Annotated in this window: 98 protein-coding genes, 2 pseudogenes and 1 riboswitch (1 of these 101 running past the window's edge); of the genes and pseudogenes, 52 read left to right on the top strand and 48 right to left on the bottom strand. The window is 72.0% G+C overall.

Annotated features, from left to right (window positions below; all coding sequences use genetic code 11):
• From ABZU32_RS24230 to ABZU32_RS24210, 5 genes are all read left to right on the top strand, one after another.
• A protein-coding gene (locus ABZU32_RS24230) for an FAD-dependent monooxygenase (RefSeq protein ID WP_354925257.1) crosses the window boundary here: on the top strand, window positions 1–863 show its 3' portion. It extends 247 nt beyond the left edge of the window; 863 of the gene's 1,110 nt are visible here — the last part of the coding sequence; the start codon falls outside the window, past its left edge; its stop codon occupies window positions 861–863.
• A gap of 198 nt (window positions 864–1,061) precedes the next feature.
• A complete protein-coding gene (locus tag ABZU32_RS24225) occupies window positions 1,062–2,072 on the top strand; it encodes a YihY/virulence factor BrkB family protein (protein WP_354925255.1) in 1,011 nt (336 codons plus the stop codon).
• Window positions 2,073–2,077: 5 nt separating this feature from the next.
• Window positions 2,078–2,161: riboswitch (ZMP/ZTP riboswitch) on the top strand.
• Window positions 2,162–2,183: 22 nt separating this feature from the next.
• The gene (gene glyA / locus ABZU32_RS24220; RefSeq protein ID WP_354838977.1) at window positions 2,184–3,437 is read left to right on the top strand and encodes a serine hydroxymethyltransferase; all 1,254 of its coding nucleotides are present in this window, start codon (window positions 2,184–2,186) and stop codon (window positions 3,435–3,437) included.
• A 222-nt stretch (window positions 3,438–3,659) separates the two neighbouring features.
• Window positions 3,660–4,760: a ribosome small subunit-dependent GTPase A gene (rsgA, locus tag ABZU32_RS24215; RefSeq protein ID WP_354925253.1), complete on the top strand. Its 1,101-nt coding sequence runs from the start codon at window positions 3,660–3,662 to the stop codon at window positions 4,758–4,760.
• A gap of 128 nt (window positions 4,761–4,888) precedes the next feature.
• A complete protein-coding gene (locus ABZU32_RS24210; RefSeq protein ID WP_354838983.1) occupies window positions 4,889–5,545 on the top strand; it encodes a phosphoribosyltransferase family protein in 657 nt (218 codons plus the stop codon).
• A gap of 305 nt (window positions 5,546–5,850) precedes the next feature.
• On the opposite strand, the gene ABZU32_RS24205 is transcribed toward ABZU32_RS24210, so the two are convergent.
• From ABZU32_RS24205 to ABZU32_RS24195, 3 genes are all read right to left on the bottom strand, one after another.
• Window positions 5,851–6,162: a WhiB family transcriptional regulator gene (locus ABZU32_RS24205; RefSeq protein WP_093171423.1), complete on the bottom strand. Its 312-nt coding sequence runs from the start codon at window positions 6,160–6,162 to the stop codon at window positions 5,851–5,853.
• A gap of 120 nt (window positions 6,163–6,282) precedes the next feature.
• Window positions 6,283–7,137, bottom strand: a complete 855-nt coding sequence (locus ABZU32_RS24200) for a sucrase ferredoxin (RefSeq protein ID WP_354838988.1) — start codon at window positions 7,135–7,137, stop codon at window positions 6,283–6,285.
• Between the two features lie 413 nt (window positions 7,138–7,550).
• The gene (locus tag ABZU32_RS24195; RefSeq protein ID WP_354925279.1) at window positions 7,551–9,089 is read right to left on the bottom strand and encodes a glycerol-3-phosphate dehydrogenase/oxidase; all 1,539 of its coding nucleotides are present in this window, start codon (window positions 9,087–9,089) and stop codon (window positions 7,551–7,553) included.
• A gap of 188 nt (window positions 9,090–9,277) precedes the next feature.
• Between ABZU32_RS24195 and ABZU32_RS24190 the strand changes: the two genes are divergently transcribed.
• The gene (locus ABZU32_RS24190; RefSeq protein ID WP_354925277.1) at window positions 9,278–10,873 is read left to right on the top strand and encodes an FAD-binding oxidoreductase; all 1,596 of its coding nucleotides are present in this window, start codon (window positions 9,278–9,280) and stop codon (window positions 10,871–10,873) included.
• Window positions 10,874–11,265: 392 nt separating this feature from the next.
• A complete protein-coding gene (locus ABZU32_RS24185; protein WP_354925251.1) occupies window positions 11,266–13,017 on the top strand; it encodes a metallophosphoesterase in 1,752 nt (583 codons plus the stop codon).
• 106 nt (window positions 13,018–13,123) lie between these two features.
• Here ABZU32_RS24185 and ABZU32_RS24180 read toward each other — a convergent pair whose 3' ends face one another.
• The 4 genes from ABZU32_RS24180 to ABZU32_RS24165 form a co-directional block, all read right to left on the bottom strand.
• Window positions 13,124–15,763: a protein kinase gene (locus ABZU32_RS24180; protein ID WP_354925249.1), complete on the bottom strand. Its 2,640-nt coding sequence runs from the start codon at window positions 15,761–15,763 to the stop codon at window positions 13,124–13,126.
• Between the two features lie 174 nt (window positions 15,764–15,937).
• A complete protein-coding gene (locus ABZU32_RS24175) occupies window positions 15,938–17,320 on the bottom strand; it encodes a DUF1116 domain-containing protein (protein WP_354925247.1) in 1,383 nt (460 codons plus the stop codon).
• Window positions 17,317–18,699, bottom strand: coding sequence for an FdrA family protein (locus ABZU32_RS24170; RefSeq protein ID WP_354925245.1), 1,383 nt, complete (start codon window positions 18,697–18,699; stop codon window positions 17,317–17,319). Before ABZU32_RS24170 ends, ABZU32_RS24175 begins: the two co-directional genes overlap by 4 nt.
• A 274-nt stretch (window positions 18,700–18,973) precedes the next feature.
• The gene (locus ABZU32_RS24165; RefSeq protein WP_354925243.1) at window positions 18,974–19,879 is read right to left on the bottom strand and encodes a DUF2877 domain-containing protein; all 906 of its coding nucleotides are present in this window, start codon (window positions 19,877–19,879) and stop codon (window positions 18,974–18,976) included.
• Window positions 19,880–20,043: 164 nt separating this feature from the next.
• On the opposite strand from ABZU32_RS24165, the gene ABZU32_RS24160 reads away from it, so the two are divergent.
• Window positions 20,044–21,609, top strand: coding sequence for a PucR family transcriptional regulator ligand-binding domain-containing protein (locus tag ABZU32_RS24160; protein WP_354925241.1), 1,566 nt, complete (start codon window positions 20,044–20,046; stop codon window positions 21,607–21,609).
• Between the two features lie 97 nt (window positions 21,610–21,706).
• On the opposite strand, the gene ABZU32_RS24155 is transcribed toward ABZU32_RS24160, so the two are convergent.
• Window positions 21,707–22,567, bottom strand: coding sequence for a polysaccharide deacetylase (locus ABZU32_RS24155; protein WP_354925240.1), 861 nt, complete (start codon window positions 22,565–22,567; stop codon window positions 21,707–21,709).
• Between the two features lie 143 nt (window positions 22,568–22,710).
• On the opposite strand from ABZU32_RS24155, the gene ABZU32_RS24150 reads away from it, so the two are divergent.
• Both ABZU32_RS24150 and ABZU32_RS24145 read left to right on the top strand, forming a co-directional pair.
• Entirely contained in the window at window positions 22,711–23,379 is a 669-nt protein-coding gene (locus tag ABZU32_RS24150) for a DNA alkylation repair protein (protein WP_354925275.1), read from the top strand.
• A gap of 34 nt (window positions 23,380–23,413) precedes the next feature.
• Entirely contained in the window at window positions 23,414–23,689 is a 276-nt protein-coding gene (locus ABZU32_RS24145; protein ID WP_354925238.1) for a hypothetical protein, read from the top strand.
• Between the two features lie 89 nt (window positions 23,690–23,778).
• On the opposite strand, the gene ABZU32_RS24140 is transcribed toward ABZU32_RS24145, so the two are convergent.
• The 6 genes from ABZU32_RS24140 to ABZU32_RS24115 form a co-directional block, all read right to left on the bottom strand.
• On the bottom strand, window positions 23,779–24,354 hold the full coding sequence (locus tag ABZU32_RS24140) for a hypothetical protein (protein WP_354925236.1): 576 nt from the start codon (window positions 24,352–24,354) through the stop codon (window positions 23,779–23,781).
• A gap of 23 nt (window positions 24,355–24,377) precedes the next feature.
• Complete coding sequence (locus ABZU32_RS24135; protein ID WP_354925234.1) at window positions 24,378–25,961, bottom strand: carboxylesterase family protein; 1,584 nt, start codon at window positions 25,959–25,961, stop codon at window positions 24,378–24,380.
• A gap of 419 nt (window positions 25,962–26,380) precedes the next feature.
• The gene (locus ABZU32_RS24130) at window positions 26,381–27,586 is read right to left on the bottom strand and encodes a hypothetical protein (RefSeq protein ID WP_354925232.1); all 1,206 of its coding nucleotides are present in this window, start codon (window positions 27,584–27,586) and stop codon (window positions 26,381–26,383) included.
• Complete coding sequence (locus ABZU32_RS24125; protein ID WP_354925230.1) at window positions 27,583–28,107, bottom strand: SigE family RNA polymerase sigma factor; 525 nt, start codon at window positions 28,105–28,107, stop codon at window positions 27,583–27,585. The genes ABZU32_RS24130 and ABZU32_RS24125 overlap by 4 nt, the downstream gene beginning before the upstream one ends.
• 127 nt (window positions 28,108–28,234) lie before the next feature.
• Window positions 28,235–28,543: an STAS domain-containing protein gene (locus ABZU32_RS24120; protein WP_354925228.1), complete on the bottom strand. Its 309-nt coding sequence runs from the start codon at window positions 28,541–28,543 to the stop codon at window positions 28,235–28,237.
• On the bottom strand, window positions 28,543–32,712 hold the full coding sequence (locus ABZU32_RS24115; RefSeq protein ID WP_354925226.1) for a SpoIIE family protein phosphatase: 4,170 nt from the start codon (window positions 32,710–32,712) through the stop codon (window positions 28,543–28,545). The genes ABZU32_RS24120 and ABZU32_RS24115 overlap by 1 nt, the downstream gene beginning before the upstream one ends.
• Window positions 32,713–33,135: 423 nt before the next feature.
• On the opposite strand from ABZU32_RS24115, the gene ABZU32_RS24110 reads away from it, so the two are divergent.
• Window positions 33,136–33,492, top strand: a complete 357-nt coding sequence (locus ABZU32_RS24110) for an STAS domain-containing protein (RefSeq protein WP_354925224.1) — start codon at window positions 33,136–33,138, stop codon at window positions 33,490–33,492.
• Between the two features lie 25 nt (window positions 33,493–33,517).
• Here the strand turns inward: ABZU32_RS24110 and ABZU32_RS24105 are convergent, their stop codons facing one another.
• Window positions 33,518–34,192 (bottom strand): NAD(P)-binding domain-containing protein, encoded by a 675-nt coding sequence (locus tag ABZU32_RS24105; RefSeq protein WP_354925222.1) that lies wholly within the window; start codon window positions 34,190–34,192, stop codon window positions 33,518–33,520.
• Window positions 34,193–34,292: 100 nt separating this feature from the next.
• Between ABZU32_RS24105 and ABZU32_RS24100 the strand changes: the two genes are divergently transcribed.
• The 6 genes from ABZU32_RS24100 to cutA all read left to right on the top strand — a co-directional run bounded on the left by ABZU32_RS24100 (window position 34,293) and on the right by cutA (window position 41,314).
• Entirely contained in the window at window positions 34,293–34,685 is a 393-nt protein-coding gene (locus tag ABZU32_RS24100; protein ID WP_354925220.1) for a helix-turn-helix domain-containing protein, read from the top strand.
• A gap of 438 nt (window positions 34,686–35,123) precedes the next feature.
• Window positions 35,124–35,960, top strand: a complete 837-nt coding sequence (locus ABZU32_RS24095) for an oxidoreductase (RefSeq protein WP_354925218.1) — start codon at window positions 35,124–35,126, stop codon at window positions 35,958–35,960.
• A gap of 192 nt (window positions 35,961–36,152) precedes the next feature.
• A complete protein-coding gene (locus tag ABZU32_RS24090) occupies window positions 36,153–37,523 on the top strand; it encodes a solute carrier family 23 protein (RefSeq protein ID WP_354925217.1) in 1,371 nt (456 codons plus the stop codon).
• Window positions 37,520–38,416, top strand: a complete 897-nt coding sequence (locus tag ABZU32_RS24085; protein WP_354925215.1) for an FAD binding domain-containing protein — start codon at window positions 37,520–37,522, stop codon at window positions 38,414–38,416. The genes ABZU32_RS24090 and ABZU32_RS24085 overlap by 4 nt, the downstream gene beginning before the upstream one ends.
• Window positions 38,409–38,927: a (2Fe-2S)-binding protein gene (locus tag ABZU32_RS24080; protein WP_354839048.1), complete on the top strand. Its 519-nt coding sequence runs from the start codon at window positions 38,409–38,411 to the stop codon at window positions 38,925–38,927. Before ABZU32_RS24085 ends, ABZU32_RS24080 begins: the two co-directional genes overlap by 8 nt.
• Window positions 38,924–41,314, top strand: a complete 2,391-nt coding sequence (gene cutA, locus ABZU32_RS24075) for an aerobic carbon-monoxide dehydrogenase large subunit (RefSeq protein WP_354925213.1) — start codon at window positions 38,924–38,926, stop codon at window positions 41,312–41,314. Before ABZU32_RS24080 ends, cutA begins: the two co-directional genes overlap by 4 nt.
• A gap of 282 nt (window positions 41,315–41,596) precedes the next feature.
• On the opposite strand, the gene cydB is transcribed toward cutA, so the two are convergent.
• From cydB to ABZU32_RS24060, 3 genes are all read right to left on the bottom strand, one after another.
• Window positions 41,597–42,526: a cytochrome d ubiquinol oxidase subunit II gene (cydB, locus tag ABZU32_RS24070; RefSeq protein WP_354839054.1), complete on the bottom strand. Its 930-nt coding sequence runs from the start codon at window positions 42,524–42,526 to the stop codon at window positions 41,597–41,599.
• A gap of 9 nt (window positions 42,527–42,535) precedes the next feature.
• Window positions 42,536–43,972 carry a cytochrome ubiquinol oxidase subunit I gene (locus ABZU32_RS24065; protein ID WP_354925212.1) on the bottom strand — a complete coding sequence of 479 codons (1,437 nt, stop codon included), beginning with the start codon at window positions 43,970–43,972 and terminating at the stop codon, window positions 42,536–42,538.
• Between the two features lie 179 nt (window positions 43,973–44,151).
• A complete protein-coding gene (locus ABZU32_RS24060) occupies window positions 44,152–44,868 on the bottom strand; it encodes a polysaccharide deacetylase family protein (protein WP_354839060.1) in 717 nt (238 codons plus the stop codon).
• Between the two features lie 691 nt (window positions 44,869–45,559).
• Between ABZU32_RS24060 and ABZU32_RS24055 the strand changes: the two genes are divergently transcribed.
• From ABZU32_RS24055 to ABZU32_RS24040, 4 genes are all read left to right on the top strand, one after another.
• Window positions 45,560–46,513 (top strand): Crp/Fnr family transcriptional regulator, encoded by a 954-nt coding sequence (locus ABZU32_RS24055; RefSeq protein WP_354925210.1) that lies wholly within the window; start codon window positions 45,560–45,562, stop codon window positions 46,511–46,513.
• A gap of 193 nt (window positions 46,514–46,706) precedes the next feature.
• Window positions 46,707–47,615 carry a hypothetical protein gene (locus ABZU32_RS24050; RefSeq protein ID WP_354925209.1) on the top strand — a complete coding sequence of 303 codons (909 nt, stop codon included), beginning with the start codon at window positions 46,707–46,709 and terminating at the stop codon, window positions 47,613–47,615.
• Window positions 47,616–48,116: 501 nt separating this feature from the next.
• Complete coding sequence (locus tag ABZU32_RS24045) at window positions 48,117–48,911, top strand: carbon monoxide dehydrogenase subunit G (protein ID WP_354925207.1); 795 nt, start codon at window positions 48,117–48,119, stop codon at window positions 48,909–48,911.
• A 450-nt stretch (window positions 48,912–49,361) separates the two neighbouring features.
• Window positions 49,362–50,264: a hypothetical protein gene (locus ABZU32_RS24040; protein WP_354925205.1), complete on the top strand. Its 903-nt coding sequence runs from the start codon at window positions 49,362–49,364 to the stop codon at window positions 50,262–50,264.
• 80 nt (window positions 50,265–50,344) lie between these two features.
• Here the strand turns inward: ABZU32_RS24040 and ABZU32_RS24035 are convergent, their stop codons facing one another.
• The 4 genes from ABZU32_RS24035 to ABZU32_RS24020 form a co-directional block, all read right to left on the bottom strand.
• Window positions 50,345–50,485 (bottom strand): hypothetical protein, encoded by a 141-nt coding sequence (locus ABZU32_RS24035; protein WP_354925204.1) that lies wholly within the window; start codon window positions 50,483–50,485, stop codon window positions 50,345–50,347.
• Between the two features lie 97 nt (window positions 50,486–50,582).
• Complete coding sequence (locus tag ABZU32_RS24030; RefSeq protein ID WP_354925202.1) at window positions 50,583–50,888, bottom strand: glycosyl hydrolase family 28-related protein; 306 nt, start codon at window positions 50,886–50,888, stop codon at window positions 50,583–50,585.
• Window positions 50,889–51,055: 167 nt separating this feature from the next.
• Complete coding sequence (locus ABZU32_RS24025; protein WP_354839076.1) at window positions 51,056–51,718, bottom strand: thymidine kinase; 663 nt, start codon at window positions 51,716–51,718, stop codon at window positions 51,056–51,058.
• Window positions 51,719–51,805: 87 nt separating this feature from the next.
• Complete coding sequence (locus ABZU32_RS24020) at window positions 51,806–53,137, bottom strand: hypothetical protein (RefSeq protein WP_354925200.1); 1,332 nt, start codon at window positions 53,135–53,137, stop codon at window positions 51,806–51,808.
• Between the two features lie 268 nt (window positions 53,138–53,405).
• On the opposite strand from ABZU32_RS24020, the gene ABZU32_RS24015 reads away from it, so the two are divergent.
• A complete protein-coding gene (locus ABZU32_RS24015; protein ID WP_354925199.1) occupies window positions 53,406–55,640 on the top strand; it encodes a hydantoinase/oxoprolinase family protein in 2,235 nt (744 codons plus the stop codon).
• Complete coding sequence (locus tag ABZU32_RS24010; RefSeq protein WP_354925197.1) at window positions 55,637–57,523, top strand: hydantoinase B/oxoprolinase family protein; 1,887 nt, start codon at window positions 55,637–55,639, stop codon at window positions 57,521–57,523. The genes ABZU32_RS24015 and ABZU32_RS24010 overlap by 4 nt, the downstream gene beginning before the upstream one ends.
• Window positions 57,524–57,549: 26 nt before the next feature.
• Here ABZU32_RS24010 and ABZU32_RS24005 read toward each other — a convergent pair whose 3' ends face one another.
• Window positions 57,550–59,175, bottom strand: coding sequence for a prolyl oligopeptidase family serine peptidase (locus ABZU32_RS24005; protein ID WP_354925195.1), 1,626 nt, complete (start codon window positions 59,173–59,175; stop codon window positions 57,550–57,552).
• A gap of 79 nt (window positions 59,176–59,254) precedes the next feature.
• Here ABZU32_RS24005 and ABZU32_RS24000 point away from each other — a divergent pair, with 79 nt between their 5' ends.
• Window positions 59,255–59,827 (top strand): helix-turn-helix domain-containing protein, encoded by a 573-nt coding sequence (locus ABZU32_RS24000; protein WP_354839091.1) that lies wholly within the window; start codon window positions 59,255–59,257, stop codon window positions 59,825–59,827.
• Window positions 59,828–59,851: 24 nt separating this feature from the next.
• On the opposite strand, the gene ABZU32_RS23995 is transcribed toward ABZU32_RS24000, so the two are convergent.
• Both ABZU32_RS23995 and ABZU32_RS23990 read right to left on the bottom strand, forming a co-directional pair.
• A complete protein-coding gene (locus ABZU32_RS23995) occupies window positions 59,852–63,364 on the bottom strand; it encodes a serine/threonine-protein kinase (RefSeq protein WP_354925193.1) in 3,513 nt (1,170 codons plus the stop codon).
• 167 nt (window positions 63,365–63,531) lie between these two features.
• Window positions 63,532–67,245, bottom strand: coding sequence for a hypothetical protein (locus tag ABZU32_RS23990; RefSeq protein WP_354925191.1), 3,714 nt, complete (start codon window positions 67,243–67,245; stop codon window positions 63,532–63,534).
• A gap of 1,085 nt (window positions 67,246–68,330) precedes the next feature.
• Between ABZU32_RS23990 and pip the strand changes: the two genes are divergently transcribed.
• The 5 genes from pip to ABZU32_RS23965 all read left to right on the top strand — a co-directional run bounded on the left by pip (window position 68,331) and on the right by ABZU32_RS23965 (window position 73,784).
• Window positions 68,331–69,296, top strand: coding sequence for a prolyl aminopeptidase (gene pip, locus ABZU32_RS23985; protein WP_354925189.1), 966 nt, complete (start codon window positions 68,331–68,333; stop codon window positions 69,294–69,296).
• A 189-nt stretch (window positions 69,297–69,485) separates the two neighbouring features.
• Window positions 69,486–69,632: a hypothetical protein gene (locus ABZU32_RS23980; RefSeq protein WP_354839103.1), complete on the top strand. Its 147-nt coding sequence runs from the start codon at window positions 69,486–69,488 to the stop codon at window positions 69,630–69,632.
• Between the two features lie 333 nt (window positions 69,633–69,965).
• Complete coding sequence (locus tag ABZU32_RS23975) at window positions 69,966–70,112, top strand: hypothetical protein (RefSeq protein WP_354925187.1); 147 nt, start codon at window positions 69,966–69,968, stop codon at window positions 70,110–70,112.
• 78 nt (window positions 70,113–70,190) lie between these two features.
• Complete coding sequence (locus ABZU32_RS23970) at window positions 70,191–70,913, top strand: hypothetical protein (protein WP_354839109.1); 723 nt, start codon at window positions 70,191–70,193, stop codon at window positions 70,911–70,913.
• Between the two features lie 51 nt (window positions 70,914–70,964).
• A complete protein-coding gene (locus tag ABZU32_RS23965; RefSeq protein WP_354925185.1) occupies window positions 70,965–73,784 on the top strand; it encodes a BTAD domain-containing putative transcriptional regulator in 2,820 nt (939 codons plus the stop codon).
• A 434-nt stretch (window positions 73,785–74,218) separates the two neighbouring features.
• Here the strand turns inward: ABZU32_RS23965 and ABZU32_RS23960 are convergent, their stop codons facing one another.
• Both ABZU32_RS23960 and ABZU32_RS23955 read right to left on the bottom strand, forming a co-directional pair.
• Window positions 74,219–74,683 (bottom strand): ATP-binding protein, encoded by a 465-nt coding sequence (locus ABZU32_RS23960; protein ID WP_354925184.1) that lies wholly within the window; start codon window positions 74,681–74,683, stop codon window positions 74,219–74,221.
• Between the two features lie 170 nt (window positions 74,684–74,853).
• The gene (locus ABZU32_RS23955) at window positions 74,854–75,975 is read right to left on the bottom strand and encodes a hypothetical protein (protein ID WP_354925182.1); all 1,122 of its coding nucleotides are present in this window, start codon (window positions 75,973–75,975) and stop codon (window positions 74,854–74,856) included.
• A gap of 230 nt (window positions 75,976–76,205) precedes the next feature.
• Between ABZU32_RS23955 and ABZU32_RS23950 the strand changes: the two genes are divergently transcribed.
• Window positions 76,206–77,543: a hypothetical protein gene (locus ABZU32_RS23950; RefSeq protein ID WP_354925180.1), complete on the top strand. Its 1,338-nt coding sequence runs from the start codon at window positions 76,206–76,208 to the stop codon at window positions 77,541–77,543.
• A gap of 54 nt (window positions 77,544–77,597) precedes the next feature.
• Here the strand turns inward: ABZU32_RS23950 and ABZU32_RS23945 are convergent, their stop codons facing one another.
• A complete protein-coding gene (locus ABZU32_RS23945; protein WP_354925178.1) occupies window positions 77,598–77,783 on the bottom strand; it encodes a hypothetical protein in 186 nt (61 codons plus the stop codon).
• Window positions 77,784–78,021: 238 nt separating this feature from the next.
• Between ABZU32_RS23945 and ABZU32_RS23940 the strand changes: the two genes are divergently transcribed.
• Window positions 78,022–78,489, top strand: coding sequence for a hypothetical protein (locus ABZU32_RS23940; RefSeq protein ID WP_354925176.1), 468 nt, complete (start codon window positions 78,022–78,024; stop codon window positions 78,487–78,489).
• A gap of 3 nt (window positions 78,490–78,492) precedes the next feature.
• On the opposite strand, the gene ABZU32_RS23935 is transcribed toward ABZU32_RS23940, so the two are convergent.
• The gene (locus ABZU32_RS23935) at window positions 78,493–80,448 is read right to left on the bottom strand and encodes a DUF6571 family protein (protein ID WP_354925174.1); all 1,956 of its coding nucleotides are present in this window, start codon (window positions 80,446–80,448) and stop codon (window positions 78,493–78,495) included.
• 289 nt (window positions 80,449–80,737) lie between these two features.
• On the opposite strand from ABZU32_RS23935, the gene ABZU32_RS23930 reads away from it, so the two are divergent.
• Window positions 80,738–81,124: a VOC family protein gene (locus ABZU32_RS23930; protein WP_354925172.1), complete on the top strand. Its 387-nt coding sequence runs from the start codon at window positions 80,738–80,740 to the stop codon at window positions 81,122–81,124.
• Between the two features lie 94 nt (window positions 81,125–81,218).
• Here the strand turns inward: ABZU32_RS23930 and ABZU32_RS23925 are convergent, their stop codons facing one another.
• Entirely contained in the window at window positions 81,219–81,983 is a 765-nt protein-coding gene (locus ABZU32_RS23925) for a DUF2786 domain-containing protein (protein ID WP_354925170.1), read from the bottom strand.
• A gap of 559 nt (window positions 81,984–82,542) precedes the next feature.
• Here ABZU32_RS23925 and ABZU32_RS23920 point away from each other — a divergent pair.
• The 3 genes and pseudogenes from ABZU32_RS23920 (at window position 82,543) to ABZU32_RS23910 (ending at window position 86,086) form a co-directional block, all read left to right on the top strand.
• A complete protein-coding gene (locus tag ABZU32_RS23920) occupies window positions 82,543–82,698 on the top strand; it encodes a hypothetical protein (protein ID WP_354839138.1) in 156 nt (51 codons plus the stop codon).
• Window positions 82,699–83,069: 371 nt separating this feature from the next.
• Window positions 83,070–84,221 (top strand): annotated as a pseudogene (locus ABZU32_RS23915) (CoA transferase); the annotation flags it as partial.
• A gap of 212 nt (window positions 84,222–84,433) precedes the next feature.
• Entirely contained in the window at window positions 84,434–86,086 is a 1,653-nt protein-coding gene (locus ABZU32_RS23910; protein WP_354925168.1) for a carboxyl transferase domain-containing protein, read from the top strand.
• A gap of 112 nt (window positions 86,087–86,198) precedes the next feature.
• Here ABZU32_RS23910 and ABZU32_RS23905 read toward each other — a convergent pair whose 3' ends face one another.
• The 5 genes from ABZU32_RS23905 to ABZU32_RS23885 all read right to left on the bottom strand — a co-directional run bounded on the left by ABZU32_RS23905 (window position 86,199) and on the right by ABZU32_RS23885 (window position 89,899).
• Window positions 86,199–86,831, bottom strand: a complete 633-nt coding sequence (locus tag ABZU32_RS23905) for a hypothetical protein (protein WP_354925166.1) — start codon at window positions 86,829–86,831, stop codon at window positions 86,199–86,201.
• Window positions 86,832–87,142: 311 nt separating this feature from the next.
• Window positions 87,143–87,571, bottom strand: coding sequence for a hypothetical protein (locus ABZU32_RS23900; RefSeq protein ID WP_354839150.1), 429 nt, complete (start codon window positions 87,569–87,571; stop codon window positions 87,143–87,145).
• A complete protein-coding gene (locus tag ABZU32_RS23895) occupies window positions 87,568–88,026 on the bottom strand; it encodes a hypothetical protein (RefSeq protein WP_354925164.1) in 459 nt (152 codons plus the stop codon). The genes ABZU32_RS23900 and ABZU32_RS23895 overlap by 4 nt, the downstream gene beginning before the upstream one ends.
• A 10-nt stretch (window positions 88,027–88,036) precedes the next feature.
• Window positions 88,037–88,870, bottom strand: coding sequence for a carbon-nitrogen hydrolase family protein (locus ABZU32_RS23890; RefSeq protein WP_354925162.1), 834 nt, complete (start codon window positions 88,868–88,870; stop codon window positions 88,037–88,039).
• 9 nt (window positions 88,871–88,879) lie between these two features.
• Window positions 88,880–89,899 carry a DUF418 domain-containing protein gene (locus ABZU32_RS23885; protein ID WP_354925160.1) on the bottom strand — a complete coding sequence of 340 codons (1,020 nt, stop codon included), beginning with the start codon at window positions 89,897–89,899 and terminating at the stop codon, window positions 88,880–88,882.
• 253 nt (window positions 89,900–90,152) lie between these two features.
• Here ABZU32_RS23885 and ABZU32_RS23880 point away from each other — a divergent pair, with 253 nt between their 5' ends.
• The 3 genes from ABZU32_RS23880 to ABZU32_RS23870 all read left to right on the top strand — a co-directional run bounded on the left by ABZU32_RS23880 (window position 90,153) and on the right by ABZU32_RS23870 (window position 92,018).
• The gene (locus tag ABZU32_RS23880; RefSeq protein ID WP_354925158.1) at window positions 90,153–91,325 is read left to right on the top strand and encodes a pyridoxal phosphate-dependent aminotransferase; all 1,173 of its coding nucleotides are present in this window, start codon (window positions 90,153–90,155) and stop codon (window positions 91,323–91,325) included.
• A gap of 89 nt (window positions 91,326–91,414) precedes the next feature.
• A complete protein-coding gene (locus tag ABZU32_RS23875) occupies window positions 91,415–91,612 on the top strand; it encodes a ribbon-helix-helix protein, CopG family (RefSeq protein ID WP_354839165.1) in 198 nt (65 codons plus the stop codon).
• A gap of 25 nt (window positions 91,613–91,637) precedes the next feature.
• Window positions 91,638–92,018, top strand: coding sequence for a Fic family protein (locus ABZU32_RS23870; protein WP_354925156.1), 381 nt, complete (start codon window positions 91,638–91,640; stop codon window positions 92,016–92,018).
• A gap of 155 nt (window positions 92,019–92,173) precedes the next feature.
• Here the strand turns inward: ABZU32_RS23870 and ABZU32_RS23865 are convergent, their stop codons facing one another.
• The 3 genes from ABZU32_RS23865 to ABZU32_RS23855 form a co-directional block, all read right to left on the bottom strand.
• Entirely contained in the window at window positions 92,174–92,512 is a 339-nt protein-coding gene (locus ABZU32_RS23865) for a hypothetical protein (RefSeq protein ID WP_354925154.1), read from the bottom strand.
• A gap of 570 nt (window positions 92,513–93,082) precedes the next feature.
• Window positions 93,083–94,189, bottom strand: coding sequence for a ring-opening amidohydrolase (locus tag ABZU32_RS23860; RefSeq protein ID WP_354925152.1), 1,107 nt, complete (start codon window positions 94,187–94,189; stop codon window positions 93,083–93,085).
• Window positions 94,190–94,265: 76 nt separating this feature from the next.
• Window positions 94,266–95,174 carry a carbamate kinase gene (locus ABZU32_RS23855; RefSeq protein WP_354925150.1) on the bottom strand — a complete coding sequence of 303 codons (909 nt, stop codon included), beginning with the start codon at window positions 95,172–95,174 and terminating at the stop codon, window positions 94,266–94,268.
• Between the two features lie 144 nt (window positions 95,175–95,318).
• On the opposite strand from ABZU32_RS23855, the gene ABZU32_RS23850 reads away from it, so the two are divergent.
• From ABZU32_RS23850 to ABZU32_RS23820, 7 genes are all read left to right on the top strand, one after another.
• The gene (locus tag ABZU32_RS23850) at window positions 95,319–95,894 is read left to right on the top strand and encodes an SseB family protein (protein ID WP_354925148.1); all 576 of its coding nucleotides are present in this window, start codon (window positions 95,319–95,321) and stop codon (window positions 95,892–95,894) included.
• A 47-nt stretch (window positions 95,895–95,941) separates the two neighbouring features.
• Window positions 95,942–96,739: an A24 family peptidase gene (locus ABZU32_RS23845; protein ID WP_354925146.1), complete on the top strand. Its 798-nt coding sequence runs from the start codon at window positions 95,942–95,944 to the stop codon at window positions 96,737–96,739.
• Between the two features lie 126 nt (window positions 96,740–96,865).
• The gene (gene aroC / locus ABZU32_RS23840; RefSeq protein ID WP_354839186.1) at window positions 96,866–98,044 is read left to right on the top strand and encodes a chorismate synthase; all 1,179 of its coding nucleotides are present in this window, start codon (window positions 96,866–96,868) and stop codon (window positions 98,042–98,044) included.
• On the top strand, window positions 98,041–98,547 hold the full coding sequence (locus tag ABZU32_RS23835; RefSeq protein WP_354925144.1) for a shikimate kinase: 507 nt from the start codon (window positions 98,041–98,043) through the stop codon (window positions 98,545–98,547). The genes aroC and ABZU32_RS23835 overlap by 4 nt, the downstream gene beginning before the upstream one ends.
• Window positions 98,544–99,620: a 3-dehydroquinate synthase gene (aroB, locus tag ABZU32_RS23830; RefSeq protein WP_354925142.1), complete on the top strand. Its 1,077-nt coding sequence runs from the start codon at window positions 98,544–98,546 to the stop codon at window positions 99,618–99,620. Before ABZU32_RS23835 ends, aroB begins: the two co-directional genes overlap by 4 nt.
• A gap of 130 nt (window positions 99,621–99,750) precedes the next feature.
• Window positions 99,751–100,185, top strand: coding sequence for a type II 3-dehydroquinate dehydratase (aroQ, locus tag ABZU32_RS23825; protein WP_354839195.1), 435 nt, complete (start codon window positions 99,751–99,753; stop codon window positions 100,183–100,185).
• A complete protein-coding gene (locus ABZU32_RS23820; RefSeq protein WP_354925140.1) occupies window positions 100,182–100,967 on the top strand; it encodes an SGNH/GDSL hydrolase family protein in 786 nt (261 codons plus the stop codon). Before aroQ ends, ABZU32_RS23820 begins: the two co-directional genes overlap by 4 nt.
• Window positions 100,968–101,384: 417 nt before the next feature.
• Here ABZU32_RS23820 and ABZU32_RS23815 read toward each other — a convergent pair whose 3' ends face one another.
• Entirely contained in the window at window positions 101,385–103,925 is a 2,541-nt protein-coding gene (locus ABZU32_RS23815) for a helicase C-terminal domain-containing protein (RefSeq protein WP_354925138.1), read from the bottom strand.
• Between ABZU32_RS23815 and ABZU32_RS23810 the strand changes: the two genes are divergently transcribed.
• Together ABZU32_RS23810 and ABZU32_RS23805 are read left to right on the top strand one after the other, a co-directional pair.
• Window positions 103,810–105,054 (top strand): DUF3987 domain-containing protein, encoded by a 1,245-nt coding sequence (locus ABZU32_RS23810; RefSeq protein ID WP_354925137.1) that lies wholly within the window; start codon window positions 103,810–103,812, stop codon window positions 105,052–105,054. The genes ABZU32_RS23815 and ABZU32_RS23810 overlap by 116 nt on opposite strands.
• A 109-nt stretch (window positions 105,055–105,163) precedes the next feature.
• A complete protein-coding gene (locus tag ABZU32_RS23805) occupies window positions 105,164–105,805 on the top strand; it encodes a hypothetical protein (protein WP_354925135.1) in 642 nt (213 codons plus the stop codon).
• A 57-nt stretch (window positions 105,806–105,862) separates the two neighbouring features.
• On the opposite strand, the gene ABZU32_RS23800 is transcribed toward ABZU32_RS23805, so the two are convergent.
• Window positions 105,863–106,306, bottom strand: coding sequence for a hypothetical protein (locus ABZU32_RS23800; RefSeq protein WP_354925133.1), 444 nt, complete (start codon window positions 106,304–106,306; stop codon window positions 105,863–105,865).
• Between the two features lie 211 nt (window positions 106,307–106,517).
• Between ABZU32_RS23800 and ABZU32_RS23795 the strand changes: the two genes are divergently transcribed.
• Window positions 106,518–106,775 (top strand): hypothetical protein, encoded by a 258-nt coding sequence (locus tag ABZU32_RS23795; RefSeq protein WP_354925131.1) that lies wholly within the window; start codon window positions 106,518–106,520, stop codon window positions 106,773–106,775.
• Between the two features lie 479 nt (window positions 106,776–107,254).
• On the opposite strand, the gene ABZU32_RS23790 is transcribed toward ABZU32_RS23795, so the two are convergent.
• Together ABZU32_RS23790 and ABZU32_RS23785 are read right to left on the bottom strand one after the other, a co-directional pair.
• Window positions 107,255–108,238, bottom strand: coding sequence for a collagen-like protein (locus tag ABZU32_RS23790; protein WP_354925129.1), 984 nt, complete (start codon window positions 108,236–108,238; stop codon window positions 107,255–107,257).
• The gene (locus tag ABZU32_RS23785) at window positions 108,231–108,470 is read right to left on the bottom strand and encodes a hypothetical protein (protein ID WP_354925127.1); all 240 of its coding nucleotides are present in this window, start codon (window positions 108,468–108,470) and stop codon (window positions 108,231–108,233) included. Before ABZU32_RS23785 ends, ABZU32_RS23790 begins: the two co-directional genes overlap by 8 nt.
• A gap of 436 nt (window positions 108,471–108,906) precedes the next feature.
• Between ABZU32_RS23785 and ABZU32_RS23780 the strand changes: the two genes are divergently transcribed.
• A complete protein-coding gene (locus ABZU32_RS23780) occupies window positions 108,907–109,188 on the top strand; it encodes a hypothetical protein (protein ID WP_354925125.1) in 282 nt (93 codons plus the stop codon).
• Window positions 109,189–109,355: 167 nt separating this feature from the next.
• Here ABZU32_RS23780 and ABZU32_RS23775 read toward each other — a convergent pair whose 3' ends face one another.
• Complete coding sequence (locus tag ABZU32_RS23775; protein WP_354925123.1) at window positions 109,356–109,730, bottom strand: hypothetical protein; 375 nt, start codon at window positions 109,728–109,730, stop codon at window positions 109,356–109,358.
• Window positions 109,731–109,827: 97 nt separating this feature from the next.
• Between ABZU32_RS23775 and ABZU32_RS23770 the strand changes: the two genes are divergently transcribed.
• On the top strand, window positions 109,828–110,334 hold the full coding sequence (locus tag ABZU32_RS23770; RefSeq protein ID WP_354925121.1) for a hypothetical protein: 507 nt from the start codon (window positions 109,828–109,830) through the stop codon (window positions 110,332–110,334).
• Here the strand turns inward: ABZU32_RS23770 and ABZU32_RS23765 are convergent, their stop codons facing one another.
• Window positions 110,335–110,766 carry a hypothetical protein gene (locus tag ABZU32_RS23765; protein ID WP_354925119.1) on the bottom strand — a complete coding sequence of 144 codons (432 nt, stop codon included), beginning with the start codon at window positions 110,764–110,766 and terminating at the stop codon, window positions 110,335–110,337.
• A 2-nt stretch (window positions 110,767–110,768) separates the two neighbouring features.
• The gene (locus ABZU32_RS23760; protein ID WP_354925117.1) at window positions 110,769–110,903 is read right to left on the bottom strand and encodes a hypothetical protein; all 135 of its coding nucleotides are present in this window, start codon (window positions 110,901–110,903) and stop codon (window positions 110,769–110,771) included.
• A 367-nt stretch (window positions 110,904–111,270) separates the two neighbouring features.
• Between ABZU32_RS23760 and ABZU32_RS23755 the strand changes: the two genes are divergently transcribed.
• Window positions 111,271–111,684 carry a hypothetical protein gene (locus ABZU32_RS23755; RefSeq protein ID WP_354925115.1) on the top strand — a complete coding sequence of 138 codons (414 nt, stop codon included), beginning with the start codon at window positions 111,271–111,273 and terminating at the stop codon, window positions 111,682–111,684.
• A gap of 60 nt (window positions 111,685–111,744) precedes the next feature.
• On the opposite strand, the gene ABZU32_RS23750 is transcribed toward ABZU32_RS23755, so the two are convergent.
• The 3 genes from ABZU32_RS23750 to ABZU32_RS23740 form a co-directional block, all read right to left on the bottom strand.
• Window positions 111,745–111,993: a hypothetical protein gene (locus tag ABZU32_RS23750; protein WP_354925113.1), complete on the bottom strand. Its 249-nt coding sequence runs from the start codon at window positions 111,991–111,993 to the stop codon at window positions 111,745–111,747.
• Window positions 111,990–112,325, bottom strand: coding sequence for an HNH endonuclease signature motif containing protein (locus ABZU32_RS23745; protein WP_354925112.1), 336 nt, complete (start codon window positions 112,323–112,325; stop codon window positions 111,990–111,992). The genes ABZU32_RS23750 and ABZU32_RS23745 overlap by 4 nt, the downstream gene beginning before the upstream one ends.
• 361 nt (window positions 112,326–112,686) lie before the next feature.
• Window positions 112,687–113,838 carry a site-specific integrase gene (locus ABZU32_RS23740; protein WP_354925110.1) on the bottom strand — a complete coding sequence of 384 codons (1,152 nt, stop codon included), beginning with the start codon at window positions 113,836–113,838 and terminating at the stop codon, window positions 112,687–112,689.
• 224 nt (window positions 113,839–114,062) lie between these two features.
• On the opposite strand from ABZU32_RS23740, the pseudogene ABZU32_RS23735 reads away from it, so the two are divergent.
• Window positions 114,063–115,343: pseudogene (locus ABZU32_RS23735) on the top strand (hypothetical protein); the annotation flags it as partial.

The raw sequence follows: 115,343 nt of genomic DNA, 5'->3' as shown, positions 1-115,343 counted from the left end.
TGCGCTCGACCGAGCACACCTACAGCAGCGGCCCGCTGGACGGCGACGACATCGAGGTGCTCAGGGAGGACCTCACCGGGCTGCTGTACGAGCGCACCGCCGCGAGCACCGAGTACCTGTTCGGCGACTCGATCGCCGCGCTGGAGCAGGACGAGCACGGCGTCCGCGTGGAGTTCGAGCGAGCCGCGCCGCGCACCTTCGACCTGGTGATCGGCGCGGACGGGCTGCACTCCACCGTGCGGCGGCTCGCGTTCGGACCGGAGGCGGGCTTCACCCGCCACCTCGGGATGTACGTGGCCGTCTTCACCGCCGAGAACCTGCTGGACCTCGCGGACTGGCAGGTGTGGATCCGCGACGGCGACGCCGGCGGCGGGATCTACCCGGCCCGCGGCAACACCGAGCTGCGGGTCAACCTGGGGTTCGCCTCCGAGCCGCTCGCCTTCGACCACCGCGACCTCGACGCGCAGCGCCGGATCCTCGCCGAGCGGCTCGGCGGCATGCGCTGGGAGATCCCGCGGCTGCTCTCGGCCATGTGGAAGGCGCCCGACTTCTACTTCGACGCGATGGCCCAGATCCACCTGCCGTCCTGGTCGCGCGGGCGGATCACCTTGGCCGGCGATGCCGGCTACTGCGCTTCGCCGTTGTCGGGCCAGGGCACCAGCCTCGCCCTGGTGGGCGCGTACGTCCTGGCGGCCGAGCTCGCCGCGGCCGACGGCGACCACCGGCGGGCGTTCGCCCGGTACGAGCGGCGCATGCGCCCCTTCGCCGAGCGCAACCAGGCGCTGGCCACCGAGAACCCGGGCGGCCCCGCCTCCCAGGAGTCCGTCGACCTGGCCAAGAACGCCATCGCGCTGGACGGCTGATTCTCGTTGCGACCTCGCGAGACTTGAACGGCCGTTGACCTGCGCTTTCACCACCGTTTCCGGGAATGCGCCGGATACCATTGAAGGTCGCCCATGCCGGGACAGATAGGACGGCACTTCACGGGGTAGACGCCACGCAAGGAGATCGTTACACGGTGGGGTCGTGGTAGGGCCATGTTGCGAATACCTTTGGATGCCATGACGTCCACCGGCGCTCCTGCCAGGTCGCCCGGTCCCTCCGGCCGCGCGCCCCGCTGGAGGTTGGTCAGGTCCCGGGCCAAGCGGAACGCCGCCGCCGGGCTCTCCGCCGTGCGCGGGTCCAAGACCTTGGGCAGCCTGCGCGAGACGCGGCTGTGGGCGCTGGTGCGCGCGACCACCGTGGCCGGGTTCAACTTCCGCGTCACCGGCCTGGCCGGGGAGGCGGCGTTCTTCGCCCTGCTGTCGCTGCCCCCGTTCGTCCTCGGGCTCATCGGCCTGCTCGGGCACATGAGCGGCATCCTCGGCCCCGGCACCGTGGCCGAGACCCGCGGGTGGGTGCTGCGGCAGTCGCAGCTGCTGTTCACCGGCAACACCATCGAGCGCGTGGTGCGGCCGCTGCTGGACGACGTGCTGCGCGGCGGCCAGGTGTCGCTCATCTCCGTGGGCTTCCTGCTCGCGCTGTGGTCGGGCTCGCGCGCCCTGTTCGTCTACGTCGACCTGATCTCCATCGCCTACGGGCTCGGCGAGACCCGCGGCATCATCCGCACGCGCATCCTGTCCTTCGGCCTGTACCTGGCGGCGCTGCTCATCGGCCTGATCGTCATCCCCGTGCTGGTGGTCGGGCCGACGATCCTGTCCAACGCGCTGCCTCAGTACAGCGGCCTGGTGAGCGTGCTGTACTGGCCGGTGGTCACCATCGGGTCGGTGCTGGTGCTCACGCTGCTGTACCACGTGAGCGTGCCGGTGCGCACCCGCTGGTGGCGCGAGGTGCCCGGGGCGGTGCTGGCGCTGGTGATCTGGATCGCCTGCGCGGCGGTCCTGCGCGAGGTGCTGGCCGCGTGGTTCACGCCGCTGTCGATCTACGGTTCGCTGGCCGCGCCCATCGCCGTGCTGCTGTGGCTCTACATCACGGCGCTGGCGGTGCTCATCGGGGCCACGCTCAACGCCGAGGTCGACCGGTCGTGGCCGGGTGGCGGGCTCGGCAGAAACGGCGAGTCCGCTATCGTCTAACCGTCGGAACGCGACGTGACTGGCGCGTCTGGGTGGGGGCTACCACCAGGGAGCGAAGAGGTCGGAGGCCGGGCGCCTGGGTCTCCGCCGGAGCCAACGAAGGGTAGGGCCATGAGTTCTCTTGCGGACGTCGACCCGGAGATCGCCGAGTTGATCAGAGCGGAGGAACGCCGTCAGGCCGACACCGTCAAGCTGATCCCCTCGGAGAACTACGTCTCCCGGGCCGTTCTCGAGGCCACCGGCACCGTTCTCACCAACAAGTACTCCGAGGGCTACGCCGGTAAGCGCTACTACGAGGGCCAGCAGGTGATCGACCAGATCGAGACCCTGGCCATCGAGCGCGCCAAGTCGTTGTTCGGCGTGAACCACGCCAATGTGCAGCCGTACTCCGGCTCCCCGGCGAACCTCGCCATCTACATGGCCTTCCTGAACCCGGGCGACACCGTCATGGGCATGGGCCTGCCCTTCGGCGGCCACCTCACCCACGGCTGGTCGGTCTCGGCCACCGGCAAGTGGTTCACCCCGGTCAGGTACGGCGTGCGGCAGGACACCGGCCGCATCGACATGGACGAGGTGCGCGCGCTCGCCCTCGAGCACCGTCCCAAGCTCATCTTCTGCGGCGGCACCGCCATCCCGCGCACCATCGACTTCCCGGCCTTCGCCGAGGTCGCCCGCGAGGTCGGCGCCGTCCTGGCCGCCGACATCGCCCACATCGCGGGCCTGGTCGCCGGCGGCGCCCACCCCTCGCCGGTGGGGCACGCCGACGTCATCTCCACCACCACGCACAAGACGCTGCGCGGCCCGCGCGGCGCCATGCTGATGGCCACCGACGACGAGCACGCCAAGGCGCTGAACAAGGCCGTGTTCCCGGGCCTGCAGGGCGGCCCGCACAACCACACCACCGCCGCCATCGCCGTCGCGCTGCGCGAGGCGTCGGGTGAGGACTTCAAGACCTACGCCCACCAGGTCGTCCGCAACGCCAAGGCGCTGGCGGAGGAGCTGGCGGGCCGCGGCTTCGAGCTGGTCTCGGGCGGCACCGACAACCACCTCATCCTGATCGACCTGACCTCCAAGGGCGTCGCGGGCAAGCCGGCCGCGCAGGCCCTCGACCGGGCCGGGCTGGAGACCAACTACAACACCGTGCCGTTCGACCCGCGCAAGCCCTTCGACCCCTCCGGCCTGCGCATCGGCACCCCGTCGATCACCAGCCGCGGCATGGGCGAGAGCGAGATGCGGCAGATCGGCGCGTGGATGGACGAGGTCGTCACCGCTCTGGCCAAGGGCGACGCCGAGGAGGTTATCGCCCGCGTCCACGGCGAGGTCAGCGAGCTCACCGCCAAGTTCCCGGCCCCCGGGCTGAGCTGAGCCGCCCTCCGGCGCCGCGCGGCGCCGGAGGTTAAATGTGTTGCCCTGGTGAGCCGGGCCCGCGATATGGTGGGCCCGGCTTCGCCGTTGTGGGACGGCGGCATCATTCGACGGGAGGTGAGGATCATGCGGGTCTTTCTAGGCATGCCCGTGTCCGATTCCCTCCGGGTGGCCGTCGCGCGCTGAAGCCGTGAGGCGCCCGGTCTTCGAAAGGTGCCTCAGTTGACCGCCTCAGGTCATGATCTTTCCTCTCTGGGCTGGGACGAGTCCCTGGCCGCAGATCTTCCGGGCGGCGCCGTCCCCGCCCGCGTGGCCCGCGTCGACCGCGGGGTCGCCGACGTCATCACCGCCGACGGCCACCACCACGCCCAGTACGCCGCCCCGCTGCGCCGCGCGGCGGCGGCCGATACCGTCGCCCTTCCCTGCGTGGGCGACTGGGCCGCGCTCACCCGGCTGCCCGAGGGCCGCCACGAGCTGCAGGCGGTCCTGCCCCGCAGGACCAGCCTGGTCCGCGGCGGGGTGGGCCGCGACTCGCGGGGCGGGCTGTCCGGCGACTCCCAGGGGCAGGTGCTGGCCGCCAACGTCGATGTGGTGTTCGTCGCCGAGCCTGCCCTGCACGCCACCGACTTCGCCGACCTCGGCCGGGTCGAGCGCCTGCTCGCGCTCGCCTGGGAGAGCGGGGCACGGCCCGTCGTCCTGATCACCAAGGCCGACCTGGTCGGCGAGCACCTGGCCGGTCTGCTGGACGACGTGGCCGCCGCGGCGCCCGGGGTGGACCTGCACGCCGTCTGCTCGATCACCGGCGAGGGGGTGGAGGTCGTACGCGACCACCTCGCCGGTTCCCGCACCGCGGTGATCCTCGGGGCGTCGGGCGCGGGAAAGTCCACGCTGGTCAACGCGCTGGCGGGCGAGCAGGTCATGGAGACCCAGCAGGTTCGCGCGGGCGACGGCCGGGGCCGGCACACCACGGTGCACCGTGAGCTGATCCCGCTCGCCGGCGGCGGCCTGATCATCGACACGCCCGGCATCCGCCGGGTGGGTCTGTACGAGATGAGCCAGGGCGTCGACCTGGTGTTCTCCGACATCGAAGAACTGGCGGAGAGCTGCCGCTTCGGTGACTGCGGGCACCAGAGCGAGCCCGGCTGCGCGGTCCTGTCGGCGCTGGAGTCGGGCGAGCTGCCCGAGCGCCGCCTGGAGAGCTGGCGCAAGCTCCAGCGCGAGGCCGCGTGGATGGCCAGGCGCGGCGACGCCCGGCTCCGCGCGGAGGAGACGCGCAAGTGGAAGATCATCCACAAGTCGGTGCGCGGCCGGGGACGCCCCTGATCCCTGTGGCCGCCCTCGGCCCACGGCGGTCCGCCCCGCAGAACGGGGGGCGGGCCGCCCCTCCCGCCGGCAGGGCCCTCCTCGGGACGGCGTCGAGGCGTAGGTCGGCCGAAGCGTAGGTTGGAGGTATGGGCGCTGGCAGGGGGGTCTTCCTGCCCTTCGCCGACAGGGCGGAGGCGGGGGTCCTGCTCGCGGACGCGCTGGCCGAGGCCGGTCTGTCCGATCCGGTCGTGCTCGCCCTGCCGCGCGGAGGCGTGGCGGTGGCGGCGCCGGTCGCCGAACGCCTCGGTGTGCCGCTGGAGGTCCTGGTGACCCGCAAGATCGGCCACCCCTGGCAGCCGGAGCTGGGCATGGGGGCGATCGCCGAGGGCGGCGAGCCGGTGTTCGACGCCGATCTGCTGTCCCAGCTCACGACCACCGTCGAGGAGTTGGAGCCCATCGTCGCGCGCGAGCGGGCCGAGCTGGCCAGGAGGGTCAGGGCCTATCGCGGTGATCGGCCGCCGCCCGTCACCGCGGGGAGGGACGTCGTGGTCGTGGACGACGGGCTTGCCACGGGGGGAACCGCGCGGGCGGCTCTGCGCGCCGTGCGGGCGAGCGGGCCGCGCCGGCTGGTGCTCGCCGTGCCGGTGGGATCGTCGCGGACGGTGAAGGCGCTCGGCGAGGAGGCCGACCAGGTCGTCGCCCTCGCCACACCGGCGGGCTTCTACGCTGTCGGACAGTGGTACCAGCGCTTCGACCAGCTCACCGACGCCGACGTCCTGGCCCTGCTGAGACGTGAGCGGTGACGATCCGGGACTGGAGCGGGAGGCTCGTCGAGCGGTGTCGAGCGGTGAGGTCTGGACGCTCGTGGCTCGCGTCGAGCGGTGGCGTCACGCTGGAGCGCAGGGAGCGAGGCTCGGCGGGGGCGGCGGCGCGGCGCCCCCGCCAGAGCGATGCTTCGCGAGGGGGTGCCCTTGTCAGGGGGCGGTGGAGCGGGGAATGCCTTCCGGGGGAAGGGCATCCGCACGATCATGCGGCAATTGCGGCCCTGGAGGCGTACAGGAGCGGAAAAGCCGCATGATCATGCTGGAGGGATCATGCCGGTGGAGGGTCAGGCAGCACTGATGCCCGCGCTGGCGGCACGCCGCATGCGCCGACGGCGCTCGGACGCCCGCTCGTCCTCGTTGAGCCCACCCCACGTGCCGTACTTCTCGGGACGTGAAAGGGCGTAGTCGAGGCACTCCGCACGGACGGGGCACTGGGCGCAGATGGCCTTGGCCTTGCGCTCACGGATGTCGCGCTCCGGCTGACGCTCGCCGTCAGGGCCGAAGAACAGCACAAGGTCCTCTCCCCGGCACGCGGCGTCATCCTGCCAACCCCAGCTGGGGCGCGGGCGGGCGATCTGCCGACGTACCTGAGACATGAGAAACCACCTTAGGTGAGTAGGTGAGAGGTATTTCGTGTTTGTGCCGCATTGGACGCATATGGCGTCCCTCGTTCCAACGCCGTGATAGGCCGCGGTGTTCCCGGCTCCGTCGGAGCCTCAGGTCAGAACGGGCGTGCCGCACCGGAAAAGCTCCAGCGCCGCCAGCCTGTAGGTCGCGATCGTGTCGGCGCACGCCGTACCGCACGGCGTGAACGCCGCGCGCTCGACCACAACCCGGAACCGGACGTCCCCGTGGCGCACAATCGCCTCGGTGACGTCACCGTCCGACCTGGTGGATTCCACGGCCACTCCGCCTACCGAGAGCTCGCCCGTTTGTACCCGGACGAAATGCTCGGCGGCCTGCGATGGCTCAGGGATGCCCGCGCGTCCCCGGAAACGGTCGAGAACGATCTCGCCGTGCCGGTACGCGTTTGCCGCCGCGATCGCGGCAGCCTGAGACATGCTGCCGTAGTAAAGCCCGTGTGGCAAGCACACGAGGTTGGCGGCGTAGCGATCGCCGCCCACATGAGTGGTTTCCCACACTCTTCCCGGCTGGCTCTCACCCAAAACCCGCGCGATGGGAAGGCCAATGCGGGCACAACACGCGTTGCGCCTGGCATGCGTGCAGACCAGGAACACCGGCTCCTTCACCAGTATGCAGGACTCCGGAACCACTCCGCGCACAAGAGATCCCAGGTCAAGATCGCTCGGATCGTCGAAGTGGCCCTCGGCCAGCCACGGGACCTCGGCCGTGCTGTCGGCGACCATGACGTGGACCGGGCCCGGAGCGGCGCGGCGGTGCAGCGGACGGCGGATGAGCTGGGCGCGCACGCCCAGATCGGCCGCGCGCCGGATGAGCGCGTGGACCGCCTCGGGCAGCTCGCAGTCGGGAAGATGGGAGGCCCAAGGACCGGAATGCTCGACGAGCAGCCAGAACCGCGCGCCGGTTGTGGCGCTGGCGAGCACCGGCACCCCGCCCGTATGGCAGCCCGCGGGGTGGTCACACCCCCGTGCCCGCTCTGTCGTCACGCTTCCTCCCCGATCACTTAGGTAAGACTAACCTAACGGCGTTGAACCCTTCATGCGAGGGGTCAGGTACGCCCGGTGTCCGATTCGGGAGGACATATACAGCTTTGTCGGTGTGAGATTCATCACGGACCGATTTCTTCGGTCGGCTTGCCTCGTCGACCGTGACGCGTTAACCGCCACTTTCGCGCGGCATCCTCGCCCCGGCACCACGTGCGGCCATCCTCGCCCCGGCACCCCGAGTGGACATCTCGGCAGGCCGCTCGCCCTGGCACCCCGAGCCGGCCTCCCGGCAGGCCGCTCGCCCGGACGTCCGGTCGAGGGCGCGCCGCCGGCCCGTCGTGGGTCCGCCGGGGGCCTCAGCCGGAGGCGGTCTGGTCCGCGTGGTCGCGCAGGACGCGTTCGGCGGCGGGGAGGGCGGCGGCGCGGTCGTCCGCCACCAGCCCGATGCGGGTGCGCCGGTCGAGCAGGTCGCCGGCGTCGAGCGCCCCCTCGTGCCGCACCGCCCACACCAGCTCGGCGACGGTCACGCCGAGCGGCAGCCTCTCGGCCCACGCCGGTTCCCGCCCGGCCAGGGCGTGCACCGCCGCCGCCTCCGTCCCGTAGCGCTCCACCAGCCGCCGCGGCGGCCCGCCCGCGGTGTCGAAGCCGGGCGTGCCGCCGCCCGGCAAGGGCGCACCGACGAGGGGCAGCCGCGCCGTGGGGCTCGGCGGGGCGTCGGGGAACGCGGCGTCGACGGCGTCCTGCGCCATGCGCCGGTAGGTGGTCAGTTTGCCTCCGACGACGGTCAGAACGCCGTCAGGAGCCGCGACGACCGCGTGCCTTCGGGAGAGGTCGGCCGTGCGCCCATCGCCGCCCAGCAGCGGCCTCAGGCCCGCGTAGGCGCCCGCCACGTCCCCGCGGGACACGGGCGTCGCCAGGACGGAGTTCAGCACGTCCAGCAGGAAGGCGATGTCGGCCTCGGGCGCCTCGGCGACGTCCGGGACCGGCCCGTCCAGCGGCTCGTCGGTCAGCCCCACGTACACCCGGCCGTCGGCCTGGGGCAGCACGAGCGCGAACCGCGCGCCCCGTCCCGGGATCGGCACGTGCAGGCTCGCCCGTGGCGCGCCGAGGACGCCCGGGCGCAGCACCAGGTGCGTTCCCCGGGAGGGCCGCAACCGCACCGGGGAAAGCTCTCCGGCCCACACGCCCGCCGCGTTGACGACCTTTCGCGCGCGGATCGCGAAGACCTCGCCGGACAGCTCGTCGCGCACCTCGGCGCCGTCGCCGCGCAGCGACAGGGCACGGCACCGGGTGAGCACGAGCGCGCCGTGGGCGGCGGCCGTGCGCGCGATGGCGACCACCAGCCGGGCGTCATCGATCACCCGGCCGTCGAACGAGGCGAGCCCGCCGCGAAGGCCCCCGGGGCGCAGCGCCGGGAACAGGGCGCGGGCGCGGGCCGGGGTCACCGTGGAGGGGCCGGGCAGCAGCGCGCGCGGGGTTCCGGCCGAGGCCCGCAGCAGGTCGCCGAGACGGTACCCGGTCATCAGGGTCGCCGCCTGGGCGGGGGAGACCTCCGGCGTCAGCGGCAGCAGGTACGGCTGGGCGCGCACCAGGTGCGGGGCCGTGCGCGCGAGCAGCGCCCCCCGTTCGACCGCGCTCTCCCACGCCACGCCCACCTGCCCCTTGGCCAGGTAGCGGAGCCCTCCGTGGATCATCTTGGAGCTCCACCGGGAGGTGCCGAACGCCAGATCATGGGCGTCGATGGCCGCGACCGACAGCCCCCGGGACGCCGCGTCGAGAGCCACCCCGGCGCCGGTCGCGCCGAGCCCCACGACCAGCAGGTCGACGACCCTCTCGCGCGCCTCCGCCAGCTCGCGCGCCCGCCGCGCCGCGTTCAGCGACGAACCGGGCACCACACCCGCGGACGGAGACCAGGGCCGGGAGCCCCGGGAGCCGGAGGAGCCGGAGCGGGGGGACCCGGAGTCGGGGGAGCCGGGGGAGATCGTCACGGTGCGGCACCTCCGAGAGGGGCGCCCGCCGGGATGCCACGGCCGGGCGTGTCACAGTGTAGGGCGTGGAAACTCCCAAGACCGCAGCCGAACCGATGCTCTGGTCCGGCTGGGGCGACCCCGCCAAGGCCGCCGAGCTGCCGCAGTCCGTCCGCAAGCTCCTGCGCGAGCTGCTCGGCGTCCGCGAGCCCGCCGCGCCCCCGGCGAGCTTCGGCGAGGTCAGGCTGGGGCCGGTGGCCCTGTCGCCGCTGGTGCTGGCCGACCTGCGCAAGGCCGTCGGCGCCGACCACGTGCGCTTCGACGACGACACGCGCATCCGCCACACCCGGGGCAAGTCCACCCCCGACCTGCTGCGCATGCGCGCCGGCGACGGGTCGCAGGCCCCGGACGCCGTATTGCTGCCCGGCTCGCACGAGGAGGTGCTGGAGGTGCTGCGCGTCTGCGAGCGCCACCAGGTCGCCGTGGTGCCGTTCGGCGGGGGAACCTCGGTCGTCGGCGGGCTCGCCGCCGACCGCCGGGGCTTCGCCGGCGTGGTGGCCCTGGACCTCGCCCGGCTCGACCGCCTGGTGTCGGTGGACACCGAGTCCATGATCGCCGAGCTGGAGCCGGGCCTGCGCGCCCCGCAGGCCGAGCAGCTCCTGGCCGGTCACGGGCTCACCCTCGGGCACTTCCCGCAGTCCTACGAGTACGCCACCCTCGGCGGCTTCGCGGCGGCCAGGTCCAGCGGCCAGGCCTCCGCCGGGTACGGCCGGTTCGACGACATGGTGGTCGGCGTGACCGTCGCCACCCCGCGCGGCACGCTGGAGTTCGGCCGCGCCCCGAAGTCGGCCGCCGGGCCCGACCTGCGCCAGCTCGTCCTCGGCTCCGAGGGCGCCTTCGGGGTCATCACCTCGCTGCGGCTGCGGGTGCGGCGGGCGCCGGTCGCGAAGGTGTACGAAGGCTGGCGGTTCGCCTCGTTCAAGGCCGGCACGGCGGCGCTGCGGCGCCTGGCGCAGGACGGGCCGACGCCGACCGTGCTGCGCCTGTCGGACGAGACCGAGACCATGGTGGGCCTGGCCAAGCCCGGCGAGATCGGCGGGGTCCAGGCCGACGCCGGCTGCCTGGCCATCCTGGGGTACGAGGGGGAGGACGACGACGTCGCCCACCGCCGCGAGCGCACCGCCGGCACGCTGTCGTCGATGGGCGGCGTCTACCTCGGCCCCGAGCCGGGCGAGGCGTGGGCGCACGGCCGTTTCGCCGCCCCGTACCTGCGCGACGCCCTGCTGTCGGCCGGTGCGACGGTGGAGACGCTGGAGACGGCGTGCTTCTGGTCGGGCATCCCGCGGCTGTACGACGCCGTGCGGCTGGTGCTCAGCGTGGCCCTCGGCCCGGCCGACCCCGCCGGCGAGGCCGCCGCCCCGCTGGTGATGTGCCACCTGTCCCACGTGTACGCGACCGGCGCCTCGCTGTACTTCACCGTGGTCGCCGCGCAGAGCGACGACCCGGTGGGGCAGTGGGCCACCGCCAAGCGGGCGGTCAACGAGGCCATCGTGCTGGCCGGCGGCACCATCTCCCACCACCACGGGGTCGGCACCGACCACCGCGCCGCCTACGCGGAGGAGATCGGCGAGCTCGGGGTGGAGATCCTGCGCGCCGTCAAGCAACGCCTGGACCCGGCCGGCATCCTCAACCCCGGCATCCTCATCCCCTGACCCCGCCACCCCTCCTCCCGGGTCCCGGGTCGCGGTCCGGGGAAAGCCGCTCGGTTCCTGTGTCCCGCTCGGTCCGGGGATGCCGCTCGGTTCGCGGGTCCCGGCCGGTCCCCGGGTTCCGTGCGGTACGGGGTCCTGCCCGATCCCGATTCCTGCACGATCCCGGCGTCCCGTCCGGTTCCGGGGACCGCTGGGTCCCGCGTCGTGCTCGGCCCCGCGTCGTGCTCGGCCCGGGTCGCCGCGGTCCGGGGGCGCCCGGCGTCCGGTTCGCCGGGGGGCGGATCGGGTCCGGTCGTGGGCGCCTCTCGTTCTGCGGCGGCCCGTTGTGTCCCGGTCCATTCCGGTTGGCGATTCCGCCGCGCCGTCCAGCATGATCCGGAAAGATGGGGGACATGGTGGATGTCGATCGGGCGGCCGAGCGCGGCAGGCGGGCGTCGTCCCGGGTCTCCGAACAGGGCGCCGGATGGTCCTGCCAGGAGGTCGGCACGTTCCAGGAGTTGCGTCCCGACACCAGGTCGTTCTCCTGGCTCAAGATCGCGACGCTGATCCGCTCGCGCAACGAGGTCCTGGCCCAGCTGTTCGGCGACCCGTCCAACGAGGTGCGCCGACGGTGGATGGCCTCCCGCGCCGGCCAGGGCGCCGACCCTGACCGCCGCATCGCGATCGACCCCGGGCCCGACTACAGCTTCCTGCTGCTCGGCGACACCGGCGAGGGCGACGCCTCGCAGTACGCCGTCGTCCCCGGCATGCTCAACGTCGGCGCGGGCACGTCGTTCGCCGTCATCGCCAGCGACGTGATCTACCCCACCGGATCGGGCAACGAGTACGACGACAAGTTCTTCCGCGCGTACAAGGACTATCCCGGCCCCATCTACGCGATTCCCGGCAACCACGACTGGTACGACGGGCTGGGCGGGTTCATGCGGGTGTTCTGCGACGCCCCGGCGCTCCAGGCCGAGCGCCGCGGGTTCTCCTTCTCCCCCTCCGGCCTGCGCGGACTGCTGTGGAAGCGGCCGCAGGCCATCGACGAGCCGCGTCTGGCCGAAGCGCGCCGCCGTCGCTCCCTGCCCGGCCAGCGGGCGACGCAGCCCGGGCCGTACTGGGTGATCGACCTGCCGGGCCTGCTGCTGGTGGGCATCGACACCGGCATCCGCGGCACCATCGACCGCGACCAGGGCGCCTGGCTGAGACGGGTCTCCGCCGACCCCCGCCCCAAGGTGCTGATCACCGGCAAGCCGATCTACGACCGCAACGACCACCACCCCTGCCCGATCGAGGGCGGCGGCACGGTGGACGAGATCGTCCGCGACCCGGCCTTCAACTACGTGGCCGCGATCGGCGGGGACACCCACAACTACCAGCGGTACCCGGTGCGCGTCGGCGACCGTGTCATCCAGTACATCGTGGCCGGCGGCGGAGGGGCGTTCATGCACGCCACCCACACCATCCCGCGCGTCGACGTCGGCGGTGTGCACGAGGACGACTTCAAGTGCTACCCGCTGCGCGGTGATTCGCTGTCGTTCTACAGCAAGCTCTACAGCGAGCGGTACGGCATGCGCTGGCTGTACCTCACGCCCGACGAGGGCTTGGTGCTGATGTCCGACCAGATCGGCAACCTGCCCCCGCGCCCGGTCGGCACCGGCGACGGCACGGCCGGCGACCCCGTCCCCCCGGCCTCCGGCACCTCGGCGACCGGCGCGAGCACGGTCGTGGACGGGAGCACGGCGAGCGGCGCGGGCATGACCGGCGGCCCTGCTATGGCGGCTGACGGCGGCACGGCGGGGCGCGCGGCGGACGCCGCGAGCACGGCCGGCGGGGCCGGCGGGGCGGGCGGTGGCGTGGGTGCGGCCGAACCCGTGCCGCCCATCACGGCGCGGATGAAGTGGGCCGCCAGGCTGCTCGGCGGCCGTTCGATGCCGTTCCGCCTGCCGGTGGGACGCACCTTCCACCGGTGGTTCTCCGAGCTGTCCGACTGGGACACCCCGCCGTTCTTCAAGAGCTTCCTGCACGTGTCCGTCGAGGCCGGCGTGCTGAAGATCCGCTGCTTCGCGGCGACCGGCTGCCGTCCCCAGGAGATCCAGCCGCCGCTGGAGGACGAGATCACCATCCCGCTCACTCCGCTCCCGCCGGCCGGCGGCGCCTGACCGTCCGCACCGTCGGCAGGGTCCCGGGTCGTGCGGGCGGTGCTTGACGTGGGGCCGCCGTTGGTGGGCTCCCGGGTCGTGCCGCCGGGAGCCCGGGAGTCCGGGGTCAGCCGGCCGGCTTGAAGCTGCTCCACAGGACGGACATGGCCTGCCTGTTGTCCGGTTCGTCCCACTCGGCGTCCGGGGCAGTGAAGGTCACCTCGTAGGCCGACTTGTCGTCCAGCGCCACGTACCGCGTCACCGCGTGCGTGGTGACGTTGGTGAGCGCCGTGTAGGTGTACTCCCAGACGCTGCCCTGCCACTTGCCGTCGCCGAGCGCGGAGGACTCCAGCCGGGTCTGGGCGTAGTCGGTGAGCGTGGCCTCGTCCTTGGCCTTGGTGAGCAGGTCCAGGCCGTCGTCGCCGGTCGGGGCGACCCGCTTGATCTGGATGCGCCGCCCGGTGTTCTTCGGCCCGGTGTAGGTCACCGCCGCGTCGGAGGCGGACGTCGTCCAATCCTTGGGGATCGACACCGACACCCCGGCGGCGGTCTGCGTGCGGTACCCGTCGGGGATCGCCGGGGCGTCGAGGGTGTCGGCGCTCTCGACCGGCGCCGGCGAGGCCGCGGCGGTGTCGCCGCCCGAGGTCACCAGCGGGGCCGCGACGTTGTCATCGGAGGGGGACCCGGCGGGCCACAGCACGAACAGCAGCGCCGCCACCACGCCGATGACCCCGATGCCCGCGAGCACGAGCAGCACGGGGGAGCGGCCCTCGCGGGCGTCGTCGTCCTGGTCGTTCTCGGGCCTGCTCCGGCGACCGCGCCCGTACGAGCCGCCCTCCGGCCGCTCGTCCGAGGGCCTGCCGCCGGGACCAGGGAACGGGTCGCCGCCGGCGAGGTCCTTGGCCAGCTCGGCGGCGAGGTTCGGCGAGGCGCTGGGCGGCCAGACCCGCGACCCCGGCGTCCCCGCGACCAGGGACTCCTTGCCCGGGTCGGCTCCGGACAGCTCGCTCAGCGCGGCGTAGGGCCCCGACGGGTGATCGGGGGGACGCAGCGCGTCGTACCCGTCGCCCGTCTGCGGCCCCGAAGGCCCTCTCAGCGCGTCGTAGGGGTCGGGCCTGGGGCCGCCGGGACGCGCCCCCGTCTGGGGGCCGGACGGGCTGCGCAGCGCGTCGTACGAGCCGCCGGGCTGCGCGCCCGACGGGCTCCTGAGCGCGTCGTAGGGGTCGGCCGGCTGCGGCCCCGAGGCGCCGCGCAGGACGTCGTACCGATCGGCGGGCTGCGCCCCCGAGCCACTCCCGAGTGCGTCGTAGGACCCCGCCGGTTGCGACCCGGAGCCGCTCCTGAGCGCGTCGTACGGGCCGGCGGGCTGTGGCCCGGAACCGCTTCTCAGCGCGTCGTAGGGCCCCGCCGGTTGCGACCCGGAGCCGCTTCTCAAGGCGTCGTACGGGCCCGCGGGCTGCGCGCCCGAGCCGCTTCTCAGGGCGTCATAAGGGTCGGGCTGCGGGCCCGAAGGGCTGCGCAGCGCGTCGTACGGGTTGGGCCGGGGGCCGGTCGCGTCCCTGCCCGGATCGAACGGGTGCGCGCCGGAGGGGCTGCGCAGGGCGTCGTAGGGGTTGGGCCGCCCGCCCGACGGGCTCGCGAACGCGTCGTACCCGGGCCGGGCGGGAGAGGGCGCGCTGTGCGGGCCGGTGCCGCCGGGCTGGATCAGGTCGGGACGGTCGCCCGCCTGGGCCGCGGCGTTGCGGTCGACGGGCACGCGCACCGGGCCTGACGGAGTCTCGATGATGCGCGAGGGCATCGGCCCGGAGGGGGTGTCCAGCGGGGGCAACATGTGCACCGGCGTGGTCTCGTTCTGCGCCGGCAGGACGGCGCTCGGCCGCTCGCCGCCCCGCAGCGGCAGCCCGGAGCCGTGGGTGCGCAGCACCCTTTCGAGCAGGTCGGCGGCCTGCGCGGCGGGCATGCGGTCGGCGGGGTTCTTGCGCAGCAACCCCTCGATGACCGGCAGCAGCGCGCCGGCGCGCTGCGGGCGGTTGGGCTCCTGGGTCAGCACGGCGCCGAGCACCGCCACCGCGTCGGGCCCCTCGTACGGCGGGCGGCCCTCCACGGCGGCGTACAGCGTGGCGCCGAACGACCACAGGTCGGCCGCGTGGGTGATCGGGCGGCCCTGAAGCCGCTCCGGCGGGATGTAGGCGGGCGAGCCCATGAGCAGGCCGGTCTGCGTGATCGTGACGTCGCCCTCGATGGCGGCGATGCCGAAGTCGGTCAGCACGACGCGGTCGGCGGTCAGCAGCACGTTGCCCGGCTTGACGTCACGGTGCAGGATGCCGGCGGCGTGCGCGTGGCGCAGCGCGTCGAGCACGCGGATGCCGATCTCGGCGGCCTGGACGACCGGCAGCGGCCCGCTCTGGCGCACGGCCTGCTCCAGCGACCAGGCGCGCACCAGCTCCATGACGATCCAGGGACGGCCGTCCTCCTCGACGACGTCGTGGACGGTGACGATGCCGGGATGGCTCAGCCGGGCGGCCGAGCGCGCCTCGCGCAGCATGCGCCGGTGGGCGACCTGCTTGCCCGCGCTGTCCAGCCCGAAGGGCAGGATCAGCTCCTTCACCGCGACGTCGCGGTCGAGCAGCACGTCATGGGCATGCCACACCATGCCCATGCCGCCGCGGCCGACCGGCGAGAGCAGGCGGTATCGCCGGCCCACCAGTCGCCCCTGCCCCTCCGGCGCGACGCCGGCATCCCCCAGGGGGCTCTTACCCTCGGCCATGGAGGGCGCCCTCCCGACCGCGCCATCGGTCGTCATACCGCGGTCCCCAATTCACGCTCGTCCGCGTCATATCCCCAGTTATGGATCATGTAAAGATCATCGGCATCATCTGGACTGTGAGACTGGCCACTGATATTAGGGTCAAAGAAGGGTCAATGGGAATTCGGTCTTCCTTTAAACTTCAACAAGGGCCGCCAGCGCCTTGGTGAACGCCTCGGCCGGCGGAGTGACCAGACCCGCTCCGACCTGCCCCGTCCCCGCCACCCGGCCCGCGATGCCGGTGTTGACCACCGGAAGCCGCCCGGTGCGGGCCACCAGAGCCACGTCGATGCCCGTGGGCGTGCCCCGGAAGCCGAGCCCGGGAATCTGGTAGGCGGGATGCTCGGCCAGCGTGATCTCGTACATCGAGCGGGTCGCCGCGACGGCGTCCGACACGTCCCCGCCGACGAAGCGGACGATCGCCGGAGCGGCGGCCATCGCGAACCCGCCGAGGCCCGAGGTCTCGGTGATCGTGGAGTCGCCGATGTCGGGGTTGGCGTCATCGGGCCCGTAGGCGCCCAGGTAGAGGCCGTCCGGCACCCCCGCGGGGCCGGTGAACCACCGGTCGCCCAGCCCGGACACCTGGATGCCGAAATCGGTGCCGTTGCGCGCCATGGCCACCACCAGCGACGACCCCGGGACGCCGCGCGCCGCGTCCGCGCTGACCTTGCCGGCGGCCATGCCGGCGTTGAGGAAGAAGTGGTCGTTGCCGTTGATGAAGCGCAGCACCGAGGCGGCGTGCGCGGGTGAGGCGTCCACGACCGACGGCGCGAGCTCGCGGGCGAACAGGGAGGTGGCGGCGCGGTTGCGGTTGTGCAGTTCGTCGCCCATCTGCAGCGCCTGGGCGATGAGCGAGCGCAGGTCGACCGGGCCGGTGAGCGCCAGGGCCGCCGCGAGCACCGGGCCGAGGACCTCGCCCATCCAGCGCAGCCGCTCGACCACCTCGGGCCCGTAGGCGCCGTAGCGCAGCACCTTGCCCAGGCCCTCGTTCAGCGAGCAGTAGGCGGTGCCGCCGTGCTCCTCGTCGACGACCTCGAACATCCACATCGACGGGCTCACCACGCCCGCCATCGGGCCCACGGTGCGGTGGTGGTGACAGGGGTCGAGCCGGACGCCGCCCGAGACCAGCAGGCGCTCGGCCTCCTCGGCGTCCGCGGCCAGGCCCTCGAAGACGGCGGCCCCGATGAGCGCGCCGCGCATCGGCCCCGAGGCGCGCTCCCACTCGATGGGCGGCCCGGCGTGCAGGAACGTGCGGGGCGGCAGGTCGAGCACCTCGCGGGCCGGGCGCACCCCGACCAGCCGGGGCCGGGCCGACAGCAGCCGGCCGACGGCGACCTCGTTCGCCCGCTCGCGGCGGGGGTCGGCCAGGACCTTCGCCAGGGCCTGCGACGTGCCCGGCAGCGGGGGCCGCCAGTCGACGCCGAGACGCGGGACGGCCTGCTGGTCGAGCGACTCGGCCAGCACCGCGGCGCCCACGGTGATCACCCGGGGCTCGCCGTCGAGCATGGACAGCCTCACAGTGCCCTCCTGGCCAGGCTCACGGCGTGCCGGGCGGCCGCCGCGTTGGAGGTGAAGACCGACGCCCCGGCCTCGACCAGGGCGCCGGCCTGCCGGTGCAGCCCCTGCGGGTCGGAGCCGGTGCCGACCAGGGCCACGACCACGGCCGCGCCCCGCCCGGCCGCCCGGGCGATCGCGGGGGCCAGCCGGGCCGAGGGGTCGGGGTCGGCGGCGTGGCCGAGGACCACGTCGAGCAGCACGACGCCGGAGGCCCGTTCGAGCGCCTCCAGCCGCACCGTGGGGTCGATCATCGGGTGCGGGCGGCCCAGGGTGTACTCGTCGTCGCCGAAGTCGGTGAACGCCCCGTCGCCCGCGATGATGCCCGCCTCGGCGCACAGGGTGCCGCCGGAGTACAGCCCGCACAGCCCGGCGTCGCGGGCCTGCTGCGGCGTGGTCCAGCAGGGCCATTCGGGGACCGGCACGCCGAGGGCGCGCAGGGCCTTCTCGGTGGCGGCGGTCAGATGGTCCTGGCCGGGGCCGAGCAGGGCGGTGACGACCGGGGTGGACAGCCCGTCGACGGCCCGGCGCACGACCTCGGCCACCTCGGGGGCCGGGGGCTTGGAGATCAGCACGATGAGCTCGGTGGCAGGGTCGGCGTCCAGGGCGGACAGCGCCGCCAGGGTGGAGGCCCCGGCGACCGCCGAGGACAGGTCTCTGCCGCCGACCCCCAGGACGTGGCTCACGCCCGTGCCCGCGTGGTCGAGCAGGCACGTCACCTGCTGGGCGCCGGTGCCGGACGCGGCCACCACGCCGACCGGCCCGGGACGCAGCACGTTGGCGAAGCCGAGCCCGGCGCCGCCGACGACGGCGGTGCCGCAGTCGGGGCCCATGACCAGCACGCCGCGCTCCCGCGCCCGGCGTTTGAGCAGGACCTCCTGCTCCACGGGCACGTTGTCGCTGAAGATCATGACCGACAGGCCGGCCTCGACGGCGTCCATGGCCTCGGCGAAGGCGTGCTCGCCGGGGACCGACACCAGCACGAGCGAGGCGTCCCACGCCCGGGCCGCGGCGCGTGTGGTGCGTGGCGGGCTCTCACCGGGCGCGTCCGCCGCCCGCCCGCCCCTGGCGAGCGCGGCGAACTGCCGGTCGAGCTCCTCGGCGGCGTCCTCCAGCGCGTCCGCGCTCTCGGCGCGGACGGCCACCAGCAGGTCGGTGGGACCGGCCGCGGGGACCGCGAAGCCGGCGTCCCTTGCCAGTTCGACGTTCAGGCCGGTGGCCATGGCCACCACGGCGACGGTGACGCCCGGGCGCGAGCTCAGCGCCTGGCTGACACGCATCAGGCTCACCGAGTCGTGATAGAGCCCGGCGCGCACCTCGACCCGATCGGTGCTCGTCGTCAACGGTCGCTCACCGCCCCTCGCATGACGTCCGCTCTACTCTCAATGCTCGCTCACCGCATCTCAGGCGTTTTCTCACACGGTTTCTGACAGGCTCTGTGGCACGTGGTCGTCCGGTCGTCCATACCCCGCGCCGATGACGCCGCCGGCCGACCGCCGGCCGACTGAACGACCGCCGACTGAACGATCGCCGACCGACCGACCGCCGACCGACCGCCGACCGACCGGCTGCCGGTTCCGGCGCTCGGGGCCGTGCCCGCCGCCGGCCGGTGCTCGTCTATCGCTGTGGTGAATCGTCCGCGTACGGAGCCGCGCCGCCGAGGCGCAGCACCGCCGCCATGCCGGCCCGCAGCCCCCAGGCCAGATCGGCCCCGGAGGTGTGGCCGAGCCGCAGCAGCCCGCGCACCGCCGGCTCCAGCGACTGGTGGCCCGCCACCGCGCGCAGCACGGCGAGCGCCTCCGCGCACGCCTGGCCCTGCGCGGCGCAGTGCAGCAGGGTCGCCGAGATCGGCGTGGTGCGCGTGCGCGCGTCGAAGGCCACGGTCGCCGCCAGCCAGTCGGCCAGCCACACCGCCCGCTCCACGCCCGCCGCCCCGCCGAGGCGCCGCAGCGCGACCAGCATGCCCGCGAGCATGTCGTCGCCGCTGGGCGTCAGGCCGGGGCCGAGTCCCATCAGGCGCTCGGCGGCCGTGATGGCGCTCAGCAGCGAGCCCGAGGCGCAGCCTTCGGCCAGCAGGGCACCCGCGCCCTCCGGATCGAGGCCGGGCTGCCTGCGCGCGGCCCGGCACACCTCGCCGAACGCGGGCAGCGCCGCCGCCACCCGGTCCAGGCCCACGGGCCCGAGCGCGGGAGCCGGATCCCACCAGCGGCGCACGTGCACGGTGACGCGGCCGATCTCGACGCAGCCGTCGCCCACGGCGGCCTCGTCGCCGCCGGAGACCGCGGGTAAGGGGTCGCCCACCACCACGGCGTTCGGCAGCCGGGTGGCGTCGCCGGCGACGACGGCCACCACCAGCGGCTCGATGTCGGTGCGGATCTCCAGGTAGAGGCCGAGCGGGAAGGCCGCCAGCACCCTGGCCGGCCGCCGCGGCGACTCCAGCGCAGGGCGCAACGCCGTGCTCGCCGCCCCGAACATCGTGGACGGCCCCGGCGGGCGGTGTCGGATCGATGTGCGTGTCCCCACTGTCACTACTCGGCCTCCCCGCGAGTCTGGGGAGAACGTAGAACGGTCCCGAAGCCCGACGTACGGAGAAAGCTGACAACACTTCTGCCTGTAGTTGGCTCTTGTTGACAGGAGAAGTGTTCCGTCAGAATCACTGAAAAGGCGTTTCACCCTGGAGCATGACCATGACTGCTGACCCATCACCCCCGGCGATGCGTTCGGCCTCCACGGGCACCATCATTCACGGCATCTCCGTGGGAGAGGTGCTCGGCGTCTCCACCCTGGCCGGAGCCCGCCTGATCGGCGGCGAGAAGGGCCTGGACCGCATCGTCCAGCGGCTCAACGTCATGGAGGTCCCCGACATCCTTGCCTGGGTCAAACCCCATGAGCTGCTGCTCACCACCGGATACCCGCTGCGCAACACCCCCCAGTCGCTCGGCAGGCTCGTGGCCGACCTCGACGAGCGCGGCCTGGCGGCGCTCGGCATCAAGCTCGGCCGGTACGTCGACGAACTGCCCGCCGAGATGGTCGAGCAGGCCGACCGGCTCGGCTTCCCGCTCATCCTGCTGCCCAACGACGTCGGCTTCGACGACATCCTCAACCAGGTCCTCACCGACATCCTCAACCGCCAGGCCGCGCTGCTCGCCCGCACCGAGGAGGCGCACAAGGCCCTGGTGCAGATCGTGCTCGCCGGCGGCGGGCTGAGCGAGGTCGTCGCCGAGGTCGCCGGGCTGCTCGACGTGGCCGTGGCCGTGGTCGATCCCTCTGGGCACATCCTGTCGGCGGCGGGGGACGAGGCCGCGCTGCGCGCCGCGCCCGCGGTGTCCGGCGGCGACCACACCGTCGTCCCCGTCGTCGCGGGCGGCCACCACCACGGGCGCATCGTCGCCCACAGCCCCACCGGGGTCCTGCGCGACGGCGACATCGGCATCCTCGAGCGCGCGGCCACGGTCGCCGCCCTGGTCGTCACCCGGCAGGAGGCCGTCACCGCCGTCGAGAGCAAGTACCGGGCCGACTTCCTGCGCGACGTCCTCACCGGCCGCGGCGGGCCGCGCATCGCCGCCCGCGCCCGGGCGTTCGGATGGGAACTCGAACGGCCCGTCGGCGTGCTCGTCGCCGAGATCGACCCCGAGTGGGACATCCCGCCCGACCGGCTGCTCGCCGCCTGGGTCACCGCGCTGCGCCGCCACGACGCGAACGGGGCCGTGGCCGGTTTCTCTCACGAGGTCGTCGCCGTCGTCGGCTCGGGCGTTGATATGGCGCGCCTGGCGAAGGACGCCGTGGCGTCCTTCGCCGACTGCCGGCCCGCGACCTTCGCCACCGGCATGAGCAGGGTCGCCCAGGGCGCCGACTCGCTGCCCGACGCCTACGGCCAGGCGCTCAAAGCGGCGCGCGTCGGCCGCCAGCTCCACGGGCCGGGCGCGGTCGCCCACTTCGACCAGCTCGGCGTCTACCGGCTGCTCTCACTGGTCAACGACACCGCCGAGCTGCACGCCTTCGTCAAGGAGACCCTCGGCCCGCTCGCCTCCGACGACGACGCCGAGAACGCCGACCTGCGCCGCACGCTGCAGGTGCTCCTGGAGACCAACCTGAACGTCGCCGAGACCGCCCGCCGCCTGCACTTCCACTACAACACCCTGCGCTACCGCATCGGCAAACTCGAACGCATGCTGGGCAACTTCACCGAAGACGCCCATCTTCGCCTCAACCTCACCCTCGCCCTCCACGTCCTCCGCATGCGCGGCATCTGACCGCTTCGCGACCTGGGCGGAAAGCGAGGTGGACCGTCGCACGGCGGCAGACGATGTCCCGTCCAGCGGGAGATCACGAGCCGCCCTGTTCCGGCCCTCACGTGGCCTCTTCCGGCTCTCCTCCCGTCGCCGACCTGAACGCGCGGGCCGTCTCCAGGCACGTGCGGAACGCCAGCGGCCGCTCAAGGCAGGCGTCCAGCAGGCGTTCCAAACCCAGCATGCGATGGCCACGGCCGATCACCTGTGGGTGGAAGGTGAGCACGCACACCCCGCCGGGCTCCTCGCGCAGCATGTAGTCGATGTCGTCGAGGAAGTTCGCGAAGACGTCGTCCGGCCTGCGCAACCCGGGAAGAATCCCGCTGTCGGTCGACCGGAACTCGAAGTAGGGGTAGTCGTCCAGGGACCACGCCACCGGCAGTTCGACCAGCGAGGTGGGCGGGCCGAACCGGTAGGGGCCGTCGGTGGCGGCCACGTCCCCGCGCCGCGCGTAGTACGGGGTGTGATCGGCCGCCATGAGGCTGGAGTCGTACTCGCAGCCCACCTCCAGCAGCACGTCGACGGTCGAGGTGGTGAAGTCCCAGCTCGGAGTGCGGTTCCCCACGGCCTCATAGCCGGTCACCTCGCGGATCGCGTCACGGGCCCGGCGCACCGTCGCGAGCTCCGTCTCCGGGTCCAGCTTCGAGACCGGTTCGTGGAGGTAGCCGTGCAGACCGATCTCGTGCCCCGCCTCGGCGATCGCGGCGCACTGCTCGGGATAGGTCTCGACGGTGTGCCCCGGTATGAAGAACGTGGCGGTGATCGCGCGTTCGCGCAGCATCTTGAGGATGCGGGGCACTGCGTGCGCCCCGAACTCCCCGCGCGAGACCGGCCCAGGCGACGCCTGCCCACGCGCCAACCATGAGGAGATCGCATCGAAGTCGAACGTGAGACACACCGTGGATTCCGCCCCGTCAGACATGCCGTCACTTTCTCACCCCTCCGCGAGCCGGTCACCCAGGCGGGGCGGTCGCCGGTGAACCGGTATGCACTAACAGCAGGCAGACTTCCTGCGTAGGGTGAACTCGCCGGTGATGGACAGGAGCCGCGGTGGCCGACACGACGCTGAGTGAGACGAGGGTGGCCGAGGTGTTGGCCGAGTTGGCCGAGCTCGAGGACCCGAAGATACGCGAGGTGAACGAGAGACGCGGTGACGATCACGGAGTGAACCTCGGCAAGCTGCGCGCGCTCGCGAAGCGGCTGAAGGTGCAGCAGGAACTCGCGTGCCGGCTCTGGGAGACCGATGACACCGCGGCGAGACTGCTCGCGATCCTGATCTGCCGCCCGAAGGCGTTCGGGCGTGACGAGTTGGACGTCATGGTGCGCGAGGCGCACGCGCCCAAGGTGCGCGACTGGCTCGTGAACTATGTGGTGAAGAAGAACCCGCACTCCGAGGAGCTGCGCCTGGCGTGGTTCGCCGATCCGGACGCGGTGGTCGCGAGTGCCGGCTGGGCGCTGACCGCCGAACGCGTGACGAGGAAGCCCGTGGACCTCGACCTCGTAGGGCTACTCGACATCATCGAGGCGGAGATGAAAGACGCCCCGTATCGCCTGCAGTGGGAGATGAACCACTGCCTGGCTCAGATCGGGATCGAGCACGCCGAGCACCGCGCCCGTGCGATCGACATCGGTGAGCGCCTGGAGGTGCTCAAGGACTATCCGACCCCTCCGGGCTGCACGTCTCCGTTCGCGCCCATCTGGATCACCGAGATGGTGCGCCGACAGCACGCTTGAGTGGCGGTGGCGGTGGCGGTGGCGGTGGCGGAGGGTGCTGGTCAACATGGATGCCCAGCGCAAGCGCCTGGACTACCTGCGTGTTGACCCGCGCGTCTCGCTGACCGTGTTGAATTCCGACAGTTGGTACAACCACATCAGCCTGCAGGGGCGGGTGGTGTCGCTGGAGGATGATCCGAACCTGGAGGACATCGACCGTCTCTCCCGTCATTACACGGGTGAGCCGTATCCGAACCGCGAACGACCGCGGGTCAGCGCCTGGATCGAGATCGACAACTGGCATGCGTGGGGTCCTGCCTTCAAGTCCTGATCGCCCGCCGGACGACGACAGGAAAGGCCGGCGGTGGCGCCACCGCCGACCGTGACCGGGGTCCGTGCCGTCGACGGACGTGCCCCGGGTCAGCGGCCGGGGCGGGGGCGCGACCAAGGGGTGCGGCCGAACGGTTTGTACACGCTGAGCAGGGTGATCACGACCAGCACGCAGGTCGCGCCGCCGGAGTTCTCGACGAGGCCGAACGTGTCGGCGGGAGCATGCCCGGCGAGTGCCCTCGCGGCGGCGGCGTCCAGGGTGGGCACGAGGACGAACACGGCCAGCACGGTGCCGGCGGTGTTGAGGACCAGCTTGCCGAGCACCCACCAGTGCCGCAGGACTCCCCACGGGGTGAGCAGCCCCAGGGCGAGGCCGAGAACGAGAGAGAGCAACGCCAGCGGCAGGATGACCGCCGAGCCGATCAGGTGCGCGGCCGGATAGATCGTCATCGGAGCGGCCCCCCACCACCCGGCGATGGCGAGGGTGAGGGCGGCGGCGTCGGCGCCGAGCAACCCCACCGACGTGATCACATGTATCGCCCGCAGGGCTTTGCGCCACGGCGGGGTCCGCAGCGCCGCCCGCAGGGTGCGGGGCTTACCTCCGGCGACCATGAGGCGCACGTGCGGTGGCCGCTTCTTGTCGTGGGCGACACGTCCCGGGTCCACGGGGAATCTCCTTCTTCGGTGGTTCAGCGGCCGTTCCAGAAGGCGCAGTCATGGGCTGCGGCAAGGTCCACCGGCCGGATGCCGTTCGGGCCGGAAGCGAGCGAGAGCGCGGTCCCGCCGGAGTGATAGGCGGGCCAACGCGGTAGCCCGGGTCGGTTGGGGTCGCCGGTCGCGGCGAAGCGCGTCCAGTAGGCGATCATGTCGCGGGACAGCTCCTGCTTCGCCGGGTTTGTGGGATTCGCGCCGGCCGGTCCGTCCAGGAGGTAGGGCACGTCGCTGCCGTGCGAGGCGCCGAGCGGGAAACCGAGGATCTCCTGTGACGAGTCTTCGGCGAACTCGAACTCGTAGACGGGCGTGCGGCGGGCCGCCGCGTCGGCCGCCGGAAGCTGGGAGCAGGCGCCGAGCTTGCGACCCCAGTCGCCGAGGACGGTGGCCAGTGCCAGGCTGGGCGTGCGGAAACGGGTGAGCGGATAGCGATCGAGTACGGCCTTCGCGTCCTCGCCGAAGAGGTCGGCGGTTATCTGCGGGTACTGCTGCGCCGTCACGGGCCGGCCCTGCGCGTCGAACTGCACCGCGACGAAGGGGCGCATCTCGTCACGGGTGCCCCCCTGGATAAGAGGGACCTGCGCGGCGCGTCCCCGGCGCAGCGCGTCCAGCGGTTGCAGCGGGAGCGCGGACGTGCCCGCGGTGAAGATCCACGGCATGTCGCCGATGCGGGCGGTCGCGGTGAAGATCTCGTCGGAGCCGATGGGCGCCAGATCCGCCGCGGGCTTGGCTCGCAGGCAGGCGAGAACGTCGGTCGTACAGCCGAGGTCGGCGGCGAGTCTCTGGGCGCGCGCCTGGGCCCGCGGGAGGGTGACGAAGTCGTTGCCGCATGGGCCGCTCTGCACGATCGCCTTGTGGAACAGACCGCGCGATCCGCGGGCCGCGAGATGGGCGCACACGCTGAAACCGCCGGCCGACTCGCCGAAGATCGTGACGTTGGCGGGGTCGCCGCCGAAGGCGCCGATGTTGCGTCTCACCCAGCGCAGCGCGGCCTGCTGGTCGGCGAGCGCGTAGTTGCCCGCATAGGGATCCCGCAGGTCCCGGTGGGCGAGATGGCCCAGGGCCCCCAGCCGGTAGTTGAGGGTCACCGTGATGACCTTCCCCTGGCCGGTCAGCCGGGTCGCGTCGTATGCACTGCCCGCGCCCTGGACGAACCCGCCGCCGTGGAACCAGACCATGACGGGAAGCGACCTGGAGGGGCGAGTGGCGGGCGTGGTCACGTTGAGGAAGAGGCAGTCCTCGCCGCCGACCAACTTGGGCGGCTCGCCGGGAGCCTCGCCGTTCAGCTGAGGGCAGGGGCTGCCGGGCTTCGTGGCGTCGCGCACTCCTGTCCACACCGGCGCGGGACCCGGCGGACGCCACCGCCGCGTACCGGTCGGCGGCGCGGCGTACGGGATGCCGGAGAAGGTCCGCACGTCGGAGCCGACGGCCCCGCGCAGGGTGCCCTGGGCGGTGTGCACGGTGGGCCGCTGGATATCTCGCGCCGCTTGCGCCTGCGCCGGGCCGCCCTGCAGGAGGGCGATGACGACGGTACACAGCGGGAACGCCGACCTCATTCGCATGACCCCAGCGTTTCGGTCTCCGCCGGGCCTCGCGTCCCCTCGCGGATGTCGCTCCGACTACACCCCCGGTCGTAGTACCCGACCCTCGCCGTACGGCGGCGCCGGATTCGCCGGACGTCCCACCGACCCGGCGCCACTCGAAACAACCAGACCAGGCGAGCAATCCGACACCACACCCGCGCCGTACGACGACGCCGGCTTCGCCGTCCCACCGTCCCGCCGCGTCGGCGCCGATGGGGAGGCCCGTAGTGGGCCGGGGGAGGGACCGGGCGCCGTTCGCCGTGCCGCTGGGGATCCCGCCCGTCCTTGAACAAGATCTTCCGCGTCGGTGGGGCCGGGGGTCGTCGGGCGCGGATGCGTGGTCGGCGAACCCGGCTCCGTGTACAGCGCTCCGCGCTCCTTCCCGGGAGGGTGGGTGGTCAGGGGATCTTGGAAAGGTCTATTACGTAGTAGGTGTTTCCAAGGCGGTAGGTCATCAGGCGGCCGGTGCGGTCGGGGACGGGGATCTCGCCGCGGGTGGCCACCTCATCGCGGATGCCCGTGTCGGCGAGCTTGCCTCTGGTGACGTCGTAGAGGCCGAGTCCGCCGCCGTTGTCGGCCAGATTGCGGACGTAGAAGCGGCTCTGTACCGGTGGTTCCGGGATGAGGTAACCGACCGGGATCTCCTTCTGGCGCGAGCCGTCGCGGCCCCTGGTGAAGCCCTTGCCGTCGGCGGTGGTGCCCATGCAGGACCGCACGCCGCAGGCGTACACCCGCTCGCCCTTGTGGGAGACGGCCGTGCTGGTCTGCCCGGTCTCCAGGTTGACCAGCCGGGTGAACGGCGGCCCGGCCATCGGGTCGCTCCTGTCCGGTGTTCCCGCCCATGGCCAGGACAGCAGGTGCAGTCCGGCACCGCGCGGGACCGCCGTCACCGGCCCCCCGGTCAGCGGAACGATGAACACCCCGCCGGTCGACAGGGAGAACACGGCGTTGCCGCCGGTCGCGCCGAAGCCGTCCACGCCGGAGGCGTCGGCGTCCTTGATCTTGTGGACGGCCACCGTCCGCGCCGGGCCGTCGTCCGGCGGCGCGGCCCAGATGCGCACGGCGTGCTTCGTCGCCGTCCACCAGGCCACCTGCCCGCCGTCCAGGCTGAAGTCGGAGGCGTACCGCCTCGTCCCCTTCGGCGTGGGCACGTCCACGATCTTCCGCGGCTCGCCACCCGCCTTGGTGTACGCGTACAGAGCCTCGGTCCTGCCGAACTCGCGCCATCCCTCCATCAGCAGCGTCCGGTCGTCGATCAACCCGACCGGCCGCAGCTCCCGGCCGTCCGGCGCCTTGGCGGGTACCTTCCACACGGCCTGTGGCCATACCTTCTCCACCGGTTCGGCGGTGATGGCCGAGGCGGAGGGGGTGGAGGAGGAGTGGACGGCGGGCGGTGTCGTCCCGTCGTCGCCCGGACGCAGGCCCACGGCGACCCCCACGGTCACCACGACCACGCCCGCCGCCGCGAGCAATGCCTGGGAGCGCTGCCTGCGCCGCCGGTAGCGGATGTCCAACTCTCCCGCCAGCGTGCCCGGCAACTCGGGCGCCTTCTCCGCGGCGCTCTCCAAGGTCCTGCGCAATGTGTCCTCGACGTGGTGGTTCATCGGCGCTCCTCGTACTCCCGCCTGCTGCTTTCAGGAATGCCGGGACCGCCCGTCGGTATGGCCGAGCGCAGCTTGTCGAGCCCTCGCGAGGCCTGGCTGCGTACGGTCCCCCGGGAGATCCCCAGGGTCTTCGCGATCTCGGCGTCGCTCAGCCCTTCGTAGTGCCGGAGCACCAGCACCGCCCGCTGCCTGCGCGGCAGCCCCGCCAACGCCTGCCACATCGCCTGCTCGTCGCCGTCGGGCAGCACGTCGTGGTGGCCCTGCTCCGGCAGGTCCCAGGCGAGCAGCTCGCGCCGCCGCAGTCGCCAGGTGGCCGTGTGCAACCTGGCCATGGTCGTGCGCACGTAACTCTCGGGATTGTCCTTGGCCCTCAACCTCGGCCAGGAGGCGCGCAACCTGAGCAGCGCCTCCTGCACCAGGTCGGCCGCGTCGTGGTGGTTTCCGGCCAGCACGTAGCCATAGCGCAACAGCGCCTCACCACGCTCGGCGACGAATCCCGCGAACCGCGGATCTGCTTCCACCTGCGTTCGCCCTTCGTCGTGTCCGTCACCTCCCAGATGCGACTCGGCGGCGAACTGTTGCACCGGAGGGCGGAGCGGCCGTGGCCTTCCGCGGGCGGCTGCCGGAAGGGCCGGCTGCGGTGGGGTGTCAGGCGGGGTCTGACGGGTTCCCTTCGAGGGTGGTGAGTTCGGTGAGGCCGGAGATGGTGAGGACGGGGGTGATGAGGGGGTTGGCGACCAGGCGGATGTTGGAGGCGTGGGTGAACAGGACGGTCAGGCCGGCGCTGTCGAGGTAGTCCACCTGGCTGAGGTCGACGAGCAGCGGGCCGTCGGAGGCCGAGCGGGTCAGCGCCTCGTCCAGGTCGCCGGCGTTGCTCATGTCGATCTCCCCGGTGACGGCGAGGACCGGGGTGCCGTCGGACCGCTCTGAGGCGACCAGTGTCAGGGGGGTGGCCATCAGGGAATCCTCGCATGCATGTCGACGGTGGTCCCGGCGGCGCCGGGATGGATGGAGACCTCGTTCATCAGGGCGCGCATGAGCGCGACGCCACGGCCGCGATGGGCGTTGGCCTCGGGCTGCGGGGTCTTCCAGCGACCGGTGTCGGCGATGGTCAGCCGCAGGCCGCTGACGGTGGCGACCGCCCGCAGGCGGATCATGTGGCCGGGGGCGTGGCGGTGCCCGTGCTCGATCGCGTTGGCGCAGGCCTCCCCGGCCGCGACCAGCACGTTCTGGATCATCGAGGGCGCGAGCTGGCAGCGGGTCAGCCAGTCGCGTAGCGCGTTGCGCACGGGGGCGAGCTGGCTGGACTCGGCGGGGAAGGCCACCTCCAGGGGGGCGGGCTGGCGGTACAGCAGCAGGGCGACGTCGTCGGTGTAGCCGCCGTCCGGCGCGAGCAGGGACATGACGTCCTCGGCCAGGTCCTCGAGCGGGGTGGAGCGGCCCGCCTGGAGGGCTCCGCCGGCCTCGCCGATGCCGGCGGTCAGCGGACGCCGGCGGCGCTCGACCAGGCCGTCGGTGTACAGCAGCAGGGTCGACCGGGCCGGCATGGTGCACCTGGCCTCGGGCCGGGCGAGCCCCGGCCGTACGGCCAGCGGGACGGAGCGGCCCTCCTCCAGGAGCAGGGTGGTCCCGTCGGCGTGGGCGACGATGCCGGGGGGATGGCCGGCGCTGGAGTAGACCAGGTCACCGGTGGCGGTGTCCAGGACGCCGCAGAACACGGTGGTGCACTTGGCGCCGGGGACCAGGGCGGCGAACCGGTCGAGGGCGGTCAGCGCCTGGGCGGGACCGGCGTCCTGCAGCAGCAGGGCGCGGCAGGCGCTGCGCAACTGCCCCATGACGGCCGCGGCCTTCAACCCCCGGCCCACGCAGTCGCCGACCACGATGCCGATGCGCTCCTCGGCCAGCGGCACTATGTCGTACCAGTCGCCGCCGACCTCCAGCGGCCGGCCCGCCGGTTCGTAGCGCACGGCGAAGCCGTCGGGGAGCTGGGACGGGCCGAGGATGGCGCGCTGGAGGGCCACGGCCGCTTCGCGCTGCTGGTCGAGCTGCTGGACCCGGTGCAGGCCCTGACCGAGGTGGCCGGCCAGCAATGCCAGCAACGTCTGGTCCTCGTCGGTGAAGGGCCGGTTCTGGCCGAGATCGACCCAGATGGCCAGCAGCCCTTCGGGGTGCTCGAGGGTGACGCCGGCTCCGCCCGCCTCCGAGGCGACCGGGCGCAGCGGCGGCTGGTCGCGCAGCCCTTCCAGGTTCTCGCGCACCTTCTCCGGCAGGTCGTGCCAGCCGCCCTCCGAGGGCGCGGCGACGACGGGTGGCGGGCTGTCACCGTTCCAGACGGCGGCCACGACGCGGCGGGCCTGCCAGACCTCCCGCAGCGCGGAAAGGGCCCCGCTCAGGGCGTCGGACAGGGTGTCCGCCTGGGACAGGCGCATGCTGAGCGCGGCCAGGGCGCTCTCGCGCTGCACCAGGTAGTGCTCGGCGGTGACGTCGTGCACGGTGCCCACGACGCGGCGCCGGCCGGTGTCGGGGTCGGCGACGTCGTTGAAGGTGGCCGCGATCCAGAGCCGGTGCCCGTCACGGTGGGTGAGGGGGATCACGTAGCTGCCCTTGCCCTCGCCGACCAGCCCGGCGAACGCCTCGGCGACCATGGCGTGGGCCTGCGGGTCGTCCTTCTCGTCCGGCCACCAGGGGTGCATGGGGGTGTAGGGCAGGCCCTCGGGGCCGTAGCCGAGGATGTCGGTGAACGCCGAGTTGATCTCGATCACCGTGCCGTCCTCGTCGGTGACGAAGAACGCCTCCTGCAGGGAGTCGATCATGGCGCTGCGCCACCGGGCGTGGCGGGTGCGCATCCGGGCCAGTTCGACGTTCGCCCGCACCCGGGCCAGCAGCTCGGCGGCCGAGAAAGGTTTGACCAGGTAGTCGTCCGCGCCCGCCTCCAGTCCCTCGATGGAGGCCTCCTGGCCGGCGCGGGCCGACAGCAGCAGCACCGGCACGCCGGCGGTGCGCGGGTCGGACCGCAGCGCCGCGACCAGGGCCAGGCCGTCCAGGCGCGGCATCATCACGTCGCTGACCACCAGGTCGTGGGCGTCCGCGCGGACGGCGTCCAGGGCCTCCATCCCGTCCCCGACGGTCTCGACGAGGTAACCGGCGCCCCTGAGGAGGCGGGAAAGGTACTCGCGCATGTCGGCGTTGTCGTCGGCGATCAGCACCCGCGTGCGGGCGCCGTCATCCGGCGCCGAGGGGTGGGCGCCGGCGGAGCCGTCGGCGGCCGTCCCGTCGGCGGCCGCGCCGTCTCCGGGCAGCCAGCGCAGGGCCTCCTCGACGAACGGTCCGGCGGTGACCGAGACCGCCTCCGCCGCCCCGGCCGGGACCAGGCTGCCGGCCGGCAGGTGGGCGGGACCGAAGGGCAGGCGGATGGTGAAGCGGGTGCCCTCGCCCTCGGCGCTGTCGGCGGCGATGGTGCCGCCGTGCAGGCCGACCAGTTCCTGGACCAGGGCCAGCCCGATGCCGCTGCCCTCGTTGGAACGCGACCGGGCGCTCTCGATGCGGTGGAACCGCTCGAACAGCCGCGGCACCTCGTCGGCCGGGACGCCGATGCCCGTGTCGGTGACCGTGACCACCGCGTGGGCGTCCTGCGCGCGCACCGTGACGCCGATCGAGCCGTCGAAGGTGAACTTCAGCGCGTTGCTCAGCAGGTTGAGCACCACCTTCTCCCACATGCCGAGGTCGAGGTAGACCGGCTCGGCCAGCGGCGGGCAGTCCACCTTGAAGACCAGGCCGGCCTTGTCGATCGCGGAGCGGAAGACGCTGGCCAGCTCGGCGGTCACGGCGGCCAGATCCACCGGCTCGTACCGGGCCTGCATGCGGCCGGCCTCGATGCGGGAGAAGTCGAGCAGGGTGTTGACGAGCTTGCCCAGCCGCAGGCCGTTGCGGTGCACGACCTCCAGGTCGTCGCGCACCTGCTGGTCGGCGTCGGCCAGCGTGGTGCGCAGTTCCTGCACCGGCCCCATGATCAGAGTGAGAGGGGTGCGGAACTCGTGGCTGATGTTGGAGAAGAAGACGGTCTTCGCGCGGTCGAGCTCGGCCAGTTCCTCCGCCCGCCGCTGCTGGGCCTGGTAGCTGCGGGCGCTGGCGATGCCCGCCGCGACGTGCCCCGCGGTCAGTTCGACGAACCCGCGGTAACCGTCGTCCAGCGGCCGGTACCGGTTGAGCGCGGCCACCAGGAACCCGTACGGCGTGCCGCCCTGCTGGAGCAGCGGCACCACCAGCGCCTGCGTGGGCGGCTCGGGCCAGCCCCCGGCCGGCAGGCCGGTGAACGGCGCGCGGTCGAGAGGCATGAGCACCGGCTCGCCCTGGGCCAGCGCCGCCGCCGGCCACACCCCGGCCGGATCATCGAGGGGGAGGGTCGCGGGGGCGGCGGGATGCCCGGCGGAGATCCCGGTCGTCCCCGCGAGCCGCGCCCGGCCGTCCTCGTCGAACAGGTAGGTCAACGTGAAGGGCAGGTCGTACGGGTTGCGGCCGAGCTGGCCGCAGGCGAAGGCCAGCATCTGCCGCTCGGTGCGGACGACGCTGGGATCGGAGCCGAGATCGCGCAGCGTCGCCATGCGCCGCTCGCCGATGACGCGATCGGTGTCCTCGCTGACGACGCACAGCATGCCGACCACCGCGCCGTCGTCGTCCCGGAGGGGACTGTAGGAGAAGGTGTGGTAAGTCTCCTCCGGGTAGCCGGCCCGTTCGAGGAACAGCAGCAGTGCCTCGTCCCAGGTCGCCTTCCCCGTGGCCAGCACGGTGTCGATGCGGGGGCCGATGTCTTCCCAGATCTCTGCCCACACCTCCTCCGCGGGCCGCCCCAGCGCCCAGGGATACTTGCGGCCCAGAGTGTCGCGGCGGTAGGCGGCGTTGCAGAAGAACGTCAGCCGAGGCCCCCACGCCATCCACATGGGGAAGCGGGACGACAGCAAGATGCTCACCGCGGTCTGCAGGCTCTGCGGCCACTGGTCGGGCCGCCCAAGCGGGGTCTCCCGCCAGTCCACCCTGATCAGATCAAGGCCGATCTCGTCGTCGATGGTGAAAATGTCGGCGCCGGCCGCTCTCACCGGCCCGCGCTCAGCGTCGTCACGGCGCATCATCGCCACCCTCCCGTCAACCCCGTCAAACGCCGAGCCCGGCTACCCCGATTCGAGCACGTCACACGCCGTTCGCCTCGTCGGCGCCGGGAAAAGGCGGGCGCGTCGATCGGCGAGTCCCGAGGGCCGTCCCCCGTCCCCCCGCCGCTCATCCCCGTGCCCGCCTCCGCCCGGGCGGATCGAACGCTCCGCCGCCCGACGTGGCAGGTCATGCAACGGTTCAACGGTTACGTAGGATATGGCAAATCGCTCCGGAGCCCTGCGTCCGCTCCGGGCGGCGAGGCCGAGGGAAGGAGCATGACGTCAGCATCTTCGACGAATCGCTCACTGACGCGGCCGCGCCCCCACGACGTGTCGGACGACGCCGCGATGCCCGCCCTGCCCCTTCCCGTCCGCTCGACGGCCGTCCCTCCTCCAGGAGCCTCGGTGCAGCATGACGACGGCCTGACCGTCACTCTCCAGCCGCATTCGGCGCGCCTTCACGTGCTGGCCGTCGCCGGTGAGCTGGATCACCACACCGCCCCCCGTCTGCGGGCGGTCCTCGACGAGTTCACCTTCGTCCCCGCCGCCGGGCTGGTCATCGACCTGTCGGCGCTGACGTTCTGCGACTCCACCGGCATCTCGCTGCTGGTCGCCGCGCACCAGCGCGCCCAGGAGGCCGGCGCCGCCGTGGCCCTGGCCGGCCTGCATCCCGACATCTCCCACGTCTTCCACATCATGGGCCTGGACCGGCTGTTCTCCTGCCACGACACCACGGACAAGGCCATGACCGCCCTGCAGTGAGCCACCGGCCGATCGGCGACCCGGCTCACGGGGAGGTCGTGGCCCTGTCCACCGCGGTGGCGGGTGAGGGAACCCGGGGGACGGCGGAGCGCGGGTCGACACCGGCGAAGGCCAGCCCGATGACGAATCCGGCGGCCTCCTCGAGCTGGCGGGCCCGCTCCAGCGATCCGAGAACGGCCGGCGTCCCGCCGACGTGGCGCACGAGCTCGCCGACCACGCGCAGGGCCGCCGGGTCGTCGCCGCACATCGCGACCGTCACCGGGGAGGCGTCCTGATCAGGCGCCCCGGCCCACTGGCCGGCGGGGAACAGGTGGAAGGCCTTGACGACCCGCGCGCCCGGCGCCAGCGCCGAGATCCGCCGCGCCGCCGACTCGCCGTTCCCGGTGAGCAACACCCCGACGCCGTGCTCGACGGCGTTCGTGGGATCGATCAGCGGAACTCCCTCCAGGCTTCCATCTGGAGCCCTGACGCTGTGCAACATCTCCTCCACCCCGTCCCAGGACACCGCGAGCAGCACCGCGTCGCACCCGGTCACCGCCTCGCGCGGGGTGACCGCGCGCGCTCCCCGGCCGAGCCGGTCGGCGAGCCTGCGGGCCTTGGCCGGCGACCGCCCGCCGATCACCACCTCGTGACCCGCTTCCACCCATCCCGTGCCCAGCCCTTCGGCCAGGCTCCCCGTGCCCAGGATGCCGATTCGCATCGTCTCTCCCTGTCTTCGCCGTTGTGCGGTCGATGGCAACGCTAGGGAAGGCGATGCGCACCGATCGGTGCGCATCGCGGGAGCGATGATGGGAGGCGAGATGAGCGAGCGCGAAGCCCACTGCTACGAGCTGGTCGCCGACTGCCGCATGCGCGCGGCCACCGACCTGTTCGCCCACACCTGGGACCCGGTCGTGCTGGCCGCGCTGCGCCCGGGCCCGCGGCGGCGGCGCGAGCTGCGCGTGTCGATCGGCGGCATCAGCGACAAGGCTCTCACCGAGGCGCTGCACCGCCTGCTCGCCAACGGCCTTGTCGCTCGCCGGGCGTACGCCGAGGCCCCGCCCCGCGTCGAGTACGGCCTCACCGGTCTCGGCCGCAGCCTCGTGGACGGCCCCATGACGGCTCTCGGCCGTTGGATCCTGGACCACGGCGACGCCCTCCTCGACGCCCAGGAGACCGCCGCACGCGAAACCCCGGACCGCGGCGCCCCATAACCGGTCCTGGTACCGCAAGAGGGCCGACTTCTGACCGGCATTCGTCGTCCTGGGCATCGTGCTTGCCGTCTTCGCGTGGCGACCAGCTCGGGGGCCGCTGTAGCCGGCGCGGGGGCGCCGGCCGCCCCGGTCGACGCGCTCAACCGTCCCCTGACGCAAGGTCGAGGCGTGCGATCGTCCGAACTCGTCACCGTCTCATCCGGTGGTGAACGGGTGAACCTCATGCAACAGGGGATTCGCCGCTGGTAAGGCTTTTGTGGCCGGGCGACGGTGGCTTCGTCCAGGGAAATTGCCTACGTTGGGTGACGTCCGCGAACGCTGTGTCGGCGGCGTCCGCCTGCGGCGTCGCTCTACATGTGCAGACTACGGTTCGGCGAGATCTGCCCTGACGTTCATGGAGTCGTGCTCCAGTTCTGTAGCGGAAGGCCTCCACCACCCATGTCGAAGGTCTGGTTGACCACGGGAAGCTCTCGCGGCCTCGGCCGCGAACTCGCCGAGGCCGTGCCGGCCGCCGGTCATCGCCTCGTGGCCACGGCGCGCAGGCCCGAAGTGCTCCACGATCTCGTGGCCCGGTACGGCGGCCGGGTCCGCGCGGTCGCGCTGGACGTCACCGACGCCGCGGCCGCCCGTGCGGCCGTCCGGACCGCGGTCGAGGAGTTCGGCCGCCTGGACGTGGTGGTGAACAACGCCGGGTACGGCGTCGTGTCGGCCATCGAGGAGACCTCCGAGAAGGACTTCCGCGCGCAGATCGAGACCAATCTGTTCGGCACCGTCAACGTCACCAAGGCCGCTCTGCCGGTGCTGCGCGCGCAGCGATCCGGTCACATCATCCAGGTGTCGTCCCTCGGCGGCCGTGTCGCGGTCTCACCGGGCATAGGCGCCTACCAGACGGCGAAGTTCGCCGTCACGGGCTTCTCCGAATGTCTCAGCCTCGAGGTGCGGCCCTTCGGGGTCAAGGTCACGATCGTCGAGCCCGGCGCGATGCGCACCGACTGGATCGCCGATTCCGTCAGCGGGGCGCCGGCCACGGAGAACTACCGGCAGACGGTCGGCGAGGTGATCGGCTTCTTCGCCGCCTATGCCGGCAACGAGGGGGGAGACCCGGCGCGGGTGGCCAGGGCCATCGTCGGCCTCGCCGACGCCGAGGAACCGCCTCTGCGTCTGCTGCTGGGCTCGGACGCGGTCGAGATCGCCGAGCAGGCCTCCAGCGCTCGCGCGGCCGAGGCCGAGAAATGGGCGGCCGTGAGCAGGTCGGTCGACTTCCCGGTGCACTGAGCCGCCGCGGGGGCGGTGCGCAAGCGGACTGCTGGTGAGATCGTCACCTTTGGCAAGTCCTTACCATGTGGACGGCCCTGGACTGGTCTAATGTGCCGCAACAAGCCACAACGGCAATAACGGTACGACGCCGCGGAGGTCCGCCTGCGGGGTGGCCACCGACCGCCCGGCCCGGTCAGTGAAGGGGCTCTCATGGCCTTCGGTTGGAAGTTGCACGGGGACGGGCGCGGTCTGACGCCCGGCGAGGTGGTCAGGCCGGACGAGCGGCTGAGCTGGCCGCGCATGGTGGGGTTCGGCGCGCAGCACGTCATCGCCATGTTCGGGGCGACGTTCGTCTTCCCCCTGATCATGGGCCTGAACGCCAACGTGGCGATCATGATGTCGGGTGTCGCGACGATCCTGTTCCTGCTGATCGTGCAGGGCAGGATCCCGAGCTACCTGGGCACGTCGGCCTCGTTCGTCGGCGGCGTGGTGGCGATCCGCGCGGCGGGCGGCGACGACGGCACGGTCACCGGCGCCATCCTGGTGGCCGGCGTCGTGCTCGCGCTGTGCGGCGTCGCCGTGCACTACCTCGGCGTCGGGGTGATCAACCGCGTCTTCCCGCCGGTGGTGACCGGCGCGGTGGTCATGCTCATCGGGTTCGGCCTCGCCTACGTGGTCGCCGACGTCTACTGGCCGCAGGACCCGTGGATCGCGCTGATCACCATGATCGTCACCGGCGTCATCCTGGTGGCGTTCAAGGGGTTCGCCGGCCGCATCGGCATCCTGCTCGGCCTGGTCGCCGGCTTCGTCCTGTCCTGGGTCGCCGACAAGGCGTTCGGCGCCATCACCGCCTTCAACGCCGGCGCCGGCAAGGTCGACACCCACCCGCGGGTGAGCTTCCAGGGGGTGACGGACGCCTCCTGGTTCGGCTGGCCCGACCTGCACGCGCCGAACTTCACCGTCTCGGCCATCGTGCTGGTGCTCCCGGCGGTGATCGCGCTGATCGCCGAGAACGTCGGCCACGTCAAGGCCGTCGGCGAGATGACCGGCACCGACGTCGATCCGTACATGGGGCGGGCGGTCTTCGCCGACGGCGTCGGCACGGCGCTGGCCAGCGCGGTCGGCGGCTCGCCCACCACGACCTACGCCGAGAACATCGGGGTCATGGCGGCGACCAGGGTCTACTCCACCGCCGCCTACTACATCGCCGCCGTCGTGGCCATCCTGTTCGGGTTCATGCCCAAGTTCGGCGCGCTGGTGGCGGCCACGCCGGGCGGCGTGCTCGGCGGCATCACCGTCATCCTGTACGGCATGATCGGCCTGCTGGGCGCCAAGATCTGGATCGAGAACCGCGTGGACTTCGCCGACCCGGTGAACATGGTCCCGATCGGGGCGGGCATCATCCTGGCGATCGGCCCGGTGTCGCACCAGATCACCGGCGACTTCTCGCTGGCCGGCATCGCGCTCGGCACCGTCGTGGTCCTCGGCGGGTACCACCTGCTGCGGGCCATCTCCTGGCGGAGGACGGGCCGGGGCGGCGCGGCACCGGCCGTCGCCGAAGGGAGAGAGACCAGCGCGTGAAGCCACCCCCGTTCGACTACCACGCGCCCACCGACCTCGGTGAGACCCTGGAGGTCCTCGCCGGGGCGGGGGCGCACGCCAAGGTGCTGGCAGGCGGCCAGAGCCTGATCCCTCTGCTCAACATGCGGCTGGCCTCGCCGTCGCACCTGGTGGACATCAACCGCGTCGCCGAACTGGACACCATCGTGGTGCGGGGCGGCGGGGTGCGCGTCGGCGCGCTCGCCAGGCACGCGGCGGTCGAGCGGTCCGAGGCCGCCGCCCGGGCCCTGCCGCTGCTGCGGGCCGCGCTCCGTCAGGTGGCGCACCCGGTGATCCGCAACCGCGGCACCGTGGTCGGCAGCCTGGTCCACGCCGACCCCTCGGCCGAGCTGCCCGCCGTGCTCACCGTGCTGGAAGGGTCGGTGCGGCTGGCGCGGCACGGGGGCGGCGAGCGCGAGGTGCCGGCGTCGGAGTTCTTCGTCGGGCCCCTTGAGTCGGCGCTGCGCCCAGGAGAGCTGGCCGTCTCGGCGTTCTTTCCCGCGCTGCCGCCCCGCGCGGGCAGCGCTTTTTGCGAGGTGGCGCGCCGGCACGGCGACTACGCCGTGGCCGGGGCCGCCGCCGTGGTCGTGCTGGACGACGACCAGCGCATCGCCTCCGCCCGGGTGGCGTGCGTGAGCGCCGGGCCGGTCCCGGTGCTGCTGGACCTGTCGGAGGTGTGCGCCCGCAGGCCCGCCGCGTCGGCCGACTGGGCCGCCGTCGCGGCGGCCGTGCGCGACCGCGTGGACCCCGAGGGGGACATCCACGCCACCGCCGACTACCGTCGGCATCTGACCGGGGTGCTGGCCGAGCGGGCGCTGCGCGTCGCCGCCCAGGAGGCCGCCGGCGAGGGAACGGGGGAGTCCGCCGATGGGTGAGGCGCTGCACGAGATCGCGCTGACGGTCAACGGGGTGGTGCGGCGGGCGCGGGTCCCGGCCCGGCGGCTGCTGTCGGACTGCCTGCGCCACGACCTCGGCCTCACCGGCACCCACGTCGGCTGCGAGCACGGCGTCTGCGGGTGCTGCACGGTGCTGATGGACGGCGCGCCCGCCCGCTCGTGCCTGACGTTCGCGGTGACGGCGGACGGGCACGAGATCACGACCGTGGAGGGGCTGGCCGGGCCGGACGGGGCGCTGTCGCCGGTGCAGCGGGCGTTCTCCGAGTGCCACGCGCTGCAGTGCGGCTTCTGCACCCCCGGGTTCCTGTGCACGGTCACCGCGCTGCTGCGCGAGACCCCGGCGCCGACCGACGAGCAGGTGGTCGAGGGCATCTCGGGCAACCTGTGCCGGTGCACCGGCTACCAGAACATCGTCAAGGCGGTCCACCGGGCGGCCGAGCTGATCGCCGACGAGGACGGGACGCCGGCCGCGGCGGGTGGTGAGGCGTGACGACCAGACTGTTCGGCGAGCCGGTCCAGCGCAGGGAGGACCTGCGGCTGATCACCGGGCAGGGCCGCTACCTGGACGACCTGGGGCACGACGCGCTGGCCGCGGCGTTCGTCCGCTCGCCGCACGCGCACGCCCGCATCCGCGACATCGACGTGTCGGCCGCCCTCGACGTGGACGGGCTGGTCGCGATCTACACCTGGGAGGACCTGCCGGAACGGGTCCGCGACCCGCTGCCGCTGCTGATCCCGCACCCGGCGCTGACCCACGGGCGCACCGCCTACCCGCTGGCCAGAGAACTCGTCCGGCACGTCGGCGAGCCGGTCGTCATGGTCGTCGCCCGCGACCGCTACCTCGCCGAGGACGCCGCCGCGCTCATCGAGGTCGACTACGAGATCCTCAAGCCGGTCGTGGGCATCGAGGAGGCCGCCCAGGGCGCCCACCTGGTGCACCAGGACGTCCCCGGCAACCTCGGCGCCCACCTGGTGCAGGAGGTGCCCTCCGCCGCGGGCCGCGGCGCCCGGGAGGCCGTCGAGGCGGCGCCGCACGTGCTGTCGTTCCGCCTGGACTTCGAGCGCAGCGCCTCCACGCCCCTGGAGGGGCGCGGCGTGTACGCGCGGTGGGACGCCGACGACCGGTCGCTGCGGGTCTACAGCTCGACGCAGACCTCGACCAGCGTGCGCATGGCCATCGCCGCCAAGCTGGGGCTCCCGCTGCCCTCGGTGGAGGTGATCGCCCCCGACGTCGGCGGCGGGTTCGGCGTCAAGATCGTCCACCCCTGGCCGGAGGAGGTGCTCGTCCCCTGGGCGGCGATGCTGCTCCGCCGGGAGGTCAAGTGGGCGGAGGACCGCCGCGAGCACTTCGTCTCCTCGGCCCATGAGCGCGGCCAGGTGCAGCACGTGCGCGTCGGCTTCGACGACGAGGGGCACGTGCTGGGCCTTGAGGTGACGATCCTGCACGACCACGGCGCCTACACCCCGTACGGCATCATCGTGCCGATCATCACCTCGACCCAGCTGCTCGGGCCGTACCGCATCGGCGCCTACCGGGTCGAGTTCTCCTCGATCTACACCAACACCGTGCAGGTCACCCCGTACCGCGGCGCCGGGCGCCCGCAGGGGGTGTTCTGCATGGAGCGCACGATGGACCGCATCGCGGCCCACCTCGGCATGGACCGCGCGGCGGTGCGCGCCGCCAACTTCATCCAGCCCGGCGACTTCCCCTACGACCAGGGGCTGGTCTTCCAGGACGGCCGCCCGCTGATCTACGACAGCGGCGACTATCCCGAATCGCTGCGCATGCTCAAGGAGCTGATCGGCTGGGACGGCTTCCCGGCGATGAAGGCCGAGGCGGCCGCGCGCGGCCGGCGGCTCGGCATCGGGCTCGGCTGCTACGTCGAGGGCACCGGCGTGGGCCCCTACGAGGGCGGGCACGTGCAGGTGACCTCAGACGGGCGGGTCCACGTCTCCACCGGCCTCACCTCGCAGGGGCAGGGGCACGAGACGGTGTTCGCGCAGATCGCGGCCACCGAGCTGGGCGTGCCGATGTCCAGCGTGTCGGTGGTGACCGGCGACACCCGGCGCTTCGGGTACGCCGTCGGCACCTTCGCCTCGCGGGCCGCCGTGATGAGCGGCAACGCGATCGCCCTGGCCTGCCGCAAGGTCCGCGACAAGGCCCTGCGCATCGCCGCCGAGGCGCTGGAGGCCGACCCGCGCGACCTCGAGATCGAGGACGGCGTCGTGCGCGTCGTCGGCGCCCCCGGGGCGTCGCTGCCGCTGGCGACGGTCGCCGTACTGTCCAACCCGCTCAGGTACGCCTTCGACGAGGAGGCCGCGCGGGCGACGCAGTTCGCGGGGCAGGCCCCGATGGACCGGCCGCCGGTCGAGGAGGGCGAGGAGCCGGGACTGGAGGGGCGCGACTACTACTCGCCGGTGCGCTCGACCTTCGCCTCCGGCATGCACGCCGCCATCGTCGAGACCGACCCCGACACCGCCGAGATCCGCATCCTGCGCTACGCAGTCGTGCACGACTGCGGCAAACTCATCAACCCCATGATCGTCGAGGGGCAGATCCACGGCGGGGTCGCGCAGGGCGTCGGCGGGGCGCTGTACGAGCGCATGGTCTACGACGGGCACGGTCAGCTGCTCAACGCCTCCTTCATGGACTTCCTGATGCCCTACGCCACCGAGGTGCCGGCCATCGAGACCGCCCACCTGGAGACGCCTTCGCCGCTGAACCCGCTCGGCATCAAGGGCGCGGGCGAGGCGGGGGTGATCCCGGTGTCCGCGGTGATCGCCTCGGCGATCGAGGACGCCGAGGGGCTGTCCGTCGACCGAATGCCGATCTCCCCGTCCGAGCTGTACGAACTGCGCCGCTCCGCGGGGCGCTGACAAGCCCCGCCGGCCTCTCATGGCGAAGGCCGCCACGGGGTGGCGGCCTTCGCGCCCGCTCCGGCGGGGGCGGGGGGTGCCGACCGGTCAGGTCGGCTCCGGTAGGCGGATGACGTCGGACGGCGGGGTGGAGGAGGGACGCCGTGGCTCCCTCACCCCTCCCGTGTCGGGCCGGTCGTCGCGTCCACCAGCGGGGACGCGCGAACGGCGGCGCAGCAGCCGGTCGATGAGCCGTTTGAGCCCCATATGCATATGACGTCCGTGGCCCTGCGGAGAGTTCCCTCAGGCGGTGACGCGCTTGCGGAACACCCAGTAGGTCCAGGCCTGGTAGCCGAGGACGAACGGCAGGGCCGCCAGGCCGATCCAGGTGAGCACGCCCAGCGTGTACGGGCCGGACGCCGCCTCGGCGACGGTCAGGCCCGGCAGCGGCGCGCGCCACAGCGTGCCGAACAGCGCGGCCGTGGCCAGGGCGATCGAGGCGGCGGTGGCGGTGAACGCCCAGCCCTCGCGGCGGCGCCAGAGCAGCGCGGCCGCGGCGGTCAGCGCGCCGGCGGCGGCCCCCGCGGCCAGCCACGGCAGCGGGTGGGCCGTCCAGCCGCCGCCCGCGGCCCCCGCGGCGGGGATGCCGGGGAGCGCCAGGACGGCGACCGGCAGAGCCACCGCCGCGATGCCCGAAGCGGCGCGGCGGGCACGGGCGCGCAGCGGCCCGGTCGTCTTCAGCGCGACGAACACCGCGCCGTGCACCAGGGCCAGCGTCAGCGACAGCGCGCCGCCGAGCACGGTCGCCACCGCCGTGCCGTACAGCAGGTTGCCGAAGATCGCCCCCCAGAGGAACGCGGTCAGCGCGCTGCCGGCCACGATGCCCGCGTCGCACAGCGCGCGCTCCCGCGCGGTCACCTTGCCGCGCCACTCCAGCGCGACGCCGCGGACGATCAGGCCGGCCAGCACCATGACCAGCGGCAGGTAGAACCCGCTGAGCAGCCCCGCGTACCAGGCGGGGAAGGCCGCGAACATGGCGCCGACCGCGGTGATCAGCCACACCTCGTTGCCGTCCCAGACCGGGCCGATCGTCTCGAGCATCTGCTTGCGCTCGGCCTCGCCCCTGGTCAGCAGGGGCAGCAGCGCGCCGACGCCGAAGTCGAAGCCCTCAAGGACGAAGTAGCCGGTCCACAGGAAGGCGACGACCAGGAACCAGAAGGTGGTGAGTTCCATCGCGCTCTCCTAGTACATGAGGGTCGGTGTGAGGAGGGCCGCCTCGGCGTCGACGTCGCCCGGCCCGCGCGGGTCCGGCGACACGGTGAGGGGGTCGGGCCCGGCCTTGACGTGCCGCACGAGCAGGCGGGCCTCGGCGATCGCCAGCGCGCCGTACAGGACCGTGAAGACGGCCAGCGATGCGGCCACCTCGCCGAGCGACACCCCGGGCGACACGCTGGCCGCGGTGAGCAGCTCGCCCTGGACGGTCCAGGGCTGCCGCCCGATCTCGCTGAGCAGCCACCCGGCGATCACCGCGAGCGTGGGCAGCGGGAGGGCGAGCAGGCCGGCGCGGGCGAACCAGGCGGGGACCGGGCGGCGGCGCCGGGTCAGCCAGAGGCCGAGCAGCGACAGCCCCACCGTCGAGAGCCCGAAGACGATCATGAGGCGGAACGACCAGTAGACGACGGGGATGTTCGGCCGGTAGTCGGCGGGCCCGAACTCCGCCTGGTAGCGCCGCTGGATGTCCTCGACGCCCTGCACGCGGGCTTGCGGGTCGTGCGCGGCCAGCAGGCTCAGCAGGTTCGGCACCTCGATGCCCGGCACGGGGGAGAACGGCGCCCCGGCGGTGTCGTGCCGCAGCCCTTCGGCGGCGGCCAGCTTCATGGGCTGCTGCTCGCCCATGTACCGCGCGGACGCATCGCCGGTGCCGGCGAGGACGGCCCCGGCGATGGCGGTCATGACCAGCGCGCCCCGCAGGGCGCCGCGCCACATGGCCGGGTCGCCGGGGACGCGGGCGGCGCGGGCGAGCGGGACGGCGGCGTCCCCGCCGGTGGCCGCGCGACGCTCGCGGGTGATCCGGTAGCCGCTGACCGCGATGACGAAGCCGCCGGCGACGACGAAGGCGGCGGCGACCACGTGGGGCACCTGGGCCAGGGCCGTGGGGTTGGTCAGGACGGCCCACAGGTCGGTCATGCGGGCCCGGCCGTCGACCACCTGGTAGCCGACCGGGTGCTTCATCCAGGCGTTGGCGGCCAGGATGAAGTACGCCGAGATGTTAGAGCCGAGCACCGCGGCCCAGATGCAGGCCAGGTGCACCCGCTTGGGCAGCCGGTCCCAGCCGAAGATCCACAACCCGAGGAACGTCGACTCCAGGAAGAAGGCGAGCAGCGCCTCAAGGGCGAGCGGCGCGCCGAAGACGTCGCCGACGAAGGTGGAGTACTCACTCCAGTTCATCCCGAACTGGAACTCCTGCACGATGCCGGTGACCACGCCCATCGCGAAGTTGATCAGGAAGAGCTTGCCGAAGAACCGGGTCAGCCGCAGGTAGTCCTCCTTGCCCGTGCGGTGCCAGGCGGTCTGCAGGCCGGCGACGAAGACCCCGAGGCCGATCGTCAGGGGTACGAAGAGAAAGTGGTACACGGTGGTGACCCCGAACTGCCACCGTGCCAGATCCAGTGCGTCCATGCACCCCTCACCCGGGCCCCTCAGCTCTACGTCTGGTAGTTCTACTTCTAGTAGTACTACGGCTTGTAGAGTAAACGTGATGCGGAGGTCATGCCGTCCTGTGCGATCTTCGTCACACCCCCGCCCGCCGGTCCCCCCGGCGACGGGTCAATGGTCGGCCTCTCGGCCCGGCCGGGGCGTCACCCCACCGGCTGATTCCCCCCTACACCGCCCGGCGGAGCGGGCAGGCGCACGCCCGCCGCCCTGAGGTAGGCATCCAGGTTCCCCAGCTCGAAGCCGCGCCGCTCGATCTTGTCGAGCAGGATCCGGAAGTCCCTCGCCAGATGGGCGCGGAAGTGCAGGAGCAGGATGTCGCCGGGGTGCAGCCGCTTGTCCGGCGTCTGGTAGGAGATCTTCCCGCCCGGCTGCACCGTCGCCGTCCACAGCAGTACGGCCGGCAGCCCGCACGACTTCGCCGCCCGCAGCGTGGTCCCGGTGTAGTTGCCGAACGGCGGCCGGAACAGCACGGGCCTGCGACCGATCTCCCTCGCCACGACCTCGGCCGAGCCGCAGATCTCCTTGCGCTGCGCCCGGCTCCCGAGGTTCCACAGGTTCGGATGGGTCAGCGTGTGGGCCTCGACCGGCACGCCGAGGTCGCGCAGCTCCCGGAAGTAGGACCACTTGCCCGCGCCGACGTACCGTCCGCCCGCCGCCCCCGGGTCCGGCACGCCGCGCGCCTCCACCGCGTCGCGCATCGCGAACACCGTGATGGGGACCGCCCGCTCCCGGACCAGCCGCACGAACCCCGGATCCTGCTCCCAGCCGTCGTCGATGGTGAGGAAGACGACCTTCCGCCGGGTCGGGATCGAGCTGATCACCGGCACGACCTCACCGGCCTGCGCCCGGACCCGCCCCACCTCCCCGTCCCGAGGCGCCGCCCCCACCGGCACCGAGGAGACCGCAGGTCCCGGGGAGGCTTGCGGGCGTGGAGTGAGCGTGGGGCCTGCGGGAACCATGGCGCTCGGAGACACCGCGGGACCCGGCGAGGAACGCGAGAGGGGCCCGTCGGTGATGGGGGGCCGCGCCTCGGGTGGCCGGCCGAAGGTGGGGCGGACCTGCGGCGATCCGCCCGTGCCAGGGGGGACCCGAGGCCGTTCGGCGGAGGCCGCGCCCACCGGGGGCGCCTCGCCGGAGGCGGTCCCGCCCATCGAGCAGACCACCAGAAGTCCCAGTCCCGCGGCCGCGCGTGACGCCTTCCGTCCCCAGATCATGACGGGCAATCTTGCCATCACGCCGATCCCTTGCCGAAAGCGCGCGATCCGGCCGGCCGCCGTTGTTGCCCATCCGCAAGGTATCCGCAAGGACGTCGACGGAGGGTAGGACCCGCGAACGGGAACGGTTGCGCCGCGGCCACGCCGTGCACCCGAGAGGCCATCGCCGTCGGCGACCCGGCCTCCCGGGGCTCCACGCGTGCGCGCCGCCGGCACGCCGGCCCGCGCTCGCGCGGCAAGGCACGGGTGGGGGCCCGGGCACGGACCACCGGCCCTCAGGCGGCCGGCGTGAGGTGGGAGGACTGCCATGACCGGCCCCGTACCAAGGCGGGCCTGCGTGATCCGCAATGTGGGCGCCTGGCCCCGGCGCGGCCTGCTCGGCGGTCTGCCCGGCGAGGTGAGAGACGAACTGCTGGCGCTGGGGAGGCCCTGGCAGTACGCGGCGGGGACCGCCCTGACCACCGAGGGCGAGTGGTCCGCCGACGCGATCCTCCTGCTCGACGGCTGCGTCGGCATCACCAGCACCCGTCCCATGTCCGCCTCGGCCACTGTCCCGAGGATCGGCGCCCCCGGCTCGGGCGGCACCCGGGGCACGGCGGCCGTTGCCGACCTGGGCGCCGTCCCCGAACCGCGCAAGGGTGACGATCCCAGTCGTGATGACGGTCCTGGTGTCGTGCCGGGGTGGGGCAAAGGCGACAGTGACCGGCAGGGGGCGGTACCCCGCTCCGGCATGGGGGACGGTCCGAGGAGTGTGCCGGGGGCGGGTGGCGTCGCGGGTGGGGCGGCGCTCGTCGGCATCCGCGCCGGAGGCGACCTGGTGGGGGAGGCCGCGGTACTGGCCGGGCGGCGCCAGGAGGTGACGGTCACCGCGGCGGACGCCTGCCTCGCGCGTCGCATCCCGCCGCGGGAACTGGCCCGGCTCGCCGTGCGGTTCCCGGAGTTCGCCCACGCGATCTACGGCCCGACCGGCGGGCGCCGCGCCGCGGCCCGCCGGTACGCGACGGGCGCGTACACGGCGATGGGCCGGCTGGTCCGCGTCCTGGTCGAGCTGGCCCGCTGCTACGGCGAGACCGTCCCGGAGGGCGTCATGATCGGGGTCTCGCTCACCCGGCCGGAGCTCGCGGGGCTCGCGGAGGCGGAGGACCCGGCGGTCGGCCGGGCGCTGACCGTGCTGCGCCGGACGGGCGTCATCGGCACCGGGTACCGGCGCATCGTCGTGCACGACATCCGCGCGCTGCGCGCCTCCGCCGAGACGGGCGACGGTCCCGCCGCCGGCGGTCCGGCGCGGTGATGACCGCGGTGGTGTCCGCGGTGGTGTCCGCGGTGGTGTCCGCGGTGGTGTCCGCGGTGGTGTCCGCGGTGGTGTCCGCGGTGATGACCGCGGAGGTGCCTGCGGGGATGACCGCGGTGCCGAGGTGGGGAGCGCGGCGCCGGGAGGGGAGCCGCGTATCCGTCGAAACGATGAGATGGGAGGGAGAGCACTGGTGAACGATCTGGGGGGAGAAGTACGCCGACTTTGCGTCGCCGTCGACGCCGAGCAGGACGGGGGGCGATCCGGCGTGCGGTATGGGGAGACGCGCCGCCGCCTCGCCGAGGTGATCGAGGAGGCCGCCGCGCACGCGGGACTGGACCGTCTCTACATCGCCGACCCGCTCCCCGCGCCCCCGCGCGCCGAGCAGGGCACGGCCGACCTCGCCCTGCCCGACCCGTCCGGCCTCGAGCACGGCACCGCCGGCCACGTTCCGCTCGACTCGTCCGGCGTCGCCCGCCATCCGGCGTCCGGCGTCGAGTACGGCATCGGTGGCTCGGCTCCGCCCGAGCCGTCCGGCTTCGAGGACGGCACGGGCGGACGGAACGCCGCCGCGTCGCCGCGCGCCGAGGAGGGCGTCTCGGGGCCGGTGGGGTCGTCCGGCGCCGTCGCGGGGGCGGGTGCCGGGCCGCTGCTCATCCTGCCGCCGGGAGTGAACGAGGCACGGGTGATCGCCGGGCTGACCGGCGAGCTGCGCATCGCCCTGCGGCGGCGCAACGAGCGCGCCGGCACGGGGGCGTCCGCGCGGCTGCGGCTGCGCGTGGCGTTCCACCAGGGGCCGATCAGTATCGGGGACGACGGGTTCGCGGGCCGGGCGGCGGCCACGGCCCGCGCCTTGCGCGACAGCGACGAGGTTCGGGCGGCGCTGCGGCAACGCCCGGGCGCCGACCTGGCCGTCGCCGTCTCGGCGCCGCTGTTCGAGGATGTCATCGAGCACGCCCACCGAGGCCTGGTGCGGCACATGTTCCACCCGGTGACCCTGCGTTCCGTGGACGCCGGGACGCGGGTCTGGATCAGCGCGCCCGACGCCCTGCACACCTTGTACGGCGGTCACCCCGTGGAGTTACCCCTGACCGCCGGCTGACCCCCGGCCCCCACGACACCGACGGACGCCGGGGGTCCGGACCTACCGCTGACCCCGGCGTCCACAGGAGGTCGGCGGGAACGTCCGGTCCCGGGTGGGGTCGGCGGGAACGTCCGGTCGCGGGTGGAGGCCGGTACGAACGTCCGGCGGCGGGCGGCCAGGACGGCGGCCCAGGCCGTGCCGCCGCCGGACAGGCCGGGTACTGGGAGGGAAGGGGAGAGCCTTTCCGGTACCCGGCCACTGGCCGGTGGACTCTGATCCCACTGCCGTCCCAAGCCCTCGCCCGCGCAGGGCGGGCGCCGAGCCGTGCTGGAGTCGTCTCCGTTGCGAGCGCGGCCTGTGGAGGGTGGGGTGGTGTTAGCGTGACCTTGAGGCGGGGCGGGGATGTCGGCGTCACCTCGGCGGCGGCGACATCTGACGAGGTCCGGCCGGTCGGGCGGGCAGAAGTTGCCCTTATGCGTGCCACGGCCCGTCCCTAGTCTCTCGGCATCGGAGGTGTCCATGAAGGTCGTCGGCAGTGCCGTCGTCGGGGTCGACCGCAACAGCGTGTGGGCCGCGCTCCAGGATCCGGCCGTGCTGGTGCGCACGATCCCCGGATGCGAGCGGCTGGAGGCCACGGGCGCCGACACCTACCGCATGACGGTCAGCGCGGGCGTCGCCTCCATCAAGGGCATCTACCAGGGCGAAGTCGCCCTGTCCGACCCGCACGAGCCCGAGCGGTTCACCCTCCGCGCACGCGGCGCCGGCGCGCCCGGCACGGTGGAGGCGACCGTGCTCATCCGGCTCAGCGAGGTCGACGGCGGCGCGACCCGGGTCGACTACGACGCCGAGGCCGTCATCGGCGGGATGATCGGCGGCGTCGGGCAGCGGATGCTGGGCTCGGTCGCCAAGCGGACGGCCGGTGAGTTCTTCAGCGCCGTCGAGCAGCACCTCCAGGTCACCGCCGCGACCACCCGGGCCGCGGCGGGCACCGGCCCCGCCGTCGTCGCGCGGCAGGCCGGTGCTCCGCAGGCCGGTGCTCTGCAGGACGGCGGGTTGCCGGCGTTGGTCCCCGCGGCGGCTCCGGCCGCGCCTGGGGCGGTGACGGCCGCCGGCTCGGCGGCGGCTCCCGCGGCGGCGCTCGCCGGGCAGGTGTTCGAGCGACCGCGCGCCGAGGCGGGGCAAGGGGGCGGGGCGTCCCGCTCCGGCGGCACGCCGGTCTGGCCGGTGCTGACGGCGTTCGGCATGGGCGCGGGCGTCGCCCTCGGCAGCGCGGTCATCGGCTGGCTCCTCGGCCGCTCCGGCCGCGCACGCTGACCCGCCCCGCCGCCCCAGGTCCGCCGATCGAGGGCCGGCGATCAGGGTGCGCCGATCAGGGTGCGCCGATCAGGGTGCGCCGATCAGGGTGCGCCGATCAGGGTGCGCCGATCAGGGTGCGCCGATCAAGGTGCGCCGATCAAGGCCACCGACCTGGGTTGGTCGACTTGGGATAAGTCCACTGGTCTGAGTCGACTGGCCTGGGTCGACTGGCCTGAGTCCACTGGCCTGAGTCCACTGGCCTGGATCGACTGGCCTAGATCGACTGGTCTGGGTGCACTGACCTGGGCCTGCCCGGGCTGGTGACCCAAGGGGTTCTCATGGCCGGGGTGGGGGTTCGGTGCGAGTGGTGGGTGGTTTGCCATGGTCGGAGGCATATGGAGGTTCTGATGTGGTCTGGGGATATTGTCGGACCTCGCGGAAGAGGATCTCCGGGCGTAACGTGGGGATATGCGAGAGTTCCGTGCGGAGGACGCTCGATCAGAGGCTCGGCGGCTCATCCACGACCTGCTGGGTGAGCGGCAGCCGACGGCCGCCTCGCTCCTGGGCGACGCCGCGACCGTGCTCGGCGCCGAGCGCACCGCCCGCTGTGCCGAACTGGCGCAAGGAGCCGCGCTGACCCGGCGTTCCTCGGAGCTGGCGGCGATCGCCGGCCTGCTCGTCGGCACCGGAGTGCTGGGCGCGGACTGGTGGACCTCCGGCCGCGGCGGCAAGATCCCCGCGCCGGACGAGGTGCTGGCCGCCAACACGGCCATCGAGCCGTGGATCGACCTCACCGTCCTGGAAATGCTCGCAGCCTGGATCGCCGACGACGGCGCCGACGCCGCCTGGGGCCCGCCGGTCGCCTCTGTGGACCTCAACTCCTGGCAGGCGGAGGACCGCGTCGAGCTGCCGGCGGACGCCGTCCCCGGCGCGCGCCTGGTCGTCGCGTTCGACGCGGGCGGCCGGCTGGACGCCGTCGTGGTCGAGCGGCCGGACGGCGCGCTCGGGTCCAACCTCGACTTCTCCTCGCTGCGCTACTCCCGGGCCGCGGAGGCCCAGTGGAGCTGGGGCGTCGCCGCGGGGCTCGGCCCGCACCCGCTCCCCGGCGAGGACCCCGACCCCTACGCCGACACGGTCGACCAGCAGGCGGCCGAGTACCTCCGCCAGTGGGCGCTGCGCCACGGCGCCACCGGCGAGCAGGTCGGCGCGCGCTGGCAGGCCAAGGGAGACGTGGTCGCCGCCGTCGAACGCGTCGACTGGATGTGGCGCAGCGGCGAGTGGTTCGCCTGGTGGCGGGCGACGTCCGCGCTGCTCGGCGGCGACCCCGTCCAGCTCGCCTCCCGCATGGAGGACATCGCCTCCGCCTCCTGAGCGGGCCACTCGGCCCGCGGTCCGCCCTCCTTCGGCCCGCGGTCCGCCCTCCCGGCCCGCTCTCACGGTGGCGGCGCCGGTCAGCCCGAGACGTCCGCCGTCGCCCAGCTGTCACGGAAGGCGTAGCGCGCCGGCGCGCTCGCGTACCGCAGGAACGCCGAGCCGCCGGTGACGCCCACCGCGGTGGTCGTGTGGTGGGTGCGGCAGCCCTCGTAGATCATCTTGCCGTTCGCGCTTCGCGTACTACTGGTCGGTGGACCAGGTCGACGGCGCCTCGGTGTACCCCACGTACGGGGCCGGGCAGAACCAGTACTTCCTCTACCGCAATGTCGAGTGGCGGGGCAAGAACACGTCCTTGCGGACGACGCCGGAGGCGCGGCTGGCGATGGCCGCCGCCACCGCCGCCCGGATCGCGTCGGAGTCGTCGGTGACGCCGTCGCCCTTGGCGCCGTAGTCCTTGACGTCCACGGTGAACACCGACGGGTCGGTGTTGGCCGCCGCAGGCGACGCCGCCAGCAGGTCCAGGGCGCCCGCGCCCGTCGCGGCCAGACCGCCCGCCGCGCCGAGGGCGAAGGCCCTGCGGCTCACCGTGCCGGAACGGTCTCCTGTGTCGTTTTCAGGCATGCTGGAAACACTCGTTTCGGTCTTGATCGTTGGAGGGGCGATCAAGGTACCGCAGCTATCCAACGGCGCGGGGACGTTTCGCTCAAGCGGTGCACGAGGGACTCACCGGGACGTCCGGGACTCCGGTCAGGGCGCTGGACGTGCGGGTTCCGCGGGGGAGACTCCGGTCAGGCGCCGGCCGTGGTGAGCGACGCGGCGCGGGACTCGCCGAGGTCGCCGGAGCGGTAGTGGCGGCGGCACAGCACGCGGTAGTGCACCTGCGCCCCGTCGGTGTCGGCGATGACGACCTGCTCGCCGGTTCGTGCCATGACCCCGTCCACGACGCGGGCGTTCAGCCTGCCCTGGCGCCCGCACCAGCACAGCACCTCCACCTGCAGCCGGGACACCTCGTCGGCCAGTTCGAACAGCCGCTGTGCGGCGGGGAACATGCGCGAGCGGAAGTCCGAGGCCAGGCCGAAGGCGTAGACGTCCACGCCGTGCTCGTCCACCAGTTCGGCGAGCTGCTCGATCTGCGTCACCGTGTAGAAGCACGCCTCGTCGCAGATGAGGTAGTCGATGCGGTCGTGGGCGAGCACCAGCCCGACCAGGTCGAGGTCCTCGTCGACCTCGACCGCCGAAAGGCCCAGCCCGATGCGGCTGGTGACGCGCGGGCCGCCCGAGCGGTCGTGCTTGGTCAGCACCAGCCCCCGCCGGCCCTGGCGGCCGTGGTTGTAGTTCATCTGCAACGCGAGCGTGGACTTGCCGCAGTCCATCGGGCCGTGGAAGAACCTCAGCACCGCGTCGCGGTGCGGGGGCGCGGGGACGGCGGACAAGGCGGACGTATCACTCACGGGGCGTCAGCATACAGTTCGCCCGCACACGAGGGCCGCCTGGCAGGGGTCAGGCGGCCGGCCGACCGGTGGCGTCGGTGGGGGTGGTCAGGTGTTGGCGGGCGCCGCGTGGCGGAGGAGGGTGAGGCCGGGGATGGACAGCCGGGCCGCGGGACCGCCGCCGTTTCCTCCTTTCCCGCCGTCGAAACGCAGGACGCCGTTGGTGACGCCCACGTAGACCCCGTCCCCGCCGGGCGTGACCACGGCGCCGCGCGCGGGCGAGGGCAGGCGCCACTCGCGCCGCACGGCCAGCGAGTGCGGGTCGACGGCCCGCAGGGACGGCCCGGCGGCCAGGTACACGAAGCCCTCGGAGGAGGCGATGACCGACGCGGCCGTCGTGCCCGCCGAGGCCGACGCCGCCGAGGAGCCCTTGGCGGGGGACGCGCCGATCGTCGCGGTGTCGACGATGGTGAGCGACTCGGTGCTCGCCCGCACGAGCGTTCCCCGGCCGTCCTCGTACACGTACAGCGAGCCCGCGGAAAGGGTGAGGGTGTGTCCGGCGGCCGGGGCCCGGCCGAACGGCTCGGGCAGGTCCAGGCAGTACGCCCACCGCTGGTTGAGGTCGAGCACGTGGACGAACGCGTGCACCCCGGTGCCGTGCCCGGCCAGCAGGTCACGGGTGTGCAGGTGGTTGGGCTGGTGGGTGTAGAGGGTGTAGAGCCGCTGCTGGACGGGGTCGAGCACGGCGGCGCGCCCGTCGCCGCGCATGGTCTCCTCCGCGTCCTCGGGCACCGGCTTCTTGTCGCGGGTGGACAGCGGCCACAGCGCCTTGTCCTCCAGGTCGTAGACCTTCACCTTGTAGCTCTCGGGCGCGGCGGCGGGCAGATACTGCAGGAGGAACAGGCCGTCGCCGACGGCGGTGAACCCGTCGGGCTGGTAATTGCCCTTCAGGCGGACGGTCCTGGGCTTGCGCCCTCCGTCCGGCGCGACGACCACCACGCTGGTCCTGGTGCGCCCCGGCCGGCCGTAGGGGGAGGCCGGGGGAGGGGGCGTCAGGGCCACAGCGTTCTCCAGCGAGGACACCACACGCGGGATCAGCCCTCGTGGAACGGTGGTACGAGCGGTCGCCTCACCGGTCAGGGCGTCCAGCGTCACCAGGTCTCCGGCGGGGGAGACGGTGTACAGGCGCCGCCAGTCCGCCGAGGGCACCGGCCGGTCGGCGGTGAACAGCGTCGTCCCGGTCCCGGCGTCGAAGGCCGCCAGGCGCGCCGAGACGTCGGCGTAGACGATGTGCCGCGCGGCCGGCGGCGTGGCCGCGGCCATGGGCCGGGGTGCGGAAACGGGGGAGGCGGGGGTGCCACCGGGGCCGCCGGTGCACGACGTGAGCAGTGCCGTGCCGGTCAGACCGCCCGTGAGCCTCAGGAAGTCGCGTCGCTCCATGCCCTTCCTACCGCCGCCACGCCCCGCGGGTTCCACCATGGTGCCCGCGGGTTTCAAGGCCCGGCGCGCCGCGGGTCCCGACCGGCTCACCACGGGTTCCGGCCGGGTGCGCCGCGAGGTTCGCGGACGACGTTCCGCGGGTTCCGGTCTGGTGGCGTGCGGGGGACGGCCGGGGCGTATGGACGGCGGAAGCTGCCGATGGATGGGCGATTTCTTGGCGGATCTCGCTGATTCCCGAGGCGGGAACGGTTCAGTAGACACTGAGAGCATGCGCAATGTCCGTATCGGCGTCGACACCGGGGGCACGTTCACCGACGTGGTCATGGTGGACGAGCAGACCGGCGAGATCACCACGACCAAGACCCCTTCCACGCCGGCCGATCCGGCGGAGGGGTTCATGAACGGCGTGCACAAGATCCTCGCCGGACGGCTCCTCGCCGACGTCGCCGGCATCGTGCACGGCACCACCGTCGCGACCAACCAGCTCCTCGAGGACCGCCCGGTCGACCTCGGCTTCGTCACCACCGAGGGCTTCGAGTTCATCCTGGAGATCGCCCGGCAGAGCGTCCCGGACGGGTACGGCAACTCCTACTTCTGGGTCAAGCCGCCCCGCATCGTGCCGGTGCACCGGGTCAGGACGGTCGGCGGGCGGCTGGACCATCTCGGCCGGGAGGTGCGGCCGTTCGACGAGGCGCAGGCCGTCGAGGTGGCACGGTGGTTCCGGGCGCGGGGTGTCACCGCCGTCGGCGTCTGCTTCCTGCACTCCTACGCCGACCCCGGGCACGAACGCGCCATGCGGGCCGTGCTGGAGCGCGAGCACCCGGACGCGGTGGTCTCCCTGTCCAGCGACGTCCTGCGCGAGTACCGCGAGTACGAGCGCTCGGTGACGACCCTGGTCGACGCGGCCGTCAAACCCACCATGCGCCGCTACATCGCCAACCTGTCCTCGCGCCTCGGCATGCCGTTCTCGGTGATGAAGAGCAACGGCGGGGTGCTGTCGGCGGCCGAGGTGGTGCACCAGCCGATCACCACGGTGCTGTCCGGGCCGGCCGCGGGCGCGCTGGGCGCCGCCCTCATCGCGGGCACCGCCGGCCGCCGTTCGGCCATCACGCTGGACGGCGGCGGCACCTCCACCGACGTCGCCGTCGTCGTCGACGGCGAGCCGTCCCTCACCACCGAGGGCTCCGTCGGCCGCTACCCGTGCAAGATCCCGATGATCGACATCGTGACCGTCGGCGCGGGCGGCGGCTCGATCGCGTGGATCTCCCCGGAGGGCACGCTGAAGGTCGGGCCGAGGTCCGCCGGGGCCGACCCCGGCCCGGTCTGCTACGGCAGGGGCGGCACCGAGGTGACCGTCACCGACGCCCACGTGTACCTCGGCCGCGTGCCGCCCCACCTGCTCGGCGGCGAGATCCCGCTGGACGCCGCCGCGGCCGGCGCCGCCGTCGAGGCGCTGGCCGGCAAGCTCGGCCTGTCCCCGGAGCGCACGGCCGTCGGCATCCTGGAGATCAGCGCGTTCAACCAGTCCAACGCCATCCGGCAGATCACGGTCAAGCGCGGCCTGGACGTGCGCGACTTCCCGATGGTGGCCTTCGGCGGGTCGGGGCCGCTGCTGGTCTGCCGCCTCGTCGACATCCTGTCCCTGCCGGCGGTGGTCGTGCCCGTCGACCCCGGCAACGTCTCGGCGTTCGGCCTGCTCACGGTGGACGTCAAGAACGACTACGTGCGCACGCACGTGACGCGCGAGCTGTCGCTTGAGGCGGCGCGGGACGTCTTCGGCGACCTGGAGGCGCAGGCGGCGGACGCGCTGCGGCGCGAGGGTTTCGCCGGCGACCGGCACATCTACGCGCGCAGCGCCGACCTGCGCTACTTCGGGCAGGCGTACGAGGTGCGGGTGCCCGCGCCGTCCGGCCCGCTGGACGAGGCGTGGCGGGCCGAGGTGCTCGGCCGCTTCCACGAGGCCCACCACAAGCTGTACGGGTACGGGTACCGCGACGACCCCCGGCATGCCGTCGAATGGGTCAACCTGCGCGTCTCGGGCATCGGTCCCATCACCCGCCCCGCCCTGCCCGAGCTGCCGATGTCGGTGGACGGCGCGCCACCGCCGCCTCCCGGCCACCGCAGGGTCTACTTCGAGGAGGACCCAGCCCCGCCCGGCCCACAGGGCGGGCGGCGGGACGACATACCGGACGACCGGCGGGACGACAGACCGGACGACCGGCGGGGCGACAGATCGGACGACCGGCGGGGCGACAGATCGGACGAGCGGCGGGACGGCTGGTGGACGGCGCCCGTCCACCAGCGGGGCGACCTGCGCCGCGGCGACGTCGTCACCGGCCCCGCGGTGATCGAGGAGTACGGCTCCACCCTGCCGCTGCATCCCGGCTTCACCGCCGAGGTCGACGCCCACGGAAACCTCGTCGTGCGGTCCGTGAGCCGGTCGCAGGACCCGGTGACGGCCGGCGGGCCGGCCGCGGAGCTCGTGAAGGGAGCGGACGCGTGAGCGAGGTCGACCCGGTGCTGGTGGAGATCGTCGAGGGGACCCTCGCCTCGGTCGAGATGGAGGTCGAGACGGCCATCGCCCGCACGGCCCGCTCACCGATGATCCGCGACGCGCACGACTTCCGCGCCGGCATCCACGACGCGCGGCTGCGCAAGCTGACCGGCCGCTCCTACTCGGCGCTCGTCCAGCCGATCGTGCGCGACTTCCCGATCGCCGAGATGAACCCCGGCGACGTGTTCTTCCACAACGACGTCTACCTGTCGGAAGGAGGCATCGGCCACCTGCCCGACCTGTGCGTCACCGTCCCGGTGTTCCACGACGGCGAGGTGGTGGCGTTCGTGCAGGCGTTCGGCCACCACGACGACATCGGCGGCGCCGTGCCCGGGTCGATGCCCTCGCGGGCCCGCAGCGCCTTCGAGGAGGGGCTGATGGTCCCGCCGATCAAGCTGTGGGACCGCGGCGTGCCCAACAGGGCCGCCCTGACCATCATGACCCGCAACTCCCGCATGCCCGACTCGCTGGCCGGCGACCTGGACGCCGAGTGCTCGGCCTGCCTGATGGGGGCCCGCCGGCTGGCCGAGCTGTTCGCCCGGTACGGCCGGGCCGCCGTCGAGGGATGCTTCGACGCGATCATCGCCAAGACCACCGAGACCTTCCGGCGCGAGCTGCTGTCCAAGATCCCCGAAGGCGTGCACGTCTGGGAGGACTACGCCGAGCACGACGGCGTCGAGGAGCCCCGGCTGCACGCCCAGCGCATCACGCTCACCGTCGACCACTCGGCGGAGCGGCCGCTGGTCATCGACTTCACCGGCACCTCGCCGCAGGCCAAGGGCCCGATCAACCACGCCGGCGACTACGCGGGCGGGGTCTTCCTGATCAAGTGGCTGGCTCCCATCCTGCGCAATCTCGCCGACACCCCCGAGCGCATGGCCGAGCTGGACGTCAACGAGGGCGTCGTGCCGCTCATCGAGATGAGGTTCCCCGGCAAGGGCACCCTGCTCACCCCGATCTTCCCCGCCCCGACCAACGCGCGCACGTTCGTCATCCTGCGCCTGCTCGGCGTGCTCGCGGGCGCGCTGGCCAAGGCCACCGGCGGCCGCATGCCCGCCGACCAGGAGACCATCCGCTACACCGGCGTGTACGGGGAGGACGAGGAGGGCCGGCCGTACCTGATGCGCGAGGTGCTGGGCGGCGGCTCCGGCGGACGCTGGTACGCCGACGGCGAGGACACCATCCACATCGTCCCCGACTCGCGCAACATCCCCGTGGAGTTCGCCGAGGCGCGCTGGCCGTTCAGGGTCGAACGGCTCGGCCTCGCCCGCGACTCCGGCGGCCCCGGCCTGTACCGGGGCGGCCTCGGCTACGACAAGCACATCCTGATGCTGCGCGACGCCTCGTTCATGTCCATCGCCGACCGGTCCATCCTGGCCTGCTGGGGCGTCAACGGCGGCAGGGCGGGCCGCCCCTTCCTGGTCACCGTCGGCGGCCGGGAGATGGAGGGGCTCGTGGACGACTTCCCGGTCAGGGCCGGCGAGATCGTCCGGGTGCGCACCACCGGAGGCGGTGGCTGGGGCTCGCCCTACGACCGCGACCCCGAGGCGGTGGCCGCCGATGTCCGCGACGGCAAGGTGTCGCCCGAGGGCGCCCGCGCCGACTACGGCGTCGTCCTGGACGGCCCGGTGGACCAGCCGCGCGTGGACGCCGCCGCCACCGAGGCGCTGCGGGCGGAACTGCGCGCCGCCCCGGCGGTCCCCTTCTTCGACCGCGGCCCCGGCTACCCCACTCTGTCCGGCGGCGAACCCCACGCCGACGTCGACCTCCTCGACCTCGACGACGCGGGCAACGCGGGCGGCGTCGGCGGCGCGGACTCCCGGACCGGCTGAGCCCGGGAGGCGGGCGGGGCCTTCGGTCACGGGAGCAGCAGGCCCCAGTAGAGGGCCCATGGCAGGAACACGACCCCGCCCGCCAGCAGCAGCCCGAGCCGGACCCGCTCGCCCCGCCCGGGACGCCCCCCGCGGTGGGAAAGGTCTCCGGTGGCGTGGTCGCCGGCGCGGGGCGCCCGGCCGCGGAGCAGGCCCGACGCGACCACGGCGGTCGCGGCCGCCGTGGTCACCGCCAGAGCCTGCAGCGCGAGCCAGATCAGCGGCCGCCCCGCCGCCACCGGTCCCGTGGTGGCCAGTTTGCCTCCGGTCATGACCAGGTAGAACACGTAGCCGAAGGAGCCGGCGACCGAGGTGAGCCCGCCCGCGCTGAGCAGCCGCGCGGCCCGGCTCGCCGCGGGGCGCGCACGGCCCCGCAGGCGCCGCACCAGCGTGGTCGCCGGGTAGGCCGTGAACGCGACCAGCATCAAGGCGAGGGCGGCGGCCTGGGCGTTCGCCGACTCCCACCACGCCGGCGGATCGACGGGCACGGTCGGTGAGGCCTGTACGGGCGCGGGTCCGGAGACGCTCACGAGCGGCGCCTTTCCCGCGATGGCGGCGGCCGTCCAGGACCCCACCAGGTCGGCGTAGCCGGGGGCGAGCTCGGGCAGGCGGGTGACGCCGCCGTCCGGGGTCCGGTGCGCGGCGTGGTCGGCCTTCCCGAAGAAGCGGAAGGTGTAGCGCCGGTTGCCGCCGCTCTCCAGCGCCTTGGCGAGCAGCGGGGGAGTCTCCCGGGGCGGCGTCAGCAGGTCGTAGGTGCCCCAGATGGCCAGGACCGGCTGACGGAGCGACGCCAGGACGGGAGCCGGGTCGTAGTACGGCTCGGGGAACATGCCGCCGTCGGTGATCGCCCGGTACAGGTTCGGCTCGGTCCGGTCGACGAGCGAGCCCGACACGCCCGCTTTGCGCAGCCCGGCCGCCACCGCCCACGTCTGCTGGCGCAGCGGCTGCAGCGCGTTGGCGCCGACCAGCACGACGAACGCGACGTCCGCGGACCGGGAGGCGGCCAGCGGCGCGACCCAGCCGCCCTCGCTGAGCCCCCAGATGCCGACCTTCGCCGGGTCGACGCCCGGCTGGGAGCGAAGCGCCGCCACCGCGCCGAGCGCGTCGTCGGCCAGCTGGGAGTACGACCGGCGGAACAGTGAGTAGCCCACCGACCGCTTGTCGTATACCAGGACCGACAGGCCCCGGCGGGCGAACTGGACGGCCTCCTCCATGAGCTTCGTGCGCGGCGTTCCGGAGCCGGCGCCGTGCACCAGGACGATGCCCCGGCGCCCCGGCCCGGCGGCGGCGGGGGAGAGCACCGTGCCGTGCATCTCAAGGCCCCCGGCGCCCCGGAACGAGACCTCCCGCGCCGCCAGGTCCGGGGGGACCGCGGGCGACGGCTCGACGAGGCCGTGCGGAACGGCACGCGCCCCGGCGAGGGACGGGCCGGCGACGGCGTGGGCGGTGGCGGGGACCGCGAGGGAGGGGACGGTGACGGCGGGGATGGTGACGGCGGGGATGGTGACGGCGGGGATGGCGAAGGAGGGGGCGGCGACGGCGGGGATGGTGACGGCGGGGATGGCGAGCAGGCGGAGCGCGGTCGCGGCGGTCGCGAGGATGCTTGATGTCATATCGCCGAACCTACTCTGCAGAGAGTTCTCGGCAAAGGAGCATCTGCAGATATCCTTCTGCGGTATTAGGCTGCTCCTCATGAAGGATGACGAGCCGTTCCTGCTCGACGACCCCGCGCGGCTGAAGGCCCTGGCCCATCCCATGCGGCGCCGCATGCTGCGCCACCTCAACATGTACGGCCCGGCGACCTCCACCACGCTGGGCGAGCTGCTCGGCGCCAAGACCGGCACGACCAGCTACCACCTGCGCCAGCTGGAGAAGTACGGCTTCATCGAGGAGATCCCGGAGCGTTCGACGGGCCGTGAGCGCTGGTGGCGCACCGCCGGAGGCCGGGGGGACATCCGGCTCCCCACACCCGACCGGCTCGCCCCCGAGGACCGTCCCGTCCTGGCCGAGTTCCACCGGCTCGGCATGGAGGAGGACCGCCTGCTGTTCGAGCGCTTCCCCGAGGTCCACGCGCGCGACCCCGAATGGGCCACCGGATCACGAGGCTTCGGATGGATGACCAAAGAGGACTTCGCGCGGTTCTACGAGGCGTACATCACCCTGCTCAAGGCGCACACCCACCGCCCCGAGACCGCGCCGCCGGGCGCCCGGCCGGTATATGTCCGCCTTTTCACCCTTCCCGCCGACGACCCCGCCGTCGAGTGAGGCCCTGGCGGGCGCACAGTACGGTCAGGAGCGGCAGACGTCCCGGTAGGGGATGCCGGGGAGGTAGCGGGTCCACTCCGCGCGGGTGAGGGTGCGGCCGGCCCGCGCGCACACCGCCGTCGCGGCGGCCCCGGCCCCGGCGGGCAGCCGGTAGAGCGTGCCGCTCTGGTCGGAGATCGTCAAGGCCGAACCGTCCGGGTCGAACGCCATGCTCATGGCGAAGTCGCCGAACAGTTTGACCGGCACGCCGATCCGCCGCTTGGCGTCCACGTCCCACAACTGCACCGTCCCGGACTCGCTCACCGTGGCCAGCAGCCGCCCGTCCGGGGAGAAGGACATGAGCGCGATGGGCTCGGCCACCCCGCGCAGCACCGGCGGCACCGCCGACCTCGTCCGCGTGTCGTACAGCGCCACGCGCCCCGCGCCGCCGCCCGAGGCGAGCAGCCCGCCCGCCGGGCTGACCGCGAGCTCGCCCAGCGACGGCGCGCTGTTGCCCACCTGTGCGCCGGAGACGGCGTCGAGCAGCCGCCCGGCGGACGTGACGATCGTGCGCCCATCGGGGGTGAAGGCGATCGCGCCCGGGCCGACGGCCGGTCGCAACGTCCTGATCAGCCGCCCCGTGCGGGCGTCCCATTCCAGCAGGGGGAACTCGGCCGACCCGTTGAGGGCGGTGAGGACCGCGGCGTAGGTCGCGCCGTCCTGGCTGAAGACGCCGCCCACCGAGTCGAATCCGGAGGGGAGCCTGTGGCTCCACAGCGGTGTGAGCGACGGGATGTCGAAGGCGCGCAGCGTGCCGCCGGTGACGGTGACCGCCGTCCGGCCTCGGGGGTCGAAATCGGCGGGCACGCCGGAATCGGCCGTGCCGGGAAACACCCCGGCGTACCGGCGCCGGCGCACATCCCACAGCCGGATCGGGGTGGAGTCGGAGAGTTCGGCGGACATCCACCGGGCGTCCGGGCTCAGGCCCGTCTTGAAGACCTTCCCTCCGGGGCCGGTCGTGGTGACGCGCGGCCGGAAGTCGAGGGTGACGACCGTGCCGTCCATCAGGAAGCGCAGGGTGCGGCCGTCGGAGCCCAGGCTCGCGTTGTCGACCTCGCCGTCGGCCCGGTAGGAGAAGATCTGCCGCTGGTCGGCCACCCGCCACACCGTGATGTCGCGGTCGGCGAACCCGAGCAGGAGCCGCCCGTCGGGGCTGAACCGCAGCCCGAGGCTCCCGCCGCCGGCCAGCGCCCCGCCCTCGGGCCAGCGCCAGTCCTCGTCCTCGTGGTAGGGGATGCGCTTGCCGGTACCCGTGGTGACCAGCCTGACCGTCCACCCGGCACACGCCAGGGTCGCGCCGTCCGCGCTGAAGGCCGCCACACCGGTGTCGCTCGGGCAGGCCTCGCGGAAGCGCCGGTCCTCCGTGCCGCCCGGCAGCCGGTAGGCCCTCAGGCCGTTCTCCATGCCGACCAGCGCCGCCAGGTGTGCCTTGTCCGAGACGACCGGGTCTGAGCCCCGCCAATGGTGGCGGCCATAGGTGCGGCCCGTCGTGAGGTCCCAGACATAAGGCTCGCTGTCGTCGTCCACGAGGGTGAGCGTGGACCCGCCGGTCCCGAACGCCACCCTCGTCCACAGTGCCCCGCCCGGCAGCCGCAACCGGCCGCGCTCCCTGCCGGCCCGCAGGTCCCACACGATGAGGACGTCCGCTGTGGAGATCGCCACCAGCCTCCCGTCCGCGCTCAGCGCGACCTCCCGCACGTCCAGCCCCCGCGTCGCCGGTGTGGGGACGCGCCTGATCAACAGGCCCCGCGCCAGGTCGTAGAGGCGGATCTCGCCCGGCGACACGCTGACCATCAGCCGCCCGTCCCCGCCCAGCGCCCTGGACGGAGAGTCACGCACGGGCGGTTCGGTGAATACGGCCGTTTCCGGCTGGTAGAGGGAGGACATCAGGCTGGAACGGGCCTCGGCGCCGCCGTCCAGGCGGTAGGCGGCGACGCTCAGCAGCATCGCGACGGCCGGGTCGGCGGTGCGCAGGGTGCTGGACAGGAAGGCCAGCTCACGGCCCTTGGCCTGGTCGCGCTGCGCGGTGATCTGGTCGCGCTGCTCGGCGACGCGGGCGCCCTGGTAGACCGCGAGGCCCCCGGCCGCGAGCGACACCACGAGCAGGACGGCCAGAGCCGCCGTGAGCAGGCGGCGGCGGCGCGCGCGCCGGCGGGTCAGCGCGGCGGAGGCGTCCAGGAAGTCGCGTTCGAGCGGGTTGAGGGTGAGCCGGCGGCGCCCGGTGGCGGCCCACCGCACGGCGGCGTCGAGGCGGCCGCCTTGCAGCACGTCGCCGTCGCGGCGGCCGTGCTCGTCCCACTGCCGCGCCTGCGCGAGGATGCCGGCGTGGACCGGCAGGCCCTCGCGCTCGTCCTGCACCCAGGAGCGCAGCCTCGGCCACGCGCCCAGCAGCGCCGGGCGGACGAGCCGCACCTCTCCGTCCTGGTGCGAGAGCACGTAGGCGAACACGCGCAGCACGTTCCCGGCGCCCGCCGGCAGTTCGTCGGCCCGCGCCGGGCGGGTGACCGGCTCCCCGTCCGGGCCGATCGCCACCATGCGCAGGAAGACCTCCGGCGCCAGGTCGCGCTCGGCCGGGGAGAGCATGCCGTAGGCGTCCTCGGCGAGCGTGCCGAGGGCGGGGTCGCGCGCCTGCGCCGGGCCGACCCGTCCCGCCGCCGCGCTGCCCCGCTCCAGCAGCCGGGCCGTGCCGGCGCCCTCCCCGCCGCTGATCAGCCCGAGCAGCAGGTCGGTCGCGGTGGGACGGTCCTGGGGCTCCTTGCGCAGGGCCGCTGCGACCAGCGGGCGCAGGGAGGCGGGCAGGACGTCCAGGTCGGGGTCCACCGACAGCACCCGGTGCATGACCCCGCCCAGGCTCTCGGCCTTGAACGGGTCCTCGCCGGTGGCGGCGAACAGCATGACGCCGCCCCAGGCGAACACGTCGGCGGGCGCCCCCGCGCGCTGCCCGGTGAACACCTCAGGGGCCATGTACGTCGGGGTGCCGGCCACCAGCCCGGTCGAGGTCAGCGACATCTCCAGCGTCCGGGCGATGCCGAAGTCGATCACGCGCGGCCCGTCCGGGCCGAGCAGCACGTTGTCGGGCTTGAGGTCGCGGTGGACCACTCCGGCCTCGTGGACGGCCGCCAGCGCGGTCGCGACGGCCGTGCCCAGGCGGTGCAGGTCGTCGCCGGTGAAGGCGCGCCCGTCCTGCACCGCGCGGCGCAGGCTCGGCCCCTCCACGTACTCGCTGACGATGAACGGCCGCTCGCCGTCCAGCTCGGCGGCGATCACCCGGGCCGTGCAGAAGGAGGCCACCCGCCGCGCCGCCGAGGCCTCCCGGCCGAAACGGTCACGGAGCTCCGGGTCGCCGGCCGCGCCGCCGTGCACCACCTTGAGCGCGACCCGGCGGCCCTCCTCGTCGTAGGCCTCGTAGACCACGCCCTGGCCGCCGGCGCCCAGCCGTCCCGCCAGCCAGTAGCCGCCCAGGCGCTCCGGATCGTCCGGGCTCAGCCTTCCCGTCATGTGCCGCCCCCTGTCTCCGCGTCGCCCCGCCGGCACGACACGGCATTAGATGCGCGCGAGCGGCGCGAGGTTCTCCCACCCGGCCTCAGGGCCGCGGACCGGTCTTTCTGCCCGGTTCGTGGCCGAGGTCCGCGTTCTTCCGGCCGGTCCATGGTCGCGGAGCCGGTCTACCGGCCGGCGGGTCCGGCGAGCACGCGGTCCACCTGGCGCAGCAGGCCGCCGGTCGGCGCGCACGCGTCACAGTTCCACACGCGCACGGTTCCGTCGTCGTGCGTGGTGAGCATCCGCCGGCCGTCCTCGGCGAACGAGACGCTCTCGACGCTCGCGCCGAACCCGGAGAAGGTCAGCGGCTGGCCGGCCGTGTCCGACCGCCACACGCGCACTGTGGCATCGTGCCCGGCCGAGGCCACCCAGCGGCCGTCGGCGCTGAACGCCACGTACCACACCATGCCCTGGTGGGCCCGGTGCACCAGCGGCGTGCCCCGCCCGTCCGCCGGCCAGACCCGGACGGTGCCGTCGCTGCCGGCGCTCGCCACGCGGCGGCCGTCCGGGCTGAACGCCACCGACCAGACCAGCCCCTGATGGCCGCGCAGCACCACGGGCGGGGCCTCGCCGGTGATGTCCCACACCCGCACAGTGCCGTCCTGGCCGCCCGTGGCGATGTGGCGCCCGTCCGGGCTGAACGCCGCGAACCGGATCTGGCCCTCGTCGGCCTTGCGGACCAGGGCCGGGCCCGAGCCGTCGGCGGACCAGACGCGCAGAGTGCCGTCGATGCCGGCGGTGGCGATGCGGCGCATGTCCGGGCTGAAGGACACCGTCCACACCACGCCGCTGTGCCCGCGCAGGACGACCGGCGGCGCGGCCCCGTCCACATCCCATATGCGCACGGTGCCGTCCCGGCCCGCGCTCGCCACGTGCCGGCCGTCGGGAGCGGCGGTGACGCCCAGCACCTCGCCGCGATGGCCGCCGAGCACCTCACCGTGGCCGCCGCCGGGCACCTCGCCGCGGTGGCCGCCGCCGAGCACCCGCCGCCGCCCGGTCGACAGATCCCAGAGGCCGACCTCGCCGTCCTCGCCCCCGCTGACGATCCGCCGCCCGCCGGGCAGGAAGGCCGCCGACCACACGGCGCCACGGTGACCGCGCAGAATCGTCGAACCGTCGCGCAGGGACCAGACCCGCACCGTGCCGTCCTCGCCGCCGGAGACCAGCCGCGCCCCGTCCGGGCTGAACGCCACGCTCCACACCACCCGCTGGTGGCCGCGCAGCACCAGCGGATGGCCGCCGCCGTCCGAGCTCCACACCCGCACGGTGGAGTCGTCGCTGGTGGTCGCGAGCCAGTGGCCGTCGGGGCTGAAGTCGAGGCCCTCCACCGTGCCGTCATGGCCGCGGAGCACCACCGGGTCGCCGTGCCCGCCGGCCGGCCAGACGCGCGCCGTGCCGTCGACGCCGGCGCCGGCGCTGGCCACCCGCGTGCCGTCCGGGCTGAACCGCACGGTCTTGACCGCGCCGTCGTGGCCGCGCAGCACCGCCGTGGCCTTCCCCGTGCCGAGGTCCCACAGGCGCACCGTGCGGTCGTGGCCGCCGGTGGCCAGGCGGTGGCCGTCCGGGCTGAAGGCGACGCCCTCCACCGGACCCTCGTGCCCGCGCAGCACCACCGCCCCGCCCGCGCCGCCGGAGTCCTGGACGCGCACGGTGCCGTCCTCGCCGGTGCTGGCGACCCGCCGCCCGTCCGGGCTGAACGCCACATTCCACACCGTCTTGTGGTGGCCGGTCAGCACGACCGGCGGGGCGGAGCCGTCCAGTGACCACACCCGCACCGTGCCGTCCGAGCCCGCGGTGGCGAGCCGGTGCCCGTCCGGGCTGAAGGCGGGGCTGTGCACGTCGCCCTGGTGCCCGGTCAGCACGAGCGGGACGCCGGACGGCAGCCCGGTGCGGGGGTCGCACGACCACACGCGCACCGTGCCGTCCGAGGCGGTCGCCGCCACGTGGGCGCCCCTGGCGCTCCAGGCCACCCCCATCTGCCGGCCGGTGAGGCCGGGCAGCGACATCAGCATGCGGTCGTCGACCAGCGCCTGGCGCAGCGCGGTCTCCGCCTCGCCGGTGGGACGGACCGCGTACGCCCGCCGCGCCTGCCGCAGCGCCCCCTCCGGGTCGAACTGCGACTGCGTGCGCGACTCGGCCGCGAGCTGCCGCGACACCGCGACGTCGCGCTGAGTGCTGATCTCCCCGGCCTGCATGAGCGCCATGGCCGCCAGCACGCTCACCGCGATGACGGCGCAGGTCAGGCCGCTCAGCGCCAGGACGACCCGCCGCCGGACCGCGCCGCGCTCGCCGGCCTGCTGCCGCCGGCCCGCCGCGAGGAAGTCGCGTTCGAGGTCGTTGAGCCCCTCCAGCGACCGGCCGTCCCAGTGCGCGAGCCGCGCCCCCCGGTACAGGAACGCCGCGTCGCGGCCGTGCTGGTCCCATTCCGCGGCCGCCTCGGTCAGCTTGCGGTGGGCGCGCAGTAGCTCGCGGTCCTCGGCCAGCCAGGAGCGCAGCCGCGGCCAGGTCCGGATCAGCGCCTCGTGGGCGATGGTCACGCTGTCCTGGCCGGCGGTCACCAGCCGCCCCTCGATCAGCCGGTCCAGCACGGCCGCCACCGCGGCGCTGTCCGGGCCGCTCACCAGCTCCGCGCGGCGGGCCCGCCGCCGGGTGTCCTCGGTTCCGTCGCCGGGGGCGATCAGACGCAGCATCACCCGCCGCACCAGGTGCCGCCGCTCGTCCGGCAGCTCGCCGTAGACCCGCTCGGCCGTCATCGCGATCGCCCCGCGCACCCCGCCCGCCGCCCGGTAGCCGGTCACGGTCAGCGAGGAGCCGCGCCGCCGCCGCCAGGTCTCCAGCAGCGTGTGCGAGATCAGGGGCAGCGCGCCGGACTGCTCGCCCACCTCGGTGACCATGATGTCGACCAGCTCGGGGGCCACCTTGCCCCCCACCCGCTCGGCGGGCCCGGTGATGGCCCGCCGCAGGTCCTCCTCCTCCATCGGGCCGACCAGCACCTGACGGTCGCGCATGGCGGCCACCAGGTCGGCGTGGCCGGCGCAGTGGGCGTAGAAGTCGGCGCGCACGCCGAGCACAACCCGCGCCCTGGGCTCGACGCTCATGGCGACCACCAGCGCGACGAACTCCGCGCGCTCCCGCTCGTCCCGGCAGAGGGTGAAGACCTCCTCGAACTGGTCGACCACCAGCAGCAGGCGGGCCTGCTCCGGCCGCTCTTCGAGCATCCGCGCCACGGCGGACGGCAGGGCGGCGGGGGTGGCGGTCTGGGCCGCCAGGCGCAGGCGGAGCGCCTCCAGCGGGTGCTCGCCGGGCGTCAGCGCGACGACCGGCCAGTGTTCACCGCCGGCAACGCCCCCGGCGGCGACGGCCGGCAGCAGCCCGGCGCGCAGCAGCGAGGACTTCCCCGCCCCTGAAGCCCCGAAGACCGCCAGCAGCGGCGAGGCGGCGAGCCGCGCGCACAGGTCCGCCACCAGCCGTTCGCGCCCGAAGAACAGGTCGGCGTGCTCGGGGCCGAAGGCCGCGAGCCCACGGTAGGGAGCGTCGTCGGCGGGGCGGGCGGGCTGGTCGTCCTCGCGCCGGGCCAGCTCGTCGGCGAGCTTGCGCCAGCGCTCCTCCCACTCCTGGACGTCGCCGCCGCAGGCCCGGACGTAGGCGAGGGTCACCGGCAGGCTCGGCAGGACGTTGCCGCCCGCGGCCTCCGACAGGGCCGTCACCGAAAAGTTCGCCTGGCCGGACAACCGCCGGTAGCTCGGCCGTCCCGCGGCCTCGCGTAATCGCCGCAGTTCGAAGGCGAAGGCGTGCAACAGATCCTTGTCCGGATCGAGCTCGCGTTCCGGACGTCCCATACCTGCGCTCCCCGTGCGTGTTGTTTGTCCAGTGGGGCAAACCCTCGCTGGACAACCCATGGCCGACTATACCGATAGCGATGCCGCTCGCTGGGAGTAATGGCACGCGGTGCTGGATTGGTGTGAACCGGAATGGAGGGCGAGAAGACCACCATGCGAATGAGGGGAATGATCGCTTTCGTGCCCGGGTTCACCTTGGCGTTCGCGGCGTGCTCCGCCGGGGCCGGCGAGTTCGCCTTCATCCGTCCGTCATGCCGGGCGGGCCGCGCGGCCTGCCCGCCACCCCGGGCGGGACCGAGATGCGCGATCCCGCGACGGTGCCCCCGGCGCCGGCCGCGCCCGTCCACGGGCACGGCCTGACACGTTCCACTCCAGCTCACGGAGCGAGGGCGCGAGATGTCCCCGGCTCGCCCGCGCGAAAGGGGCCCGTGTGCCGGACGCCGTGCCACCACAAGAGCACGGCGGTGGAACGAGGTGCCGCGCCGGTCGCACCTGAAGCGGGATCATCCATGGTCGCCCTCGCGGAGGGCGACCTACACGAAGCCACCCTGGAAGGCACCGCACCGCCTCGGGCAACCCCCTCCTGCTCGGCCGGTGCGAGCCCAAGGACGGAAGACAGGCGCCCTCCCCGCCATCCCGGCCAAGCCGGGGGGCTTCCCCGGGGCGGCGCGCCTGGCCGTTTCCGTCCTGCCTCACACGGCCTCGCCCCCGGTCTCGATACCTCCCGAGAACCGGGGGTGAGGCCGTGTGGCGGTTTTATGCTGCTAAATCGATTTGTGGGTGATAAGCGACGGCAAAGAGGGCCAATGGGGGGAAATACCGTATAAATCCACAGGCCCGCACCGGCCGTTGACAGGCCTCCCCGAAGCGGCGGACCGGCCCCCTCCAGCACGGTGCGGACGCCCGATCAGATCACCCGCCGCCGGTCCACCGGATCCACGACAAGGCGGAGGTGGTCCACGTTCGAGTCGCCGCACGGGCGTCCGACCAGGTCGAAGATGGCTGCGGTGAGTCATTCGCCGTGCCCTCCCGGGTGGGCGTGCCCGTGCGGCGTCCGGGGCGGCGCACTGCCAAGATGGCTGGTCATGAGGACGCTCTACCCACCGCTCGAACCCTACGACTCCGGCATGCTCGACGCCGGCGACGGCGACCAGGTCTACTGGGAGGTCTGCGGCAACCCCGACGGCAGGCCCGTGGTCATGGTGCACGGAGGGCCGGGTGGTGGCTGCACCCCCGACCACCGCCGCCAGTTCGACCCCGAGGCCTACCGCATCGTGCTGTTCGACCAGCGCAACTGCGGGCGCAGCCTGCCGCACGCGAGCGACCCCGCCGTGTCTCTGGAGCACAACACCACGTGGAACCTCGTCGCCGACATGGAACGCCTGCGTGAGCATCTCGGCATCGAGCGCTGGCAGGTCTTCGGCGGCTCGTGGGGCAGCGCCCTCTCCCTCGCCTACGCCCAGACCCACCCCGGCCGGGTGACCGAGCTCGTGCTGCGCGGCATCTTCACGCTCCGGCCCCTGGAACTGCGGTGGTTCTACCAGGAGGGCGCCTCGCTGGTCTACCCCGATCTGTGGGAGAGCTACATCGCGCCGATCCCGCAGGACGAACGCGGCGACCTCATCGGCGCCTTCCACCGCCGGCTCAACGACCCCGACCCGGACGTACGGCTGCCCGCCGCCCGCGCGTGGAGCGTCTGGGAAGGCTCCACGATCACCGTGCGCCCGAACCCGGACATCATCGCCACCCACGGCGAGGACGACTACGCGGTGGCCTTCTCCCGCATCGAATGCCACTACTTCGTCAACAACGGCTTCCTCGAGGACGAGCAGCTGCTGCGCGACGTCGACAAGATCAGGCACATCCCCTGCGTCATCGTCCAGGGCCGCTACGACATGTGCACCCCGGCCAGAACCGCCTGGGACCTGCACCGCGCCTGGCCCGAAGCCGAGTTCCACATGGTCGCCGACGCCGGCCACGCCTACTCCGAACCGGCCATCCTCGACCGCCTCATCACCACCACCGACCAGTTCGCCCGCAAACCCGCCTGACCCCGCCGCCTCGCCGCCCCGCCGCCCCAAACGCCCACCGTCGTCCGTCGTCCGTCGCCTTCCGCCCGTTCTCCGGCCGTCCGAGGCCTTCGGCGCTCTCCGGGACGCCCCGAAGATCTTCCGAAGCGTTTTCGAAGACCGCCGCGCCACGATGGCCGGGAAGTTCTCACCACCGCACCGGAGGTTCCAATGGCGAACGGGCAGACATCAGGCGAGCGGAACTCCGAGACCCAGGTGCTGCGGGACGCGCTGGTCGTCCCCATCCGCATGAGCATCGTCTGGAATGCTCCCCGCAGCTCCAGGGAACTCGCCGTGACGGGCGCCGAAGGGCGCTGACGCAGACGTTCCCGGCCCTGGGCCCTCCCACGCTCACAGGGCCGGGAACCCTCATCCCCGAAGGCGGACTCCACCGCCGCGGGCCGCCTCCACGCCCCGGCGAAACCGCGACCCCGGCCGCCCTCCCCAGCCGGTCCGAGGCCCACGGTCCCGTCATCACGATCCCGTACCCGGCCCGCCTTCCCCAGCCGGTCCGAGGCGACGGTCTCGTCCGGCAGAAACCCGCACCACGGCCCGGTTCCCCAGCCGGGCCGTGGACAGCGGTCTCGACCCGCCGGCCGGCCGCCCGGCCGGAGGTTTCCGCCACCCGGACGACCTTCTGAGGAGAAGCCCATGACACACGGTTCCACGAAGTCCACGCGCAGCGCCGAGACCCGGATCCTGCGGGACTCTCTGACGCTCCCCATCCGCATGAGCATCACCTGGAACGCCCCCCGCAGCCCGAAGGAACTCGCCTTCGCGGACGCCGAGCAGCACTGATCCACGGGTCCTCCGGCCCCGGGAACCCCAAGATCCCGAGGCCGGAGGGCCTCCCGTCTCGTGAAGGTCACCCTCCCCATGACGTCCTTCTCGTTCCGCGCCTGCTTCGACGGCGTCGTCCCCCCGACGGCCGCCGACCCGTCGGCGCTCGGAACGCCGCCCTTCCGCGCCGTCTCGTACTGCGAGCCCTTCCGCGCCGCCTCCGGCTACGGCTGGTACCTGTACCCGCCGGTGGACTGCTACATCAAGTGGGACGGCGCCGCGTTCCACTGGCTGATGGAGAACGCGGACGACTGGATGCCGCTGACCAACATCGCCGCGCAGACGCTGATCCGGCTGACCGGCGCGGAGCCCACCGACGACGCCTTCCTCGGGCTGCCGGTCTTCTCCACCCCTCCCGAGCCCGGCCTGCTGCAGATCTGGACCGGTCTGGTGGCCGTCACACCGCCCGAATGGAGCCTCCTGGTGCGCGGCGTGCCCAACCTGCCCGGCAGCATCACCTACGAGGTGCAGGACGGCATCCTGGAGACCGGCTGGTGGCACGGCCCCGTCCTGGGCAACCTGCGCTTCCGTCGCACCGACGAAGTGATCCAGCTCTCGCGCAGGATGCCGCTGTTCGCCGTCCAGCCGGTGCCCTGCGCGGCCTACCAGGGCAAACTGCTCCGGCAGACGGAGTTCGTGCCGGTGAGCGACGAAAGCCGCGCGGAGACCGCCAAGATGATCTCCGACGCGTTCTCCGTCCGCGACGACGACAGCCCCGGAGGCTACCGCCGGGAGGTCTCGCGCCGACGACGCGCATGAGACCAGGTGACCCCAGTAGCCTTGGCGCAGGCCGAAGAAGGGGCTCACCGGGTGCGTTTCCGCTATCAACTGCTGGGGCCGGTCACGGTGTCCGGCGCGGACGGGCCGCTGCGTCTCGGCGGTCCCAAACAACGGGCGGTGCTGGCCGCCCTGCTGCTGAACGCCAACCGGGTGGTGGCCGAGGAGCGGCTGTTCGACCATGTGTGGGGCGACGACCCCCCGCCCAGCGTCCGCGGGCAGCTCCACGTCCACATCTCCGACCTGCGCAAGATCATTGGCCGTGACGCGATCGTCCGGCGCCGCCCCGGTTACCTCCTGCAGATGCGCCCGGGGGAGCTCGACCTCGACGCCTTCGACGACGCCGTCGCCGGGGCCCACGCCGAGCTGGCCGCCGGCCAGGCCGACTCCGCCGCCCACCGGCTGCGCGCCGCGCTGGCGATGTGGCAGGGCGCCGCGCTCGGCGGCGTCACCGAGCCGCTCCTGGCGCTCGAAGGCCCCGCGTTGCGCGAGCGGCGGCTCAGCGCGCTGGAGGACTATTTCCACGCCCAGCTCGAAGCCGGGTGGCACATCCACGCCGTCGGCGAGTTGCGCCGCGCCGCCGAGGAGAACCCGTTCAGGGAGCGTCTCCAGTCGCTGCTGATGCTGGCGCTGCACCACTGCGGGCGCACTCCCGAAGCGCTGGAGGTGTACGCCGCCGCCCGCGAGCGCCTCACCTCAGAGCTCGGCATCGAGCCCGGCGCGCTGCTCCGCGACACCCAGCTGCGGCTGCTGCGCCACCGCGACCGCGACGCCGGCGCCGACCTGCCCGGTTTCGGCGCCATCACCCCGAGGCAGCTGCCCGCCGACGTCATATCGTTCGTCGGCCGCGCCGGCCCCCTCGCCCGCCTCGACGCTCTGCTGCCGCGCGACGGCGGGCCGTCCACCGCCGTCGTCGCCGCGATCGGCGGCGGCGCCGGCGTGGGCAAGACGTCGCTCGCCGTGCACTGGGGACACCGCGTCCGCGACCGCTTCCCCGACGGGCAGCTGTATGTGAACCTGCGCGGCTTCGACCCGGAGAGCTCGATGATGACCCCCGCCGAGGCCGTCTGCGGGTTCCTGGAGGCGTTCGGAGTGTCCGGGCAGCGCATCCCCGCCGGCGAGGCCGCGCGGTTCAGCCTCTACCGCAGCCTGCTCGCCGGCAAGCGCGTGCTCGTCCTGCTCGACAACGCGCGGGACGCCGACCAGGTGCGGCCCCTGCTGCCCGGCGACCCCGGATGCCTCACGGTGGTCACCAGCCGCGACCAGATGGCCGGGCTCGTCGCCGTCGAAGGAGCCCAGCCGATCAGCCTCGACCTGCTGTCCGCCGCCGAGTCTCGCGAGCTGATGGCGCGTCGCCTCGGCGCGGGCCGGGTCGCCGCCGAGGCACGCGCCGTCGACCGCATCGGTGACCTGTGCGCCCGCCTCCCCCTCGCACTCGCCATCGTGGCCGCTCGCGCCGCCACCAACCCGACCTTCCCGCTCGCCGCCCTCGCCGACGAGCTGCGCGAGGCCCACGGAGACCTCGACGCCTTCGACGGCGGCGACCCGGCGAGCAACGTGCGCACCACCTTCTCCTGGTCGTACCGCACCCTCAGCCCGGACGCGGCCCGGCTGTTCCGGCTGCTCGGCCTGCACCCCGGCCGGTACGTCGCCGGCGGCGTCGCGGTCAGCCTGGCCGGCCTGCCGGTACGGCGCACCCGCGCGCTGCTGGCCGAACTCACGCGCGCGCAACTCGTCACCGAGTACACCCCAGGGCGCTACACCCTGCACGACCTGCTGCGCGTCTACGCCACCGAGCTGGCCCACACCCACGACCCGGAGGCCGAACGGCGCGGCGCGACGCACCGCCTGCTCGACCACTACCTGCACACCGCGCACTCGGCGGGCCACCGCTTCTCCTCCCAGCCGCCGATGCCTCTGGACCCCGCCCTGGACGGCGTCGTCCCCGAGGCACTCACCGAACAGCAGGCCGTCGACTGGTTCGCCGCCGAGTACCCCGTCATCCTCGCGGCCATCGATCAGGCCGTCGACGCCGGGTTCCCCACGCGCGCCTGGCAGCTCGTCTGCACCCTGACCACCACCTTCTTCCACCAGCGCGGCGGCTGGCTCAACGAGGCGATGACGACCTACCGCCGGGTCCTCGACGCCGCCGTGCGCCGCGGCGACCTCACCGGGCAGGCCCATAGTCACCGTGGCCTCGCCCTGGTCCACGCCGGGCTCGGCCACATCGGCCAGGCCGACACCCACCTGCGCCGGGCCGTCGACCTGTTCGGCCGTCTCGGCGACCTCGCCTACGAGGCCGACGCCAACCAGGGCCTCACCTGGGTGAGCGACCAGCAGGGATGCTTCGAGCTGGTGCTCCACCACGCCGAGCGGGCTCTGGAGCTGTTCACGGCCGCCGGCCATCGTCCCGGCCAAGCCGTCGCGCTCAACAACGTCGGCTGGGGCCACGCCCGGCTCGGCGACCACGAACGCGCCCTGTACTACTGCCACAAGTCCCTCGAACTGTGCGAGGAGTTCCCCGACCAGATCGGCAAGGCCACCATCCGCGACAGCCTCGGGTACGCCCATCACCAACTCGGCCACTACGAGGAGGCCGTCACCCGCTACCGGCAGGCCCTGGAGCTGTACCGCCGCTCGGGCAGCATGTACTACGAGACCCGCACTCTCAGCCGTCTCGGCGACGCCTACCAGGCCATGGGCGACCCCGCTGCCGCCCAGCACGCCTGGCGCCAGGCCCTGAGCATCCTGGACGACCTCGCCCACCCCGACGCCACCCTGCTCCGCGCCAAACTGTCCCCCACCCCACCGCTCCCCGCCGGCGCCCCCACCCCTCCTTTCGTCACCTCGTGACCGCGCGATGAGGCGCCGCGACGGCCGAAGGCGTACGGCCTATCGGCGTCTTCCCAGGGCGGCGAGCCCGCCGCTTGCCGCCGGCGGCTGCGCCCTTCCTTTCGTCACCTGGTGACCGTGCGGTGGGGCGCGGCGGAGGGCGCATGGGCTGTCGGCGTCTTCGCAGAGCGGCCCATCGCTTGCCGTCGGCGGTTCCGCCCTTCCTTTCGTCACCTGGTGACCGTGCGGTGGGGCGCGGCGGAGGGCGCATGGGCTGTCGGCGTTTTCGCAGGGCGGCGAGTCCGCCGTTTGCCGTCGGCGGTTCCGCCCTTCCTTTCGTCACCTGGTGACCGTGCGGTGGGGCGCCGCGGCGGCGGGACGGTGTACGGGGGTATCGGCGCCCTTGTACGGCGGTGAACCGGTGACCGGCGGCGCCGCCGGAGGCGCAGTACGGGTCATGCCTGGTCAGCGTCCGGGTGGGGGTGAAAGGCGAACCAGACGACGCAACGGGGGCGGTCCTCGATGTAGCCCCATTGGTCGGCGATGGCGCGTACGAGACGCACGCCCCGGCCCGACTCCGCCAACTCTCCCCACTCCGCCGGCGCGGCCGCGTCGACGGAAACGCGGCGGCAGGTGCACGGCAGAGTCTCCGCCCCTTCCGATACCACCTCCACCTGCAGCCGCTGGTCCTCCTCGCCGAGCAGGACGACCCCGATCACGGTGGACCGGGTGTGCACGACGGCGTTGGTGAACGTCTCCGACAGCAGCAGGAGAGCGTCGTCGCGGCGCGGATGACCCTCCAGCACCTTCGCCGCCCACTTCCGCGCTTCGGGGACCGAGCCCTCGGCGGCACTGAACGCCGCCCTCTCGAGTAGGCGTACGACGGGAGCGGCGCCGAAGGCGTCCTCGCACATGGGCATTCGCTGGTCCTTCACGAAAGAGGCCGGGTCGATCGCGAGCCGCGTTCCGGCAGCGGCCCAGCGAAAGCCAAGCTCTTTCGCGTGGCCGTCGGCATCTCACCGACGCCGCTCAGCCGGCCTCGCTCCCGTCCTCATTGCCTCACCATCGTGTCGTCCCCGGCCTCGACCCCTCACTGCCGTCTGGTGACCGCCCCCCATCTCCCTCGCAGACTTCGGAGTCCTCGCGAAGTCCACGCGGTCGGCCCGCCAGACGCACCTCGCCGTCGTGCCCTTCGGCGCTGGACTTGCGTACCACCGGGGTTGTCCGGATGACGCTGGAGGCGCTCCTCAGGCATGATCACGAGCGCGATCACGGCCATGCTGAGGACGAGAAGCACGGCCGTCACCATCGGGCCTGAAAGCCACGTGACCGCCCCGGTACCTCGGACCTGTCCTAGATCGCTCAGCACCCGGCCGAGCCACCACAGCGATCCCGCCGTCAGAGACGCCGACAGCAGAGCCCAGCAGGCGACGAAGCGGTCAGGCTCGCTCGCCACCACCAGGACAAGCAGGAAGGACACCACCAGCAGGGACAGGACGGTCTCGGCGGCCGGAGTCACCGCCGATCCGGCGGAGGAGCCCGCCAGGTCCCACAGGGACAGGTAGGTGATGATTTCTTCACCGTACTCGCGGTGATGCCGAAGACCCACCCACGGCAGTGCGCTCGCGAAGATGAGCAGCACCGAGACCATGCCGCCGCGTACCGCGTGTCCCAGCCTGCGGCGGATCTCCAGCGACCATGGTGAGCCCGTGAGCCTCTGTCCCGCGGACGCCGTCATCCGGCGCGCGGTGTCTCGCTCGTCGGCACTGTCGACGAGAGTGAGCAGGCCGAGTCCGAGTATCAGAGCCAGCGTTTCGACGAGCGCTGCGGCCACGCCGGGTGCGGTGCCGTCGGGGGCGGCGTCGCCGAGCGCCTGGTGCAGCCACATGGTGTTCAGAAAGCTGAGCGCGTCCGCGAGCAGCGCGCCGAGCACCATCGGACGCGCGGGATGGAAAGCGGTCAGGAGGGTGAGCGCGAGAGCCAGCAACAGCATGCCGAGCGCGCCTCCGCCATACGCGCTCACGGAACCGACATCGGACCCCGGCAACTCCCACAGGGGCAGCCCCTCGCCCGTCGACCAGGGATGGGTACGGGGCAGCCACGGCACGGTGCTCGTGACGAGCAGGCCGAGGGACAGGCCGGCACACCACACCGAATACCGGATGCGCTGGACGGCCGCGAAAGGCTCGACGGGAGCCGGTGAGCTGGACATGCGAATCAGACCGCACCTTCAAGTTGGATCGGGTCGGGAGAATCTCGCCGGGGACGCTACGAGGCTCGTCCGATCGGCGGCGTCGCTCTCCCGTGTCGCCAACGGGCACCGACCGGTCACCGATGTGGCATGCCTGTGCCTCGACCGCCGTGACACCGAAAACGGCTGGCCTTCACCTGCGGCGCCACTTAAAGTCGCGAAGTGATTACCGAACGTTGACCATATGGTTCGTGAAGGCGGTGTTCCGGATGCCCGGCCGGCAGACGTTGTTGAGAGTGTTGCTGTCCAAGCGTCACCAGGAGACGCATCGGGCGTTCTGCCTGGAGTACGAGAAGGTGGCGCGGGGCATCGACCGGCGCCTCATCGGCTCGGCCCCGAGCCGCGAGGCGTTCGGCCGCTGGCTCAAGGGCCACCTGAAGACCAAGCCGCAGGCCGACCACTGCCGGGTGCTGGAACGGATGTTTCCCGGCCACACCGTTGCAGAACTGCTCGCGCCGTACGACCCTGAAGGGAAAGGCTCCGGCGTCGCACCAACGCGCCCCGACCCCCGGGAGGCGGCCACGAACCGGCGAGAAGTCTTCCACCTAGGCGCCACCACCATGGCCCTCGGCCTCACCGAGACCCTCTCCCGAACCCCCGACCTCTTCGAGCAGGTTCTCGATGCCAGCAGCGTGAGCGAGGCACGGGTGCTCTACCTGGAGAACGAGGCGGATCGGCTTGGACGGAATGTCCCGCCTCCCACCGTGCTGCCAGAGGCGCTTCTCCATCTGGCGAGTGTGAGAGAACTGCTGACGCAGAGGCATCCCGCTGAAGCGCAACGCAGGCTGACCAGGGTGGGTGCCAAGCTGGCCATTGTGGTGGGCGAAATCATGTTCTGCGCCAACCACTTCCCACTCGCCCGCAGGTGGTACACGACCGCGACCAGGGCGGCGGACGAGGCCGGCGATCGTTACCTCGCCGATCTCGCCCTCTCCAGCACCGCGCTCATACCGACGTATGCGGCAGATCCCCATGCGACTCTTGCCATGGTCGTGCCCCGGCTGGAACGCAGCGTCACCGCCACGCCGGCCATCGCCTGGATGTGGGGCCTCGCCGCCCTCGCCCACGCCTCGCTCGGCGACAGGCCGGCGTTCGAACGCGCCATCAACCGATCCGGGTACACGCTGGACCGTTGCGCGGACGACCTGCTCCAGCCGGGAGTGCTGTCCTTCCAGCGAGAGCGCCAACTCTTCTACGAGGCACGAGGGCGGGCCGACCTGGGGGACCTGGGCGGCACGGCCGAGGCGATGACCCGGGCACTGGCGCGCTACGGGGCCAAGGACTCCAACGATCCCGCTCTCGTCCGGCTTGCCTACGCCTGTGCACTCGCCAAGGCGGGGGAGAACGAAGAAGCGTGCCACTTCGCCACGGCGGCCGTCCGGGACGCGCACACCGGACCGAGCATCACTGTGGTCGTAAGGGCCCACGATTTCGACGATCTTCTCGCGGACTCGGGTTCGGCGACGGCCGACTGGCGAGAAGCTCTCTCCGGTCTTCGAGCACCGGACCCGACATCACTGGTGTCCTAGGCTGCGTGATCGCTCACGGGGAGACCTCGAGGAAGACGGCGGGGGTGAATGCTGCTATGACCAGCCGCTCATGCTGGCCGCCGTCGACCGCGAGACCTTGCTCGGCGTGGATCGCAGCTCGGCCTCCAGTTCGGCCAGGATGTGGTGAACGGCCGTCTTCAGGCGCGCCCGCCGCCCGTTCAACTCCTCCCCGAACGCCCGAGCCGTAGGCCCGACCCACACCGCATGCCCCCCGAACATGGCACACCCAGGATCCAGGGCAGTCTCCAGTACACGCACATGAGCCCGCACGGCGGCGAGAGCCGCTTCCAGGTTCTGATGCCGGGGATTTGGTACCAAGTCGTCGTCCATGAGCAACGCCTGACTCCTGCTGCGATGAAAGTCTGAGCGACGAAGTGGATACTAGGTGGCGCAGACAACTCCAGCTGACATTATGGGGCACGACACCGGGGATAGGCCAGGCGCGGAGGTGGAGACCATGTTCGTCGAGTTCGGCCCCGTGAAGCATCGCCATAAGGCTCTTCTCTTTGTAGTTCTGACCCCATTTCTCCTAACTGGTTGCACCTCAGACGAAGGGCCAACTGCTGCGGAAGCGGGTCGGACGCTGAGGAATCACGTCCTTCAACTCCTCAAAGAACGTGATGCGTTAAATGTGAAGATAGTAGACGTTGGCGGCCGGAACCTTCCGTGTGGGGATGGGAGAGTAAAGCAGACATTCGCGGCTACCGGGACTGACGTAGATGGTGAAACTAGTCCATATGTGCTTCGGACGGCGATGATCGGGGCATTAGGGCGCGTTGGTCACTACAAGATTGTTGGGAGCCCCGAGGCGAACAAAGCGGTTCGTGTTACAGATTCCTCTAGCAAAACCGTGCTTCTCATCGATTCTCCGGCAGATGGGAAGTACTCCATCGCAGGGGAGACCGAGTGCCTTCGGATATCGTGACGATCAGTCGAAGACCTCTGTTTGTGCTTCAGCCGTAGTCTTCCCTCCGTTGAATGTGTCGGCGAGCTTTTTCGTGGAGCTGGCTAAAGAAGAATGTTCGCTACCCAGCCCATTTTCTATGAACCAGCGATCGAGGGATAACATCCCGTTTTTGCCGGATTTTAAGATGTCTGCGAATGGTCGCAGGCGGCCGTTTCCGTCGGCAATCGCTACGCTCGTTGGGTGTGAGGCCTGGTAGTCGCCTGGCGAGATATTTGCCTTCAGTCCGGCATCCAAAAAGGATTGCATAATTGAATGTTTGCGACCAAGATTTTCTCGTTTGTCGGCTGTGGCTACTTTTTCCATCTCCTTGATCTCTTCTGGTTTAAAGGTGTCAGCGGCCGACCAGGCGGTGCTTAGAGAGGTCCATGTGATGGGTATCGCTTCAAATGGCGGCACTAGCCCTGCGACTCCCATGCCAGTCCCGATCAAGAAGCTGCGTACCTTGCTGTACTCTTCCACTGCCTCATCTTTGGCTGAAGCGTATGTCTTGCGGGCTGCCAGTTGGAAGCCTCGTACATTGCCAAGTGCGGCGAAGGTTTCATCCAATGGGAGGGGCTTGTTGGGGGTCATCGCAAGTGCTGCCTCGCGGACCAAGCGGGTGGAGAGGAGATCCATTCCTGCTTGGAAAGGCACCTGGTTGTCGAGGTCATTGGCGAATGTCTTGATGAATCTATATGTGTCTTCCGGGGTGAGGCGAAAGCTTGGTTTCAAGCCGGGAATTTGAGATCTGACGTTCCCGAACGCGCTAGGAAGTACCTGGTTGGCATCCCCAAGGTTGGCTCCTTCGATTATTTCTGTTGCGTATGATCCGGCAACCTTTGATAGATGTACGCGCGTGGCCTCGCCGATCTTACAATCATCCATGGTGGTCATGACGGTGAAGGCGAATAGGGCTGCGTCTTTGCTGTGGGTGCCGTCTTTTTCGTCGTGGGCGCCGGAGGCGGCGGCGAGCATGCGGCCGAAGGCGTCTGCCTCGATGTCGGTGGCGTACGGTCCGCTCGTGCGGTCACTCATGCCCTTGAGCCACTTCTTGAGCGCTGACTGGTCGGCGCTGTCGCCTAGAGCCGTTTTGATCGCCAAGCGGGCGGCGGCGGGGTTGTTTCCGAGAGCGAACAGATAACCGGTGTTCACTTCGCGCGGTGTCGCCAGTCCTCGCGCTGCCACCACCTGCGCCAGCCACTCGGCAGGGAAGGCCCCCGCTGCCAGGATGAGGCTGGCGCCGAATGTGTCCCTCGGGTCGAGATCCGGACTCCGGAGAGCGTTACTGATCTGCGTCATTCCAGGGAGGCGAGAGCCCGACGAGACCGCGGTGGCGAAAGCTTGGCTTATTGCGCGAATGAGCTCGTCGTCGGGGCGAGGCGGTGCGAGCGTGGCTTCGCCGGGGTCGCCGAGGTGCTCGCGGAGGACTACTGGGAGTTGCAGGGTTTCGTGCACGCCCAGGGCTGCGAAGAAGGCGGCGGTGTAGGCGGGGTCGTGGACGTGCTGGGCGAGTGTGTCGAGGACCTTCTGGTATTCCGCCTGGCGATCCAGGTTGATAAGGCCCTCGCCGGCCTTCTTGTACTGCGCGGCGAGTTCCCGGCCGAGGCGTTGGGCGTCTGCGGTCGGGAGAGCGGACTTCTCCTCGTAGGGGATCAGGTGCGTCGCCTGGGGAGACCAGTTGGGAAGCTGTGCGGTGTTTCTTGCTGTCTGTACCCGGCGGCGGAGGTCGGGGAGGTGGGTGTCTATCCAGTGTTCTACTTCGGCTATGGGGGTGAGGGATGTCGCTGGAACGTCGTTGGCGGCGAATACGCGGCGGATGGCTTCGGTGTGTTCGGCGAGGACGCCTCGGGCGTGGTCGATCTCGGTGATGAAGCCGGCCATCCGGTCGGGGTCGATGCCGGTGAAATCGGGTGATAGGGGGCCGGTTCCGGGGGGCACGGGTCCTGTTTCCTGTGTCACGGTCTCGGCCTTTCGACGCCCCGGCAACCTCCGTAACCAACGTAACGCAGCCGGAAGTCACGGATGCGTGATCGGCGGGAACCGTTCACATGCCGCGCCGGGGCGCGCGGTGGGTCAGGCCGGGGCGCTCGCGGATCGAAGGGGAGGTTCGCGGTGGGCGAGGTCGGGGCGTTCGGCGAGCCGGAGCGGGGGTTTGGGGTGGATTGCGGGGAGTGAAAGGGTCTGGTTGTGTGGCGCGGTGTGGAGCAATTCGTCGGGAGGTAGGGGCGTGGCGCACTACAGCAGGGTTTCCAAGGTCGTGATCGACGTCTCCGAGGACGTCCACGACGCCGAGCTGAGGTTCTGGGAGGGCGCGGCGGGGGTGACGATGCATGCATTCGAGTCCGAGCCCGCGTATCACGGAGCGGATCTGCCGGGGCAGGATGGCTGGCTGCTGATCCAGCGCCTGGGGGAGGGGCCGAGCCGGGTGCATCTGGACGTCCACACCGACGACCTGGAGGCGGAGGTCGCGCGGCTGGAGAAGCTCGGGGCGCGGCGGGTCCGCCAGGTCGACGGCAGATGGTGGATCATGGAGGATCCGGCCGGTCTGCCGTTCTGTGTCATTCCTGACGAGCGGACGGACTTCCACGAGGGCAATGCCCGGCGCTGGGACTGACTTCTTTCGTTCGTCGTTCGAGGTGGGACCGCGCCCTTCATCATTGTTCCTGGTTTCTCCGGGACTTCTCGTGACGGGCCGCGGCGCCCCGGTTTCAGTGGGGGAGGCGGCCGAGGGGGAGGTCGGGGAGGGCTCGGTCGCTGAGGTCGGCGGTGCGGCCGGCCTGCCGGCCGGTGTGGTAGCCGTTGGCGTCCAATGTGGTGGCGCGGGCGCGCTTGAGGCCGGGGAAGCGGCGCTGGAACTCGGCCTGGACGAGCGCCGACCGATCGAGGAGCACGAGTTCGGCGCCGGTGCCCTTCACCTGGTCGGCTATTTCGGCGACCCGGTCGCGGAGTTTGGCCGAGACGCCGGAGCCGAAGCCGACGTAGAAGGCGCGCCGGTAGTCGGAGGTCGCGCGGGCGCGCCGGTCCTTGCCCTCGACGCCCGTCAGGTCGCGGGCGGTGAAATGCCGCAGAGCGGGTCTCACCTGGTTCTCCATCTGGAGGGTGATGGACGGGAGCAGTACGCGCAGGCTGTCGAGGACGGGGTCGGGTCCGACGACGGTCATGGTGACGTGCCGCGCGCCACGGATGCCGCGCCCGTGCACACCGGTCCAGTGCTGGGCGCCTTTGCAGCCGAGCGCGTCGCAGATGAGGTGGAGCGCCCAGCAACGCTCCCGCGCGTGGCCGCCTCGGTTGGAGACCTCGAACTCGATGCCGTCGATCTTCTCGGAACGCCCGGTGGCGCCGCGCCGTACCGCGCTGGCGTCCAGCCCGTGCCGCAGCATCAGGGCGGCCGCGTGGGCGGAGGCGAGCGCCGCTTCCTCCTCGCCGGTGTTGGGATGCTCGGCGAGGTCCAGCAGCCGCCGGACCCGCTCCATGATCTTCGCTCTGGACGTCGCATCAGTGCTGGTCAGCGGGCTCTCCTTCGGTCGTGCGCGACCGTCTCTCGTCGTCGGGCGGCATAGGGCCGTCGCCCCTGCGGGAGCCGTCGCCCCTGCGGAGTCGGCGCTACTGCGAGGCTGGTCCTCCTATGAGAGCCGCGCTCCGCGGTGCCTGTGCTGGGCGATGCCAGTGCCCTGCGACGTCGCGACCCGAGTGACCCCAGCGACGGTGGCGACCCCGGCGACCTACCAACCTAATGCACCAGCTGGTGGCGGGGCGCGTGGACTCGGCCACCGCCGGGCCGGTGACCGCGCGCCGCGCGCCGCGCGGCGCGTCGTCCCGGTCGTGATCACCGATGGAGCGACCCCTCGCTCCGATTTGTCAGCGTAAATCCCCAATTGGTCACGCGGGCATCGCCGGATGGTCGTGGCTGTATCCCACAATCGTCATCGCTTGTCCTGTTTTATCGGCTTGCGAGCACAATGCGTGATTGGCGGGGGATGTCGAGGGTAGCCGTTCGAGGGAAACGGCGATCGAACAGGCGGTGGTGACACGATGGCATCCATGATGGACCGCATCAAGGAGTACCTGCGCGGCCCGAAGGGGCATGAGCACGTCGAGAAGGTCAAGACGATGGCCAGGGACCCGCAGAACCAGCGCAAACTCCGCGAACTCGTGGACCGCTGGCGTACGCGCAGGACCCACCACTAGGCAGACAAGGCTCGCGAAGCGCCCCCGCGCGGTCGCGAGCTCCTCCTTCGGGCGAACCGGGACGATTCTCGGACGAGCCAGACGGTTCTCCCGGGCGGGCCCAGATGTCCTCCCGAACGGGCTGAGACGGTTCCTCCCGAACGGGCTGAGACGGTTCCGCCGGATGGACGGCGGCCGACGCGACGCGACCGGTCGGGACGGGTTCTCCCGGCCGGCGCGCGTAGATCGTCCCGAATGGGACGGTCCAGAGGGGTGGCGGGGGTAACCGGCGTGTTTCGGGGCGGCACCTGGGTGTCGGGACGACGGTGTCACCTGGCAGGCTTGCCTGTGGACGAGAACACGTTCTCCTCACACCCCCGTGGAGGCTGACCTTGCAGGGACCGCTCAGCGACATCGTGGTCCTCGACCTGTCCCGGGCGCTGGCCGGGCCGCACGGAGCGCAGATGCTCGGTGACCTCGGCGCCATGGTGATCAAAGTCGAGCATCCCGACGGCGGCGACGAGTCGCGTGGCTGGGGGCCGCCCTTCGTCGGGCCCGAGGGGGACATTTCCACCTATTTCCTGGCGGCCAACCGCAACAAACGGTCCATCACCCTGGACCTGAAGTCCGAGGAGGGCGCCGCCCTGCTCGCCCGGCTCGTGCGGCAGAGCGACGTCCTGGTCGAGAACTTCCGCACCGGCGTGCTGGACCGGCTCGGCTTCTCCGTGGAGCGCCTGCACGAGCTGAACCCCCGCCTGGTCATCCTGTCGATCACCGGTTTCGGCCACGACGGCCCCGAGGGCGGGCGGCCCGGGTACGACCAGATCGCGCAGGGCGAGGCGGGCCTGATGAGCCTCACCGGCCCTTCGCCCGACGAGCCGTACCGCGTGGGCTCCTCGATCGCCGACCTGCTCGCCGGCATCCACGGCGCGTACGGCGTGCTGGCGGCGCTGTACGAACGCCAGCGGACGGGTATGGGGAAGGTCGTGCGCACCTCGCTGCTGGCCTCGGTGGTCGGCGTGCACTCCTACCACGGGACGGCGTGGACGGTCGGCGGCAAGGTGCCAGGGGCGAGCGGCAACCACCACGCCTCGATCGCGCCGTACGGGGCATTCCGCTGCGCCGACGGGGTGATCCAGATCGCGGTCGCCAACGACGCCCAGTGGGGCAGGCTCGCCCCGCTGCTGGGCATCGACCCGGCGACACCGAAATACGCGGTCAACCGGGAGCGCCGTGCCCACCGTGACGAGCTGGTCGCCGACATGGAGGAGGCGCTGGGCGCCCACGACCGGGCGCACTGGCTCGCGGTGCTGAGCGAGGCGGGCGTCCCCGCCGGGGCGGTCCGCACGCTGGACGAGGTCTACGCCTGGAAGCAGACGCGGTCGCAGGAGCTGGTGGTCACCGTGGATCACCCGGTGCTCGGCACCATCGAGCTGCCGGGATCGCCGCTGCGGTTCGACGGCGCGCCACCCGCCGAGCATCTGCCGCCGCCCTCGCTCGGCCAGGACGACCGGTCGGTCCGCGACTGGCTGGCCGGGCGCGAGGCGCGGGGCGCGACCGAGACGGTCGCGGGGCGACCTGAGAACGGATCGGACCCGGAACAGGGCCTAACTGGGACGGACGTGGTACCGGCCTTGACCGGGACGGGCGCGGTACCGAGCGGTCCGGGAGTGCCAGGGGTACCGGACGCGCCGGAGACGTCCGGGAGGCCGGTCCACCTCGCGGATGCGGACAAGCGGGAAGGGTGAGCGGTCCGGTGAGCGGCGTCGCACGCCCCGACGCGTACACGTTGATCCGTATCGTCCTGGACCCCGGGTCGTGGAAGTCGTGGGACGAGCCGACCGTGGATCCCGCGCCCCCCGGCTCGCCGTATGCCGAGGAACTGGCGGCGGCGCGGGCCCGGACGCCCTACGACGAGTCGGTGGTCACCGGGGAGGGGTTGCTGGGCGGCCGCCGCGTGGCCGTCATGGCCTGCGAGTTCTCGTTCCTGGCCGGTTCGATCGGGGTCGCCGCCGCCGAGCGGCTCGTGCGCGCGGTGGAGCGGGCGACGGCGGAGCGGCTGCCGCTGCTGGCCGCGCCGGCGTCGGGCGGCACCCGGATGCAGGAGGGCGCGCTCGCCTTCGTCCAGATGATCAAGATCAGCGCCGCGGTGTCGGCCCACCGCGCCGCTGGTTTGCCCTACATCGTGTATCTCCGCCATCCCACCACGGGCGGGGTGTTCGCCTCGTGGGGATCGCTCGGGCACGTCACCGCCGCCGAGCCGGGCGCGCTCATCGGCTTTCTCGGCCCGCGGGTGTTCGAGTCCCTGCACGGGTACCCGTTCCCCGAGGGCGTGCAGGTCGCCGAGAACCTCTTCAAGCACGGCCTGGTCGACGCCGTCGTCTCGGCCGCGAGCGCCCGCGAGGTGGCGATCCGCGCCCTCGCCGTCCTGTGCTCCTCGATGGACACGCGGGACGCGGCCCCCGGCGAACAGCGGCGGAGCCTGCCCCGGCCGCCTCACCACAACGCCACCGCCACCGAGGAAGAACCTGGCGAGGAAGAACGCGGTGAGGCCGGACGCGGCGAGGGCGGACGTGAAGAGGGCGGACATGGCGAGGGCGGGCCGGCCTGGCGGGTGGAGCCGGAGGACCGGGTCGCCGAGGTCGGCGCCTGGGAGGCGATCAGCCGCTCCCGGCGTGACGACCGTCCCGGCGTGAAGGCCCTGCTCAAGCTCGGCGCCTCGGACGTGACCCCCCTGAACGGCACCGGCGCCGGCGAGAACGATCCCGGCCTGCTGCTCGCCCTGGCCAGATTCGGCCGGGCGCCCGCCGTGGTGCTCGGCCAGGACCGCCGGCAGAGCGCCGGCCGTCACCTCGGCCCCGCCGGGCTGCGGGTGGCCCGCCGGGGCATGCACCTGGCCTCCGAGCTGGGGCTGCCGCTCGTCACGGTGATCGACACGGCGGGGGCGGCGCTGTCCAGGACGGCCGAGGAGGGCGGCCTGGCAGCCGAGATCGCCCGCGCGCTGACCACCCTGGTGTCGCTGAACACGCCGACCGTGTGCCTGATCCTCGGGGAGGGGGCGGGCGGCGGCGCCCTGGCCCTGCTGCCGACCGACCGCGTGTTGTGCGCCCAGCACGGCTGGCTGTCGCCGCTGTCCCCCGAGGGCGCGTCGGCGATCCTGTACCGGACCATCGACTTCGCGCCCGAGATCGCCAAAGCTCAAGGGGTGCAAGCCCGCGACCTGCGGCGGGACGGCATCGTCGACCGCGTCATCCCGGAGTTCCCGGACGCGGCCTACGAGCCGCAGGCCTTCTGCGAGCGGGTCGGCGCGACGATCGAGCACGAGATCCTCGGCCTGATGGGGAGCCCGCCCGAGGACCGCCTGGCGACCCGCCTGGCCCGCTACCGCTACCTCGGCACTCCAACCTGACCGCCCGCCTCCCTCACCCGCTGTCCGGGCCCGGTCGTCTGGCCGTCACCGCACTCCCCGGGCCGATCGTCGGCCCGTCGGCGCGGTGAACAGCGGCACTGGCGGCCGCTGTTCACCGCGCCGGTGTGGACAGCGGGACACCGGTCCACAGAGGCGGATGGGGAGGCACCTTCTCCCGCCAGATCTGCTTGCCGCGGGCGTCGAAGCCGACGATCGTGTACCCCCCGGTGTAGAGGTCGCTCTCGCGCCCGCTGGGGGCGGAGAACAGGGCGAGACCGCGTCTCCAGGGGTCGCGGGCCGTGGCGGCCCAGATCGGGGCGCCCGTCCCGGCGGTCAGTTCGACCTTGGCCGTCCCCGCGGTGGCCAGGCCGAACCACCGGCCGTGCCCGAAGTGCCAGGAGATGATCCTCGCGGGCGCGCCCGCCGTCGCGCCGGTCCACAGGATCTCCGTCGCGGCGACCATGACCCCGTCGCGCAGCCAGGTGAACGTCCCGTCCTTGTGCAGCCGCGCGGTGAGCCCGCCGGGCAGGTCGACAGGGGGCGTCACGGGGGCCGCGCTCGTCGGGGAGAGCAGGAACGGATCGGGCGTCGTGCGGCCGAGGACCTCGCCGTCGGCGTTCCGGAACTCGAAGCCGCGCACCCGTGCCCGCGTCGGGTAGGTCACCGCCCACACCGCCGCGGGGGCGCCCTTCGGCCGGTAGATCACGCCGGGCAGCCGGGTCCCGTCCGCGGCGATGGCCGACACCTTCCCCACCTTGGAGCGGGCGACGCCATAGGAGAGCACCGTCTCCCGCGCGACCAATCTTCCGCCGTGCCGCCGACGTACCAGGCGTACTCGCCCGAGTGGCCGGGTCGGCGTCCATCGGGCAGTTGGCGATCGTCCCGCCGTCCAGGCCTGATTGCATGGCCCAGCACAGCACGTCGTACTTGGGCGCGCCGGGCGGCACCGGCTGGTCGATGCGCTGCTGCTGCGGCTTCCTGCTGAACCAGAGGCGCAGGTATCGGCCGTCGGTGGGGTTGACCACGGCCTGCCCGGCGACAGCACGGGCGTTTCTGTCACACTCCAGAGACACTCAAGCCCTGGGCCGGTTGACAGGGGATCGGGACGCGCTCGACGCGGATGGAGTGGACCTCCTCGTGCGGCACGACCACCTCGTAGGCTCCGTGGTCGACCATCCAGTAGCCCAGCGCCTCGGCCTTGAGCCCGCTGTGACCGGTGTAGGCGATGTGCAGGCCGTCGTCGTCCTCGTCCAGGACCACGCACGGCTCGCCGCCGAACGCGCCGACCGTGCGCAGCAGCACCAGCCACTGCAGGTCCTCCCGGCGGACCTGCCGCCGCCAGTACGCGCCGGCGCGCTCGAAGCCCTCGCGCGGCTCCTCGCTGAACAGGATCACGTCGTCGGGGCCGGGGCCGAGGGCGGCCGCGTAGGTCTGGTCGTGCTGGTGGGCGATGAAGCCGAGACCGACGGGTTCGATGTCGGTCATGCGGCCGGCCGCCAGGTCAGGCCGTCGTAGTCGGCGAAGCGCCGCTCGCCGCGGGTGGTCAGGTGACGGATCTCGGCCCCCGCCGGGATGGGCATGGGCGGCGTGTGGAACTGGGGTACCACATGCTGGCGGGAGGTGGTGAACCCGTTGCCCGCGAAGGGTGGCGAATCGTTCCAATCTCCGCCCATGTGCGGCCCGTAGGGGACGTCGTAGGTGTCGGTGTCGCGTACCAGCCACCGCAGGATGTACAGCTCGGGGACCGAGGGTTCGAGTTCGGACCCTTCGAAGGCCAGGTCGAGCGCGGACACGAGCTGCTCGGGGGAGGTCAGCCGCGAGCAGTCTTGGACGCGGTAGACGTAGCCCGAGATGATCGTGCGCTGGCCCGCGAGGTAGGGCACCAGCAGCCGAGGCGGAATGACCTTTTGCATCTGGGTGCTTGGTGCGGGCTCGCTCACATCCCGCATTTTACGATCTGCCGACCTCGGCGTTCCGCACGGAGCGATAAATATCTGGGCGCCGGTGGGAAAGACAGGGCAGCGTGGCCCGCACCCGGTCGGTCTCGGCCGGGTCGATCTCGACCACCTGGACGGCGCCGCGGGGCCCCAGATCGGCGCGAACCACGCCCAAAGGGTCGACGAGCATGCTGCGGCCCACGCCGAAGCCGTCCCTGGCCTCCGGGTCGGGGGCCTGGCCGACGGCGATCGTCCACATGGTGTTCTCGATGGCCCGCGCCCTGACCAGGGTCGCCCAGTGCTCCTCCTTCATCGGGCCCGCGCTCCAGGCGGCGATGACGACGAACGCGTCGGCGCCCTGGTCGACCAGGGCGCGCGCCAGCTCGGGGAAGCGCACGTCGTAGCAGGTGATCAGGCCGAGGCGCAGACCCTCCAGCTCCACGACCACCGGCGTCTCGCCGGGGGCGACCAGGTCGGACTCGCGGGCGCCGAAGGAGTCGAACAGGTGGATCTTGCGGTAGGCGGCCCGCAGCCGCCCGCACCGGTCGAGCGCGACGGTTGTGTTGTGCACGCGCCCGTCGCCGTCGGGGTCACCGGACTCGAACGTGCCGAGGACGACCGCGATCTCGTGGGCCCGCGCGGCGTCGGCCACGGCGGTCACGAACGGGCCGTCGATCGGCTCGGCGGACTCGGCGATCTCTTTGCCGAACCGGGTCAGCATCGCCTCGGGGAACACCGCGAGCGTCGCGCCGCGCGAGGCGGCCCGGCCGAGAGCGTCGCGGACGCGTTCGAGGTTGGTCTTGGGGTCGGCGGACACCGGAAGCTGGCACAGGGCGATGCGGGTCACCCCACAAGCCTAAAGGTCCGGACCCCCGGCTGCCGAGGAGCGCGGGCGGCGGTTGGGGAGCGGCTCCCACCAGGTGACGCACCGCCACGCCCACTCCAGCGGCCCGTACCTGTACCGGGCGGTCCACCAGCGGGCGAAGGCCACCAGCGCCAGGATGGCGACCGCGGACACCACGAGCACGCCCGCGCGGCTGCCGTCCCTGGTGAGCAGCGGGAGCGACGCCAAAGTGATCAGCGTGCCGGCCACGTACGCGGTGAGCGCGATGCGGCCGAGCGGCTCCAGCGCGGCCGTGAGCCAGGGCAGGCGCCTGGCGGCCAGCAGTAACCCGGTGCAGTACGCCGTGGCCGCGGCCAGACCGGCCAGCGGGTAGACGCTCACGGTGAAGGGGAAGCGGAACGTCGCGGGGTGCGCCCAGAGGTACAGCCACGCCCCGGTGAGCGCGACGGCCAGCGGCGCGCTCACCAGGAAGGCCGCGCGCAGCGCGCGGCGCCCGGGGGCGTACGCGATAACGGCCATGCCCAGCAGGAACAGTCCCGGGATCAGCCACACGCCGCCCGCGTGGAACAGGACCGCCCACGACGTGGCGGCGGTCCCGGCGGTGAGCACCGCCCACCTGGGCAGGTAGGAGGCCGGGAGCAGGATGAGCGCGCCGGTCAGGGCGTAGGGGAGCAGCACTTCGCCCGGGCTCAGCGTCCGGTGGAGCAGCCCGAGGACGGCGAGCGCCGACAGCCGGCGGAGCAGCACGAGCCGGGGGTGGGACGTCCGGCGGGCGGCCGAGCGCAGGAACAGGACGAAGCTGACGCCGAACAGCAACGAGAAGATCGGGAAGAAGCGGCTCTGCAGGAGGTTTTCGACCAGCCAGTCCGTGGGCGTGGTGGTGGTCCTGTGGACGGCGTCGGAGGTGTGCTGCCAGGTGTTGACCAGCGTGATCCCGCAGACGGCGAGGCCGCGCAGCACGTCCAGCTCCCGGATCCGGGCGGGGGCCGGTTCCCGGCGCTCCTCGGCATAGCGGACAAACCTGGCGACCACCTCAGCAGGCTAACGCCGCTACGTCACCCGCGTCTTTCGGTGTGTATGGATTTTCCGCCTGGCATGGCTTATTTCGGTATTTGTCCGCCTTTGACGGCGAAGCGGTGGGGTCTGGGGGTCGTGAAGTGGTTGGTCGCTGGCCGGTGGCCGGTGGCCGATGCGGTCGATTCGGGCGATGGGGTTCGCGAACGCCTCCGGTGGGTGCGGGTGGAGGGTTCGGTGCGGGGAAGGGCGGCTGGGTAGGCTTGCCGGCGTGAACGAGCCACTGGTCGCCCGCATGCGCGAGTTCGGCACGACGATCTTCTCGGAGATGACGGCGCTCGCCGTGCGCACCGGGTCGATCAACCTGGGACAGGGCTTCCCCGACACCGACGGCCCCGCCTCCATGCTCGAACACGCCGTGACGGCGATCAGGGGAGGGCTGAACCAGTACCCGCCCGGCCCTGGGATGCCCGAGTTGCGGCAGGCCGTCGCCGAGCACCGCAAGCAGCACTACGGCCTGCTCTACGAGCCGGACGGCGAGATCCTGGTGACCGTCGGCGCCACCGAGGCGCTCGCGGCGTCGGTCCTCGCGCTGTGCGAGGCGGGTGACGAGGTCATCCTGTTCGAGCCGTACTACGACTCCTACGCCGCGGCCGTCGCGCTCGCCGGCGCGGTGCGCCGGACGGTGGCCCTGCGCCCTGCGGGGGACAGGTTCACCTTCGACCCCGACGAACTGCGCGCGGCCGTGGGCCCGCGCACCCGGGCGATCCTGGTCAACTCCCCGCACAACCCCACCGGCACCGTCTTCACCCGCGACGAGCTGACCCTGATCGCCGCCGTCTGCCAGGAGCACGACCTCATCGCGATCACCGACGAGGTCTACGAGCACCTGACCTTCGACGGCGTGGAACACGTGCCGATGGCCACGCTCCCGGGCATGCGCGAGCGCACCGTCATGATCTCCTCGGCCGGCAAGACGTTCTCGGCGACGGGATGGAAGATCGGCTGGGTGTGCGGTCCCCCGGAGCTGGTCGCGGCCGTCCAGTCGGTCAAGCAGTTCCTCACCTTCACCTCCGGCGCTCCGTGGCAGGTCGCGGTCGCCCACGCCCTGCGCGAGGAGCTCGGCTGGGTCGCCGGGGCGCGCGACGCGCTCGCCGCCAAGCGCGACCGGCTCATGGCGGGGCTGTCGGCGGCGGGCTTCGGCGTCTACCGGCCGGCGGGGACGTACTTCGTGCAGACCGACATCCGGCCGCTCGGCTTCACCGACGGGGCCGAGCTGGCCAGGCGGCTGCCCGAGCTGGCGGGCGTCGTCGCCGTCCCGACCCAGGTGTTCTACGACCACCCCGAGCTCGGCAGGCATTTCCTGCGCTTCGCCTTCTGCAAGAAGGACGAGATCATCGACGAGGCCGTCATGCGGCTGGCCCGCCTGGGACGGGCCGAGTAGAAAGCACTGACACCCGGTGTAAATGGTCATACACTCACCGTGTCCAAGCGTGACGCCGACACCGGATGCGTACCGTGGAGGTATTGGCCATGACGCTCAGCCTCAGTGAGGAGCAGACCGAGGCCCTGCGCCGGCGCGCGGAGAAGGAGGGGCGCAGCCTCCAGCAGGTCGTGCAGTCGGCCGTCGAGGAGTACATCGCCCGGCACGACGCCGACGAGGAGGTCCGCCGTCTGGGCCTCGCGGCGGCGAGCCGCTGGCGTTCGGTCCTCGACCGGCTCGCCGAATGACCGGCCACACCCCACCGGCGCGCCGGTGACGCGCTACCTGACCATGGAGCAGGTGGTGGATCTGGCACGGGTGACGCTCGGTGCTCCGCCTCGTCTGCGTGACATCGGGCTGCTCGACTCGGCCGTGCACCGGCCGCAGGCGTCCATGTTCGGCCACGAGGCCTACTCACACGTGCTGGTCAAGGCGGCGGCACTGCTGCACTCGCTGGCCGTCCACCATCCCTTCGAGCGTGGCGCGCGGCAGGTCGCCTGGGTCTGCACCGTGGTGTTCCTCGCCTGCAACGGCGTCGAGGTGGACAGCGATGACGACGCGGTCCACGACCTGGTCACCTCCGTGGCCTCCGGCGCGTTCACCGAGGTGGACGAGATCGCCCAGGTCCTGTGGGGGTTCGCCGTACCGGTGTGAGGCCCGGCGCGCTCCAAGGCCGAAGGCTCACGGGAGCGGCGTCCGAGGGCGCGGAACGGCGGCGGGGGTGCGGCCCTGGTGCTGCGGCCGGGGTGCTGCGGCCCGGCGAGTGGCTGCGGCCTGGGTGTTGTGGGCCGGGCGCCGCGGCCCCGTGGTCAGTCTTGCCGGCGGCCGGTGATCTTGCTCAGCGCGTAGGCCACGTTGACCGCGGCGATGAGCGCGAACACCAGGAGAAGGACGGGGCCTGGCGACGGGACGCGGGCCACGATCGCGGCCAGCGGGATCGACATGGCCAGCGACCCCAGGCCGAGGGCCATCTGTGCCCAGTCGGGCCCCTGACGCTTGGCCGGGGCCGAGGCGAGCCGCGCGTCGATCACCGCGTTGACGCGGTCGACGAGCGACTCGGCGAGCTCGAGTTCGTACTGTGGGCCGAGCTCGCGGCGGGCGGCCATGGCGGCGGCGACTTCGTCGCGCTCGAATCTCTGGGACTCCACGGCCCGATTCTGCCCTGTACGTCGGGCTCGTGGTGAAATCCGGCACAACGAATGCGCGGCATTCGCGTACGAGACTCGTGCCCCGACCCCGCCGGCGGTTCGACAGAATCCGGTCCCGCCCCGCAAGCAGGTGGGTGGTCCGAGGGTTGTTGCCCACCCCGGTTGTCCGCCACGGGGAGCGATGAAGGGCGCGGAAGACGGCGGAAGAGGCGGCGGATGGGACGGCGGAAGGCGGCGGAAGTGGCGCCGGAAGACGGGAGTGGCGGCGGAAGGGGGTGGTATGCGGCGGAAGAGGGCGGAAGGCGGTCCCGCTGTCCTCAGCAGCAGCCGCTGGTGTCCGTCGGCTTGGAGATCCGGCACCGAGTAAGGCACTCCCGCGATCACCATCACCCCCACCGGGGGGACCGGGTCCGGAAGCGCCACCAGGGAAGAGCAGCCGCTGTGGGTCCCGGATGCTCGCCCCCGGTGCCCCGGATCGAATCGGTGCCTCGCTGTCAGGTGACCGGTCGCACCCACCGGGAGGCGCTCACCTACATCCTCACTGACAGTCGAGGTCGGCCATCCTCACTGTCAGCCGAGGTCGGCGATGGCGGCTACGGGGCCGCCGCCAGAGGGGCCCTGGTGGACGGCGGCGACGGACACGAAGACGGCCGGGTCGCCGGTGACACTGGCCGCGACGCCACCGACGGTGGCCTTGATCTGCCGGTGCCAGTGCACGTCGGAGTCGTCGAGCATGATGTTCCTGCGTCCGCGCACCCGGCCACTGGGGTCGGCCTCGCACTTCATGAACACGTTGACGAGCCGGTCGCCGAGGTCGCTCGGGTGCGGCCGGTCGGGCAGGTCGATGCCGCTGCCACGGATCGCCTCCCAGATCCCGTCGGCGTCGAGCGCGTCCTTCATCACGCTGTGCCCGATGCGGTAACGCCCGCCGATCCCGCGCACGTTGCCGACGACGACGATCTGGGCGCGGTCGAGTTCGACGCCGGAGGAGCACGAGGCGACGCTGGAGTACAGCGAGAGGTCCTTGTGGATCTGCCCGGCCGTGGGCATCTCGATTTCGCCGAGGGCGACGGCGATGCCCAGGGCGGTCGTGGAGTTGGAGATGTCCATGGAGGGGCCGGTGTCCTCGATCACGACCTCCTGGCCGCGCGACTTGGCCTCGGTGATCGTGGCCAGGGTGAGCAGCGGGGTCTTGGTCTGCACGTAGTGGACGTCGGCCGGATCCTCGATGCCCGCGATCTTCATGGCCTCGCGCACGCCGGCGGCGACCTTCTCCACCATCGCCGGGCGGCCGATGTCCTCGGGGAGGATGACCTCGCTCATGGCCACGCCGACGGAGACGCGCGGCTCGTCCGACGGCTCCACCGTGGACGGGTCGAGCGACGCGAAGATCGTGGCGTGCGGGCTGAGCACCCCGTCGGTGCCGCCGGACCACACCAGGGGCACCTGCGCGACCTCCTCCGGAGTCCGGGTGCCCTTGGCGATCAGCACCTCGCGGAACGCGCGGTCGGCCAGGATGCGGGTGTAGTCGTTGACACCGCCGTTCCCCTCGGTCTTGCCGATCACGGCGAGCACCCGGTCGGCGTCGATCACCCCGTCGTCGATGAGCCTCTCCAGCCCGGAGGCGTCGGTGACGCTCTCGATGGTGACCTTGCGCACCTCGATCGGATCCGGCATATCTCCTACCCTTCGGTCGTTCGCTCCGCTACGTCGGTCCATCTTCCCCACCGGCCGCGGCGTCGGCCGGTCCGGCTCACCGGCCGACCACCGTGCCGGCGGCGCCGTTCAGCGCCTCGCCGAGGTGCTCCAGGGAGGTGATCACGGACCGGCCGCCGGCCTCGGCGAACCGTAGCGCGGCCTCCACCTTGGGTCCCATGCTGCCGCTCGCGAAGTGCCCCGCCGCCTGCAACTCGCGCAGCTCGGCGACGGTGGTGCGGCCGATGGGGCGGGCTTGGCCGGTTCCGTACCCCACGACGGCGGCGGGCACGTCGGTGGCCACGACCAGCACGCTCGCCCGTACGGCGCCCGCGAGCACCGCCGCGGCCGCGTCCTTGTCGACGACGGCCTCGACGCCTTTGAGCGAGCCGTCGGCCTGACGGGCGACGGGCACCCCGCCGCCTCCGGCGACCACGACGGTGTACCCGGCGTCCATCAGGGCCAGGGCGGCGGGCGCGTCGAGGATCTCCAGCGGTTCCGGCGAGGCCACGACGCGCCGGAAACCCCTGCCGGGGAACGCGCGCCAGGTCTGCCCGAACTGCTCGAACCTGCGCGCCTCGGCCTCGGTGAAGTACCTGCCGATCGGCTTGACGGGCGCGGCGAACGCGGGGTCGGCGAGGTCGACCAGGGTCCGGGACACCACGACGGCCGCCGGGTGGCCCAGGGCGTTGAGGATGAGCACCCCGATCGTGGCCTGGGTCTGCGCGCCGCACCAGTCGAGCGGGACAGGGGGCACGACCTCGGCGGCGAGCTGGTTCTTCAGCAGCAGGTTGCCGACCTGGGGGCCGTTGCCGTGGGTCAGGACGACCTGGTGGCCGCCGGCGATGAGCGCGGACACCTGCGCCATGGCCCGCTCGATGGCCCGGCGCTGGTCGAGCGGGGAGGCGCTGCCGTCGGGCGCGGTCATCGCGTTGCCGCCGAGAGCGATCAGGACGCGTTCACCCACAGCCCGAAGCTATCGAGAGCAGCACGTCCCCCTCATTGGCGACATCTGCCCACGAAGAGCCGTCCCTTCGGATACATCCGCCGATTCAGCCGCCCTGTGGCCGCGTACCGGGGAGGGGAGCGGAGGTGGGTAGGCTCGTGAGTCGTGCCGAGCATTCCGCAGCCCCTGGTCCCCGACGACGACGGCGGCGCAGACGCGTCCGTGGCGGCGGCGCTGGCCGCCTTCGCCGCGGGCACGGGGGACGCGGCCGCGGTGGCGTCCGCGCTGAGCACCGCGCGCCTGCTGGTCCCGGTGGTCGCGCTTCTGACGCGGGCCGAGGTCGGCGAACACGGGCTCAAGCAGGAGAAAGAGAGCGAGATGGCGCTGCCGGTGCTGGTCGGCGCCGACGGCAGGAAGGCCGTCCCCGCCTTCACCGGCGTCGCGTCGCTCCAGTTGTGGCGCGCCGACGCCCGGCCCATCCAGGCGGTGACGCCCCAGGTCTGCCGGGCCGCGCTGAGCGAGGACGCCGCCGCCGTGATGGTCGACGTCGCGGGCCCGGTGCCGTTCGCGATCGAGGGCGGCCTGCTGCACGCCTTGGCGTCCATCGGCCGGATGCCGGCGGGCGACGACGGCCTCGCGCCGATGCTGCAAGAGTTGTCCCGGCACGCCGAGGTGACGGTGGCCCGCGTCCCCGAGCGCAGACGCGGCCTGCTGCCCCGCCTGCGCCGACACGCGAGATGACCGCCGTTTCGCGGGAGAGGCGACCGCCGGGGCACTAAGGTCGGCGGGTGAGCCTCATCGTCGCCGAGGCCGCGCTCGCGGGTCTGCTCGCCGGAGCCTACGTCCGCGTCCTGGCCGGCGCTTTCACCCCTGCCGCCACCCGACCTGACGACGAGTCCCGCTTTCACGACGAGTTCGGACCTGACGACCAGGCCGGACCTGACGACCAGGCGGAACCTCACGACCGCACCGCGCCTCAGGATCAGGCCGGGTCCCAGGGGCCGGGCCGTGGGGTGTATTGGGCGGAGGGGCGGGAGGCGTTCCGGCGGGTGGTGCGGGCAGCGCCCGTGCCCGCGTGGCCGCCGGTGGTCGAGGCAGCGGTGGCGGCCGTGGTCGGGCTGGTCGTGTGGCGGCTGGAGGGCGATGGCCTGGTCGCCGCCTGGTTGTACATGACCCTGGTGGGCTGCGCGCTCGCGATGATCGACTGGCGGACCCAGCGGCTGCCCGACGTGCTGACCCTGCCCTCGTACCCGATCGTCGCCGCCCTGCTGGTCCCCACGGGACGGCTGGGGGACGCGCTGCTCGGCGGCCTCGCCCTGGCCGGCGCCTACGCCGTGCTGTGGTTCGCCCGCCCGGCCTCGCTCGGGCTGGGCGATGTGAAGCTCGCGGGCCTCGCCGGGATGCTCACCGGCGCCCTCGGCTGGGACGCCTGGCTCGCGGGCGCGATCGCCGGGCAGTTCCTCGGAGCCCTGTACGCCGTCGGCCTGCTCGCGACCCGCCGCGGCACGCTGAAGAGCCAGTTCCCCCTGGGGCCGTTCATCCTGCTCGGCACCCTCACCGCCCTGCTGGTCTCACCGTCCCCCTGACCGGCGCGTGACCCATGGTGGACGGTGGGTGCGGCGTGCCTGGTCCCGCCGGTCCGTGAGCGGCGCGTGATCACATGGTGGACGGCGGGGTGAGGGCAGTGGGCCGTGCATGGAAGACTTGTCATCATGTTGCGCTGGTTGACCGCAGGTGAGTCCCACGGCCCTGAACTCGTCGCGATCCTGGAAGGGATGCCCGCCGGAGTGGCGGTCACGACCGCCGACGTCGAGCAGGCCCTGGCGCGGCGCCGCCTCGGGTACGGCCGCGGCGCGCGCATGAAGTTCGAGCAGGACGAGGTGACCATCGTCGGCGGCCTGCGCCACGGCCGCACGCTCGGCAGCCCCGTGGCGATCAGGGTCGGCAACAGCGAGTGGCCCAAGTGGGAGACGGTGATGGCGGCCGATCCGGTCGATCCCGACCTGCTGGCCGCCCAGGCCCGCAACGCGCCGCTGTCGCGTCCGCGTCCCGGGCACGCCGATCTGTCGGGCATGCAGAAGTACGGCTTCGACGACGCCCGTCCCATCCTCGACCGGGCCAGCGCCCGCGAGACGGCCGCCCGGGTGGCCCTCGGCCAGGTCGCCCGCAACTTCCTCAAGCAGGCGCTCGGCGTCGACATCGTCAGCCACGTGGTGTCCATCGGCACGGCCGACGCGCCGGACGGCATGATCCCCATGCCCGGCGATCTGGCCGCCGTGGACGAAAGTCCGGTGCGCTGCCTGGACGCCGAGGCGGGCGCGGCGATGATCGCCGAGATCGACACGGCCAAGAGGGACGGCGACACGCTCGGCGGGGTCGTCGAGGTGATCGCGTACGGGCTGCCGCCCGGGCTCGGCAGCTACGTCCACTGGGACCGCCGCCTGGACTCGCGCCTGGCCGGGGCGCTCATGGGCATCCAGGCGATCAAGGGGGTGGCGGTCGGGGACGGCTTCGCGACCGCGCGCCGCCGGGGCTCGCAGGCCCACGACGAGATCGAGAACACCGCCGAGGGTGTGCGCCGCATCACCAACCGGGCGGGCGGCGTCGAGGGCGGCATGACCAACGGCGAGCCGCTGCGGGTGCGCGCCGCCATGAAGCCGATCTCCACGGTGCCCCGCGCGCTGTCGACGGTGGACGTGCGCACCGGCGAGGCCGCCAAGGCCATCAACCAGCGGTCCGACGTGTGCGCGGTCCCCGCCGCCGGTATCGTCGCTGAGGCGATGGTCGCGCTGGTGCTCGCCGACGCGGCCGTCGAGAAGTTCGGTGGCGACTCCGTGGAGGAGGTCGCCCGCAACCTTTCCGGCTACCTGTCGTCGATGGTGATCAAGTGACCTCTCCCAGAGCTGTGCTCATCGGCCCGCCCGGGTCGGGCAAGTCCACCATCGGCCGCCTGCTGGCCGGCCGCCTGGGCACCGGCTTCCGCGACACCGACGAGGACGTCGAGGCCGTGGCCGGCAAGCCTGTCTCCGACGTCTTCGTCGAGGACGGCGAGGAGCGGTTCCGCGAGCTGGAGGCCGAGGCCGTGCGCCGGGCGCTCGCCGAGCACGACGGCGTGCTGTCGCTCGGCGGCGGCGCCATCCTGCGCGAGGCGACCCGGGAGCTCCTGGCGGGGCACCCCGTGGTCTACCTGCAGGTCGGCCTGGCCGACGCCGTCCAGCGCGTCGGCTTGGCGCAGGCCCGCCCGCTGCTGGTGCTCAACCCGCGCAGTCAGCTCAAGCGGCTGATGGAGGAACGCCGCCCGGTCTACGAGCGGCTCGCCTCGCTCATCGTGGCCACCGACGGCCGCACGCCCGAAGAGATCACCGACGAGATCGTCAAGGGGCTGCCGGCATGACGAGCACCCGCATCACGGTCAAGGGCGAGCGCCCTTACGAGGTGGTCGTCGGCACGGGCGTGCTGGCCGAGCTGCCCGGCCTGCTGGGCGACGGCGTCGGCACGGTCGCGGTGGTGCATCCGGCCGGCCTTCCCGAGATCGCCCGTCCGGTCTGCGGCGCCCTGTCCACGGCCGGGCACACGGTCGTGCCGCTGCCCGTCCCCGACGGCGAGCGCGCCAAGTCGGTCGACGTGGCCGCCGAGCTGTGGTCGGCGTTCGGCCGGCACGGGATCACCCGCACGGACGCCGTCGTCGGCGTCGGCGGAGGGGCGACCACCGACCTGGCCGGGTTCGTCGCGGCCACCTGGCTGCGCGGCGTCAAGGTCGTGCAGGTGCCCACCACCCTGCTCGGCATGGTGGACGCCGCGGTGGGCGGCAAGACCGGCATCAACACCCCCGAGGGCAAGAACCTCGTCGGCTCCTTCCACCCGCCGGCCGGGGTGCTGTGCGATCTGGCGACGCTGGTGTCGGTGCCCCGGGAGGACTACGTCGCCGGTCTCGCCGAGATCATCAAGGGCGGCTTCATCGCCGACCCGGAGATCCTGCTGCTGGTCGAGGACGACCCCGAGGGCGCGCGGACGCCCGAGGGCCGGCACACCCGCGAGCTGATCGAGCGCAAGGTGCAGGTCAAGGCGGACGTCGTGGGGGCCGACCTGCGCGAGTCGGGCGTGCGCGAGATCCTCAACTACGGCCACACGCTGGCCCACGCCATCGAACGCGTCGAGGACTACCGCATGCGGCACGGCGAGGCCGTGTCCATCGGCATGGTCTACGCCGCCGAGCTGTCGCGGCTGGCGGGGCACGCGCCCGCGGGGCTGGTCGAGCGCACCCGCTCGATCCTCGCCTCGGTGGGGCTGCCGACGGCCTACCGCTCAGAGGTGTGGTCCCAGCTGCGCGACCACATGCGGGTCGACAAGAAGAACCGCGGGGCCCGGCAGCGCTTCGTGATCCTGGACGAGGTGGCCGAGGTCACCCGCCTGGAGGATCCTTCGGAGGAGCTGCTGGAGGCCGCGTTCCGCGAGATCGCGCGATGACGGCGGGTACGCGGACGACACGCTCGCAGCGTCGCTCGGCCAAGGACGGCGGGGTTCGCGGGAAGCGTGCCGATCCGCGTACCGAACTCGGCGGCGGCGTTGACGGGTACGAGCAGGCGGCGAAGGTGAGATGAGAACGGTCTTCGTGTTCAACGGTCCCAATCTGTCGCGTCTCGGCACGCGCGAGCCGGAGGTGTACGGGGCGGACACCTTCGCCGACCTCGAGGCGCTGTGCCGCCAGACCGGCAGGGAGCTCGGGCTGTCGGTCGACGTCCGGCAGACCAACGACGAGGCCGAGCTGGTCTCCTGGCTCCACGAGGCCGCCGACGGCGCGATCCCCGTGGTGCTGAACCCCGCCGCCTTCACCCACTACTCCTACGCTCTGCGCGACGCCATCGCCCAGCGCACCGCCCCGCTGGTCGAGGTGCACATCACCAACCCGGCCACCCGCGAGGAGTTCCGGCACACCTCGGTCGTCGCCGGGGTGGCCACGGGCACGATCGCCGGGTTCGGGCTTCGCTCCTACGAGCTGGCCCTGCGCGCCATCGCGGAGGACGCACGGTGACGACGGAACCGCACCCGTCCGGCAGCCCGTACACCTCGTACGCGGCGATCGGCGACAGCTTCACCGAAGGGCTCAACGACCCCGGCGCCGACGGGCACTTCCGGGGCTGGGCCGACCGCGTGGCGGAGCGGCTCGCCGCGCTGCGGCCCGACTTCCGGTACGCCAACCTCGCCGTGCGTGGCAGGCTGCTGGACCAGATCGTCGAGCAGCAGGTGCCGGCCGCCATCGAGCTGAAGCCCGACCTGGTCAGCCTGTGCGCGGGCGGCAACGACCTGCTGCGGCCGGGCGCCGACCCCGACCGCATGGCCAAGACCCTCGCGCGGGCCGTCCGCGACCTGCGCGGTGCCGGCGCCGACGTCGTGCTGTTCACCGGCGTGGACCCGCGCGACACGCCGCTGATGCGCCAGGTGCGCGGCCGGTGCGCGGTGTTCTACCTGCACGTCCGGTCCATCGCCGACCTGTACGGCTGTCACCTGGTCGACCAGTGGTCGATGCAGGCGCTGCGCGACTGGCGGGCCTGGAGCGAGGACCGCCTGCACATGAACGCCGAGGGCCACCGCTTCGTCGCCGCGAAGGTCTGCGAGGTACTGGGGGTGCCGTCGCAGGACGACTGGCGCCACATCTGGCCGCCCCGCGAGCAGGTCGACCGCAGGGCCAAGCTGCGCGAGGACCGGCTCTGGGTCCGCGAGCACCTGCTCCCGTGGGTAGGCCGCCGCCTGCGCGGCACCTCCTCGGGCGACACCGTCACCCCCAAGCGTCCGGACCTCGAACCGTACGCCTGACGGCGAAAGGCACGCATCCCGCCCGTTCCCACGTCGGGCGCCGCAGGAGGGCGCCGGTGCCGCCGTCCTGCTTCTCGCCGCCGCGGCGCCCCGGGTGGGGGCGGGACGGTGACGAAGGGCGGCGGGCTGGCTGGGCACGTCCGTCGCTTTTGTGCGCTTGATGGGGAAAGACGTGCATTCCGCCTGTTCTCGCGTTGGGCGCTGTAGGAGGGCGCCGGTGCCGCCGTCCTGCTTCTCGCCGCCGCCGCGTCCCGGGTGCGGGCGGGACGGTGACGCAGGGCGGCGGGCCGATCGGGCGCGTCTTTCTCTTCTGTGCTCTGAAACGGCGGAGCGGTGCGTGTGCCGTGTGGTCCGGGCTTGCGGCGGGCGTCGTGGGAAGGCGCGCCGGGGTCGTCGTTGGGTGGGTGGGGGCGGGGTCTATGACGGGGTGCTGGTGAGGCGGCGGAGGGCGGCGCGGACCTTCTGGGGGTCGGTGGTGGCCCAGAACGGCGGCAGCGAGTCGCGCAGGAAGCCGGCGTAGCGGGCGGTCGCGAGGCGGGGGTCGAGTACGGCCACCACGCCCTTGTCGTCCTGGCCGCGCAGCAGCCGCCCCGCCCCCTGGGCCAGCAGCAGGGCCGCGTGGGTGGCGGCGACGGCCATGAACCCGTTGCCGCCGCGTGCGGCCACGTGCCGCTGGCGGGCCGAGGCCAGCGGGTCGTCCGGCCGGGGGAACGGGATGCGGTCGATGATCACCAGGCTCAGCGAGGGGCCGGGCACGTCGACCCCCTGCCACAGTGACAGGGTGCCGAACAGGCAGGTGGCCGGGTCCTCGGCGAACTGCTTGACCAGCAGGGAGGTCGAGTCGTCGCCCTGGCACAGCAGCGGCACGCCGAGCCGTTCGCGCAGCGCCTCGGTGGCGGCCTTGGCGGCCCGCATGGAGGAGAAAAGGCCGAGCGTGCGCCCGCCCGCGGCCTCGATCAGCTCGGCGATCTCGTCGAGGTACTCCTTGGGCAGACCGTCACGGCCCGGCTGGGGCAGGTGCCGGGCGATGTAGAGGATGCCGCTGCGGGCGTGGTCGAACGGCGATCCGACGTCCAGGCCGGTCCACGCCTTGCGCTTCGGCCCTTCGCCCTGGCCTGGCGCGCCCTCATGGCCGGGCCCTCGGCCCTGCCCTGTGGCGCCTTGCCGGCCGGGCTCTCGGCCCTGGCCAGGGGCGCCCTCCTGGCCGGGCTCTCGGGTCTGCCCTGGGGCGCCCTGCCGGTCGGGACCTCGCTCCGCCGTCTCGGAGGACTGCTGCCGCTCGGCGGCCGATCGCGCCGGACCGCTCTCGGCCGTGGGCGCCGGCCGCAGATCTTCCTCGCCGGCGGGACGGTCGGGGGCGGCGGCCGGGCGGGCGGGGCCGAGGCCCCATTGGCGGGCCATGCCGTCGAAGGTGCCGCCGAGGGCGAGCGTGGCGCTGGTGAGGATGACGGTGCGGTCGGCGAACAGCTTGTCGCGGAGCATCCCGCCGACGCTGAGCGGCGCGACCTTGAGCACGGCGGGACGGCGCTCGGTGGCGCCCTCCAGCCACACGACCTCGGCGCGGTCGACCTCGGAGTCGCCGCCGAAGGCGTCCAGGATGCGCACGGCCGTGTCGTGCACGTCGTCCAGCGCGGTGAAGGCCGCCTTGCGCTGCCCGGCCGTCTCGGGATCGTCCTTGTCGCGCCCGCCGCCCCAGCCGTCCCCGCCGCGAGACCCCATGGCGGTGAGGCACGCGAACGCGGCGTCCCGCAGGACCGACAGCGTCACGCCGAGGACCTGCGGGAGCTGGTCCAGCCGTCCCGGCGGCGCGGCGGCGAGCAGCGCCTTGAGATCTTCACCCGCCTCCTGGAGGCGGTCGGCGACGCCCTGCTCGATGAGCCGCCCGACGCGGCGCACGGTCGCCGAGACCGTGACGTCGGACAGCTCGTCGGTGACGACGCTCGTGACCCGGTCGACCAGCTCGTGGGCCTCGTCCACCACGACGACGTCGTGGTCGGGCAGGACGGCGAACTCCTCCATGGCGTCGATGGCCAGCAGCGCGTGGTTGGTGACCACGACGTCGACCTGGCCCGCGCGCTCTCTGGCCTGCTCGGCGAAGCACTCGGCGCCGCTCGGGCAGCGCTGCGCGCCCAGGCACTCCTTGGCGCTGACGGAGAACTGCCGCCACGCCTGCTCGTTGACCCCGGGCACCAGCTCGTCGCGGTCGCCGGTCTCGGTCTCCTCGGCCCACTCCTGGATGCGCTGGACCATGCGGCCGGTGGCGCTGACCTCGCGCGGGTCGAAGAGCTGGTCGCCCTCGTCGTCCGGCCAGGCGGCGGTCAGCTTGTAGCGGCAGAGATAGTTTCTTCTGCCCTTGAGGATGGCGAACTGTGGCTCATGGGGCAGATGGTCGGCCAGTGAAGCGGCGAGCCGGGGCAGGTCGCGGTCCACGAGCTGGCGCTGGAGGGCGATGGTGGCGGTGGAGACGACGACGGCGCTGTCGGACTCGATGGCGTGCCTGACCGCCGGCACGAGGTAGGCGAGGGACTTGCCCGTACCGGTGCCCGCCTGCACCGCGACGTGCTCGTCGTGCTCGATGGCGTGCCGGACGGCCTCCGCCATGGCGACCTGGCCAGGCCGTTCGGCTCCTCCGACACCCGTGACCGCGGCCCGCAGGAGCTCGCCCACGGGCGGCAGGTCTTCCTCCTCCTCGAAGTCCTCGAGGTCCTCGAAGTCCTCCTCCGAGTCCTCGGAGTTCTCGAACTCCTCCCCGGAGTCGTCCGCGCCGTACCCGGAGTCGTCCGCGCCGGACGCCGGGTGCCCGCCGTACCCGGCGTCGTGTCCGTCCAGGTCGTCCCCGCCGGTGCCGTCCTCCCCGGGGGCGGCGGCGTCGCGGGCGTGGCCGGTCGTGCGGCCGGGGGCGTGGCCGGTGACGTCGTCGGGGACGCCTTCGAGGGCGCTGAGGGAGTCGTCGAGCACGGCATGCAACGCTACCGGCCCCACGGGGGTCGCCGTGCCCGGAGCGCCCAGCCGACCCGCGGCGCGTTCCGGGTCCATCTCGGCATTCCGGAACCCCGGTCGCGGACGGCGTGGCAGACTGGCGGGGCCGGGTCTCGGGGGGTCAAGGGCGATCCGCCGTTCGCCTGCCCGCTTCTGGGGCCAGTGTGCGAGCGTCTATGGCTGCCCCGCCACGGGCCTCGGCTTCGCCGGGGAGCTGTCGGAGCGTTCGATCCGGAACGTCGCCTCCCCGGTGCTGTTTATCGAGGAGGAGATGGATTCGTTCATCTCCAACAGCAAGCGGGACACGAAGATCGGGATCTACCTCCGCAAGGCGTGGGACGGGTCAACGATCAACCACAAGACCAGCCAGACGGACCTGGTAATCATGAAGCCCCACGTCGCGATCGTCGGCCATGTCCAGCCGAAGAACTGGGGCGCGATCAGTGGGTCCAAGGACGCGACGGGCGGTACGTACAACCGCTTCTTCCCGCTCTGGGTCACCCGATCGAAGAAGCTCCCGGTGTTCAGCGCCGAGAACTCCGAAGAGACGATCAAGATGCTGGGTAACCGCTTCCGGTCCATGGTGAACTTCGCCCAGGAGGTCACCGACATCACGGTGCCCGCCGACGTCGCCGAGATCTTCGAGCTTAAGCACCGCGAGATCTGCGACGGGCTCACCACCGGCAACGAGGAGCTGGGCCAGTACACCGAGCGGGCCATGGCGTACATGATCCGCATCGCCGGTCTGTACTGCCTGGCCGACAAGCGCACCGAGCTGAAGGTCGAGGACTTCGACGCGGCCTTGGCCCTGGTGCAGTACATGGTTGAGACGGTCACGTACACCCTGCCTGAGGCCGAGTCGGACGGCAGCGACATCCCCGCGCGCATCGTCGCGTACATCCGCGAGGCCGGGGAGTCGGCTGTGACCTCCACCGAGGTTGCTCGCCGATTCCAGCGGGTTCGAGCGGCCGAGATCCGGGCCATCGTCGAGAGCTGCGAGCAGATCCGCACCAGCAAGATGCGCAGCGAAGGCGGACGCCCCGCGACCCTCTTCACCTGGCTTGAGGACTCCGCCCAGGTCACGGACGGCCTGGCCGTCGCCGTCTGAGGCATCCCAACACCCCTGATCGCGCGCGGGCCCCAGCTCGCGCTCGGTCAAGGCCGTTCGGCCGCCGACTCACATCCCTGGCGTGGACACGCCAAGAGAGGAGACAGCCATGCCCGACGCGGGCAGCCGGATCATCACGGCCCTGGAAGCCATGTGGAAGGACGTACAGGCCCGGCACGAAGAGGTGCCTGACGCCGTGCTCATCACCGGCACGGCCGCCCAGGGCAGGCGGATGCGCTGGGGCCACCACTGGCCCGAGCGCTGGCAGCTCGCTGATGGCGCGGCTCCCGAGCTGTTCATCGCGGGGGAGCTGCTGGCGCAGGGCGCGGCCCCTGTGCTCCAGACGGTTCTCCACGAGGCGGCGCACTCGCTGGCGCCTGCCCGGGGCATCAAGGACACGTCGCGGTCGGGCAACCGCTACCACAACGCGAAGTTCGCGACCCTGGCCGAGGAGATGGGGCTGAGGCGTCCGGAGACGCCGTCCTCATCGCTCGGGTACTCGGATTGCACCGTCACCGAGGCGACGGCCGAGGAGTACGCAGAGACGATCCGGGCCCTGGATGAGGCCAAGGTGGGCCACCTCCCGATGGCCGTGACCGGGGTCGCCGCGGCTACTGGTCGAGCGGGTCAGCGTCAGGCCGTGGCCTGCGGCTGCGTTCCGGCACGGAAGATCCAGGTCACCCCCAAGCAGATCGAGCAGGGCGCACTGCTGTGCGGCATGTGCGGCGACATCTTCAGCCCAGGGAACTGACCAACCTTCAGACGCTCTGCCGTCTGTCCCATGCGAACAAACCCGTCTAGATCGCGGTTACTGAGGCTCTGTCCCATCTTCCGTAGCTGGCCCGGAATGCAGACGCTCCCTAGCTAGCTCGCCTGCTAGCTGGTGCAACTCGTTGTATGCGGCGGCTAGGTCGAGGTATTGCTCACCATCCGCGAGATCAAGACTGCGCGTGGTGCGCAGTTGCATGGCCAAAGCCTCAGCCATAGCTACGGGATCTTCGGCACCCTCGGCGTCGAACTCCAGGATCGTTCCGTCCTTGTTGGTGATTTTCAGCTTTATCTTCGACTTCCGGTTGCGCAGCCAGGTGACGAGAACTGTGGCTGCGGCGGTAGGGCCCCCAAGTGCGCTCAAGACATCCAGCAAATCCAAGGGCCCACTAGCAGGGGCGGGATCTTCAATCTGGAGATATCTTCTCATCTCCTCCCGGTCTGCCTCTTCGAGTTCCCACTTCTCGTCTCGTATTTCTTCCACCGGGGTCCTTTCGCTCGTAACTGCCCACATGTTAGCGCTTCATGATTCTTGATCGTTTCGACTTGAAGTTCACATATCGGCCACCAGGTGACACACTTCGCGACTTATTTCTCAACTCCGCCGACATGGAGGGTACGTTCAACATGGCCAAGGAGCCACCGCCGAACCCTGTTCACTCCGGCGAGCGCGACACGCGCCGACGTGCCGGATCATGACCTACGAGCCTGACGCGCTCGCCTGGAAGCGGGACATTCCCCAGGACCGCAAGGGGGCCCGGGTTCGCTACTTCGACAGCGAAGACGGGGACATCGAGGGGGCCGGGACGGTGACCTTCACCCTGGCCGGCGGATCGGGCCGCTGGTTCGTCCAGCGGTCCCACTTCGGCAACAGCCCCGACTCGCACCGCACCCGGTACTTCCCCAACCGGAAGCTCGCCATGAAGTGCTTCGAGCACCTGGCGTACGACTGACCCCTGAAACGACGAAAGCCCCCGGTCCGACGACCGGGGGACTTGCGGCTCTCTCGGAGGGGCACAACATAAACGACTTGGAAGGGCCTGTATCGCTGCTCTCAAGGGCTGACGGGCTTAACGCTGGTGATCAAACTTCGTGATGACACAGGTACGGTGGTTGCGACGTTTGGTTTCCATGCAATCGCAGAGACTTCGTATAATTTCCCTCCGGGGAAATTTGCCATGGAGGGCTCGTATGGAGATGGATTCTTGTCTCTAAGCCCTGCTTATTGGATTGCACGGCCGGCCACGAGTTGGGGCATGATTCAATTGCAAGGTGATTTGATTCCCGGCGATACCCCGAAACTAGCTGGAGAAATTCCCGGAGAGAGTTGTCACAGGTGGTCCGTTAAGAAGGTCTCGGGCAAAGCTTACGCTCCACCAGTTTAGCAATTCAAATGACAAAATCCCTCGGTCGGAAGAGGGAGGGCTCGTTGTCAGCCGGGCACAGCGCCCGTAATGGACTCGACTTCCCAGTAGAAGGGGTAGTCGGCCTCGGCGTAGAGGATGCCGGTAGCGGCTCCAGAGCAGGAGAGGACGAAACGGATCGTGCCGTTGTCGAGGTCGCCGGGCGTCACGAAGAAGCCCTTGTCGTAGCCGTGCGTCTTGAAGCCGCTGACCGGATAGAGCGCGGGGTCGCCTTCCAGGGCAGCCACGGAGTTGCCGGAGGAGAGGTAGCGGACCACCGAGGAACCGACCATGACCCCGATGTCGAGGTAGGTGTCGCCGATCGGCTTCCACATGAATGACGGCCTGATGGACACCCAGTCGCCGGCCTGCGCGGTGATCGCAATCTCGAAACCAGCCAGCGTGGTCCAGATACCGCGGCCAGTTCCAGGGATGGGGTTGAGGCTGCCGGAGGTGATGTAGGCGTTCTTCTTGCGAACGATCACACCGCCACCGCCACCCGAGCCGGGGTCACCAGGGTCGCCCTTGGGTCTCTGCGGGCCGACAAGGGAGGCAAGCCACTCGGTCTCGGTGCCCACGAAGCCGTGAGCCACGGCCAGCTCGTATGCGGTCGCACCGTCAACACCGTCCACGCCGTCAGCCCCAGTGAAGCCCTGAGGCCCCTGCTCTCCTGGCGATCCGGTATCGCCCTTCGGGCCTGCGGTCCCGGCGGGTCCCTGGATTCCGGGTAGTCCCTGCGGGCCGGGAGCCCCATCAGCGCCCGCCGGCCCCGGTGCGCCGGGGGCGCCAGGCGTACCAGGTGTGCCGGCCGGACCCTTGAGGGACGCGAGCCATCCGGTCTGTGTTCCGACGAAGCCACCCTGCACGGCGATCTCGTAGGCGCTGTAGCCTCGATCGCCCTTCGGGCCCACGCCGACACCTGCGGGCAGGTAGCCGGCCTCTACGACTTCGATCTCCTCGGGGAACTCGAAAGAGAGCATCCCGTCATTCGCGATCTCGATGACGTCACTCACCGGTCGTCACCTCCGCAGAGATGGCCACCGAGCCCTGAAGCAGGCGGACAACGGTCCCATCGGGCATGACCACCTCCAGGTCGTAGACGCCCTGAAAGGTCGTCCATGCCGAGGAGACGTCGGCGGGTATGTAGATCAGGATCGTGCCGTCTGAGCCGCCGAGGGTGAGGCCCCCGTTGACGGTGTCGAGCCGGTGCAGCAGCGCCCCGCCGGCCGTCGCACGGATCTCCATGCGGGCCGTGGCGCCGCTGAGGTCTACGGGCTCTGCGGAGCGGAGCCAGCGAAGGACTCGCCGTACGGTCGCGCCCTGGTCAATCTTGAAGCGGTAGCTCCCCGCCACTCGGGGTCCTCCCTAGAACGAAGAAAACCCCCGCCCCGAAGGGCGAGGGTCGAGTTCTTTCTTCTCGCTGCGTGGGTTACTCGAAGCGCTGTCTTGGCTGGACGGTCCAGCAGGTCCCATCACTTGGATTGAGGAGGCCCCCGGAGTTCAGCGTGCACTCCTTAACCTTCCTCGCTATGCTGAGCGCAGAAGCAGCGGAAGTCTGTCACGGAAGTAGAAGACGGCCACCAACGACCTCCTGGTAGCAAAACGGTTATAGCTACCCCCATGCTGCCTGTCGCAATCAATGACGGGTAGCCATGCCCCGACGAGGGGTCGAGGTTTGCGTGTGCTCATTCTTCACTTCATCCTCGACCCAGATGATCGAATGGGATGTCGAGTGTCTAGGCAGCTTCGAGTAACTCTCTGCGTGATTATAGTCGTCTTATTTTCCCTGGTTATGGGTGAGATGGCGTTCATCGTTGCCAGGGAAGGCTTCGACCTTTCCGGGGACGTGTCTGTCGCTTGGGGGGCGGCTACATTCGTCGGCATAGCGACGCTGACGACGTCCTTGATGAATGCTGTCGGTGCCTTCGAGAAGGACGGGAAGTACCCTCAAAGCACCCCGTGAGCGAAAGGTCCTGAGTGGTCACTCGGTGGTGTCGGAGCCCTCGGAGTTGTCCTTGTGCAGGAACGAGATGACGGCGGTCAGCACGGCCTGGCCGAGGGACAGGCCCAGAAGTCGCCAGTCGAGGTCGGCTTCGAGCTGGATCGCGGTCAGCGCCGTGCCGACGGAGATCAGGACGGAGGCCAGGACACCCTGGAAACCGGTCCGGGCAGGCCCACTCGCTTCCCGACCGGGAAGCCGTTCTCATCGAAGTGCGAGCACCGACAGGGGCCGATGAACTCGATGACGGCCAGGGCCACCAGGACCGGGGTTTTGCCCCAGCCCTTCGACCGGCGAAGGCAGGCGGTGCTGTAGCGCCACTTGCCGCGATCATCGATCGCGTAGAGCCAGAGAATGAAGCGCTTCTGCTCGACGGTGAACTGCCACGGCTGGCCGGCGTTCTCGCCGTCCGGCTGGACGATGTACCGCTCGGCCCAGCGGAGGATCTGGTAGCCCAGGCTTCGCGTGGGGTGGGGGACTCCCTCGGGGAGGTTCCCGCTCTGCACAGGACATCACCCCCCGGCCCTCCGGGGGCACTACGATCTGGAATTTGTGACGGATTTATCGGTTGAGCAACGGACCCGCGCAGATAGCAGGCTTGAAGTGACCATCAGAGAGCCTGGCTACGGGCTGCCCTCGTTGGGTGAAGTCGTGGATCTTCTGACGACGCTTAATGACCTCATCCGCGTGATCAACATCGCGCATGCCGTGAGGGAGGCGTCGCGGGCGCCCAGGTTCGGGCCTACGGAGCGCGTAGTCGGCACCCCGCCAGCACCTGGCGAGGGAGTGAATTCCCTTGCTGAGGAGAGGGTCAAACTCCGACAGATCAAGGCGATGGTGCGCGATGAGGCCAGCCACGAGAACTCTGCAATTCTCGACCGCATCTCGATGAACTCCCCACTCAGCCTGGAGGTGTTGCTGCCGGGTGCCGGGGGTACTGCTGTCGCTGGCATGGTTGTTTACATTTTCAAGAACCCTGACAAGATCGGTGAATGGTTCCCGAAGCTCCAAGCCGCCTGGTACAACGGCCAAGTCGAGGCCGAGAAGGCAAGGCAGAAGGTCGAGAAACTACGCAAAGCTCGAACAGAAATGCGAGAGCTTCAGTCTTGATCAGGCCCCGCCGAGCGACCGGTACAGCTCGAAGTCGGCGACGTTCTCGGGGAGCGTGTCCGGCTTGTCCGAGCCGGCCTTCTCGCTGTCCTTGCGGTTCATCCGCAGGCGCATGCGGTCGGTGACCGTCGCACCGAGGAGCGATTCGTTCTGCCGGATCTCGGCCAGGGCGTTGTGGCCCGGCCGGCGGAAGTACGCCTCGACCAGAGGCGCGAGCATCTGGAGCCGCATCCAGTCGGTCGTCTTGAACGACTCGGCCTGGTCGGACTCGACCCAGGTGTCCCACCAGCGCTGGGTGGCTACCGAGTAGCCGTCGCGCTTGAACAGCTTCTTGAGCCGGTCGGGGACGTCTTCGTCGCCCTCCAGGTGGGAGAGGTCAACGGCGTTGCGCCGGACCGCGTTCTCCTTGGGGGCCGGGCCGCGGCCTGCCATCGCTAGTCCTTCCGCGGGTACCGGGCTCGTGTCGAGCGGTGCTCGAAGCCCTCGGGGGCTTCGGCCTCCTGGCCGTCCTTGGCCTCCGGCTCAGGCGTGTCGGTCTTCGGCTTCGCGTGCTTCGCCGCCATGTTCACCAGCCCTCAGATAGAAGAAAGAAGTATCGGTGCGCGGAACCCGCCCTCGCGCGCACCATGCCCGCACCCACCGGCCCCTGGCTCGGTTTCTGTGCGGACTGCCCTTGTTGTGATCAAGACCGGTAGCCGTAGCCCACGATGCTGCTGGAGCGGTGGACCCGCTGAACGCGGCGGCTGGCGCTGCCCTCGATCGAGGAGGTCGAGTCCACGCTGTAGACCTCTCAACGATTCTCGCGTGCGGGTTCTGAAAGTCACTGATCTGGTCACTTGTAAGATCGAGCGACGGCACTGCTGTGGACTGCCGAGGACAGGTGATGCGCACCCGGCGGGTAGCGCAAATGGGAGACGGGTGGCGTAGCATCCGCGTATGTCATTGGATGTGCCGACAAATGACGCGTTACTAACGCCCGCAAAGACGTGGCCCATAACGAAGCGGCTGTCTGCTGCGATCTTCTACCTCGTTGTGGCGGCTGTCCTGCTAGGTGTCGCCGCGCTCGGCCTCGCCTTCGCATGGCACATCTTTACGCTGGATTCCAGGTACTTTGCGTTTAGTGTGTGCATCGCTATCCTCGCGGTACGGTGGGTCGCCTTATATGGCATTGGTTCACTGATCATCGCCATCAGTGCCCCCTTCTGTGGCACCGATCGGTGGGCCTCCACGGAGAACGCCGATTCCAACCCTAGGAGCGGCGATGGACGCTGGTATGTGGACGACGTGGACGACGTGGACGACTTCGGCGACTTGGGCGACTTCGGCGATGGAGGCTGCGACTTTGATTGACTGAGGGCTGGCTTATCGGCTCCACTTCGATCTGCTCGCCTCTTAGCTGGCGTAGGAGTTTCAGACCGAGTAGTTGGTGTAGCAGAAGAAGTTGCCGACACAGGAGTCCACCGGGCAGTCGGCCGATGGGTCGTCCCACCGGCCGCAGCCCAGGGCGGTGGTGTCGGAGACCTCCATGTCGTCGGACAGATCCTCGAAGTCGCCCTCCGGGCCCCGCTCGACCAAGGACTCGAAGAAGTTCGGGTCTTCCTCCTCCAGGAGGAAGCAGGGGATCGGGCAGGTGCCGCAGATACCGCCGCAGTTGCTCATCGTCGTCGCGCCTTTCCCCTCGCAGCCTCTTGCCGAGACTTGATCTCGTGGCAGCGCTCGCAGATGCAGCGCAGGTTGTCCTGGTCCCAGGTGCCGCCCTCGGCGACTGGAGTGACGTGGTCCACGATCCGGCCGGGGCCGCCACAGACGTAGCAGCGCTCTCGGTCTCTGCGTCGGGCTCGTCGTATCAAGGTCGCGGCGTTCTTGGGCCGCTCCAGGTTCCGGGCACTGGTCACCGACCAGGGCACGTAGTGGATCTCGCACTTGGGCTTCCCGGGCTTGGCCGGCTGGCGACAGCCGGCCTCCAGGCACTTGGAAGGTGCTCGGGGCATCCTCACCTCCGTGAGTCGGAGACGTACGGAGGTGGTTAGGAAGAAGAAAGAACCCCTAGTTGGATCGGCCTGTAGGCCGATCCTTGAGTAGTTAGTAGTTTGTGAGTACAACCCCCGAAGGGGGTTCTTTAACTAGTAACTAACTAACTCTAAGAACATATAGGGCGGACTTTTCCAGAAGTCCGGGCAGGCGTTGGCCGAGGACTGGAGCGCGCTGAATGGGTGCGCCGCTCCTCTGCCCCCTACCGAACCTGTATAGGGCGGACTTCCTGGAGAAGTCCGGAGACGACAAAGGGGAGGAGGCCAGAGCCTCACTCCCCACTGTCATAGAGCTATAGGGCGGACTTCTCGGAAAGGTCCGTCAGCTCCCCGGGGACCAGTCCGGGAAGATCACCTTGCGGACCGCGGCTAGGCCCTCGCGGATCTCCTCGACGCTGCTGCGGGTGTAGCGCTCGGTCATCGAATCCCCGGAGTGGCCGAGGACGTCGCGGCGGACCTTGCGGGGGACTCCGATGTCCTCGGCGATGGTGGCCCATGTCCGGCGCAGCCCGTGCGGGCCGATGACCGGGAAGCCGTACTTCTTGCTGCCGTATCCCACGCGGCTGGTGATGGTCGTGGGAATCATGTGAATCCCGGGTTTCCAGTCGGGGCTCTTGTGGTGCTTGCGCCGGGTGAAGACCCACCCGGCCTCGTCCCATTCGCGGTACTCGGCCTTCTCCTTCTCCTGCATTTCTCGGTGCTTGAGGAGCAGTTCCAGGACCATCTCGTCGAGGATGACCCAGCGGCGTTTGCCGCCCTTGGGGGTGTTCTCGAACACCGTCGTGCCGGTCCAGGTGATGTTGTCCTTCACCCGGATTCTGCGGTCCTCGGGGTGGAAGTTCACCCAGCGGGTGCCGATCGTCTCTCCGCGCCTGGTCGCCTGGAGGGCGACGAAGGCGGCCAGGGCCCGGTAGGGGTAGGCGTCCTCGTTGAGGACGAAGTGGCGGACCTGCTCAGGCGTCCACACGGGCCCGCGCCCGAACTGGTGGGTGTACCACTCGTCGTAGTCGTCTTCGTCGTCGTCCGGGGCGTACAGGCGGATGAGGCGGCTGGCACCGCACGCCTTGACGGGGTTGCCGATCGTCTCGATGTTGTTGTCCCGGGCCCAGGTGAAGACCCCGGACAGGTAGGCCGAGGTGGTCAGCATCGTGGTGGCCTTGTAGTCGCGCTTGACGAGATCGCTGGTGACCCACTGGGTGATGTGCTCGGGGGTGATGCGGCGGATCTCCATGTCCAGGAGCGCATCGGGCATCCGCTTCAGCGCCCGCTCCATGTCGGCCTTGGTCGTCTGCTTCAGGCCGGCGCGGTCGAGGCGGCGCATGTAGACCTGTCGGAGGGTGATCTGGGACGAAGGGACCGTGGAGTGCAGGCGGGCGTTCTGCTCGACCTGCCAGACGTATGCCTCCTCATATGTGTCGAATGTCTCACCCGCCCTTACCTTTTCTCCCGTCAGCGGGTCAATGCCGGGGGGCATCTGTACTCTGAAGGCGACGGATCCGTCCCGTCGCCTACGCTCGGATATGGTCCCTTTAAGTCGATCCATCCGGTGCTTCCTGGTTAGGTGGTGACCAAGCGTGACGTCAGGCCGGTCGCGTCTTACAACCTGTGCACCACGACTGCACCACGGGGGAGTGCTGGTCCTGATGACTTCGCAGTTCAGACTCGACATCGAAGGCGTTTAATCACATTATGTCTGCCATGTCGGAAGTTGTCCCACTGCCGTCGTTCGGTGAGGTGTTCTTCGACGCCCGAGGCCAGGAGCGCGTGCTCCGGGTCACCTGGCACGACGGCACGCTCGTCCTCAGTCTCTGGCGGGGCGAGATGTGCACCGCCAGTTTCCGCATGCCGATGGAGGACGTCGGGCGTCTGCTGGACACGCTCGACGAGGGGTACGCGGAGGCGGGCGGCGAGTACGCCGAGGGGGAGGAGGACTACGGCGACGAGGCCGAGGACGCCGAGTACCCCCAGTACCCGGGCACCGGGCAGTACGCCAGGCCCGCAGGTGTGCCGGCCGAGGACGGCTACCCCGACGAGGACCACTACGCCGACGACCAGGCCTACCCCGACGAGCACGGCTACGCCGACCCCCACTCCTATCCGGACGGGCAGTCCGACCATGCCCAGGGCTACCCGCGTGAGGACGTCGCCGGCCCTGTGGGCTCCCTGAGCCCGAACGACGTGCTCGTGGCGCGCGGCGCGGCGCCCGTCCCGGACAAGCTCGTGGCCCCCCGTCCCCGCCGGGGCGCGGACGACGCGCACGGCGGCCGCCGTCCCTCGAGGCCTGCGCCCCGGGCGGCCCGGCAGGCCGAGCACACAGAGCACGCAGAGCACGCGCCGTACGCCCAGCAGGCGCCGCAGGCGGAGTACCCGACCCAGGGCCTGGACTACCCCGCCCAGGTCCCGCAGGGCGACTACCCGGCCCGCGGCGACCATCCGGACCGTCTGGCGGCCTCCGGCCACCCCGAGCACCCCGCTTACTCCCCGAGCCCTGAGTACCCCGCCGATCCCGGTCACTCCGCAGGCCCCGGGTACCCGGCGAGCGCCGGTCACCCCGCCCGCCCTGAGTTCCCCGCTCGCCCCGAGTTCCCCGCCGGCCCTGATCTCCCGGCGGGTTCCGAGTACGCGGTGGGCCCCGAGTACGCCGCGCCGGACCTGGGGGCGCGGGCCGGCTACCGTCCCGAGGCCGGTCACCCGGCCTCCGCCGACCACCCCGTCCCCACCGGTCTCGCGCCGGGCGAGCTCCCGGGGCGGGGAGGCGGCCTGTCCGCGCGCCCTGAGCAGCCTTTCGGGACGGCCCTGCCCCAGGTGCCCCACCAGGCCGTGCCGTCCGTCCATCACCTCCCCGGGCCGGGGCCGAGCACGGGCCCCCAACCGGCCGCCTCGGAGTACGCCGCGCACCCCGACTACACGCCTCCCAACGGCTTCCCGCCCTACCAGGCCGACTACGTCCCGCCCGCGGGCGGCGCCCCGCGCGCCGAG

Origin of the sequence: Sphaerisporangium sp. NPDC005288, assembly GCF_040607475.1 — a bacterium.
Classification (GTDB): domain Bacteria; phylum Actinomycetota; class Actinomycetes; order Streptosporangiales; family Streptosporangiaceae; genus Sphaerisporangium; species Sphaerisporangium rhizosphaerae.
This window is presented reverse-complemented; position numbering and strand designations above follow the sequence as displayed.

Coding starts and splice junctions, on each gene's coding strand:
- ABZU32_RS24185 (WP_354925251.1), top strand. CDS start 11,266: ATGGTGGATGTCGATCGGGCGGCCGAGCGCGGCAGGCGGGCGTCGTCC.
- ABZU32_RS23750 (WP_354925113.1), bottom strand. CDS start 111,993: ATGAGCAACTGCGGCGGTATCTGCGGCACCTGCCCGATCCCCTGCTTC.
- ABZU32_RS24190 (WP_354925277.1), top strand. CDS start 9,278: ATGCTCTGGTCCGGCTGGGGCGACCCCGCCAAGGCCGCCGAGCTGCCG.
- ABZU32_RS24210 (WP_354838983.1), top strand. CDS start 4,889: ATGGGCGCTGGCAGGGGGGTCTTCCTGCCCTTCGCCGACAGGGCGGAG.
- ABZU32_RS24180 (WP_354925249.1), bottom strand. CDS start 15,763: ATGGCCGAGGGTAAGAGCCCCCTGGGGGATGCCGGCGTCGCGCCGGAG.
- ABZU32_RS24115 (WP_354925226.1), bottom strand. CDS start 32,712: ATGATGCGCCGTGACGACGCTGAGCGCGGGCCGGTGAGAGCGGCCGGC.
- ABZU32_RS24120 (WP_354925228.1), bottom strand. CDS start 28,543: ATGGCCACCCCCCTGACACTGGTCGCCTCAGAGCGGTCCGACGGCACC.
- ABZU32_RS23945 (WP_354925178.1), bottom strand. CDS start 77,783: ATGTTCGGGGGGCATGCGGTGTGGGTCGGGCCTACGGCTCGGGCGTTC.
- ABZU32_RS23795 (WP_354925131.1), top strand. CDS start 106,518: ATGACCTACGAGCCTGACGCGCTCGCCTGGAAGCGGGACATTCCCCAG.
- ABZU32_RS23940 (WP_354925176.1), top strand. CDS start 78,022: ATGTTCGTCGAGTTCGGCCCCGTGAAGCATCGCCATAAGGCTCTTCTC.
- ABZU32_RS23875 (WP_354839165.1), top strand. CDS start 91,415: ATGACGCTCAGCCTCAGTGAGGAGCAGACCGAGGCCCTGCGCCGGCGC.
- ABZU32_RS24135 (WP_354925234.1), bottom strand. CDS start 25,961: ATGCGAATGAGGTCGGCGTTCCCGCTGTGTACCGTCGTCATCGCCCTC.
- ABZU32_RS24020 (WP_354925200.1), bottom strand. CDS start 53,137: ATGGAGCGACGCGACTTCCTGAGGCTCACGGGCGGTCTGACCGGCACG.
- ABZU32_RS24005 (WP_354925195.1), bottom strand. CDS start 59,175: ATGACATCAAGCATCCTCGCGACCGCCGCGACCGCGCTCCGCCTGCTC.
- ABZU32_RS23995 (WP_354925193.1), bottom strand. CDS start 63,364: ATGACGGGAAGGCTGAGCCCGGACGATCCGGAGCGCCTGGGCGGCTAC.
- pip (WP_354925189.1), top strand. CDS start 68,331: ATGAGGACGCTCTACCCACCGCTCGAACCCTACGACTCCGGCATGCTC.
- aroC (WP_354839186.1), top strand. CDS start 96,866: ATGTTGCGCTGGTTGACCGCAGGTGAGTCCCACGGCCCTGAACTCGTC.
- ABZU32_RS24100 (WP_354925220.1), top strand. CDS start 34,293: ATGAGCGAGCGCGAAGCCCACTGCTACGAGCTGGTCGCCGACTGCCGC.
- ABZU32_RS23955 (WP_354925182.1), bottom strand. CDS start 75,975: ATGTCCAGCTCACCGGCTCCCGTCGAGCCTTTCGCGGCCGTCCAGCGC.
- ABZU32_RS24225 (WP_354925255.1), top strand. CDS start 1,062: ATGACGTCCACCGGCGCTCCTGCCAGGTCGCCCGGTCCCTCCGGCCGC.
- ABZU32_RS23745 (WP_354925112.1), bottom strand. CDS start 112,325: ATGCCCCGAGCACCTTCCAAGTGCCTGGAGGCCGGCTGTCGCCAGCCG.
- ABZU32_RS23960 (WP_354925184.1), bottom strand. CDS start 74,683: ATGCCCATGTGCGAGGACGCCTTCGGCGCCGCTCCCGTCGTACGCCTA.
- ABZU32_RS23970 (WP_354839109.1), top strand. CDS start 70,191: ATGACGTCCTTCTCGTTCCGCGCCTGCTTCGACGGCGTCGTCCCCCCG.
- ABZU32_RS23900 (WP_354839150.1), bottom strand. CDS start 87,571: ATGACCGACATCGAACCCGTCGGTCTCGGCTTCATCGCCCACCAGCAC.
- ABZU32_RS23805 (WP_354925135.1), top strand. CDS start 105,164: ATGCCCGACGCGGGCAGCCGGATCATCACGGCCCTGGAAGCCATGTGG.
- ABZU32_RS23980 (WP_354839103.1), top strand. CDS start 69,486: ATGGCGAACGGGCAGACATCAGGCGAGCGGAACTCCGAGACCCAGGTG.
- ABZU32_RS24090 (WP_354925217.1), top strand. CDS start 36,153: ATGGCCTTCGGTTGGAAGTTGCACGGGGACGGGCGCGGTCTGACGCCC.
- ABZU32_RS23990 (WP_354925191.1), bottom strand. CDS start 67,245: ATGGGACGTCCGGAACGCGAGCTCGATCCGGACAAGGATCTGTTGCAC.
- ABZU32_RS23860 (WP_354925152.1), bottom strand. CDS start 94,189: ATGCCGGATCCGATCGAGGTGCGCAAGGTCACCATCGAGAGCGTCACC.
- aroQ (WP_354839195.1), top strand. CDS start 99,751: ATGAGAACGGTCTTCGTGTTCAACGGTCCCAATCTGTCGCGTCTCGGC.
- ABZU32_RS24160 (WP_354925241.1), top strand. CDS start 20,044: ATGACTGCTGACCCATCACCCCCGGCGATGCGTTCGGCCTCCACGGGC.
- ABZU32_RS24130 (WP_354925232.1), bottom strand. CDS start 27,586: ATGAACCACCACGTCGAGGACACATTGCGCAGGACCTTGGAGAGCGCC.
- ABZU32_RS24080 (WP_354839048.1), top strand. CDS start 38,409: ATGGGTGAGGCGCTGCACGAGATCGCGCTGACGGTCAACGGGGTGGTG.
- ABZU32_RS24205 (WP_093171423.1), bottom strand. CDS start 6,162: ATGTCTCAGGTACGTCGGCAGATCGCCCGCCCGCGCCCCAGCTGGGGT.
- ABZU32_RS23765 (WP_354925119.1), bottom strand. CDS start 110,766: ATGGCAGGCCGCGGCCCGGCCCCCAAGGAGAACGCGGTCCGGCGCAAC.
- ABZU32_RS24155 (WP_354925240.1), bottom strand. CDS start 22,567: ATGTCTGACGGGGCGGAATCCACGGTGTGTCTCACGTTCGACTTCGAT.
- ABZU32_RS23975 (WP_354925187.1), top strand. CDS start 69,966: ATGACACACGGTTCCACGAAGTCCACGCGCAGCGCCGAGACCCGGATC.
- ABZU32_RS24105 (WP_354925222.1), bottom strand. CDS start 34,192: ATGCGAATCGGCATCCTGGGCACGGGGAGCCTGGCCGAAGGGCTGGGC.
- cydB (WP_354839054.1), bottom strand. CDS start 42,526: ATGGAACTCACCACCTTCTGGTTCCTGGTCGTCGCCTTCCTGTGGACC.
- ABZU32_RS24045 (WP_354925207.1), top strand. CDS start 48,117: ATGAAGGTCGTCGGCAGTGCCGTCGTCGGGGTCGACCGCAACAGCGTG.
- ABZU32_RS23785 (WP_354925127.1), bottom strand. CDS start 108,470: ATGGAGATCCGTGCGACGGCCGGCGGGGCGCTGCTGCACCGGCTCGAC.
- ABZU32_RS23755 (WP_354925115.1), top strand. CDS start 111,271: ATGTCATTGGATGTGCCGACAAATGACGCGTTACTAACGCCCGCAAAG.
- ABZU32_RS24030 (WP_354925202.1), bottom strand. CDS start 50,888: ATGCCTGAAAACGACACAGGAGACCGTTCCGGCACGGTGAGCCGCAGG.
- ABZU32_RS23925 (WP_354925170.1), bottom strand. CDS start 81,983: ATGGAGCGGGTCCGGCGGCTGCTGGACCTCGCCGAGCATCCCAACACC.
- ABZU32_RS24015 (WP_354925199.1), top strand. CDS start 53,406: ATGCGCAATGTCCGTATCGGCGTCGACACCGGGGGCACGTTCACCGAC.
- ABZU32_RS23740 (WP_354925110.1), bottom strand. CDS start 113,838: ATGCCCCCCGGCATTGACCCGCTGACGGGAGAAAAGGTAAGGGCGGGT.
- ABZU32_RS23920 (WP_354839138.1), top strand. CDS start 82,543: ATGGCATCCATGATGGACCGCATCAAGGAGTACCTGCGCGGCCCGAAG.
- ABZU32_RS24035 (WP_354925204.1), bottom strand. CDS start 50,485: ATGATCTACGAGGGCTGCCGCACCCACCACACGACCACCGCGGTGGGC.
- glyA (WP_354838977.1), top strand. CDS start 2,184: ATGAGTTCTCTTGCGGACGTCGACCCGGAGATCGCCGAGTTGATCAGA.
- ABZU32_RS24000 (WP_354839091.1), top strand. CDS start 59,255: ATGAAGGATGACGAGCCGTTCCTGCTCGACGACCCCGCGCGGCTGAAG.
- ABZU32_RS24095 (WP_354925218.1), top strand. CDS start 35,124: ATGTCGAAGGTCTGGTTGACCACGGGAAGCTCTCGCGGCCTCGGCCGC.
- ABZU32_RS24065 (WP_354925212.1), bottom strand. CDS start 43,972: ATGGACGCACTGGATCTGGCACGGTGGCAGTTCGGGGTCACCACCGTG.
- ABZU32_RS24040 (WP_354925205.1), top strand. CDS start 49,362: ATGCGAGAGTTCCGTGCGGAGGACGCTCGATCAGAGGCTCGGCGGCTC.
- aroB (WP_354925142.1), top strand. CDS start 98,544: ATGACGAGCACCCGCATCACGGTCAAGGGCGAGCGCCCTTACGAGGTG.